We start from the raw sequence: 82561 nt of genomic DNA, 5'->3' as shown, positions 1-82561 counted from the left end.
CACGCGGCCGGGCCATTGCGATGTCGGCGTCACGCGGCCGCTGCGACGCGACGCCGAAGGGTCTCCGCCAGCCCCGTGTTCACGACCACCACCACTCCGAAGAACACCGCCGCCCCCGGATGCCCCACGGCATGGACCGCGTACACACCACTGCCGAGCACCACCGCCTTGACCAGCAGAACCCCCACGAGCGGCGGCCGGAAACGCGCCCGAGGAGCGGCGAACAACCCCCAGACCACGGCGGCGACCACGGGCGCCCCGACCGCGAGCAACAGCCGGAACACCACCCCGTCCCCAGCAGCGAAACCCCACCAGCCCAGAGCACCCAACGCCGCCAACTCCACGACGAACGCGAGAAGTTCATTGGCCATGAACCAGGGGCGCCCGGCCGGGGCGGCAGGAGTGCCATGGACTTCGCTCGTCATCGCTGGTGGTTCCTCTTCATACGGTGGTCGGTGGTAGGCGGTCGGTCTCCGTCGGACATCGTCACAGGCCGGGCGCCGGGGCGAGATGACGGGGTGCGGTAGGAGTATGCGTCTTGGGTATGCCGGCCGGTCGGTCGGGCGGGCCGTGCTTTCATGCTTCGGTGCATCGACAGAGTGTTCCCATGACGGACGAGACTCCCGTCTGCCGCATCCGGCGGCGCGACGCCTCCGATCTCGATGAGTGCGTCGAGGTGCTCGCGGAGGTCCATGCCGGTGACGGCTATCCGGCGAACTGGCCCGACCGTCCCGGTGAGTGGCTGACGCAGCCTGCCCTGTACGCGTCCTGGGTGGCGGAACGGAACGGACACGTGGTCGGCCACATCGGCCTGTCCCGCAGCGGGGCGGGCGATGCGGCACCTGCCGTATGGAGCCGCCGCACGGGTGCCTCCGCCGAGGACACCGCCGTGATCAGCCGCCTGTTCGTCTCACCCTCCGCCCGTGGCCACGGGATCGGCGCGCTGCTGATGGCGCGGGCCGTGCAGGACGCCCGCAAGCGCGCTCTGCACCCGGTCCTCGACGTCCTGGCCTCCGACACATCGGCCGCAGCCCTGTACGAACGCCTGGGCTGGAGCCTGCTGGCCACGGTCGATCAGCAGTGGAGTCCGTCGCAGACGGTGACGGTGCATTGCTACGCCGCGCCGGTGTGACCGGCCCGAAGCGAATCGACCGGCAGGGGCGTACACGGGGGCCTGGAGCAGTCCGGGCACGAGTCGGCCCTGGAAGAGCCTGAGCGCGGTGGTGCCGGCCTCGCGGGCCGCCGCCGGGAACTCTTCCCGCAGGGCTTTCCCGATCGAATCGGCGGTCAGTGGTGGCGCTCCCAGTGGTCCGCGAACGGCACCGCTTCGGCCAGGGCGCGGTCCCGGTAGCCCCGATACTCGGCAAGTCTGTGGGCGGGGAGCAATTCGGCGCCGGTGAAGGCACCTTCGGGCGCGTAATGCATCCGGTAGACGTCCCGGTCGTCGAACAACCAGAAGTCGTGATCGGGCAGGCCGGTCACGTCCTGCTCGGCCTTGTCCAGGATGCCGATGGTCTCGCCGGCCGTGACGTTGCCGGGGTAGGCGGCCAGTTCGTAGCGCAGGTAGTCGGTGAGCGGGGACGTCAGTACGTGTATGCGGGAGACCCGCTTGCCCCTGTCGGTCATCGAACGGACCCACGGGTCGTCGTCCCACTCAGGCCCCATGGGCTCGTCGGCCAGGAAGCGCGCCATCTCCTCGGCCTCTTCCTCCACGTCGTACACGGCCAGGGTCTCCAGCCGGAAGGCGGTCCGCTCGAACGCTCCCTCCTTTCCAGAACAGGAAGGGGCCTGCCGGATACTCGTCGTCGGGCCGAACGGCGCCCCCGCCCAACGTGCGGCGGTGTTACGTGCCTTCGCCGAACTCATTCCGATCCGGCGTCGCTGATCGGTGCCCGGTGTTGTGCGACGGGTCGTCGCGTGGTCCGTACACGGCCGTGGCCGCCCCCTGAGCGCAGGGGACGGCCACGGCACCGGGGCTGCGGGTCGACGCGCCGCTCGGGTGCGGTCCCGCCGACGGTGTGGCCGGTGTTACGCCCAGCGGACGACGTCGACCGTGTCGTTCGTCTGCGGGGGCTCCTGGAGGGACTGGAACGGGTACAGCGGGCGGGCCGTCTCCGTGTCGATGTCGATGAGAACGGCGATGTCGCGGGTGTTGTTCACCCACGAGGAGACCTCGTTGGCCGCGGTGGGGCCGTGGACGCCGCCGCTCATGGGCAGGTCGCGCAGGTCGACGTGGTATCCGGCGCCGATGCCGTAGGCCGGGCCGCGATTGTTGTAGTCGCGGTACAGGCACAAGGTGGCGGGCGGGCACGGCTCGCTGTCCTGGAGCTTGATCACGCCGGGCGGCAGTGGGCCGACGGCGGCGTTGGCGGTGCCGGGGACCAGCGCGATGGTCAGGGCGGCGGCTGCCGAGGCGGCCACGCGGGCCAGACCGCCGGCGCGCCGGAAGCGGGTCGTCATCTTTTTCTCCAAGGGGCTGATCGCCCGGCGGTGCCGGGCGCGCAGGGAACGAATGGTTCGGGCCCCGGGGGTCCGCTACCGGCACCGGAGTTGACCGGAAACCGTGGATTCCTCGACGGGGCGACTCCACCTCGGGAGAAATTACTCTGCGTATGAATGATGTGACTGAAGGTGTTCGCGTTGGCGTGTCCGTGACCCCAGTGTGTGCCACTGCCCTCCGGCACTGCTTTGACCTGCACGGATGCCGGGACGCAGCCGTCCGCAGCCGCGTTCCGGCAGGCGTGTCGGAGACGTTGCTGTACCCGACCGGCCGCATCACGCGCGGCAGTTGGGCGACGGCGGCGGATGCGCGGTGCCTCCGGGCGGCGCCGGTGCGCCGGAGAGGCGTCAGCCCGCGTGCCGCCACCAGAAGGAGCCCGGGTGGAAGTGCCTGGTCACGCCCAGTCGGCGCCAGAGCGGGGCAAGGATTTCCCGCAGTTCCGGGTCGGCGTGGACGAAGGCGTTCGGCAACTGGACGTCGAAGCGGTCCGGCGCGGCGGTGAGCAGCGCGGCCAGGAGGTACTGCTCCGAGTAGAGGCGCCAGCGCCAGGACTCCGGATAGTCCGCCGGGAGCATGATGTCGTGGACCTGGATGAGCACCCCCGGCTTGAGGCGGGGCAGCAGCTCGCAGAAGAACACCATGACGTCGGAGCCCATCTGGAGCCGGTGCGAGCCGTCGATGAAGAGGATGTCGCCCGGTTCCAGTTCGGCGAAGACGCCGAGGTCGGCGTCTTGGAGCGGGACACGGACCACCTCGTCGCAGAGGTGGTCGATATGGGCCCGGGGCTCCGGGTCGATGGATGTGATGCGGGTGTCCAGGCCGAGGTCCCGGATGGCCTGGCGGGCGAACTTGGTGGAGTTCCCGGAGCCGACTTCGAGATAGCGGGCCGGCCTCTCGGAGGCGAGGAAGCCATAGAGCGAGAGTGCGTCCAGCGGGGGCAGCCAGGTGTTGCCCCAGTAGGCGGTGGACGCCTTCTCCACCCCTTTCAAGGGGATCCCGGCCAGTTGGTCGGCGTACTCCAGGAAGCCGGTGAGGTGTTCGGCGTAACACTTCCGGTTCTTCTCCAGGAGCTCGCGCACGGGGCCGAGTTCGGCGCGTGGCTCGGGTGTCACCAGGTGGTCCAGAAACACCGGCTTGGCCAGGCCGAAGGCCCACATGACCAGGCCGAACGCGGTGGGCCTGCGCTCCAGCCGGTCGAGTCCACGGCGTAACGCGGGGAACCGCTCCAGCAGGGTGGGGGTGGGTTCGGGCACGGCGTTGGGGGTCTGCGTGTGCAAGGCGGGGGAACCTTTCGATCGGTTGGACGGCCGAGAAGGGTGAGCCACGGGTCCCGCAAGCGCTGTTCGGTCAGGGGCGGTGGAGGCGGTGCGGGCGGTAGAGGTGGCGGCGGCGGAGGAGGTGGGCTTGGTGTCGGCGATGGAGGCGGTGATGCTTCGGACGCCGGTGATCCTTCCCGGATCGGTCCCCGGTATCCGCGAAGACCGTCCGTACCGCGCCCACGGACCCGGCCTCCCACCGCGCAGGGTCGGATGGCAGGTGCAGGCCCCCTCTGCCGGCAGCGGTCAAGCCTCGCCGAGGTCGGTGCAGTGCGTGATCGTCGCATCGTCCGCCGCCACCGCGTGGCGGGCCTCCGCCTGCCGGACACGGCGGATGATGTCGGCAGGCCCGCCCGATGCCAGGAGGGCGATGACCGTCGGCCAGTCGGCGAGCCGGAACCGGTCCACGACGCGGCCGGCCCCGTTGCTGAGCAGAGTGGCACCGGCCAGCTCGGAGACCGGACAGCTGCCGGTGATCGCTTCGTCGGCCGCCCGGGGGTCGTCCTTGGCCACCCAGAAGCCGCCCGGCTGGTTCCGGTTGGCCCGTAGCTCGCGGAGGACGCGGTGGTACGCGTCGCTCCCCTCGGCAGTGGCTTCGAGCGCGGACGCGTAGGGGCGGCTGATGACCACTTCCCGGGGATCGGAGACGACGAGCGGCGCGCCGTCCGCCCGGTCGAGCACCAGCGTCGCATCACCGAGCACCAGATACTCGACGAGGCCGCCGGACAGACGCAGGGCGGCCACGGCTGCCGACGGGCTGATCGTGGCGGCTACGTCGCAGGTGTCCCGGTGATCGTCCGTCACCCGCTCGATGACCTCGGCCAGCAGCTCCGGGAGGCTGCGGTCCCGTGCGAGGGACAGGAGACCGAGGAGGCCGCTTCCCAGACGGTTGGCGTACCAGGCCACGCCGTGCCGACAGACCGCTGCGGTACCGGGGATGCCGGCACCGTCGACCAGCACCGCTGCCGTCGGCAGGGCACCGGTGAAGTCCTCATTCGTGCGGCCGGTCCGCGCCACAGCGCTCGTCATCGTCACCCGCATGCCCTGACCCTGCCCTCCCGGCGGCAGGGCCACGCGCCACCCACGGCCGTCCGGATCGTGAGGAGCAAGAGGGCGGATGACCCCAACGACCCAGTGGCCGGGGCTACGGCGTCCGGTTCGCGGGGCGGGCCCGGCTGATGCCCCTGGCCGGGCAGATCCCGGATCTGTCCGACGGGCGACACGAGCCAATACCCTGAGTCCCGTCCGCACTGCCTGGGAGAGTCATGACAAGCAGGTTCACCGAGTTGGCCGTTGACTGCCATGATCCGGAGAGTCTCGCGTCCTTCTGGTGCGAGGTCCTGGACTTCAAGGTGATCGACCGGAGCGAGGGCAAGGTCGAGATCGGCTCCTGGGTGCCGACCGTCGAGGATGTCCGGGCCCGCCAGATGCCACCCACCCCGCTGTTCATCCAGGTGCCCGAGGGCAAAGCCGTGAAGAACCGGCTTCACCTCGACATCAGCCCGATCGACGGCAGCACCGAGGACGAGGTGACCAGACTGCTCGGCCTCGGCGCCACCAGGACGGATGTGGGCCAGGGCTCGGACCGGAACTGGGTGGTCATGGCAGACCCCGAGGGCAACGAGTTCGACGTCCTGCGCACCCTGGCTCCGCACAACTAGGCCGCGATCAGCATCCGCGACCCGTCACACACCGCAACCGCTGCCGAGAAGACCCCGTGAGCGGACGAGCACGGAGGCGCCGTGCCGTGGCGGCGAGCCCGCCGGACCACAGCCGTCGGTCATCCCTCGGCCGGAGCCACCCCGATCGGGCACGAGACCCCCGTGCCGCCGATGCCGCAGTAGCCCGCCGGGTTCTTGTCGAGGTACTGCTGGTGGTACGCCTCGGCGGGCCAGAAGGTGCGGCCCTGCGCCGGGAGGATCTCCGTGGTGATCGTGGAGTGGCCGGCGGACGTGAGGACCTTCTGGTACGCCTCGCGGGAGGCTGCCACGGCGGCCTCCTGCTCGGGGGAGTGGGTGTAGATCGCCGAGCGGTACTGGGTGCCCACGTCGTTGCCCTGGCGGAAGCCCTGGGTCGGGTCGTGGGACTCCCAGAACAGCTTCAGCAGCTCCGCGTACGAGACGGTCCTCGGGTCGAAGACGACGCGGACCGCCTCCGTGTGGCCGGTCAGGCCCGAGCAGACCTCCTCGTACGCGGGGTTCTCGGTGTAGCCGCCCTGGTAGCCGACGAGCGTCGTCCAGACGCCGTCCGTCTGCCAGAACTTGCGCTCGGCACCCCAGAAGCAGCCCAGCGCGAAGTCCGCGACCTCCAGCCCTTCCGGGTACGGGCCCAGCAGGGGGTTGCCGAGGACCGTGTGGCGGGACGGGACGGTGAATTCGGGGGTGGGGCGGCCCTTCAGGGCCTCCTCCGGGGTGGGGAGCTGGGGGGTGCGGCGGTTCAGGAACATGCGGGGGCTCCTCCTGGGACGGGTCTGCAGTGCGTACAACGCGGTGGGGGTGCCGTGGATTCCGGCCCGGTCCGGACGAAGGCCCTACCGGGGCAGCGTCGCGGGGCTGCCGCCGTTCGCCTCGTAGCCCGCCACCGCCAGCGCCCGGTAGACCGTGTACTCGGCGGCCGGGTCGGCGTCCTGCGTCCACGGCGGCGCGCCCACGTGGCCGTCGATGTGGACGAGCTGGTTCATCGCCTCCGACCAGCGTTCCATGCGGACCAGGAAGAGGACCAGGAGATGGCGGACGTGCGCCAGCATCGGGTCGTCGGGGCGGGCCGCGTGCACCGCGAACAGGGCGCCCTCGACCGCCTTGGTCACCACCAGGCCGCGGTAGAAGCCCTGCACCAGATTGACCTCGGGCAGGTGCTCGTACACCGCGAAGAGCGGCAGCGCGGCCAGCAGGGAGCCTTGCGGGGCGCGGGCGGCGGCCGCGGTGGCGAAGCGGTCGGCGTCCTCGCGCGAGCCGTGCCACTTCTCGCACCAGTAGTGCAGGGCCGCGATGTGCGCGCCCATGTGGGCCGGGGCACGGTCCATCACCTTCGCCCAGAGGCGGTCGAACTCCTCGGGGGAGTAGCCGAGTCCGCGGGCCGCGGCCAGCTCGGTGAGGTACGGGACGGGGTCGCCCGGCGCCAGCAGCGCCGCCTCGCCGCAGACCGTACGGGCCTCCTCCAGGATGATCCGGAAGTCGTCCGTCCCCGCGGTCGACGAACGCCACGCCTGCTGCACCAGGAACTCGGCGTGCACCGCCGCGCCGCCCGCGTCCTTCGGCGCCTCGGCCCGCCACGTGCGCAGCCACGCACCACCGGCACCGGGCCGCTGCGCCAGCTCCAGCGAGGCGGCCCCGGCGAAGGCCTGCACCCGCTGCCACCGCACCTCGCCCTCCTTGGGCGTACCGGCCAGCAGCTGCGAGGCCGCCCGCCAGTCCTGGGTGCGCTGCACGACATCGAGCACATCGAGCAGATCCTGGTCCGGGCCCGGCAGCCGGATGTCCAGCTCCTCCTGGCGCACGAAGCCGTAGGCGTCCGGGTCGGCGGCGTCCGGGGAACCCGGCGCGACCTGGCGGATTCCGCCCCGGCGGCGCAGCACGAAGGGGCCGACGACCACGGCGAGCATGCACAGGGCGAGCAGGAACCACAGAATCTCCATGCACCCATTGTCACCGGACGGCCCGGTAGTCCGGTGGGCGCCCTCGCGACGAACTACGCTCTGGCCCCATGAGCGACCAGCACAGCTTCGAAACCCTCGCGATCCACGCGGGAAACACCGCCGATCCCCTTACCGGCGCCGTTGTTCCGCCCATTTACCAGGTGTCCACGTACAAGCAGGACGGCGTGGGCGGACTGCGGGGCGGCTACGAGTACAGCCGCAGCGCCAATCCGACCCGTACCGCCCTGGAGGAGAACCTCGCGGCCCTGGAAGGCGGCCGCCGCGGACTCGCCTTCGCCTCCGGCCTCGCCGCCGAGGACTGCCTGCTCCGTACGCTGCTGACCCCCGGCGACCACGTGGTCATCCCGAACGACGCCTACGGCGGCACCTTCCGGCTGTTCGCGAAGGTCGTCTCGCGGTGGGGCGTCGAGTTCTCCGTCGCCGACACCTCGGACGTGGCGGCGGTACGGGCCGCGATCACCCCGCGCACCAAGGCGATCTGGGTGGAGACCCCGTCCAACCCGCTGCTCGGCATCACCGACATCGCCGCGATCGCCGGAGTGGCCCGCGCCGCGGGTGCGCGGCTGGTCGTCGACAACACCTTCGCCAGCCCCTACCTCCAGCAGCCCCTGGCGCTGGGCGCCGATGTGGTGGTGCACTCCACCACCAAGTACATGGGCGGTCACTCGGACGTCGTCGGCGGCGCGCTGATCGTCAACGACCCCGAGCTGGCGGACGAGTTGGCGTACCACCAGAACGCGATGGGCGCGGTCGCCGGACCGTTCGACGCCTGGCTGGTGCTGCGCGGCATCAAGACCCTGGCGGTCCGCATGGACCGGCACTGCGAGAACGCCGCCAAGGTCACCGACCTGCTGACCCGGCACCCCAAGGTGACCCAGGTCCTCTACCCGGGGCTGCCCGAGCACCCGGGCCACGAGATCGCCGCCAAGCAGATGAAGGCGTTCGGCGGCATGGTGTCCTTCCGGGTCGAGGGCGGCGAGGAAGCGGCGGTCCAGGTCTGCAACCGGGCCAAGCTGTTCACCCTCGGCGAGTCGCTGGGTGGCGTCGAGTCGCTGGTGGAGCACCCGGGCCGCATGACGCACGCCTCGGCGGCGGGCTCCCCGCTGGAGGTGCCGGCCGACCTCGTCCGCGTCTCCGTCGGCATCGAGAACGCCGACGACCTGCTGGCCGATCTGACGCAGGCGCTCGGCTAGGCGCCGGTCCGGGGCGCATTGCCCGTGCCCCGGTCCGGGGCACGAGGGACGCACGCCGGACCGGAGTGCGGAGAGCGCCGGGCGGGTCCGCCCGGCGCTCTCCGCGGTGTCGCTCAGGTGTCGGCGTTCTCCGCGCCGGCGTCAGGCGTCGGCCTTCTCGTCCTCCAGCATCGTCCGGATCTGCTCGCGCAGCTCGGGGCTGTCGGTGTGCTCGTGGACGGAGACCGCGTGCTCCGTCGCGGCCCGTACGACTTCCTCCTCCTCACCCGCGATGGTGAGTGAGCAGTGAGACACGCTCGGATGCTTGCGGCAGTCGGCGATCTTCCTGGTCATGGCAGCCTCCTCGGCGCGTTCCGCGTGCCGCCCCTTCCAGCGTAGGCGCAGACCGTCCTCGGGCCCCGCTCACCAGCCCTCCAGCGGTGTCGTCTCGGCGGGAGGCACCTCCCAGGGGTGCGCCGCCACCGCCCAGACCGTGAAGGCCACCACCGCGGCGCACGCCACCAGCAGCATCAGCCGGCGGACGAACAGCCGCCGGCGCAGCAGTCTGCCGCCGCGCTCCGCCACCCGTCGCGCCAGATCGGCGGGCACCTGCGGATGCGGGCCGTCCAGCATCCGCCGGACCTCGTCCTCCCGGTCACCGCCGCGCCTCACCGCGCGACCCCCGGCCGGCCCGGTGCGCCCCGTCGCTCCGTGGGCCGGCGGGTCCCGCGCATCGTGGCCACCGAACGGTTGCAGATCGCCCGCACCCGCTCCACCGGAAGGCCGAGCAGCGCCGCGGCCTGCTCCTCCGCGACCCCCTCGTACAGCCGCAGGACGAGGACGAGGCGTTCCTGCGGCGTCAGCGGGTCGAGCAGCCCGCCGCGCGGACGCTTGTGCCGCCAGACCTCGTGGGCGAACCGGACGGCGAGCTCGCGACGGGTGCGGTCGTACGGATCCTCGCCGCGCAGCCGTTCCCACTGGGCGTAGGTGTGCGCCAGGGCGGCCGTGAGCAGCCGCTGGGCCCGGGGGTTCGCCCCGGGGGGCCGCAGGGGCTCGGCGGTGAGCAGCGTGGCGGTGTGCAGCAGGCGGCCGGCCGCGCCCGCGACGAAGGTCTCGAACTCCTGGGCGCGGCGCCGCTCCCGGCCCGACTGGCGCTCTCGCACAGTCCACATACGAGCCGCCGACGGGGCTCCCGGTCAAGAGGTGTGCAGCAGGTCGCCCCGGCCGGGCGGAGTCTCAGCCGGCCGGGGGTGTCTGCTGCGCGGTCTGGCGGGCGGCCAGCGAGGTGTTGAACCGGGTGAGCAGCGCGCAGAACGTCTCGCGCTCCTCGGCCGTCCAGCCCTCCGTCACCTGGGTCATCAGCTCGCGCCGGGAGCTGCGGACCTCGTCCAGCCGCGCCTGGCCGCGCGGCGACAGCTGGAGCACGACGGCCCGGCCGTCCTCGGGGTGCGAGGTGCGCTTGACCAGGCCGGTGTCGACGAGCGGGGCGACCTGCCGGGTCACGGTCGAGGAGTCGATCCCCATGCCCGCGGCGAGGGCCTTGACGCCCATCGGGCCCTCCCGGTCCAGCCGGTTGAGCAGCAGATAGGCGGCCCGGTCCATGGAATTGCGCACCTGGCCGACCCCGCCGAGGCGGGTCTGCTCGGCACGGCGGGCGAAGACCGCGACCTGGTGCTGCAGAACGTCGAGAACGTGGTCGGAACCCGTGGGTTCGGGGGCGGCGCCCCCGGAAGGAGACGCAGCTGTCGTCATGTCCTGAGGGGGCATGGCCGGGGGCTCTCTTCGTGCGGTGTCGGATGGGTGGGGGACAGAGTACGCGGCCACGGGGCAACGCGTACCAGCGCTGCGCAAACCCATGGACAACGGCTCAGGAAGGTCCGGACGCGGCGGCCGGTGCCCTGCCGGGCCGCAGGACCCGCGGGCCGAGCTGCAAGACTTACCGTATGAACTTCCGCGTGACCGGCCACTTCCCCCCGTTGATCCTCGACGACATCCGCGGGGCACAGAAGATGCTCGACGGCGTGGCCAGGGTGACCGCCATGGAAGGCAGCCGCCACCTGAGCGACCTCGTGGGCGCGCCGGTCCATCTCAAGTGCGAGAACCTCCAGCGGACCGGCTCCTTCAAACTGCGGGGCGCGTACGTCCGGATCGCGGGCCTGTCCCCGGTGGAGCGGGCGGCCGGGGTCGTCGCCGCGAGCGCCGGGAACCATGCGCAGGGCGTCGCACTCGCCTCCGCGCTCCTCGGCGTACGGTCCACGGTCTTCATGCCGGTCGGGGCGCCGCTGCCGAAGGTGGCCGCCACCCGCCAGTACGGGGCGCGGGTCCGGCTGCACGGCCATGTCGTCGACGAGACGCTGGCCGCCGCGCAGGAGTACGCGCAGGAGACCGGTGCGGTCTTCATCCACCCCTTCGACCACCCGGACATCATCGCCGGACAGGGCACGGTGGGCCTGGAGATCCTCGAACAGTGCCCCGAGGTGCGCACCATCGTGGTGGGGATCGGCGGCGGCGGTCTGGCGGCGGGCATCGCGGTGGCGGTCAAGGCGGTCCGGCCCGATGTGCGGATCGTCGGGGTGCAGGCGGCGGGCGCGGCCTGCTATCCGCCCTCGCTGGCCGCGGGCCATCCGGTGTCGATCGGTTCGCTGAACACGATGGCGGACGGCATCAAGGTGGGGCGCCCCGGCGATGTGCCGTTCGAGCTGGTCAGGGAGCTGGTCGACGAGGTGCGCACGGTCTCCGAGGACGAGCTGTCCAGTGCGCTGCTGCTCTGTCTGGAGCGGGCGAAACTGGTGGTCGAACCGGCCGGGGCGAGCCCGGTCGCGGCGCTGCTGAGCGATCCGAAGTCGTTCCGCGGGCCGGTGGTCGCGCTGCTCTCGGGCGGCAATGTGGACCCGCTGCTGATGCAGCGCATCCTGACCCACGGCATGGTGGCGGCCGGCCGCTATCTCAGTCTGCGGCTGCGGCTGACCGACCGCCCGGGGGCGCTCGCCACGCTGCTGGCCGTGCTCTCGGCGGCCGACGCCAATGTGCTCGACATCGGTCATGTGCGGACCGACCCCCGGCTCGGGCTCACCGAGGTCGAGGTGGAGCTGCAACTGGAGACGAAGGGCCCGGAGCACTGCGCGGAGGTCTCGGCGGCGCTGCGCGACGCGGGCTATCTGGTGCTGGACTGACCCTCTCCCGGCGCGGGGCGCCGCACGACGCACGACGTGGGGGAGCCCCCGGCCTTCGGTCGTCGACCGGGCCGGGGGCTCCCCCACGTCGGTGGTGCGGGATCAGCCGGTGTACGGCTTCGCCGCCAGGATCTTCACGGTGGCCGTCTTGCCGTTCGGCAGCTCGTACTCGGCGTCGTCGCCCATCCGCTTGCCGTTCACGCCGGTGCCGAGCGGCGACTGCGGGGAGTACGTCTCGATGTCCGAGCTGGCGTACTCACGGGAGGCGAGCAGGAAGGTCATCGTGTCGTCGGGGTCGCCGTCGAAGGCGATCGTCACGACCATGCCGGGCTCGACCACGCCGTCGTCGGCCGGCGCCTCGCCGACCTTCGCGTGCTCCAGGAGCTGGGTCAGCTGGCGCACCCGGAGCTCCATCTTGCCCTGCTCCTCCTTGGCGGCGTGGTACCCGCCGTTCTCGCGCAGGTCGCCCTCCTCACGGGCCGCCGCGATCTTTACGGCGATCTCCGTGCGCGCGGGACCAGACAGGTACTCCAGCTCGGCCTTGAGCTGGTTGTACGCCTCCTGCGTGAGCCAGGTGACGTTTTCGCTGGTCTGGGTCACAGGGTGCTCCTCGTCGGTACTGGGAATACAAAGCATCGCCCTACCCGTAAGCATGTGCTTCCACGGGTGGGCGAAACCACGAGCCTAACAATTCCGCAGGAAAAGGGGGAGAAGGTAAAGCGTCGGGAGTGCGAGTGCGCAGGTCAGACGCGGGAACGGGGGGATCGGGGCCGGCGTGCGCCGGTCAACGCGACGCCCCGTCGTCGACGGTGCAGCCCAGCAGCTCGACGCTGGTCGCCCTGGACGTCGTGCGCAGCGTCAGGATGCGGTCGATGCGGTCGGTGCGCTCGTCGAAGCGGAAGTCCTTGCGGGCCACGTCGTTGCCGTCCTCGTGCTGCGCGCGCAGGGTGCAGTAGCCCTTGGCGTCCTTGTCCTTGCGCACTTCGAGGTGGACGTCGACCCGCTGGTCCGAGACGACCTGGCGCTTGATGACCTCGGCGCTGATGCCCTGGCCGGCGACGTAGTCGTAACCGATCCAGGCGACCACACCGAGGAGCAGGACGCCGAGCACCGAGCCGACGATCTTGAGCTGGCGGTCCGCGCGCCGGTCCGTGGAGCGGCCGTAGCGGTTCTCCGGAGTCGCCTCGCGCACCGCGGTCATGATCGTTCCTCCCGTGCCGGGATCGAGGAATTTTCCACCCCCCGGTTCGGTCACTATAGAAGCCTGCCCATGTGCCGAATGACTGAGGATCGAGTCTTGACCGAGCAGCTCCGCCTGATGGCCGTCCACGCCCACCCCGACGACGAGTCGAGCAAGGGCGCCGCCACCATGGCCAAGTATGTGTCCGAGGGGGTGGACGTGCTGGTGGTGACCTGCACGGGAGGAGAGCGCGGCTCCATCCTCAACCCGAAGCTCCAGGGCGACGCGTACATCGAGGAGAACATCCACGAGGTGCGCAAGAAGGAGATGGACGAGGCCCGGGAGATCCTGGGCGTCGACCAGGAGTGGCTCGGCTTCGTCGACTCCGGTCTGCCCGAGGGCGACCCGCTGCCGCCGCTGCCCGAGGGCTGCTTCGCGCTGGAGGACGAGGTGAAGGCCGCGAGCCGTCTCGTCCGCAGCATCCGTGCGTTCCGGCCGCAGGTCATCACGACGTACGACGAGAACGGCGGGTACCCGCACCCCGACCACATCATGACCCACAAGATCACGATGATCGCCTTCGACGGTGCGGCGGACACCGAGAAGTTCCCCGAGCAGGAGTTCGGCCCGGCCTGGCAGCCGCAGAAGCTCTACTACAACCAGGGCTTCAACCGGCCGCGCACGGTGGCGCTGCACGAGGCGCTGCTGGCCCGCGGCCTGGAGTCGCCGTACGGCGAGTGGCTCCAGCGCTGGAAGGAGTTCGAGCGCGACGAACGCACGCTGACCACGCACGTTCCGTGTGCGGACTTCTTCGAGATCCGTGACAGGGCGCTGATCGCCCACGCCACGCAGATCGATCCGGACGGCGGCTGGTTCCGCGTCCCGATGGACATCCAGAAGGAGGTCTGGCCGACCGAGGAGTACGAGCTGGCGAAGTCTCTCGTCGATACCTCCCTCCCCGAGAGCGACCTCTTCGCGGGCATCCGCGACAATGCCTGATATGTACGCGACCCAGGCACTGACCGACCTCGTTCCGCTTGCCGATGAGCTCGACAAGAACAAGGTGACCCCCGGCGTTCTCGGCTTCATCGTCTTCGCGGCGCTCGCCGCAGGCGTGTGGCTGCTGATGAAGTCCATGAACCGGCACATGGGCAAGGTCGACTTCGAGGAGGCCCCGGACCCGGACGCGGTGGCGGCGGAAGCCACCGTCGGGGCGGGCTCCGCGAAGCAGAAGTAGCGGAAACAGCGCAAGCGGGCGGGGCGGCCCGGGAAGTCCCGGGCCGCCCCGCCCGGCCGGCGCCGGCCCGGCGCGTTCCCGGCCGGACCGCGCCGTCCTCGACCGCCGCCCGGACCGCGCCGTCCTCAGTCGGCGGACGGGCCGTGCGCGGCCGGCACCGGTACGCCCATGACCTCCCGGGCATGGCGCGTCGGCGTCATGCCCAGCCGCCATGCCTGCCAGCCGTCCTCCAGGTCCACACCGCGGTTCAGCACCACGGTGAACGCCTCCGCGCAGTCCTCCAGCTTGCCGTCGCGCGCCGGGTGTCCGGCCCGCAGCAGCTCGGCCAGCTCCTGCTGGGCCACCACCGTGCCCACCTCGCTGCCGCCCGGTGACGCGTAGGGCAGCAGCGTGCAGCGCAGGAAACGGGCCCAGTCCGCGCCCCGCGCGTCGCCGTAGGAGTCGAACAGCTCCACCGCCTCGCCGCACAGCTCCAGCGCCTGCGGGGCACGGCTGTTGCCCGCGTCGACCAGGGCCAGCTCCAGGCACGTCCACGCCTCGCCGTGGGCGACCCCGATGCGCCGGAAGTCGGCACGGGCGTCCGCCAGAAGCTGACGGGCGAAACCGGAGTTGCGCAGGTTCCCGGTCTGGGCGGCCCGCTGGTCACGGGTGACCCGGCCCGAGTGGTGGCGGGCGCACGCCAGCCCGTACACGTCCCGCATCCGGGAGAACATCGTGCGGGCCCGCTCCAGCTGCCGGACCGCCTGATCGGTGTCGCCGTCCTCCTCCAGGGCCTGGCCCAGGTAGAACAGCGTCCACGCCTCGCCGCGCGCGTCCTCGTTGTCGCGGTGGCGGGCCAGCGCCCCGTTCAGCTGCTCCACCGCCGGGCCCGGGTCGCCGTCCAGGAGCCGGGCGCGGGCCAGCTGGGTCAGCGCCCATGCCTCGCCCCGCTCGTCCCGGGTGCGCCCGTACAGGTCCAGGGCCCTGCGCAGCTCGTCCTCGGCCCGCGCCACGTCGCCCATCCGCAGCAGGGTCTGGCCGAGCTGGAACCGGGTCCACGCCTCGCCGTGCAGCGACTCGCCCTCCCGGTGCAGGGCCAGCGCCGTGTCCAGCAGGGCCAGCGCCTCCGCGAGCCGGGCCCGGTCGCGCTCGACGGCCGCCAGCGCGTGCATCGACCAGGCCCGGTCCTCGGCCTGCTCCTCGGAGGCCTGGAGCTCGATCGCCTCCCGCAGCCGCGCCGACGCCTCGGTCAGATTGCCCTGGTGGTGCAGGGTGATGCCGAGCGAGCAGAGCGCCAGCGCCGTACCCGCCATGTTCTGCGCCTCGCGGTAGAGGCCGACGACCGACGACAGGGTGGTCCGCGCCTTGTCCAGCTCGCCGAGCTGACGGGCCGCGATGCCGGTGCGCCACTGTACGGACCGCTCCAGCAGCCCCTTGTCCACCGCCTGCGTCAACTCGCTGATCTCGCCCAGCCGGTAGAGGTCGCCGCGCAGCAGGCAGTAGTCGCACAGCGCGCCCAGCAGGTCCAGCACGGCGCCCTGGTCGACACCCTCGGCGTGCCGCAGCGCGGAGGTGATGAAGCTCGACTCCTCGTCCAGCCAGCTCAGCGCCGAGTCCAGCGAACCGAAGCCGTGCGAGCCGAACTGCCCGGCCCGGGTGGACATCTTGCCGTCCACCATGCGGATCACCGCACCGGCCAGGTCCGCGTAGTTCCGGATCAGCCGCTCCTGCGCCGCGGTGCGCTCCGCCGCCTCCTCCTCGTCCCGCAGCCGGGCCAGGGCGAAGCTCCGTACGAGATCGTGCAGCCGGTGGCGCGAGCCCCGGACACGGGTCAGCAGCCCGGCCCCGGCCAGCTCCTCCAGCAGCCGCCCGGCCTCCTGCTCGTCGGCGGCGAGCAGCGCCGCGGCCGCGGCGGCGCCCAGGCTCGCCCGCCCGGCCAGCGCGAGCCGGCGCAGCAGCCGCCGCGCCTGCTCGGACTGGTCGGTGTAGCGCAGCCACAGCGCCCGCTCCACCGGCCCGAACCGCTCGTACCCGGCGAGACCGGCGGCCAGCGCACTGCGGGTGCGCGCCCCGAGCGAGGAGCCCGCCACCCGCAGTGCGAGCGGCAGACCGCCGCAGAGTTCGGCGACGGTGTCGGTCGCCCTGGAGTCGTACGGACCCTCCTCCGGGGCCCCGGCCGCCTCGCGCAGCAGCTCCTCCGCGCCCGCCGCGTCGAGCGCGCCGACCGGCAGCTGATGGACCCGGGCCGGGAGATCGGCCGGCAGCTCCAGGGGCTCGCGGGCGGTGACCAGGACGAGGCTGTCGGAACGCCCGGGGACCAGGGTGCGGACCTGCTCCGCGTCACCGGCGTCGTCGAGGACGATCGTCACCGGGGTGCCGGTCAGATGCTGGTGGTACAGCTCGCTCAGCCGCCGCACCTGCTGTTCGGCCGAGGTCCGGCCCCGGGCCGCCGGGTCCGTACCGCCGGGGGACGCCCCGTCCCGGAACAGCAGCTGCTCGCGGGGGGCGCCCAGCCGGTTCAGCAGGTGCAGCAGCGCGTCCCGGGTCGGCAGCGGCGCCTCGCCGGCCACATCGCCGCGCAGATCCACCACGCAGGCGCCGCGGAACAGGTCCTTCAGGTCGTGCGCGGCCCGCACCGCGAGCGTGGTGCGCCCCGAACCGGGCGTGCCGTGCAGGACGACGACGGTCGGTCTGGTCTCCGTCGACGCGCGGCCCTCGCGCACCCACCGGGCGATCTGCTCCAACTCGGCCCGCCGGCCCGCGAACGGACCGTCGGACACGGGCAGATGGCCGAAGGACTGCTCCAGCAGCGCGCGCGTGCGGGCTGCCGCGCTGCGGTCCGTACGGCGCGGCGACGGTGCGGTCCGCGACTGCTGCGGGACCTTCTTCGCCGGGGTGCGGGACGAGGCGGTGAGCATCCGCTGTTGGTCGATGAAGGGGCGGATGCCCCGTACCTCCAGCGCCGCCAGCCACTGCAAGCGCAGCTGTTCGGCGCCGCCGGGCTGCCCGAGCGCGCCGGCCCGGCGGTGGGCGGCGGGCCAGTGCGAGGCGGTGACCCTGGCGACGGTGGCGGTGGCCCCCGCGACCGCCACGACGGCGCCCGCGCCCAGCGCCGGCCCCGTCGCCGTACCGAACGCGACATCCGCGCCGAAGGCCGCGACCGCGGCAACCCCGGTGACCAGCAGGGGAGTTCCCAGCGTCGTCCGGCTGAACCGCTGCGACAGCGGCTGCGCCCCGGCCTCCGCCGCGTCCAGCGCCCGGAGATACGCGGCGTACTCCTCGGCCGCGGCGGCCGCCAGCGAATCCAGCGCGGCCCGCCCGCGCGCCGTCAGTGTGCCGGCGTCGGACCGGCCGCCGGAGCGCCGCACCTCCTCCTCGACGGCGCGCACCAACAGCCCTTCGGCCTCGGCCCGATGGCTGTCCCGCATGGATGTCCCCCTTCGGATACGACGGTCGCCACTGCCTCGCGCGGCAGACGGCGTTTCTCGGACACGGCCCAGTCTCCTGGCTGCGGCCCGTCGGCGCGAGACGCCGCACCCGGTGCGTACGGGGGTGGGGCCGCCCGCCGGGGCCTCCGGGCAGGGGCGGGCCGACGGGCCGGGCGGGCCGGTGGAGCGGCGCGCGCGACCAAGATCACGATCGGTGCCCGACCGATTCCGTTCGGTAGCGAATATTCCTGACGGCTCCACAGAAACCCGTAATCCGCTTCTGGTTGACAACGGGCGATTCCCGCGAAAGCTCTCTGGGTGCCTTGACGGCGCTGGAGGCAGCGCCTTAGGTTCTTGTTGTCGTCAATTAGATGTCAGATGCCGTTGAGCGATGCTCTGATCGCCCGGACTCTGCTCGATATCGGCAATGGGGGAGATGGACGATCAGCCCGGTGACGGGTGCTCATAATTCTTGACTCACGGCTGCCCAGGACCCGTTTTCGGGTCATTCGCGTGCGCCGAACGGTTCCGGTGCCGCACTTCGTTCACGGGGGACGAAAGGCAGCGTTCGCACGGGCGAGCGCCTTTTGATCCCTCCCTGAAAATGAAGTGCTCCGACGTGTCGTCAGCATATTTTTTGATTTGCGGGGAAGGGATTCGTGTGCCGGGCGATTCGCGTGCTGTCCTTTATCAGGTGGTCGTCAACGACGCGGAGCAGTATTCGATCTGGCCGGTCGGCACCGCGGTACCGGACGGCTGGCGAGCAGAGGGTTCTGCCCGCCCCAAGGAGGAATGTCTCACCCACATCGAACAGGTGTGGACGGACATGCGACCGCTGGGCCTGCGCGGGCGGGCGGCCGAATGAGCGCGCGGGCGACGCGCCTCCCGGGAGGCCGGACGGCCGGGATCACGCATGACGCGTCGGTCGTCGAGGCCACGGTCTCCGAGCAGCAGCGTGCGATGTGGTTCCTGGAGCGGACCGGACGTCCCGGCACGTACAACATCGGATCGACCGTCCGGATCCGCGGGGACCTCGATGTCCCCGCCATGAAAAGGGCGTTGACCCAGGTCGTGGACCGGCACCGGGTTCTGCGCTCCGTCCTCACCGAGGGCGAGGGCGAGGGCGAGGGCGAGGACGAGAGCGGCGTCCGGCAGCGCGTCCGGCCGCTCGACGAGACCGAGCTGTTCGACGAGACATGGGACGGGAAGGCCGAGACTCCGTTCGACCTGAGCACGGGTCCGCTGGTGCGCGCCCGGATCGACCGGCAGGCCCCCGACGACCACCTCTTCTCCCTGTGCTTCCACCACGCGGTCTACGACGGGGGATCGGCACCGGTCTTCTGGCGCGAACTCTGGCGGGCGTACCGGGGCGAGCGCCTGGACGAACCCGCCATCCAGTACACGGACTACGCGATCTGGCAGCAGCGGCGGCTGGCCGGCGGCGTCCTCGACCGGCAGGCCAGGTGGTGGGCCGACACGCTCAGCGGCTGCCCGGTCCTGACCACACTCCCCGCCGACCGGCCCCGACCTGCCCACCCCAGCAACGCCGGGCGGGAGTTGCGGCTGAGGATGCCCGAGACGGTCCGGCGCGGCGTCGACGCGCTGGCGGAGGCGGAGGGCGCCAGCTTCTACATGGTCGTACTGGCGGCGCTGCAGGCGTTCGTGTCCCGGGTCGCCCGCCAGGACGACGTGGTGATCGGCTCGCCGCTGTCCGGCCGGGTCCGGCCCGAACTGCGGGAGGTCATCGGCTGCTTCGTCAACACCGCCGCCACCCGCGCCGACCTCTCGGACGACCCCTCGTTCCGCGCCCACCTGGGCCGGACACGGGACCATGTGCTCGACCTCTTCGACCATCTGGAGCTGCCGTTCGACCGGGTGGTGGAGACCGTCAACCCGCCCCGGTCGCCGAGCTGGTCACCGCTGTTCCAGATGCTCTACGTGCACCAGGGCGACATCACCGAGCGGGACACCCCGTCGGACCTGCATGTGACGGAGGTGGACGAGCGGACCGACAGCGCCAAGTTCGACTGGCTCGTCACCACCTGGCAGGACGCGGACGGCATGGTCCTCAGCATCGAGTACGCCACCGAGCTGTTCGACGACGCCACCGTGCGCCGGCTCGCCGACGAATTCCTCGGCCTGCTGGCCGCCGTGCTCGACGATCCCGACCGGGCGCTGGGCGACCACCCGCTGACCGCCCCGGCCCCGGCGGCGGTCAGCGCCCCGGCCGCGCCCGAGGACCCGGCGCCCGCCGCCGAGGAGCCGGTCACCCCCACCGAGCAGTACCTCGCCGAACTGTGGCAGCAGCTGCTGGACGTCCCGCGGGTGGACCGCAACGACGACTTCTTCCACCTCGGCGGGCACTCGTTCCTCGGCATCCGGCTGCTCAACCGGATCCGCCTCCAGTACGGCGTGGACCTGCCCACCTCGGTGCTCTTCGAGGCCCGCACCCTGTACCGGCTCGGCCGGGCGATCGACCGCGAGCTGACCACCCCCGCCAAGGCCGAACTGCTGCCGATGGCCGAGGGAACCGGACCGGCGTTCTTCCTGGTCCACCCGGTCGGCGGCGGGGTGGGCTGCTACGCCGGTCCGGCCAGAGCGCTGGGATGCCCGGTCTACGCCCTGGAGGCGGTGGGTCTGGACACCGTCGAGGAGATGGCGGAGGCGTATCTGGCCGCCGTCGAGACGGCCGCGCAGCCGCCGCTGGCCATCGGCGGCTGGTCGATGGGCGGTGTGGTGGCGTTCGAAATGGCCCGGCGCCTCGAAGCACGTACCGGCACGGCGCTTCCGGTGCTGATGATCGACAGCCATGTGCCGGACCCCGAGGCCGAACCGCCCACGGAGGCCGACCTGGTCTCCTGGTTCGCCGAGGACTGGGGAGCGGCCGTCGGCACCGAGCTCGGCCCCGCCCCCACCACCCGGGAGCAGCTCTGGCAGCGCGCCCGGGAACACGGACTGCTCGAACCCCTCGGCGACGCCGGCCTGGTGGAGCGGCTGCTCGACCGGTTCGAGATCAACCTGCACGCCATCCGCCGGTTCACCGTCACCGGGCGGTACCCGGGCCGGGTCTGTCTGATCCAGGCCGCCGACGAGCCCCGCGACCGGGACGACCACGGCTGGGGCGACGTGACCACGCGGCCGGTGCGCACCCTCGCGCTGCCGGGCGACCACTACGGCGTCATGACCGCACCCGAGCTGGCACCGACCCTCGCCCGGCTGCTCCAGGAGGCGATCGACCATGGCTGAGACCCTGGTGGTGCTGGACTTCCCGGGCCGCCGTGCCGAGGCCCACCTGTCCGACCTGCGTCTGGAGGACCAGGGCTGGGACGTGCTGTACGCGATCAGCGAGCCGTTCAGCCGGTCGGTGGACCCCGCGCAGTACGTGGCGCACCTGGCCGGGCGCTGCTCCGGCGTGCCGGTCCGCGCGGTCCTCGCGTACTGCATGGCGGCCCCGCTGGCACGTGACCTCGCCGCGCGACTGGGCGGCCCGGACGGGCCGGTCCCGGTGGTGTTCTTCGACGGGGAGCCGGGCGCCGGGGCCGAGATCCGCGCGACGGTCGGGACCGTCGTACGGCAGCTCACCGGCGGGTCCGCCGGACGGCTCGACGGCGAACTCACCGAGGCACTGGCGGACACCGGGCTGCGGGACCGTCCCGAGCGGGCCATGGAACTGCTGGCCGAGCAGGTGGTCCGGCTGGGGGCCGAGGTCTTCCGGGAGGACGGCCTCGACGAGGAGGAGGCGGTGGCGGCCGCGACGCGGGTGTCCGGCTTCTACCTCGACTGGATCGCCTTCCTCGTGGCCTCGTTCCGGGCCGGGTCCGCGTCACCCCACCCGGGCCCCGTCACGCACATCCGGTCGGCGGACCACCCGGTGGGCGACGACTGGATCCGGGCCGGCTCCCTCGATGTGCACGTCGTCGACTGCGTCCGGGCGGGCCTGCTCGCCGATCCGCGTACCCGTGAGCTGACCGCAGACCTGCTGGGGCGCACCGCCCCCGCTCACCTCGACCGGTAGTCCTCGCACCTTCCCTTCTGCTGTGGAGTGAAATGACCGCGCCATCTCGCCGCAGTGCCCGTAAGACCATGGTCACGGTGGCCCCCGAATGGCAGGGCGGCAGCCTGCCGGCCCTGGTCCGCGGCACGGGCGCGGCCGACCTCGTGTCCTGGCTCTCGGACCACGGGCAGACCGTCACCCGACTCGCCCGCGACAGCGGGGCCGTGCTCTTCCGGGGCTTCGGCATCGACTCGCCGGACGTGTTCCGCAGCGTCATGGCGGCGCTCTCCCCCGACGTACTGGACTACGGCGAGCGGTCCTCGCCCCGGCACGAGATCACCCAGGGGGTCTACACCTCCACCGACCACCCCGCGGACCAGCACATCGCCCTGCACAACGAGCAGTCGTACACGCTGGACTGGCCCCTGCGGATCGTCTTCTGCTGCCAGCGGCCGGCCACCACCGGCGGCCGTACCCCGCTCGCGGACAGTCGACGGGTACTGGCCCGCCTCGACGGAGCGACGGTCGCCCGCTTCCGGGAACTCGGCGTGCGCTACGTCCGCAACTACCTGCCCGGCATCAGCCTGAGCTGGCAGGAGGCGTTCCAGACCAGCAGCCGTGCCGAGGTGGAGTCGTACTGCGCGCAGCACGACATCTCCTGCGAGTGGGTGGGCGACGAGCAGCTGCGGACCTGGCAGGTCCGGCCCGCGATCCGGCGCCACCCCGGCACCGGGGAGGAGACATGGTTCAACCACGCGCTGTTCTTCAACAACGCCACCCTCGCCGGTGAGGTGGGCGAGGGACTGCTCGCCGCGGTCGGCGAGGACAACCTGCCGTACCACACCTACTTCGGGGACGGCAGCCCGATCCCCGCGGAGACCATCGCCGGGATCCGGGCGGCGTACCGGGCCGAGACCGTGGGATTCGACTGGGAGCAGGGCGACGTCCTGCTCGTCGAGAACATGCTCGCCGCGCACGCCCGGGAGCCCTTCGAGGGCCCGCGGCGCATCCTGACGGCGATGGCGGACCGCTGGTCGCGGGCCGCGGAGACCGGAGCGGCCCGATGACCCCCGGCCCCGTACGACGGCGTCCGCGCACCGGCACCGGCGCCGAGCAGATCCGCCGCTCGTTCGCCGACGAAGAGTTCTGTCTGACGCTGCGCAGCGACGGCGGAGCCCCGCTGGCACCGTACGTGGCGGCCCACCGCGAGGAGATCCTGGCCGATCTCGACCGGTACTGCGCCATCCTGTTCCGCGGCTTCTCGGTGCCCGGCCCGGAATCGTTCGGCGCCGTCGCGCGCGGGGTCAGCCCCGACCTGCTGGGGTACCTGGAACGGGCGGCGCCGCGGGGCGAGGTCGCCGACAAGGTCTTCACCTCCACGGAGTTCGCCTCCGACCAGATCATCCCGCTGCACCACGAGATGTCGTACGCGCACAACTGGCCCAGCCGGCTGTACTTCTACTGCGACCTCCCCGCGGAGACCGGCGGCGCCACCCCGCTGGCCAGCGAGCGCCGCTTCACCCCGCGGTTGCCGAAGGAGCTCCGGGAGCGGTTCCTCCGGCACGGCGTGATGTACGTGCGCAACTACGGCGAGGACCTCGACCTGCCCTGGCAGGAGGTGTTCCAGACCTCCGACCGGCCCGAGGTCGAGGCGTACTGCCGTGCGTCGAACACCGAATTCCGGTGGACCGGTGACAACGGACTGCGGACCCGCGCCGTGCGCCAGGCGATGGCCACGCACCCGCGCACCGGCGAGCAGGTGTGGTTCAACCACACCCACCTGTTCCACGTCTCCAACATGCCGCCCGAGGTGGCGGACGCGCTCATCGGCGAATTCGGCCTGGAAGGGCTGCCCCGCAACGCCTACTACGGCGACGGATCGCCGATCGAGCCGGAGGCCGTCGAGCTGATCCGGAACCTGTACCAGGAGACGGCGGTCTCCTTCCCGTGGCAGCGCGGCGACGTCCTGATGGTGGACAACTTCCTGGCCACGCACGGCCGCGAACCGTTCACCGGCGAGCGCCGGACCCTTGTCGCCATGTCGGACCTTTATGTGAATCGAGCTCTGCCATGTCCGTAACCGAAAGCTACCGACTCTCGACCCAGCAGCGGTGGCACTGGGCCCACGACCGGGACGGCCGCATCACCGCGCGGCTGCGGACCGCGACCCCCCTCGACCGGGACCGGGCCGGGCGGGCACTGGCCGCCCTGGTCGACCGGCACGAGGCGCTGCGGCTGCGCATCGGCGACCTGACCGGCACCGGCATGCCGATCCAGGTCGTCGACGAGGACACCGCGCTGCCGGTCCGCGACGCCGAGGGAGCCGCCGAACCGGCGCCGGTGACCGTGACCCTCGCGGACAGTGGACTGACCGTCGACGCCTCGGTGCTGGTGGCCGACCGGGAGAGCCTGGCGCTGCTCCTCGACGAGTTCGCGGCGTACTACCGGGGCACGCCGCCGGCCGAGGACCCCGACCGCATCCAGTTCCTGGACGTCGCCGAGTGGCAGGCCGACGAAGCCTCCGGCGATGTGCCCGCGGTCCCCGACGCCATCACCTCGGTGACGCTTCCCCACCGGGACACCACGCCCGCGGACCTGACGGTCGAGTGCCCGCTGCCGGACGCCGACCCGGAGCCGCGGGTACTCGCGGCCTGGCTGCGGGCGCTCGGCCGCTACCTCGACCCGGGCACCGAGCCGCTCGCGATCGCCTGGTACGACTCGGGACGCCACCCCGACGGAACCACCGGGGTGATCGGACCGCTCGGCTGCTTCGTCGCCCTCGACCTGCCCCGGGAGGCCGACGACACCGCCGTCGCATCGCTGCTCGCCGAGGCCCGCGAGCGCAGCCTCCGGGTCACGCCGCTGGACCGGCCCGTGGCGGCCGGGTTCGCCCTGCATCCGAGGCCGCGCGCCGAAGGGCTCGCCGGGCCGGGCGCCGAGGACGTCTCGGTGACCTCCGCGCCGCCCGCCGCCGGACTGCACCTGGAATGCGTCGCGGCGGACGGGCTGTTGCGCCTGACCCTGCACACCGCCGGGCCGGACACCGCCCCGGCGGCCGGGCGGATGCTGCTCGAATCCGTGGTGGCCGAGCTGGCCGACGGAGGCGCCGGGCCCACCGAGACCCGGGCCCTGGCCCGCTGGGCGGGAGCGGCCGGTCCGCACGCCGAGCGGACCCTGGTGGCCCTGCTCGACGAGGCGTTCGCCGCGGCCCCGGGGACGGACCCCGCGGTGATCGCACCCGACGCCACGCTCACCTTCGCGGAGCTCGACCGCGCCGCGGACGCGATCGCCGGCCGGCTGCGCGAACGGGACGTCCGCCCCGGAGACCGCGTGGTCGTGCTCGGTGAGCGGTCCGCGTCGGTGATCGCGGCCTTCGTCGGCGTGCTGCGCGCCGGTGCGGTGTACGTCCCGCTCGACCCCGCTCACCCCACCGCGTGGCTCGTGGCCCAGGCACGGGCGGTGGACGCCGCCCTGGTGCTGGGCACCCCCGGCGGGACGGCGCTGCGCGGCCTCGCCGCACAGCTGCCCACCCTGGCGCTCGACGGCACCGCGCCGACGACGGGCGGCGAGCCCGCCCGGGTCGGTCCGGAGGATCCGGCGTACATCATCTTCACCTCCGGCTCCACGGGCGCCGCCCGCCCGGTGGTGGTGGAGCACCGCAACGCGGTCGCCCTGTACACGGCCCTCCAGGAGACCGTCTACGCCGACGCGCCGGACGGGCTGCGGGTCGCGGTCAACGCCTCGCTCGGCTTCGACGCCTCGGTCAAGCAGCTGCTCCAGCTCGCGGCCGGGCGCACCCTGTGCCTGGTGGACGAGGAGACCCGCCGGGACGTCCCGGCGCTGCTGGACCGGCTCGCCGAGCTCCGGACCGAGGTGCTCGACTGCACCCCGTCGCACCTGCGGGTGATCCTGGACGGCCGGGAACCCGGCCAGCGCCTGCCGAAGCTGCTCCTGGTCGGCGGGGAAGCGGTCGACGAGACGCTGTGGCAGGAGCTCGCCGGGCTCGACGGGGTGCGTGCGGTGAACCTGTACGGACCCACCGAGTGCACGGTGGACGCCACCTGGGCCCGGGTCGACGCGGCGGACAGCCCGTCCATCGGCCGGCCGCTGCCCGGCCTCCGCGTCCATGTGGTGGACCCGAAGGGCCGGCCGGTGCCGCCCGGCTGCGTGGGCGAACTCGTGGTCGCGGGCCCCCAGGTGGCCCGCGGCTACTGGGCCGCCGACGAGGCCGGTGCCGCACGCTTCACCGAGATCGACGGAGTCCGTGCGTACCGCACGGGGGACCGGGTCAGGTTCCTCGACGACGGCCGGATCGCCTACGCGGGCAGGCTGGACGACCAGATCAAGATCAATGGGCACCGCCTGGAACCGGGCGAGGTGGCGGCCGCCCTCCAGTCGCACCCGGCCCTCGCCCGCGCCGTCGTCGACCGGCGGCCGCAGGCACCGGGAGCCGCCACGGCCCCGGACCGGCTCACCGCCTACGTGGTGCCCCGGCCGGAGGCGACCTCCGGCCTGCTGGACGACCTCGTCGGGGTGAACCCGCACGAGACCCGCTACCTCTTCGACGAGATCTTCGTCCAGCGCACCTACCTGCGCGGTGGCATCACCCTGCGCGAGGACGCGGTGGTGCTGGACGTCGGCGCGAACATCGGCATGTTCGCCCGGTTCGTCGACGCCACCTGCCCCGGCGCGCGGATCCTGGCGTTCGAGCCGCTGCCCGAGCCGTACGCGCTGCTGCAGAAGAACACCCAGGGCCGCCGGAGCCGTATCGAGCTGTTCCCCGTCGGCCTGTCCGACCGGGAGGGCACCGCGTCGTTCACCGTGTACCCCGGCTACTCGATGATGTCCGGACTGGCCGCGTACGCCGACCCGGCGGCCGAGCTGTCGGTGGTCAAGCGGTTCCTCACCAACCGGCGGGACGAAGCCCTGTTCGGCGAGGTCTCGGACGTACTGGCCGAGCGGTTCACCCCGAACACCGAACAGGTCACGCTGCGCCGCCTCTCGGATGTGCTCGCCGAGACCGACGTGACCCGGATCGACCTCCTCAAGATCGATGTGCAGCGGGCCGAACTCGACGTCCTGCACGGCATCGACGACGCCCACCTCGCGCTCGTCCAGCAGATCGCGCTGGAGGTGCACGACGACACCGGCGGGGCGCCGGACGGCCGGACCGCACAGATCGTGGAGTACCTGCGCGGCCGCGGCTTCGAGGTGGTGGCCGAACAGGACGACCTGCTCGTCGGCACCGACCGGCACGCGGTCTACGCGGTCCGCCCGGAGTACCGCGAGGACCCCCGGCCGGTCGCCGAGCCGCCCCTGGCCGTGCCCGACGCGGCGCTGCTGCGGGAGTGGGCCGCACAGCGGCTGCCGGAGCCCTTCGTCCCGGCCGAGGTGGTCTACCTCGACGAACTGCCGCTGACCGCCAACGGCAAGCTCGACCGCGACGCGCTGCCCGCCCCGGGACAGCGGGACCGGGCCGTCGCCGGGCCGACCACCGCCGGTGAACGCGCGCTCGTCGCGGTCTGGGAAGAGGTGCTGGGCCGCACCGGGATCGGCGTGGACGACGACTTCTTCGCCCTGGGCGGGGACTCGATCCGGGCCATCCGGATGCGGGCGGTGGCCGGGCGCGCCGGGCTGCGGTTCCCGCTGCGCACCGCCTTCCGCGCCGTGACGATCCGGGCGCTGGCCGCCGAGATCACCGGCCAGGAACCGGACGCCCCCGAACCGGCCGCGCCCGAGCGGACCGCCTTCGACCTGATCGACCCGGCGGACCGCGAGCAGCTGGCGGGCGACATCGTGGACGCGTACCCGATGACCGCGCTCCAGCTCGCCATGGTCTTCCACGCCGAGACGTCGCCGGACAGCGACAGCCACCATGTCGTCACCGTGGTCACCGTGCGCGGCGACTGGGACCCGGAGGCGCTGCGGACCGCCGCGGACCGCCTCGCCGCCCGCCACGAGGTGCTGCGGACCTCGTTCAACCTCGCCGACCACCGGGCACCGCTGCAACTGGTGCACGAACGCGTCCGGATCCCCTGCCGGGCGGAGGACCTGACCGGACTCACCGGGGCCGGGCGCGACGAACGCATCGCCGCGCTCATCGCGGAGGAACAGAGCACGCGCTTCGACTGGCGGGCGCCGATGCTCCGGCTGACCGCGCTGCGGACCGGCCCGGACACCTTCGAGCTGGTGCAGACCCACTTCCACGGGGTGCTCGACGGCCTGAGCCTCCAGCTGATGACCGAGGAACTGCTCGCCGAGCATGACCGCTGCCGGCTCGGCCGGCGGGAGGAGCCCGCGCCGACGCTGCCCTACCGCCACTACGTCGAGGCGGAGCTCGCCGCCCGGAGCGACGAGTCCACCCGCACGTACTGGAGCGAGACCCTGGCCGGTGTCCGGCCGCTGCTCCTGGCCGGTACCGACCGCCCGCGGATGAGCCGGGCGCTCGTCATCGACTACGACGAGGTGCCCGCCGAGGTGTTCGCACGGGCCGCCGAGGCCGCCCGGGTACCGGTGAAGTCGCTGCTGTTCACCGCGCATGTGCGGGCGCTGGCCGCGGCGGCCGGCCGTACGGACGTGGTCACCGGGCTGGTGATGAACGGGCGCATCGGCGAGGAGGGCGGCGACCGGACGCTGGGCCTGTTCCTGAACACCGTGCCGGTCGCCGCGACGGCCGCCGACGAGCCGTCGCACCTGTGGCGGACCGAGCAGTCCCTGATCGGCCACCACGCCCTCCCGCTGGTGGACATCCAGCGCTGCGGCCCCGGCACCCCGCTGTTCGACACGTTCTTCAACTTCGTCCAGTTCGAGTCGGCGGGCACACCGGACGGTGCCCATGTGATCGGGGAACGCGACCGCGTCACCGACGTCGGCTTCGCGGTCGCCACCCACGCCGAGATCGCCGACGGCCGCCTGCGGGTGACCGTCCAGTACGACCCCGACCTGGTCGGCGCGGACCGACTCGACACCTATGCCGGCACACTGCGCGCCGGGCTGGACGCGGCGATCACGCCGATGCACACCGTGGAGGGCCCCCGATGAGCATTGTTCCGCGCAAGCGGCGGCAACGACCGGACACCACCGGACCGGCCGTCCCGCCGTCCGGGCAGGACCGGCCGCTCTCGGCGGCGCAGCAGCACCTGTGGCTGATGCACCGCCTGCACCCGGACGGCTCGCTCTACAACATCCCCCTGCTGCTGCGGCTGCGCGGCCCGCTGGACGTCGCGGTGCTCCAGCGCTGTCTGCGCGATGTCGTCGCCCGCCACGACATCCTGCGCACCCGGTTCCTGGACCGCGCAGGAGTCCCGGTGCAGGTGGTCACCGAGGGCGCCCACGTGCCGATGCCGGTGCACGACATAGCGGCCGACCCGGACCGGGACCGGCGGCTGCGCGAGGTGCTCGACGAGGAGACCCACGCGCCGTTCGACCTGGCCGCGGAGGCGCCGCTGCGGGCGGCCGTGGTGCGCTGCGGCCCCGAGGAACACGTACTGGCGCTGACGTTCCACCACATCGTCTTCGACGGCTCCTCCGCCGCCGTGCTGCTCTCCGAGCTGACCGAGCTGTACCCGGCACACCTCGCGGGCCGCACGCCCGTGCTGCCCGAACTGCCGGTCCAGTACGCCGACTTCGCCGAACGCGCCAGGTCGCAGGAGTTCGACGAGCAGCTGCGCTACTGGCAGGAACGGCTGGCCCCGCTCCCGCCGACGCTGCAACTGCCCGCGGACCACCCCCGTCCGGCGGTGCAGAGCTACCGCGGATCGGTCGCCGAGTTCGAGATGAGCGCGGAACTGGCCCGCCGCGTCGAGGAGTTCGGCCGCGACCGGGGCGCGACGCCGTTCGTCGTGCTGCTCTCGGCGTTCTTCGCGCTGCTCGCGCGCTACACCGGTGAGCGGGACCTGGCCGTCGGCATTCCGGTGGTCCGCCGCCCCGACCCCGATCTGGACGGTCTGATCGGATGCTTCGTCAACACCCTGGTGATCCGGGTCGACGTCGCACCCGATCTCGGCTTCGACGACCTGGTCACCGCGGTCGCGGAGGCGGTCTACGGCGCCTTCGAGCACATGGACGTGCAGTTCGACGAGGTCGTGCAGGCGGTGCAGGCCGACCGCGATCCGAGCTACTCACCACTGGTGCAGGCCAGTTTCGGGCTCCAGACCGCCGAGCTGACCGGCGAGTTGAGCCTGCCGGGCATCACCGTGGAGACCCTCACCGACACCCAGGTCTCGGCGAAGTTCGACCTCAGCCTGGACCTGATCCAGCAGGGTGACGTCTTCCGCGGCGAGATCGAGTACGCCAGTGACCTGTTCACCGCCCGGACGGCACAGCGCGCCGCGGGCCACTGGGTACAGCTGCTCGGCGCACTGCTCGACGAGCCGGACGCCCCAGTCGCCGCACTGCCGATGCTGCCCCCGGCGGAGCGGGCGCACCAGCTCACGGTCTGGAACGACACCGCACTGGCCATCGGCGACCTGCTGACCATGCCGGAGCTGTTCGACGCGCAGGCGGCCCGGACACCGGACGCGCCCGCCGTGGTCAAGGGCTCCGACAGGCTCACCTACGCCGAGCTGGAGCGCCGGGCCAATCAGCTGGCGCACCTGCTGCGCAGCCGGGGCGTGGACACGGAGACCCCGGTCGGGGTCTGCATGGAGCGCGGCGTGGACGTCGTCGTCGCCTTCCTCGGCGTACTGAAGTCCGGTGGCGTCTATGTGCCGCTCGACCCGGACTATCCGAGCGACCGGCTGGAGTACATGCTCGGCCACGCGGCCGTGCCGGTCGTGGTGAGCTCCGCCGCCACGGTGCGCGAGGTCCCCATGCCGGCGGGCGCCCTGCTGCTGCTCGACGAGGAGCGGGCGGCGCTGGAGGCGATGCCGTCGACGGCGCCCGAGGTCACCATCGACCCGGACCAGCTCTCGTGCATGTTCTACACGTCAGGGTCCACCGGCACCCCGAAGTGCGCGATGGTCACGCACCGCAACTACGCCAACTACTTCCGCTTCTGGGAGCACACGTATCTGCGGGACACGCCGATGCGCTCGCATCTGCAGATGACCAGCTTCGCCTTCGACATCTTCGTCGCGGACGCGACCCGGGCCCTGTTCAGCGGGGCGAAGCTGGTCGTCGTCCCGCACGAGACGGTGATGTCCCCGCCCGACCTCCACGCCCTGATGGTGCGCGAGGAGGTGAACAGCGCCGAGTTCATCACCCCCATCCTCGCGGCGCTGGCGGACCACCTCCAGGACGCGGGTCTGCGGCTGGACTTCCTCGACCTGCTGGTGGCCGGCAGCGACATCTGGTACTCCCGGGACTATCTGCGGATCCGTGACCTGTGCCGGGACGACACCCAGATCGTGGCCGCGTACGGGCTCAGCGAGACCGCCATCGACAACGCCACGCTCGCCCGGCACGAGGGCCCGACGAGCGAGGACGGCATCGTGCCGATCGGCCGGCCCACGGCCAACACCCAGCTCTACGTGCTCAACGAGTGGCAGCAGCCGCAGCCGGTCGGGGTGCCGGGCGAGCTGTACGTGGGCGGGGTGGGCGTGGGCCGCGGGTACCACCGGGACACCCGGCTGACCGCGAGCCGGTATGTGCCCGACCCGTTCTCCGGCGTGCCCGGGGCCCGGATGTACCGCTCCGGCGACCTGGCGAAGTTCCGCCCGGACGGGGTGCTGGAGATCCTCGGCCGGATCGACAACCAGGTGAAGGTCAACGGCTTCCGGATCGAGCTCGGCGAGATCGAGTCGGCGCTGCGCGGGCATCCGGCGGTCGACAACGCCGTGGTGGTGGTCCGCCCGACCGCGTCCGGCGGCGACGCACGGCTCGTCGGCTACGCGACACTGCTGGACGGCGAGGCCGCGGTGGACCTGGTGGCCTACCTGACCGCGTGGCTGCCCGCCTACATGATCCCGTCGGTGATCATGGTGCTGGACGAGCTCCCGCTCAACGCCAACGGGAAGATCAACCGGCGGGCGCTGCCGGAGCCGACCGCGGACGACGGCACCGGCGGCCACGTCCCGCCCCGGACGCCGGTCGAGCGCCGCCTCGCCGAGATCTGGGCGGAGGTGCTGCGCGTCGACCGCGTCGGCCGTCACGACAACTTCTTCGCCCTCGGCGGCAGTTCGCTGATGCTCACCCAGGTCGCCTCGCGCATCCGGCGGTCGCTCCACCGCGAGGTGCCGCTGGGGACCATCTACCAGTACCCGACGGTCGCGTCCCTGACCACGGAGCTGACCAGCCGCGCCGAGCAGGGGCAGGAACAGGCCATCGCCACCGTGCCGCGCGACGGGGCACCGATCCCCGCGTCACCGGCCCAGGAGCAGCTCTGGTTCCTCGACCGGCTCAACGGCGGCGACGTCAGCTACCACGTACCCGTGGTGCTGCGGCTGACCGGGCCGCTGCGGGTGGACGCGTTCGAGGAGGCGGTGCAGTCCCTCGTCGCCCGGCACGAGATCCTGCGCACCGTCTTCTCCTGGTCCGAACGCCGACTGCACCAGACGATCGGGAAAGACCTCCGGGTGCCACTGGCCCGCCGTGACCTCTCCCAACTGCCGGAGGCACAGCGCGTCGAGGCGCTCGACATGCTGATCCGGGCCGACGAGCGGGCACCGTTCGACCTCGCGCAGGGCCCGCTGATCCGGACCATGCTGATCACCCTCGGCGAGCAGGAGCACGTCTTCCTGCTGACCCAGCATCACATCGTCACCGACGGCTGGTCCTCATCGGTGCTGCACAGGGAACTCGGCGAGCTCTACGCGGCCGCCGCACAGGACCGGGCGCCCGCCCTGCCGGAACAGCGCCTGCAGTACGCCGACTTCGCGGTGTGGCAGCGCGACTGGCTCGCCGGGCCGGAGGGGCTGCGGCAGCTCGCCTACTGGAAGGACCGGCTGACCGGCGCCCCCGAGGTGCTGGCCCTGCCGCTGGACCGCCCGCGGACGGCCGGTACGGGAAGCGTGGACGGGGCCAGTGTCTCCGTCGCCGTCCCCTCGGACGTCCACCGCGATCTGCTGGGCCTCAGCCGGTCGCACGGGGTGACGCTGTTCATGACCCTGCTGGCCTCGTTCGGCGTGCTGCTCGCCCGCCGCACCGGGCAGAACGACCTGGTGATCGGTACGCCCACCGCCGGGCGCACCCGGCTGGAGCTGGAGCCGCTGCTCGGCTTCTTCGTCAACACCGTGGGACTGCGTATCGACCTCACCGGGGACCCGACCTTCGCCGAGGTGCTCGACCGGGTGCGGGAGACCGCACTGGGCGCCTACGAGCACCAGGACGTGCCCTTTGAACGGGTGGTGCAGGAGATCGCCCCGCGGCGCGACGCCCGCTACCACCCGGTCTTCCAGGTGCTGTTCGGGGTGGACGACGAGGGGGAGGCCGAACTCGCCCTGCCAGGGCTGGAGGTGGAGGTGCTGCCGGCCGCGTACTCGACGGCCAAGTTCGATCTGGACCTGGCGGTCGAGCACGCCGGGAGCGAACTGCGGGCCTCCTTCGGCTACCGGACCGATGTCCTCGACGCCGCCACCGTCGAGGCGATCGGCGCGGGCTGGCTCCAGGTGCTGGCCGAGGCGGCGCAGCACCCGCAGCGCCGGGTCACCGAGTTCGCCCTGCCCTGGTCGGCCGGGAGCGCCGGGGCCGACCAGGACGCGGGCGCCGCCGACGACGCCGCACCGGACACGGCGGTGCTGCCGGTCGTCGGCCGCATGTGGGAACAGCTGCTCGACCTGGGGGAGGTGGGCCCGGACGACGACTTCTTCCAGCTCGGCGGACATTCGTTGCTGGCCATGGACATCACACTGACCCTCTCCGACCTGCTGGACCTGACGGTGCCGGTGCGGGCCGTGTTCGAGCACCCGACCCTCGCCGGTTTCACCGCCGAGGTGTGCCGCCGTGCCCGGGAGGCGGGCATCGACGATCTGGTCGAGCGGCTCTCCGCCGACGAGGGCGACGCCGGGTGGTGACGCTCGCCGAGCGGTTCCGGACGCAGGCCGCCCGGTACCCGGACCACATCGCCCTGGCCGAAGACGGGGCGCGGCACACCTATGCCGAACTGCTCGCGGACGCCGAGGCGTTCGCGAGCGGGCTGGCCCGCGCGGGGGTGCGCCGGGGCGCGCTCGTCGGTATCGCGGGCGAGCGGTCGGCCTCCTTCGTCACGGCGGTGGTCGGCACGGTGCTGGCCGGTGCCGCGTACGTGCCGCTCAACCCGGCCCACCCGGCGGCCCGGCTGGGGCGCGTCGTGGCCAAGGCGGACCTGCGCCTCGTGGTGCGCACGGGCGGCGGGCCCGGCCCGGACGCCACGGCCTTCCCCGCATCGGCACGGCTCGTCACGTCGGCGGAGCTGCGGAGCGGGGGCGACGGCACCGCCACCCCGGTCGCGCCGGACGACGGCGTCCCGGCCTACGTCATGTTCACCTCCGGCAGCACCGGCGAACCCAAGGGCGTGGTGGTCGGCCAGGCCGGGGTGATCCGGCTGGTCTGCGGCGCGCGCTACGCCGCCCTCAGCGCACAGGACAGGATCGCCCACGGCGCCGCCCCGGAGTTCGACGCGGCCACCCTGGAGATCTGGGGCGCCCTGCTCAACGGCGCGGCCCTGCACATCGCCGACACGGAGACCATGACCCGCCCGGCGCTGTACGGCGCGTTCCTGCGGCGCGAGCGGATCACGTTCGCCTGGCTGACGGCGCCGCTGTTCCACCGCATGACGGATCACGACCCGGGCATGTTCGCCGACCTCCGGACACTGATCACCGGCGGGGACGTGGTCTCGCCCCAGCATGCCTCCCGGGCACTCGAACACTGCCCCGGACTCACGCTCTGCAACGGGTACGGGCCGACCGAGAACACCACGTTCACCACCGTGCACCGCATCACCCGGCCGGTGCCCGAGCCGATCCCGATCGGCTCCGCGATCGAGGGCACCGAACTGTCCGTCCGCGACGACCGGGGCGAGCCCGTCCCGGACGGCGTCGAGGGGGAGCTGTGGGTCGGCGGGGCCGGTGTCGCACGCGGCTATCTGAACGACCCGGAGCTGACCGCGGCCCGGTTCCGCGACGGCCTGTTCCGCACCGGCGACCGGGTCACCCGGGACGCGGCGGGCGTACTGCACTTCCACGGCCGGGCCGACCAGCAGGTCAAGATCGCGGGGAACCTCGTGGAGCCCGCCGAGGTCACCGCGGCCCTGCGCACCCTGCCAGAGGTACGACGGGCACACACGGTCGCCCGCCGGGACGCGGCGGGACAGGCACGGCTCACCGCGTACGCGGTCACCGACGGAACGGGTCCGGGCCCCCTGCGCACGGCGCTCGCCCGGCTGCTCCCCGGCTATCTGAGGCCGGCGCATCTGCTCGTCCTGGACGAGCTGCCGCTCGGACCGGCCGGAAAGGTGGACACCGCCCGACTGCCCGTGCCCGCCGAGGCGGCCGAGGAGACGTCCGACGAGGATGTCCCGACCCTGCCCCGGCTGTGGGCCGCCGCGCTGGGCTGCCGCACATCGGACCTGGCCCCGGACAGCGACTTCTTCGACATCGGCGGCGACTCGCTGAAGCTGGCGCGACTGCTCGACCTGATCGACCGGCGGATGGGGCGCAGCCTGCGGTTCGCCGACGCCTACGCGGCAAGCACCCTGCACACGATGGCCCGGCGCCTGGAGACCGCGCCGACGGCGGTCCCGCCGGTCCCGGTCGGCACCGGCCCGACCGGCGTGGCCCACCCCGCCCAGCGCGGCCTCTACACCCTGTGGCAGGCCGAACCCGCCTCGCTCGCCTACAACATCCCGATCCGGCTCGACTTCGACGGCCCGGTCGACCCCGAGCGGCTGCGGGCCGCGCTGCGGACCCTGATCCACCGGCACGACGCCCTGCGCACCCGGCTCCACGTCGACGCCACCGGGCTGCGCCAGGAGGTGCTCGACGATGTCGCCTGGGAGTGCGAGACCGTACCGCCCGGCGATCCGGCCGCCGAACTCGACGGCTTCATACGCCCGTTCGACCCGGCGGTGCCGCCCCTGCTCCGCGCCCGGCTCGCCGGTCCCCGCCTCTACCTCGACCTGCATCACCTGATCGCGGACGGCGTCTCGGTGCGCGTCCTCGTCCGGCAACTGCTCGATCTGCACGAGGGCGGTGACCCGGCCCGGCCGACGGTGCGCTGGCTGGACGCGGCCGCGTGGTGCGCCGAACGGGCCGCCCGGGACCACGGCTACTGGGCCGCGCGACTGGACGGCATGCCGGGAGCCGGTACGTTCGTCACCGACCGTCCGCGCCCGCCGCGCCCCGGGGACACCGGCGCGCGCGAGCGCCGGGACCCGGTGGCCGCCTCCCTGCTCACCCGGGTCGCCCGGTCGCACCGCACGACCCCGTTCGTGGTGCTGCTCGCCGCGTACGCGACCACGCTGGCCCGCACCGGCGGCCTGACCGACCTGGTGGTCGGCGCGCCGATGCACGGGCGGTCGCACCCCGATCTGGCCGACACGGTGGGCATGTTCGTCACCACCGTGCCCATACCGGTGCGGATCACCCCCGGCATGCGGCTGGCCGAGCTGGTCGCCGGACTCGACGCCGAGCACCGCCGCGCCCTGGACCACCAGCACTTCGCGTTCGACGAGCTGGCCGCCGTCCCGGGAGCACGGCCGGGAACCCGCAATCCGCTGTTCGACGCGTTCCTGGCCCTGCAGAACATGGACATCTACGCGTTCGCCGCCGGGAATCTGCGCGCCCGTCTGGAGCTGCTGCCGACCGGCAGCCCCCGGTTCGACCTCAACCTCCAGGCCCACGACCACCCGGACCGTCTCGTCGTGGACCTGGAGTACGCCGGCGACCTGTACGCGCCGGAGTCCGCCACCCATCTCCTGGACTCCGTGCTGGCCGCGGTCGCGGAGCTGGACACCGCGCCGGACGGGCCGGTGCTGCGCAGTCCAGCCGTCCCCGACCACGCCGACGAGGCCGATTTTGATTACGGAGCGGTGCAGTGACCAATGTGATCGCGGGCCGGGCGTTGCACGAGTTCCCCGAGGAGACGTCGTACTGGCTCTCCTGGATCGACGCGCTGCCCGAAGCCACCCTGCTCTGCCGGGACCTGCTCGGGGCGGAGCGGGCCGACCGGCCCACCGCGACCGCGACGGCCGCGCTGGACCCCGCCGTGGCCGCGCGGGCGGCCGCGCTCACCCGCGACGACCCCACCCTGGTCCAGGTGCTGACGACCACGGTCACCGCGCTGCTCGCCGCCGTACAGACGGACACCCGGGACGTCTGCGTGCTGACGAACTCCGGCGGACGTGCCTTCCCGGTGCGGATCGTCGTCGACCCCGGGCAGTCCGGCCGGGAGCTGCTCTCCGGCGTCCGGAAGACGTACCTCACCGGGGCACGCAACCTCGATGTGTCGCCCGAGGCACTGCTCCGGCGCGAGGGCCTCGTCCCCACCGACCTCGCGGTCGTGGCCACGGACGCGGAACAGCCGCCCGCCGGGAGCACCCTGGGGCTTTCGCTGGCGGCCGGCCGGCTGACGGTGCGGTACCGCACCGACCTGTTCCTGGCGTCGACGGCCGACCGGCTGGCACGTGTCTTCACCCGGCTCCTCACCTGGCTGCTGGGCCCGGCCGGACCGGCCACGGTGGGCGCGGCGCTCACCTCCGCGGACCCCGCCGAGGCCGGGCTGATCGCCGCGGTCAACCGGACCGACCGGCCCCGGGCCGAGGGCGTCCTGCTCCACCACGGCCTCCGGGACGGGGCCGCACGGTTCCCGGACCGGGTGGCGGTGCGCGACGGCGGCACCACCTACGCCCAGCTCAACCGGCGGGCGAACCGGCTGGCCAGACGGCTGCGCGAGCTGGGCGCGGGACCCGGGGACATCGTCGGGATGGCGGTGCCCCGGTCCACGGACGAACTGGTGGCGCTCTACGCGATCGTCAAGGCGGGCGCCGCGTACCTGCCGATCGACACGGCGCTCCCGGAGGCCCGCATCCGGCACATGATCGAGGAGAGCCGGGCACGGATCGTCGTCGGCACGCGGTGCCCGGCCGCCGAGGTGCTGGTCGACCCCGCCGACCCCGGACTCGCCGCCCTGGACGGCGGGGACCTGCCGGACCTCGCGGGCGAGGACGACCTCGCGTACGTCATCTACACCTCCGGGTCGACCGGGAAGCCCAAGGGCGTGATGGTGGAGCACCGGGCCATCGTCAACCGGCTGACCTGGATGCAGCGGGCCTACCCGCTGGCCGCCGACGACGTCGTGCTCCACAAGACACCGGTCTCGTTCGACGTCTCGCTCTGGGAGATCTTCTGGTGGTCGATGGCCGGCTGCTCGGTGAGCACCCTGCCGTCCGGCGCCGAACGCGAACCGCTGGCCATCCTGGAACGCATCCGGGAACACGCCGTCACCACGGTGCACTTCGTCCCGTCGATGCTCCAGGCGCTGCTGCCGAGGATCCGGGGCCGGTTCCCCGCGGGGCTGCGGCGCGTCTTCGCCAGCGGGGAGGCCCTGAGCACCGAGACCGTCCTCCTGCTGCGGAAGCTGTACCCGGAGGGCGGGCCCGCCCTGATCAACCTGTACGGACCCACCGAGGCGGCCGTCGACGTCACCCACTACGACTGCACCGGCCACGACACGCGTCGGCCGGTCCCGCTCGGCGTCCCGATCGACAACCTGCGCCTGCGGATCCTGACCCGGGACGGCCGGCCCGCGCCGGTCGGCGTGCCGGGCGAGCTGTACCTGTCCGGTGCCGGACTGGCCCGCGGCTACCTGCGCGCGCCCGGACGGACCGCGGAGCGCTTCGTACCGGATCTCCAGGAGCACGGCGAGCGTGCGTACCGGACCGGCGACGCGGCCCGGTGGCGGGAGGACGGCTCGGTGGAGTACCTGGGCCGGCTCGACACCCAGGTGAAGATCCGGGGGCACCGGATCGAACTGGGCGAGATCGAACACGTCATGCACGGGGTGGCGGGCGTGACGGACTGCGCGGCCATCGCCGCCGACGGGACGCTGCGCGCGTTCGTGGTCGCCGACGAGCCGGGCATCGAGGACACCGTGCGGACCGCCCTCACCGAGCGGCTCCCGGCGTACGCGGTGCCCGCGGCGATCCTCCGCATCGCCGAGATCCCGCGCACCCCGAACGGCAAGCGGGACCTGAAGGCGCTGGCCGCGCTGCGCAGGCGGACGGGCCGCACCGCGCCCCGCGGCGAGGTGGAGACCACCCTGGCCCGCATCCTCTCGGGCGTGCTCGGCGGACGGCCGGTCGGCGCCGACGACAACTTCTTCGAACTCGGCATCGACTCCATCACGTTCATCAGCGCCCTGGCCGCGGCGCGGCCGGCCGGTCTGGACTTCACGCTCCAGGAGCTCTTCGCCCATCCGACCGTGGCCGCCCTGGCCCGGGTGGTGCGCCGGGTCACACAGACGGACGAGGACGGGCCGACGGAGCCGTTCGCCCTGCTCACCGGAGACGACGCGAGGGCCGGGCTGCCCGCCGACGCGGTGGACGCGTACCCGCTGACCCACCTGCAGCGCGGGCTGCTCTACGAGGTCGCGACCCGGGACGCGGCGGTCTACCACGACGTGTCCGGGTACCGGTACGACGGTCCGCTGGACTGGCCGCTGTTCCAGCGCGCGGCACGTGAAGTGGCCGACCGGCACCCGGCGTTGCGCGCCTCCTTCCACCCCGGGCGGCAACCGGTCCCGGTCCAGGTGGTGCACCGGACGGCCCCGGACTGGTGCCGCCCGGTCGACCTGTCCGGCCTGTCCGGACCGGAGCAGCGCGCCTGGCTGGAGGAGGCGGTCGAGCAGGAACTGCGGACCGGCTTCCCGGACGGCACCCCCGGGCTGGTCCGGATGAGGGTCTGCGACCTGGGCGGCGACCGCCGCCACCTGCTGCTGAGCTATCACGCCGCCGCGCTCGACGGCTGGAGCGTGAACCGGCTGCTGCACGACCTCTTCGCCCGGTACGCGGCGCTGTCCGGCACCGGCGCCCCGGCCGGGGCCGTCGAACCGGTGGGCTTCGAGCGCTTCGTCGCGCTCGAACAGCGCGCCGTGGAGTCCGAGGAGCACCGCGCGTTCTGGCGCGGCGTGCTCGACGGCGCCGAACTGACCGCGGTGCCCCGGCTGCCGGACGCCCGCCTGGACCCGGCGGAGACGCTGCGCACGCTCGACGTCCCGCTGGACGCCGGGCTCGGCACCGAGCTCATGGCCGTCGCCGGCCGGACCGGCGTGCCGCTGAAGTCGGTCCTGATGGCGGCGCACCTGGCGGTGCTGGCCTTCGTGTCCGGCCGTCTCGACGTCACCACCGGGTACGAGCTGAGCGGCCGGCCGGAGCAGGAGCACGGGGACACCACCCTCGGGCTCTTCCTCAACACCCTGCCGCTGCGGGTGCGGGTCGACACGGACAGCTGGACCGAGCTGATCCGCCGGGTCCACGCGTCGGAGGTGGAGCTGCTGCCGCACCGGCGTTTCCCGATGGGCGAGCTGGTCCGGGAGACGGGCCACGACCTGTTCGAGGCGGTCTTCAACTACACCCACTTCCATGTGCTGGACGACCTCGACCGGCGGCACGGCTTCCGGCTCCGCCGGGTCGCGGTGCACAGCCAGACCGAATTCCCGCTGCGGGCGGAGTTCTTCCGGGACGCGCTGGACGGAACGGCCGGTCTGAGCCTGCACTACGACGGTTCGGCCTTCGGCCCGGCGCAGATCGACCGGATCGCGGGCTACTACCGGACCGCCCTGCGGCTGCTGGCCGCCGACCCCCGGCAGTCCCCGGCGGCCCGTTCGCTGATGGACGACGCCGAGGCGCGGGAGCTGGCCGCCCTCCGGACCGGGCCGCGCCACGAGGTACCTGGCACGACGGTGCTCGACCGGTTCGCCGACACGGTCGCCGCCCGGCCCGACGCCGTCGCGGTGAACCACGCGGCGGCCGCGCTCACCTATTGCGAACTGGACCGGGAGTCCCGGCGCCTGGCCGCCGGACTGCACGCCCGGGGCGTACGGCCGGGCGAGCCGGTGGGCGTCCGGATGACGCGCGGCCTGCCATGGGCGGTGGCCGTGCTGGGCATCCTGCGGGCCGGTGCCGTCTATCTGCCGCTGTCGCCGGGGGACCCGGACGAGCGGGTCGGCCGCATGGTCCGCCGGGCCGACTGCCGGCTGGTGCTCACACCGGCCGAGTACGAGGTGGTGCTGAAGGAGGGAGACACCCGGGCCCCGGACCCGACGACGGCGGCCGTGGCGGCCGACGACCCCGCCTACGTCATCTTCACCTCCGGCTCCACCGGTGAGCCGAAGGGCGCGACGGTGACCCACCGCGGCATGCTGAACCACCTCCAGGCCAAGATCGTGGACCTCGCGCTCGACGGCTCCGACGTGGTGGCCCAGACCGCCTCGCAGTGCTTCGACATCTCGGTCTGGCAGCTGCTCGCGGCCTGGCTCACCGGAGGCCGCTCGGTCATCGTCGACGACGTGATCGACCCGGCCGACCTGTGGCGGACGGCCGGTGACACCGGGGTGACCGTCCTGGAGGTGGTGCCGTCACTGCTCGACGCCCTGCTCGACGACCCGCGACGCCCCGCCGGTCTCGGCCCGCTCCGCCACCTGATGGTGACCGGCGAGGCCTTCCAGCCGGCCCTGGCCCGGCGCTGGTTCGCCGCGTACCAGGTGCCGATGGTGAACGCGTACGGGCCGACCGAGGCCTCCGACGACATCACCCACCACATCGTCGTGGCGCCCGTGGACGCCGAGCGGGTGCCGGTCGGGCGCCCGGTCCTGAACACCACCCTCCACGTGGTGGGGGAGAACGGTGCGCCGGTCCCCCTCGGCACCATCGGGGAGATCCTGGTGAGCGGTCCGGCGGTCGGCGCCGGTTACGTCAACGACCCGGAGCGGACGGCCGCCGCCTTCCCGCCCAACACCCTCGACGACACCTCCCCCCGGCTCTACCGCACCGGCGACCTCGGCCGCTGGCTGCCGGACGGGCTGCTCGACTGCGTCGGCCGACGCGACCAGCAGGTCAAGGTGCGCGGATACCGGATCGAGCTGCCGGAGATCGAGCAGGCGCTGACCCGGGTGCCCGGCATCACGGCCGCCTTCGCCTTCGTCCACCGCAAGGGGGAGCGGCGCCTGTTGGCCGCCTGGTACAGCGGCGGAGCCGGGCTCGACACGTCCGGGATCCGGGCCGGACTGGCCCGCGAACTCCCCGGCTACATGCTCCCGGACGTCATCGGCCGGCTGCCGTCGGTGCCGCTGAACGCGAACGGCAAGGCGGACCGGCCGGCCATCGCCGCCCTGCCCCTGCCGGAGACCGAGCGGCGCCGCCCCCGGCCGCCCCGGACGGCGGCCGAGCGGGAGGTGGTCGCACTGTTCGCCGCCGCCCTCGGCCTGCCCGCCGACGCCGTCGGTGCCGACGGGGACTTCTTCGACCTGGGCGGCCACTCGCTCAGCGCGATGGCCGTGGCGGCGCGCTCCGGCGGCCGGTTCGGCGTACGCGAACTGCTGCGGCACCGCACCGCCGAGGCCCTGGCCCGGAGCTCCGCGCCGGTGGACGGCAGCCTGTTCGCCGAGATCGCGACGGACGGCCGCCCGGAGCTGACCGTGGTGTGCTTCCCGTACGCGGGCGGCTCCCCGGTCGGCTACCTCCCGCTCGCCGAGGCCGTGCGGGAGCGGCTGCCCGTACGGTTCCTGGTGCTGGACCTGCCGCCCGGGGCCGCACCGGACCCGGACCGGCTGGTGCACGACCTGGCGACCGAGCTGGACCGGGTGACGGGCCCGCTCGTCCTGCTGGGCCACTGCTCGGGCGCGGGCCCGGCCCTGGCGCTCGCCCACCGGCTGCCGGCCGGGCGGGCGGTGTCGGTCGTCGTCGTCGGCAAGACACTCAGGTCGGCCGACCCCGCGGACCACCCCGTGGACGAGGTGCTGCGGGCGCCGGACGAGACGGTCCGGGACTGGGTGGTGCCCGGCACCGAAGCGGGGGACCGGTCCGCGCCGACGCCGGACGAGGTGGCCGCCCTGCGCCGCGACACCGCGCTCGGCAACGCGTTCCTGGCCCGGCTGCTGCGCACCGGCAGACAACTGGAGCGGCCGTTCACCTTCCTCGCGGCCGCCGACGACCCGGTGGTGCCCGATCTCGAAGGCACCGCGCCGAACTGGGCGCTGCTCGCCGCCGACCCGCGCGTGGTGGACGTGCCCGACGGCGGCCACTACCTCAACCGGACCCGGCCCCGGCTGCTCGCCTCCCTGCTCACGCCCGCCACGGAGGTGTCCCATGCGCAATCCGACCGTGCCTGAACCCGGCGAGGACTTCGTCCCGCTGCCCGGCCTGCTGCCGCACGCCGAGCTGTGGCTCAAGCTGGAGTCCCGCAACCCCGCCGGGTCGATCAAGATGAAGACCGCGACCGCCATGGTCGACGCGGCCGAGCGGGCCGGGCTGCTCCGGCCCGGCGCCGAGCTGATCGAGTCCACCTCGGGCAACCTCGGGGTCGCGATGGCCGCGATCTGCGCGGCCCGCGGCTACCACCTCACCCTGGTGACCGACCCCAACAGCAACTACCGCAGCGTGCAGCAGATGCGGGCGCTCGGCGCCGAGGTGGTGGTGATCGAACGGCGGGACGACAACGGCGGCTACCTCGGCTCCCGGATCGCCTACATCAGCCTCCGGCTGGCCACCGAACCCAACCTCATCTGGCTGAACCAGTACGCGAACCCGGCGAACGTGGCGGCCCACCGCGACGGCACCGCGGTCGAGATCTGCGAGCGGTTCGGCGTACCCGACCGGCTCTTCGTCGGCGTCGGCACCTCGGGCACCCTGATGGGCTGCCTGGAGCACTTCCGGGACCACGAACCCCGGCCCGCCGTGGTCGCCGTCGACGTGCTGGGCTCGGTCACCTTCGGCGGCGCGCCGGCCCGCCGGCTGATCCCCGGCATGGGGGCGAGCCGGATTCCGGAGATCTTCGGCCCGGGGGCGTACCGCCGGGTGCTGGTCTCCGAACGGGACACCATCGTCGCCTGTCGCCGGATCGCGTCCCGCTACGGCCTGCTCGTCGGCGGCTCCACCGGCACCGTGGTCGCGGCGGCCATGGCCCACGGGCACCGCGTCCCACGGGGCAGCCGGGTCCTGGCGATCTCCCCGGACCTCGGCAGCGCCTATCTGGACACCATCTACGACGACGGCTGGGTCGCCGCCCACTTCGGCGACGAACTGCTGCGGGACATCGCGAGACCGGCGCGCGGACCGGTCCACGGAGAGCTGAGGCCCGTCCCGTGACCCTCCGGCGGGCGCACGGCGACAGCCTCGGCGCCCCGGACCACGGACAGCCCCTATGGAAAGCGAGAACATGACTACGACGACTTTCTCGGTGGTCGGCGGACCCGCCGTACGCGCGGCGCTGGCCGGTGCCGAGCAGGACGTGATCGACCGGGTGCGCGAGGCGTACCTCCTGCACGACGACGGGCAGACGGTCAACCCGGACAGCTACTTCCTGCGGTTCCCGGAGAAGCCGGACAGCCGGATCATCGCGCTGCCCGCCTTCCTGGGCGGCGAGGCCGAGACCGCCGGGATCAAGTGGATCTCCAGCTTCCCCGGCAACCACGACCGGGGGCTGCCCCGGGCCTCCGCGGTGCTGGTGCTCAACGACTACCGGACCGGTTACCCGACGGCGCTGCTGGAGTCGGCGACGATCAGCGCCGCCCGTACCGCGGCATCCGCCGCGCTGGCGGCCCGGGTCCTGCGGGACACCCCGCCGCGCAGCTGGGGCGTCATCGGCACCGGAGTGATCGCCCGGGAGATCTGCCGCTACCTGGCCGCCGCCACCACGCCACCGCCGGTGGTGCACTGCCACGACCTGAACCCCGGCGCGGCCGAGCGCCTCGCGGCCGAACTGCCCGGCGGACGCGCCGCCGACCTGGCCACCGCCTGCGACGCCGACCTCGTGGTCCTCGCCACCACGGCGCTCCGCCCCCACCTGCCGGCGGACCTCCGCTTCCGGCCCGGCCAGCTGGTCCTGCATGTGTCGCTGCGCGATCTGGAACCGCAGACCCTGCTGCACGCCGACAACGTCGTCGACGACGTGGACCACTGTCTGAAGCAGAACACCTCGCCGCATCTCGCCGAACAACTGCTCGGCGACCGGTCGTTCGTGACCGGGACGCTCGCCGGGGTACTGCGCGGAGACGTCGCCCTCCGCGCCGACCGTCCCGTGATCTTCTCCCCCTTCGGCATGGGTATTCTCGACCTCGCCGTGGGCCGGTTCGTCCTCGACCGGGCCGTCGCGGCGGGCACCGCCACCGAGATCTCCGACTTCTTCGCCCCGAATGGAGCGTGACGGGTGCTGACCTCCACGCAGCCCGAGTGGCTCACCGAGCCCGCCGACCTGAACACCCTGCCGGAGCAGCTGTGGCCGACGTCCGCGGCCCGCGCCGACGACGGCGCCCTCACCCTGGGCGGACTGCGGGTCGACGACCTCGCCGCCGAGTTCGGCACCCCGATGTACGTCTTCGACGAGGCGGACTTCCGGGCCCGGTGCACCGAATTCCGCACCGTCTTCGACGACTTCGACGTCTACTACGCCGGGAAGGCGTTCCTGTGCCGGCCGGTCGCCCGGATCTGCGCCGAACTCGGACTGCACCTGGACGTCTGCTCCCTCGGCGAGCTGCGCATCGCGCTCTCCGCCGGCTTCCCGGCCGAGCGCCTGGTGATGCACGGCAACAACAAGTCCGCCGAGGAGCTCGCCACCGGCCTGCGCCACGGGGTCGGCCGGATCGTGGTGGACTCCTTCGACGAGTTGCGGCTGCTGCGCGAACTGGCGGCCGGGGCCGGGGTACGGCCGAAGGTCCTCATCCGGGTCAACGTCGGTGTGCACGCGGACACCCACGCCAACATCGCCACCGCCCACGACGACCAGAAGTTCGGGTTCTCGCTGCGGACCGGCGACGCCTCCACCGCGGTCGAGACGGCCCACCGGGCGGCCGAACTCGAACTGGTCGGCCTGCACATGCACCTGGGCTCGCAGATATTCGGCCTGGACTCCTTCGAGGTGGGGGTGCGCCGGGTCATGGAGGTCCGTGCGGAGTTCCTCCGCGAGCACGGAGTGTCCCTGCCGGAGGTGAGCCTCGGCGGTGGTTTCGCCATCGCCTACCTGGACCACCACCGGGCCGGTACGCCCGCGGAGATCGCCTCGGGGCTGCGGGAGTTCACCCGGCGCAGCTGCGCGGAGCTGGGCACGGAACCGCCCCGGCTGGCGATCGAGCCGGGCCGCTCCCTCGTGGGCCGCTCGGGAATCACGGTGTACCGCGTCGGCACCGTCAAGGCCGTCACCGGTCTGCGCACCTTCGTCTCCGTCGACGGCGGGATGAGCGACAACATCCGCCCGGCCCTCTACGACGGCCTCTACACGGGCGTGCTGGCCGGCCGGCGCTCCGATGCGGGACCGATGCTCTCGCGGGTGGTCGGCCTGCACTGCGACGCCGGGGACGTCGTGGTGCGCGACGACCACCTGCCCGCCGACATACGGGTGGGCGATCTGCTCGCCGTGCCGAACACCGGCGCCTACTGCCGGAGTCTGGCGAACAACTTCAACCACACACCACGCCCGCCCGTGGTCGCCGTCCGGGACGGCGGCGCACGGCTGTGGCTGCGCCGTGAAACGTACGACGACCTGCTCGCCCTGGAAGTGGAATGACCGAGCCCACCACGCCTTTCCTGAACGACTCCACCCTGGTGTCCTTCCCGTCCGGCGCGCTCGACGCCGTCGCGACCGTGCGGCACGCAGTGGCGCTGACCGACCGGTACGGGCTGATCTGCGACGCCACCCCGTTCCATCCGGAGGACCACACCTGGCCGGACCAGCCGGGGGACCAGGGGACGGTGGAGGGCGGCGGCCGCGCCTTCGAGGTGCTGGACAGTGTGATCGCCGCCGCGCACCGGTCCACCGGCGAGGTCCGGGTGGCCGGGGACATTCCGGTCCGCCGCGGCGACCCGGACTGGTCCTGGCACGTGCTGCACGTCGTCGCCGACGATCCGCGGGCCCTGCTCGGGCGCGAGGTGCGGTTGTCGGTCGACCCGGAGCGGCGGGCCGGTCTGTCCGCCGGGCACACCGGCTGCGAGCTGGTCGGGCCGGCGCTCAACGCCGCCCTGCGGGACCGGTGGCGCAAGGAGGCCGGGCTCGACTCGCTGGGCGCCCCCGACTTCGACAAGATCGCCATCGTGAGCTCGCGGATCGGCCTCCACCACAGCGTCGACCGCTACCGGATGGGCAAGTCCCTGCGGCGCAAGGGCTTCACGGCGGACGGCCTGGCCGAGGCGCTCGGTGACCTGGAGGCCCAGGTGAACGGGCTGCTGGCGGAGTGGGTCGCCGCGGATGTGCCGGTGCTGGTGCGTACCGAAGGACCGAGCATCGCGGACGTGCGGCGCTTCAGCTGCGAGGTGGGCCAGGGCCCGGTCACGGCGCTGTGCGGCGGCACCCATGTCGCGACCACCGGGGAGCTGGGCCGGGTGGTCGCACGGCTGGAACTCGCCGACGGCGGCCAGGAGCTGGTGCTCAGCACGTCCACAGGAGGGGCCGCGACATGACGGCGCAGACGCTGACCGAACTCTTCGACGAGACCGTGGCGCGGCATCCGGACCGGATCGCGGTGCGCGACGAGAAGGAGGCGCTGACCTACCGGGAACTGGCGGCACGGTCCCAGGAGCTGGCCCGGCGGCTCCGCGGGCTCGGGATCGGCCGCGGTGACCTGGTGGGCGTCTACCTCCAGCGGTCGGCGGACATCTTCGTCGTCCTGCTCGCGGTGGTGCGGGCCGGGGCCGCGTACGTCGCGATCGACAGCCGCTACCCGGACGCGCGGCGCGATCTGATGCTGCGGCTGAGCGGTGTCCGTGTGGTGATCACCGAACCGGACTGGGCGGACCGGCTGGACGGCGAAGCGGTCCGGGTGCTGTCCGTGCCGCTGTCCGGCACGGAGCCGGACACGGGCCCGCTGCCGTCGCCGCGCGCACAGGACGCCGCGAGCGTCCTGTTCACCTCCGGCTCCACCGGCACCCCCAAGGGCATCGTGCTGGAACACGGCAACGTGGTGGCGTTCGCCCGCAACCCGGCGCTGCCCCGGCTGACCGAGCAGGACCGGATTGGCCAGGTCTCCAGCCTCTCCTTCGACCTCTTCCACTGGGAGATGTGGAGCGGCTTCGCGGCCGGTGCCGAGGTGACCGTGCTCCCGCTGGTGCCGGACCTGCTGGCCGCGGGCTTCGACACCGAGATACGAAGGCTGGGCATCACCGCGATGCTCGTCCCGACCATGGTCGCCGGACACGTCGCCGACGAGCAGCCGGACGCGTTCGCCGCGCTGCGCCTGCTCCATGTGGCGGGCGACGTGATCGCACCGGCGGTCTGCCGGGTCATCCTGGAAGCGGGCTTCCAGGGGGATCTGTACAACCTCTACGGACCGGCCGAGTGCACCACGGCGTGCGTCGCGCACCGGATCACCCTGGAGGACACCCGGCGACGGGCCGTCCCGATCGGCCGGCCGCTCGACGGGGTCGTGGCCGAGGTGCGCGACCCCGAGGGGGCGCCGGTCCCCTCCGGGAGCACCGGCGAACTGTTCATCGGCGGCCCGCAGGTGGCCCGCGGCTACCTCGGCCGCCCCGATCTGACCGCGGAACGCTTCACGGAACCGGACGGGCCGCAGGGCGCCCCCCGCTTCTACCGGACCGGCGATCTCGTCCGGGTCGGCGACGACGGCGTCATCGACTTCCTGGGTCGGGCCGACCGGCAGGTCAAGGTCCGTGGGTACCGGGTCGAACCCGGGGAGATCGAACGGTTCTTCCTCGGCCTTCCCGAGGTCCAGGACGCCGTGGTGGCCCCGGTCGGGGACGGTGTCGACCGGCGTCTGGTCGCCTTCCTGGTCGCCGGGGGCGGGGCGACCCGGCAGGGACTGCGGACCGCGGCCGAGCAGAACCTTCCGCACTTCCTGGTGCCCGCCGACGTCCGCCTGGTCGACCGAATTCCGGCCGACCAGCACGGCAAGCGGAATGTTTCCGGGCTCCTCGACGAATTGGCCGCGGGAAGTGCCGGGCCCGGGACGGATGCGGTGCCCGGGAGCGCCGAGGAGGAATTTGTCATCCTGCTCTGGGAGGAGCTGCTGGGGGTCACAGGAATCAATCGTTCCGATGATTTCTTCGCCCTCGGCGGAAACTCGCTCCTTGCCTTTCGCATGCAGCTGAAGGTGGAGCGCCGATTCGGCGTGAAAATTGGGAACGCGGAGATTATGCGGAATTCCTGTGCGGCCGAGCTGGCCGCCACGATCAGGGCCGCGGGCTCACCCGGAGCCGAGTGAACCGGTCCGGTCCGGGCGAAGGCCCCGGGGCCGTCGCGCGGGGCGGGAGCCGATGCGGCTCCCGCCCGGGTGTCCGGTTCAGTCGAGGAAGTCCTCGCCGGTCAGGAGCAGTTCGGTGTTGACCGCGGTGAGCTTGTCATTGGCGATCATGATCCTTCCCGAGTAGAGGTCGCGCAAGTGGCGGGCCACCGAGAACTCGCCCTCCTCCGAGTACCCCGCCATGCCGCAGACCTCCAGCGCCAGCACCGCCACCCGGACCGATTCCTCCGAGGCGGACACCTTCAGCGCGTTGGCGGGCACGGTGAGGTCCCGGGGCGAGCCCCCGGACGCCCGGCTCTCGGCGAACTCCGCCGCGAGCTCCTGCACGTGTGCCCGCAGCATCGTCAGCACGGCGTGCATGCGCCCCAGACGCGGGTCCGGGGCGAACGTGCTGCCGCGCCGGGTGGCCTTCGCCTTCGTCTGCGAGAACCGCACGGCACGACGGAAGGCGTCGGTCGCTATCCCGGTCCAGACGGCCGCCCAGAGGATGTGCGAGAGCGGCACCATGACACGTCCGGCGATCGCGCCGAACGGCTCGGCCAGCACCTGGCCGCGCGGCACGACCGCCTGGAGGTGCTGCGGAGAACTGCAGGTGCCGCGCATGCCCAGTGTGTTCCACGGGCCGGTGCGGCGCAGCCGCGCCTGCTCCGCCCGCACCAGCACGAGGACCTGGTCGTCGGCGGCCGCCCGGTCGTCGCGCCGGGCGGTGACCAGCAGGCTGTCCGCCTGCTCCCCGTAGGAGACCGTGGTGGCGTGCTTCTCCACCAGGTACTCCTCGCCGACCTGGACCAGGGCCGCCTTGCTCATCCGGAGGTTGCCGCCGATGCCGGCCTCGGAGGTGACGGAGGCGACCAGGTGCTGCTCCGCGGCGGCCGTACGCAGATAGTCCGCGAGTTCCGGCTGGGCCGCCGCGCTCGGTACCAGGCAGGCCAGTTGGAGCTGGTGCATGGCCCAGATCATGCCGGTCGAGCCGCAGCACCGGCCGATCCGTGCCGCCAGCTCCGCCAGCGCGGGGGCCGCCAGCCCGGACCCGCCGTACTCGGCCGGGATGGCGGCGGAGAGCAGTCCGGCCGCCTTCAGCGCGTCGACTCCCTTGTCCGGGAAACCCGCCGTCCGGTCGGCCGCCTCGCCACCGGCGAGCAGGGTGTCGCGCAGGGCGTCGACGCGTTCGAGGGCCTCGGCGGCTGTGGCGGGGGCGGCTGCGCTAGTCATGTGCGAGTCCTCCAGGCGGCTTGCGTGTCGCGGCGCTCGACGGGCCACGAAGCATCGGGCGGTCCGTCGCGGGATGGCCCACGGACCGCGGAATGACCGAGGCTAACGACCTCGCCCACAATTGTCAGCGTCGTACCGGTGTCCGATGCCTTCCGCTCCCGGTGTTGTCGTCGGTCGCGATGACTCCGTCATCATGCCTTCCCTCGCCTTGTCCGGAGCGGTGACGCCGAAAAATCCAGTGGCCGCGGCCATTCCGGGCGAAGCACCCGCAACGAGTGACGGAATGGTTGAGGCCCTAACAGGTAGGAGCGCGCGGCCATTTGAATGGTTGACAGGCGAATGACGCGGCTGTTTCTATGGCGTGGGTCCAATCATGGCGAGCGGTTTTCAGTTGCTTGCCCGTTACTCCGGACTGCGGCTCTCCGCGCCCGTGCGGCGACCGGGCCGGCTTCTGGTGCCGGACTGTTCCGTCGAGCCGGGGCAAGGGTTTCACTCGCGAGGGAGTGCAGTGGTGAACGATCGAGGAGCCGTCCGGCGCGTGCCGGGTGTGCCCGACCGGCCGGTGGGCGAATGAGGAAGCGGCTCCACCTGTTCCTGTCCTACCTGGCGCCGAACTGGCGGACGGCCCTGTTCCTGCTCCTGCTCCTGTTCGCAGAGGTCGGACTGTCGCTGTGGAACCCGCAGTTGCTGGGCCGCTTCATCGACCGGGCGAAGGACGGCGCCGACGTCGACACACTGGTGCGGATCGCCCTGGTCTTCATCGCGCTGACCATCGTCAACCAGCTCGTCGTGTCGGTCGCCGGGTACTTCGCCGAGGACCTCGGCTGGCGGGCGACCAACCGGATGCGGATGGATCTCACCGACCACTGCCTCGATCTCGACCTGGGCTTCCACAAGGAGAAGACCCCCGGCGAGCTGATCAAGCGGGTCGACGGCGATGTGGCCACCCTGGCCCAGTTCTTCTCCACGTTCACCTTCCAGATCTTCGCCAACCTGCTGCTCTCGCTGGGCATCCTGGGGGTCAGCTTCGGCGTGGACTGGCGCCTGGGCCTGATCCTCCTGGTCTTCTCCCTCGTGGTGATCCCGGTGCTGCGCCGCACCCAGCGCGTGGCCTCGCCGTACTTCCACCGGCTGCGGCAGGACAACGCCGACATCGGCGGCTTCCTGGAAGAACGCATCCTGGGCACCGAGGACATCAAGGCCAACGGCAGTGACGCCTGGACCCGGGGACGGCTCGACGCCCTGCTGGAGCGCCTGCGGCGCACCATGCGGTCGGAGAGCGTCGCCTTCCGGGCCTCGTCCAGCGCCCTGGAGCTCAGCGTCTCCGCCGCCACCGCGGCCATCCTGGTCGCCAGCGCCCTGCTGCTGCGCGGCGGGGGCATCACGCTCGGTACGGTCTATGTGAGCTACTTCTACGCCAGCCTCCTCAGCCTCACCCTGTTCCGGATCTCCAACCGCATCGACGGCCTGCAGACCGCGATGGCCGGGATGGACCGGATCGCCGAACTCTCCGACCGGCAGTCGGCGGTTCAGGACACCGGCCGGGGCACGCTCCCGGAGGGCCGGCTCTCGCTCGCCTTCGACGAGGTGGACTTCGCCTATGCCGACGGCCGCCCCACCCTGCGCGGAGTCGGCTTCCAGCTGCCCGCCGGCGAGTCACTGGGGCTGCTCGGCCGGACCGGCAGCGGCAAGACCACGATCGGCCGCCTGCTCTACCGGGGCATGGACCCCCGGCAGGGCACGGTGCGGCTGGGAGGCGTGGACATCCGTACGGTGCCCCTCGCCGAACTGCGGTCCCGCGTCGGCGTGGTGACCCAGGACGTCCACGTACTGCACGCCTCCGTCCGGGACAACATCACGCTCTTCGACCCGGGCGTCCGTGACGAGCGGATCGAGGAAGCGATGTCGGCCCTGGGCATGGGGGAGTGGCTGGAAGCGCTCCCGGAGGGGCTGGACACGGTGATCAGCGACGGAGCGCTCTCCGCCGGGCAGGCCCAACTCCTCACCTTCGCCAGGGTATTCCTGCGCGATCCCGACGTCGTCCTGCTGGACGAGGCCTCCTCCCGGCTGGACCCGGCGACCGAGCGGACCGTGGGCGCCGCCGTACGCAAGCTGCTCCAGGGGCGCACCGCGATCGTCATCGCGCACCACCTGGACACCGTCGGGCAGTTGGACCACATAGCGGTGCTGGACGCCGGAGAGGTCGTCGAGTTCGGTGCGCGCGGCGAGCTGGCCGGCACCGAGGGTTCCCGGTTCTCGGCTCTTCTGGCGGGTGCGGCATGAACACGTTCCGCGTCTTCCGGCAGATCGCCCGGTACGCACCGGGCGCCTTCGCGCTCGACCTGCTGATGCAACTGCTGCGCAGTGTGTTCCCGTTGGTGCCCGGCCTCGTGATCCGGGAGATCCTGAACCGGCTGAGCGACGGCGGGAGCCTGTCCACCGGCTTCTGGGTGCTGATCGCGATCCTGGTGGGCGCCGCACTGGCCCGGGTCGCCTCGCTGCTGGTGTGCGTGGCGTACGACGGGATCTGCGAGGCCGCCGGGATCGGACTGCTGATGCGCGGCGGCTTCGCCCGGGTGCTGGCCAAGCCGGGCGCCGTACGGCTGAAGCACCCCACCGGCGACGTGGTGTCCCGGCTCACCGACGACACCGCCACCGTGTCCAGCACCGTCGTCTACACGCTCATGGTGATCGGGGCGGCCGTCCAGGCGCTGATCGCCATCGCCGTCATGGTCACCGTCGATCCGCTGATCACCGCGGTGGTCTGCGTACCGCTGGTCATCGCCGGATTCCTGATCAACACCGCCAGCAAGAAGATCAAGCAGTACCACCGGCAGGGCCGGGAAGCGGCCGGTGACGTCAGCGCCTTCCTCGGCGACGTCTTCAACAGCATCCAGGCGATCCAGCTGGCCGGTGCGAAGCCGCATGTGCTCGCCCGGTTCACCCGCCTCAACGAGATCCGCCGCAAGCGCACCGTGCAGAGCCGCCTGTTCACCGATGTCTTCCTCGGCGCGGTCTGGAACAACACCACCGCGATCGGCACCGGGCTGGTGCTCGTGCTGGCGGCCACGCACCTGCACGACGGCACCATGCGCGTCGGCGACCTCGCGCTGTTCATCGTCTACGTCGGCTGGGTGACCGACTTCACCTCGCTGTTCAGCCAGAACCTCGCCCTGGTGATGCAGTCCGGCGCCTCGCTCCAGCGGATCGAGGACGCAGTGCCCGGCGCGGTGACCGGCCTGCCCGAGCCCGAGCCCGCTCCGACGGCCCCGCCGCGCACCGCGCTGGACACCCTGCGGATACGCGGACTGGCCTACCGGCACCCGGAGTCCGGCCACGGGGTCACGGACATCAGCTTCGACATCGCCGCCGGTGAGTTCGTCGTGGTCACCGGCCGGGTGGGCGCGGGGAAGTCCACGCTGCTGCGCGCCGTCCTCGGACTGCTGCCCCGGGAGAGCGGGGAGGTGCGCTGGAACGAGCAGGAGGTCCACGAGCTCGTACCGCCGCTGGCCGCGTACACCTCCCAGGTCCCGCGGCTGACCAGCGACTCGGTGCGTACCAATGTCCTGGTCGGCCATGAGGCGGACGAGGACACGGTGGTCCGGGCCCTCACCACCTCGGTCTTCGACGCCGACCTGGCCACCCTGGAGGACGGTCTCGACACGATGGTCGGCCCCCGGGGGACCAAGCTCTCCGGCGGTCAGGTGCAGCGCGTCGCCGCCGCCCGGATGCTCGTCCGGGATCCCGAGCTGCTGGTCTTCGACGACATTTCGAGCGCGCTGGACGTCGGCACCGAACGGGAGTTGTGGCACCGGCTGCTGGACCAGGGGGCCCGGCGCAGCTGCCTGGCCGTCTCGCACCGCCGGGCCGCGTTCGAGCGCGCCGACCGCATCGTCGTACTGAAGGACGGCGAGGTGGAGGCGGTCGGCACGCTCACCGAGCTGCTCGAATCAAGTGCCGAAATGCGCCACTTGTGGGCCGGCGCCGCTGGTGAGCGACAGTAGGCGGCGATGGCCGCACCGGGTGAGGGGATCACATCGTGACGGGGACTGAGACCGAGGCGCGCACCATCGTCACGGCCGACGAGGGGAAACGCGTTCTGGTGCACGAGGACGGCGGACGGTGGTCGCTGCCGCGCCACCCCGCCGGAGGGCCGGAGCGCATACGCGCCGTCCTGCGGGAGCGCTGGGGCGAGGACACCGTCCGCCTCGGCACCCTGGTCGACACCGGGAGCGGCCCGGTCTACGCGCACCAGTGGTGCGCGGAGCCGTCGGCCGCCCCCGGGTCCACGCGCTGGCTGAGCGCCTCCGACAACGAGGCGCGGGCCGGCCTCGATCCGGCGGACCGGGCGTTGACCGAGGGCTGGTTCAGCGGCGACCACGCGCTTCCCGACGTGCCGTGGACCCGCCCCGGCTGGTACGCCGAGGCGACCGGCTGGCTCGCCGACCGGCTGCGCGACAACGGGTCCGCCCTCACCGGTCCGGTCGAACAGTTCCTCGTCTCGCCCTGGGCGTGCACCCTGCGCGCTCCGACCGACCGGGGCCACGTCTTCCTGAAGGCCGCTCCGCCGGGTTTCCCGCACGAGGCGGTCCTGACCGAGCGGCTCGGCAGCTGGTTCCCCGACAACATCGTCCCGGTGCTCGCCGTGGAAGCGGAACGCGGCTGGCTGCTCTCCGCGGACATCGGCGCCTGCACCTACATCGAGGACGTGACGGCCGCCGAGGACGTGCCCCGGTACCGCTCGTCCGTCCAGCGGTACGCGGAGATGCAGCGCGCCACGACCGAACGGATCTCCGAACTCGTCGAGTTGGGCGTCCCGGACCGCCGACCCGCCGTGCTGCCCGGCCTGTTCGAGCGGATGCTCGACGAGCCGGAGCGTCTCGGTCTCGGACAGGAGTGGGGGCTGACCGCCGAGGAACACCGCCGACTGCTGGGGTTCCGGCCGGAGTTCGCCCGCCGCTGTGCCGAGCTGGCCGCGACCGGACTCCCGGACGTGCTGGTCAACATCGACTTCTGGCACGGCAACGTCTCGTTCCGGCCGCAGGGGGACATCTTCTTCGACTGGGCCGAGACGGGCATCGGTCACCCCCTGTGCGGGATGACCACGGTCCTGCGGGAGTTCGAGCAGAACGACATCGCCGACGGCGAGCGGGTCCGGCAGGCACTGGTCGACGCGTACCTGGACCGGTGGACGCCGTACGTGTCGCGGGACCGGCTCGACGACGCCTGTCCGCTGGGGGAGCAGGCGGCGATCGTCTGGCGTGCCTGGTCCTGGCGGGACTGCGTGGTGCCGGTGCCCGCGCCGGAGCGCCACGACGGGTTCCGGCACGCGGTCGCGGCGAACCTGCGCAGATTGCTGGCCTTCGTTGACTGAAACAGGGAAGACCTCGGTGGTGCGCCGCCGCGCCGGTGGCGCCGAGCGCCGGCGGCGCGACGAGGCGGAGCTGACGACAGCGGTGGCCCGGATCTGGCGCGATCTGCTCGGCGCCGAGGCCACAAACGACGACGACTTCTTCGAGCTGGGCGGCGACTCGCTCCTGGCGACCTGGGCCGCCGCCCGGATCCAGGACGAGCTCGGTATCGACGTCACCCTCGACGACCTCTTCCAGCAGACCCGGCTGGGCGCGCTCGTCGCCCATCTGCGACTGCTGCCGCGCCGCCCCCGGAGCGCCGAAACGGCGGTGGCGGCCGACGGCGGGGCGCTCACCGCCGCGGAGCGGGCCGTGTGGCTCGCGGCGGAGCTCGCACCGCAGGCGACCGCGTACCTGATCAGCGTGGTGGTGCGGGTGCGGGGCGATCTCGCCGCGGACCTGCTGGAGGCCGCCCTGGGCGATGTGATCACCCGGCACGAGGCGCTGCGGACGGCCTTCCCCCTGGTGGGCACGGAGCCGGAACGACGGGTCGAGGCATCGGTGCGCGTCCCGGTGACCCGGGTGACCGAAGCGGGGCCGCCCGGTCCGGAGTGGCTGCGCGAGCTGGCCGCCGAGGACGCCGAACAGCCCATCGAGCTCGGCAGGGTCCCCTTGTTCCGGGCCCGGCTGGTCGCCGACGGCGATCGCGCGGCCGCCCTGCTCCTCACGGTGCACCACGCCGTCTTCGACGCCCGGTCGCTGGAGCTGCTGGTCCGGGAGCTCGGCGAGTGCTGCGCCGCCCGCGCCGACGGCAGGGCCGCGGACCTCACCCCGGTGCCCGGCCCCGGTGTGTCCGGAGCACGGCAGCACGCGTGGCTGGCCGGCCCCGAGGGACGGCGCGCGGTCGCGGAGCTCGCCGGGAGCCTGAGCGGGCTGCCCGTCCCCGGCCCGTTCCCCCGTACGGAGCCGTCCGGCACCGTGGAGGGCGCCGCCGAGGGCGTCGGCGCGCAGCGCCGGGAGCAGGTCGACGGGCATCTCGCCCGTGCCGTACGCCGACTCGCGCTCCGGCACGGCGCCACGCTGCACATGGTCGGGCTGGCCGCCTTCGCCGTCGCGCTGGCCGACCTGACCGGCACCGACGACCTGGCCGTGGGCGCCGCCTTCAGCGGGCGCACCACCCCCGAGGCGCAGGACGCGATCGGCTGCTTCGTCAATGTGCTGCCGATCCGGGTCCGGACGAGCGGCCCGGAACCCTTCGCCGACGTACTGGCCCGGGTCCGGGACGCCACCCTCTTCGTCGCGCGCCACCAGGACGTGCCGTTCGACCAGGTGCGCGCCTGGTTCCGGCAGGAGGGCGCCGCCCCGCCCGAGGTCCGGGTGGCGTTCGGCGCGCAGGACGTGGCCAGACCCGCGTACCGCGGCGAAGGGTATGAACTGACCGGCCGCGAGGCCGATACCGAACAGGCCCGGCTCGATCTGACCTGCTGGCTGGAAGCGGCCGGGGAAGACAGCCTGCAGGCCTTCTGGACCTACCGCCCCGGCCTGCTCACCTCATCGGACGTCGCGGCCCTGCACCGGCGCTTCGTCGATGTGCTGCGGACCGGGACCGGGACGGAGCCGGCGGACAGCTGAATCCGTTCCGGCCAGCATGAAGCACGGGAGAGAACATGCAGGACAAGCACATACCGGTCGGTAGGACTGTTGTCGACCGGGCAACGGCCGTCGTCACCGAGGAATGGTGCCGGGCGCTCGACATGACGGACCCCTCGCCGGACGACGACTTCTTCCAGGCGGGCGGCAACTCACTGCTGATCGCCACGATGATCGACCGGGTGGAGCAGCGGCTCGGCATTCTGTTCCCGGTCGAGGTCGCGTTCATCGACGGCACCCTGGGAGCCATGACGGAGGCCTGCGCGGAGAGACTCGCGACGGCCGAGGGGACGACCGCGTGAGCGGCACCCTGCCGCGGCTCGGCGTGCTGCACGCGCCGCACGCGGCGGCGAATCTGCGGGACCTGGTGCTCGCGGGACGCGACCGGTGCGAGGTCGTGCTCGTCGTGCGCCGCGAAGTCGCCGCGGCCGAACCGGACATGGTCCGCCTCGGACGGGCGCTGACCACCGTCGAGGTGATCGGTGACGACGTCCCGCGCGAACTGGCCGCTCTGGGCCTGGACGGACTGGTGACCTTCCACGACGCCGAACTGGAGGCGTACGACGCCGCGGTGCGCGACCTGGGTCTGCCCGGTGCCACCGAGGTCGACCATCCGTGGGACAAGCTGGTGCAGCGGCGCCTGCTGAACGCGGCGGGCGTCTCCACGGTGCGTTCGGCGCCGGTCGACTCGCCGGAGGGGCTGGTGGCGGCGGCCGCGGAGGTCGGGCTGCCCGCGGTCCTCAAACCCCGCCGCGGCACCGCCAGCACGGACCTCAGCTTCCTGACCGGACCCGCCGATCTGGAGGCCGAGCCAGGCCGCCGCGAGAACTGGTCCGGACTGGTGCTCGAACAGATGATCGAGCGGGCCGCGCATCCGTCCGGCCGCCGCTGGCTGGCCGACTACGTGTCGGTGGAGACGGTGACCCACCAGGGCGAGCACACACATGTGGCGGTCTTCGACAAGACACCGCTCGCGGTGGCCGGTGGCGACGGACCATGCCGCCACGCGGTCCGCGAGACCGGCGACGTACTGCCCGCACAACTGCCGCCGCACGTGTACGAGGCGGTGCTCGCCACCACCTCCGCGGCGCTGGACGCGCTGACCGTACGGGACCGGGTGAGCCACACCGAACTGCGGGTGTCGCAGGACGGGGTGGAGGTCATCGAGGTCAACGGCCGGCTCGGCGGCGAAGTGGCCGGGATGATCGGCATGATGGGCGGCTCCGGCCTGGTCCGGGCCGCGTTCGACCTGGCACTGGGCCGTCGGCCCGAGGTCGCCGCCCCGACCCGGCCCGACGTGCTGATCAGCCTGTACGTGCCCTTCCCGGAGCGGTCCGGGCCGGTCCGCGCGACCGTCACCCGGACCCAGGTGCGGGAACTGCCCGGCGTGGTGCGGGTGGACGAGGTCGCCCGGCACGGGGCCGCGCGCGCCGACACCGCGTTCCACGCCGTCAAGGTGCTCATCATCGCGCCCGACGCGGACGCGGCGGGCCCTCTCGTGCGCACCGTGGCGACCCGGGTGGCGCGGCTGTTCGAAGCCGACGGCCTGGGCGCCGACCCATGGCTCGACCAACTGGCCGGGGACCCCGGCGAGCCCAGTGCGGAGACCGGAGGAACGACCACATGAGCAGAACGGCCCAAGAGGCCCTGCGCGTTGCCCTGTGGCCCGGCGATCCGGGCTACGACGAGGCCCGCCGGGTGTGGAACGGAATGATCGACCGACGGCCCGCCGTCATCGTCCCCTGCTCCGACGCGACCGATGTGGCCGCCGCGGTGCGGTACGCCACGGCCGAGGGCCTCGCCGTGACGGTGCGCGGCGGCGGCCACAACGTCGCCGGTCTCGCCCTGGCCGACGACGCCCTGCTCATCGACCTCGGCCCGATGCGGCACGTCGACGTCGACCCGGCTGGGCGGACGGCGGTAGCCGGAGGCGGTGCGCTGCTCGCGGACCTCGACGGCGCCACCCTGCCGCATGGCCTGGCCTGCCCTGTCGGCGTGGTCTCCGAGACCGGACTCGGCGGCCTGGCGCTCGGCGGCGGATACGGCTGGCTGGCCCGCAAATGGGGGCTGACCTGCGACCATCTGATCGCCGCCGAGGTCGTCCTGGCCGACGGCAGCATCGTGCGGGCATCCGCGGAGAACCAGCCGGAACTCTTCTGGGGACTGCGCGGCGGCGGCGGCAACTTCGGCGTCGTCACCCGCTTCACCCTGCGCCTTCGGCCGGTGGACGACGTCTGGATCCGCTCCGCCGTGTACCCGATCGAGCAGGCCGCCGCTGCGGTGCGGGCCTACCGGGACGCCATGCCGTCGCAGCCGGACGACCTCCAGCTGGTCGGGGCCTTCAAGCGGGCGCCCGCGGCCGACTGGATACCCGAGCACCTGCACGGAGAGCCTGTGCTGGCCTTCACCACCGTGTGGCTCGGCGCCGAGGGCGGCCCGGAGGCCGCCGCCGGACTGTTCGCCGACTGCCCGCCCGCCGGTTCGATCGACCGGATCATTCCCTTCGCCGACCTCCAGTCCATGGGCGACGGCAGCGAGCCCGCCGGCCGGCGGTACTACACCACCTCCGGCTATCTCGCCGACCTGCCGTCCGACGCCGTCGACGTACTCGTCCGGTACGCCGTCGACGGCCTGACCACGTACTCGACCATCGACCTCGGCTACTTCCGGGGCGCGGTGGCACGTGTCGACGACGACACCACCGCCTTCCCCTCACGGGACGCCTCGTTCATCTGCTCCGCCTCCGCCGCCTGGGACGACCCGGCCGGCGACGACCACGGCCGCAGCTGGGCCGGCGGTCTGATCCGGGACCTCGGGCCATGGCGGTCCGAGGGCAGCTACGTCAACTACACCCAGCGCAGCGGCCGCAGCGCGGCGGACGTCTACGGCGCCCACCGCTACGCCAGGCTGGCCGCCCTCAAGGCGCAGGTCGATCCCACCAATGTGTTCCGCGGCAACCACAACATCAGCCCCTCGCCCACTCGCGCCTGAAGGACGACCCCAATGAAGACCGCTGAAATCGCGGCAGTCGCCCCGCTGAACGCCCCCCGCCTCTGGGCGGATGCCGACGGAGGCTTCCACCGCTCGCTGGGCTCCCCCTGGGCACGGCTCGTCGCCGGCCTCCAGGACACCGCCGTGCGCGCCACGTACACCTACGCGCACAGCCGCGCGGTACGGGCCCTGCACTTCCCGATCACCACCCGGACCGTCACCTGCCCCACCGGCCTCGGCAGCGACTCGGTGCCGGTGCCGGTCCAGGTCAACGGCGTCGAGACCTATCTGGCCGACTCGATGCAGTTCATGCTGGAGTACGGCTGCCGGGTCTCGCCGCAGGGCTGCCACAACATCCTGCCCTGCTTCCGCGGCGACGAGCCCGACGCGACGCACCTCGGGCAGTTCGTCCACAGCGAGGCCGAGGTCCCCGGCGACCTGGACGACCTCGTCGACTACGTCAACGGCTACGTACGGGCCATGGCCACCGCCGTGCTCACCGAGCACGACGAGACCCTGCGCACCGTGCTCGGCGACGTCGGTCACCTGGAGCGGGTGGCCGTCGGCGACCAGCCCTTCGAGCGCCTGCGCTTCGACGAGGCGGTCCGGCTGCTCGACGGCGAGGGCGTCGTCACCTCCGCCGACGGTGCCCGGTCGCTGAGCCGGGCGGCCGAACGCCGACTCATGGAGCTGGTCGGCGAGTTCGTCTGGGTGACCCACTTCGACCACCTCAGCGTCCCCTTCTACCAGGCGTTCGAGAACGGCGACGAACGGGTCGCGGAGAACGCGGACCTCTACTTCGGCATCGGCGAGGTCGTCGGGGCCGGACACCGCCACACCACGGGGGACCAGGTCCGCGCCGGTCTCACGCTGCACAAGGTGCCCGAGCAGGAGTACGCCTGGTACGCGCGGATGAAGGACGAGGCCCCGATGGTCACCTCCGGATTCGGGCTCGGCCTGGAGCGCTTCCTCCTCTGGGCGCTGCGGCACGACGACATCCGCGACATCCCGCTGGTCTCCCGCATAGGGGAAGAGCAGACCTGGCCGGCCTCGGTCGATCGGCCGTGACCCGGATGCCCGCTGCCCGCCCGCTCTACGACTGGTTCGGCGCGACCGCCGCGCGTACGCCCGACGCGGTCGCGCTCGACACCGCCGAACAACGGCTCACCTACGCGGAACTGGCCGGTCTGGTCGAGCGGACGGCGGCAGGCCTGGCCCGGCACGACACCGCCACGGTGGGCCTCTGCACCAGCGGTACGCTCGCCGGCTACGTCGGCTACCTGGCCGTGCTCCGGCTGGGCCGCACCGTGGTCCCCATCAGCCCCCGCTCGCCCGTGGCCCGGAACCGCTCGGTCCTGGAACGGGCGGGCGCCGGTCTGGTGCTGGCCGACCGCCCGTCCGCCGACGCCCTGCGCCCCGCCGACGGCGAGGAGCCGTGGACCGCACCGGTCCAGCCGCTGGAGGACCTCCTCCAGGGCCCGCCCGCCACGGCGCCGGCACCGGACCGCGCCGAGCGCCCCGCCTACATCCTGTTCACCTCGGGATCGACCGGCGAACCGAAGGGGGTGCCGATCACCCACGCCAATGTCTCGGCCTTCCTCGGCTGCGCGATCGACCGGTACGAGCTGGGCCCCGACAGCCGGGTCTCGCAGACCTTCAGCTTCACCTTCGACCCCTCCGTCCTGGATCTCTTCGCGACCTGGGGGGCCGGCGGCACCCTGGTGGTGCCGGAGAAGCGCGAACTGCTGATCCCCGCCACGTACGCCCGCCGTCGTGCCCTGACCCACTGGTTCTCGGTGCCCTCGGTGATCACACTCGCGCGGCGGTACCGGGCGCTCCCCCCGGGAAGCCTGCCCGATCTGCGGTGGAGCGTCTTCATGGGCGAGCAACTCACCCTGGACCAGGCACGGATCTGGGCACAGGCCGCGCCGCGCAGCGTGATCGCCAACGCGTTCGGCCCCACCGAACTGACCGTGCTCTGCGCCGACCACCGCCTTCCCGCCGATCCACGGGACTGGCCGGAGACCAGCAACGGCACCGTGCCGATCGGTACGCCGTTTCCGCATCTGGAGTCCGTCCTGCTGGACGAGAACGGCCGCCCGGCGGACGACGGGGAGCTGTGCGTACGCGGAGCACAGCGCTTCGGCGGCTATCTCGTCGCCGCACACAACACCGGCCGGTTCATGAGCCCCGACGGGGTGCCCCAGGGACCGACGACGGGCGAGGTTCCGGCCGATCAGTGGTACCGCCCCGGCGACCGGGTGACACGGGAGCACGGGGTACTGGTCCATCAGGGCCGGCTGGACCGCCAGGTGAAGGTGCGCGGCCGGCGCATCGAGCTCGGCGAGGTGGAGGCAGCGCTGCGGCGGTGTCCGGGCGTGGCCGAGGCCGTGGTGCTCGACGTGGAGCGCCCCGGCGAGGGCATCCACCTGCGCGCCGTACTCACCGGGGACGTCGCCCTGGGCGCGGACCTCCGCCGGGAAGTGGCCCGTCTGGTCCCGGACTACGCCGTGCCGGAGAGCTGCACCTGGCTGCCGAAGCTGCCGCTCAACCTCAGCGGCAAGGTGGACCACCACGCGCTGCGACAGGCCGTGGCGGACGAGGAGGGGTGCTGATGAGCAAGCAACTGTGGCGCTGTCTGCGCCGGCCGGAGGGCGCCGCGGGCACCGTGCTCGCGGTCGACTTCGGCCCCCGGGCCAACCAGCAGGGCTTCGCCCGGCTCGCCGCGAACCTGCCGGGCGAGGAGGGTGTCCACCTGACCGTGCCCCCCGGCATCGGCGCGGACCTGCGGGCCGAGGCGGATCCGGACCGCTACGTGGACCGGTGGGCGGCCGTCCTGCCGGAGCCGGAGCGCCGGGTACGGGCGATCGTGACGTTCTGCGCCGGGGCCGCGTTCGCCGATGGACTGCGGCGCGCCTGCACCGGTCCGGACGGGCCACCGGCCCTGGTCACGATCGACCCCACGGAGGTCGGCGGGGCACTGCTGCGGTCGGAATTCGTCGCCGCCACCGAGACGTTCCGGCCGCAGCTGGACGAGCGGATGCTCGCCGAGGTCACGGCCGTCTGCGAGGCCCTGGCGGATGCGGACGATCTGCCGTCGGTCGCCGAGCGGCTGCGGGACGAGCAGCGACGCATCGTGGAACACGCCACGGCGCGGGCCGGTATGCCCGAGCACCTGCGGGCGATGCTCTGCGCGCGCTTCGCCGACTACCTCGGCTACCTGGTCGCGGCCGCGCGCCGGACCGGCCGCGTCGAGCACGCGACCGTCATCGCCTCCGCGGACCACCCGCTGCCCGGCTGGTGCGCCGACCACCCGGCACGACTGACCACCCGGCACGACGATCTGCTGGGGGACCCGCGGGTCGCCGAGCTCGTGCACGGGGCGATCACCGGGTGACCGGCACCGCCGGGCCGACGGCCGGGGAGAGAGCGGCCTCGGCCAGCCGCCGAGTGAGCCCGCGGACCTGCTCGGCGGGACGGAGCCGGGCGAACTCCGGCTCCGCGGCGAGGCGGTCGGGCAGCTCGGTGAACCCGGCCGCCGGAGCCGCCCCGGCGCAGATCTCCTGCGCGACGGCCGCCAGATCACGCAGATCCCGGGCCACCGCGGCGGGGCCCGGAGCGTCCTCGGTGGCGGCGGCCGCGACGGCGGCGTGATGCCAGTCGGTGATCTGGAGACCCGGATCGCGCCAGCCGTCGTTCACCGACTCGCCCTGGGCGGGCCGGGGGATGCCCATCACCGCACGCGTGGTCAGCGCGCCGTGGGCGATCTGCCGGGCATGCGCATGGGCGAGCCCCGCGCCGATCTGCCGGATCATGTCGGCCCGGACGGCGGGGGTGAAGAGGGGGCGGTAGAGGGACAGGATGTGGTCGAGGCGGAGCAGCTGCTTCTTCTCCACATGGAACATCAGCACCGGCCCGGGGGGATGGTGCTCCAGGGTGTCCACGGTGACGATGCCCGGATGGTCGAGCTCGCGCAGCAGGAGGTACTCGCGCAGCACCGACTCGTCGGTCCTGGTGCGGGAGGTGCCGGGGGCGTAGACGCGTACCCGGCACGGAGCCTTGTCCCAGACCGTGCTCCAGGCCACGTAGTCCTGCCAGCGATCGGTCAACGAGACCGGTTTCGCGGTCAGTTGCCAGGTGCCGACGCGGGGCCAGTGCTCGACCGGATGCATCCCGATCCGCTCCAGCAGCCTGGGCAGGGCCCGCAGGAAGCGTCGGCCGGGCCGCTCCGCGCGGTCGCTCGCGGGCCGCTCCAGGAGGTCCCGGGTCACCCGGGGCAGCGAGGGGTTGGCCGGCTCGTCGGGGCCGAACACACCCTGCGCGGCCGGTCCGGTGAGGTCGACGGACGAACGCGGATCACTGAGGAACGCCGACCCGCGTACCTCGGGAACGGTCAGGAACCGGCCGGCCGCGGCCCGGCGCAGCGCCGCCGTGAGGTGCCGGGCCTTGACCTCGGCGACATCACGGGTGCTGTCCGACGCCTTCGTGTTGCCGCTGCGGGTACGCAGCCAGATGCCGTCCTCGTTGCGCAGCTGCCCCTGGGAGACGTCGACTTCGAGCAGATGCAGTCCGCCGGGACCGGCCACCAGCAGGTCCACGCTGTGCAGATGACCGGTGTCCGCCAGAAAGGAGAAGTTCGCCCAGGCGCGGTGCGGCCCGTCCTCGGGAAGGGCCCGCCGGATGGACTCCATGGCGGCCGGCTCGTCCGAGAAGAACCACGGTGTGACAGTCGTCCAGCGATCGTTCTGTATCAAACGCGAGTTCCTTGAAGGCCTTTGCGAAAGAAGTCAGGCAAGTGAAGTGGCAACGCTAGCAGACCGGGAAGCGGGCGGCACGGGCCTACGAGGAGGCCCACAGCCGCCCGATGACCGGTCGGGAGCTGTGATCGCCGTCACGACCCAGGGGATGGTGCCGGGTATGAACGGCCGATAGCCTCCTGTCTGAGCAGCGGTTGTGGATCAACGGGGAAGTCCCGTGCCGCACGGGCGACTTGCACCCGGCAACCGGCCGTTGTCGCACACGCCCCGGGTCGCTCAGGGCGCCCAGGACCTCCATGGACGGGCGGGATCTCGCCATCAACGGGAATCAGCGGATCGTGGACTCTCTCCGCCGTGACAGCCGCGGACGCGCAGGCGAACCGGACGAACGGGAAGCGGAGGCGGCACGCCCGGCGGGGTCCGTCCCGCTGTCCTTCGCACAGCGACGGCTGTGGTTCCTCAACGCCTGGCAGGGGCGTTCGGCGGACTGCGCCGTGCCGGTGGTGCTGCGGCTCTCGGGCGTGGTGGACCGGGCGGCCCTGCGCGCCGCGTTCCAGGACGTCCTGGAACGGCACACCACACTGCGGACGGTGCTCGCCGAGCACGACGGCGAACCGGTACCGGCCGTGGTGCCGGCCGGGCAGGCGGCCCGGTCCGCGGTGACCGAGGAAGCGGTGCCCGCCGACGTCACCACCTGGATCGACGACGTCGTGCAACGGGGCTTCGACATCACCGTGGATCTGCCCGTCCGGGTGGTCCTGGGAACGGTCTCGCCCACCGAATCGGTCCTGGTGATCGTGGTGCACCTCGTCGCGGGCGACGAGCGGTCCATGGCACCGCTGACCCGGGACCTGGCACGGGCCTACGCGGCGCGCCGCGCCGGGCGGGCCCCGGACTGGCCGCCGCTGCCGCTGCGCTACGGGGACCACGCCCTGCGGCAGCGGGACCTCCTGGGCCCGGCCGACGACCCCGACAGCGCGCTGAGCCGCCAGACCCGGTACTGGCGCCGGGCACTCGCGGGCCTGCCGGCCGAACTGGCCCTGCCACGCGACCGGCCCCGCCCCGCGCACGCCCCCGGCCGGGGCGCCGTGCTCCGCTTCCACGTCGACGCGGAACTGCACCGGGCCCTCACCGCCCTGGCAGCCGACAGCCGGGTGACCGTGTTCATGGTGGTACAGGCGGCCCTGGCGGTGACGCTGCAAGGCTTCGGCGCGGGCGACGACATCCCGCTGGGCACCCCGGTCACCGACCGCACCGACGCCACCCCGGACGACGTCGTCGGCCACTTCGGCAATCTCCTGGTACTGCGTACCGACCTGTCCGCCGACCCCACCTTCAGGCAGGTGCTGGAGCGCGTCAGGGAATCCGGCCGGGCCGCCCACGCCCACCGGGACATCCCCTTCGACGCCGTGGTCACCGCACTCAACCCGCCCCGCTCCACCAACCACCACCCGCTCTTCCAGGTCATGCTCGAACTGGCGCAGCGCCCCGGACCCGATCCGGATCTGCCGGGGCTGGACGTGACGCGGGAGAACCCCCGGCCCGGCGCGGCCGCCTTCGACCTGCGGTTCACGTTCACGGAGCGCACCGCCGACCAGGGCGGAGGGCTGACCGGTGAACTCCGCTACGCCGTCGATCTGTTCGACCCGGTCACCGCGCGGCGCCTGGTCCAGGGGCTGCTCCAGGTGCTGACGGCGGCCACCGCCGACCCCTCGGTGCCGGTGACCGGCATCGATGTCGTATCGGCGGCGGACCGGGAGATGCTGCTCGGGGCACGGAACGCCACCCGGCGCCGACTGCCCGACGCGGTCCTGCCGGACCTCTTCGCCCGGCAGGCCGCCCGTACCCCCGGGCACCCCGCGGTGGTCTTCGACGGCCGGGAGTACAGCTACGCCCACATCGACGCGGAGTCGAACCGGCTCGCCCGCCGTCTGATCGCGCAGGGCATCGGACCGGAGGACCGGGTCGCGATCGCCCTGCCGCGCTCCGAGCGGCTCGTCATCGCCCTCCTCGCCACCCTCAAGGCGGGCGCCGCCTATCTGCCGCTCGATCTCACCCATCCACCGGCACGCACGGACCACCTGCTCCGGGACGGCCGCCCGGCCGCGATCCTCACCGACCGCACGCCCCGCACGGAGCCCCTCGCCACCACCACGCCCGTGTACGTCACCGACACCGGCCTCGGCCACCTCTCCGGCGGCCCCCTCACCGCGGCCGACCTCGACCACCCGCTGCGGCCCGAGCATCCCGCGTACGTCATCTACACCTCCGGCACCACGGGCCCCCCGAAGGGCACCGTCGTCGAGCACCGGGCGGTCGTGAACTTCGTCGCGGCCAACAACGCGGCCTACGGCATCGACGGAGAGACCCGGCTGCTCGGCTTCGCCGCGGTCACGTTCGACGTATCGGTCCTCGAAATCTTCTCCGCCCTGACCTCCGGCGCCACGCTGGTGCTCGCCGACGACGAACAGCGCACCGACCCGAGACTCCTGCAACGGCTGATGCGCGAGGAGTCCGTCACCGTCGCCGAACTCCCGCCCGCCCTGCTCCCGATGCTGGATCCCGACGGGCTCCCCGGACTGCGGCTGGTGTCCGTCGGCGGCGAGGCCCCGGCGGGGCGGCTGGTCGACGCGTGGGCAGGGCCGGACCGGCAGTTCTGGAACGCCTACGGTCCCACCGAGGCCACCGTCGGTGTCACCCTCATGCGGTGCCTCCCCCCGGCCGGGGACAGCGCTCCTCCCATCGGGCGGCCGATGGCGAACACCCGGGTGTACGTGCTGGACGACGCGTTGCGTCTGGTCCCGCCGGGCGCGACCGGTGAGCTGTACCTGGCCGGGGCGCAGCTGGCGCGTGGCTATCTGGGACGTCCGGGTCTGACGGCCGGGCGCTTCGTCGCCGACCCCTTCGGGGAACCGGGGGAGCGGATGTACCGCACCGGCGACCTGGTGCGCTGGAACACGGACGGCGAACTCGTCTACGCGGGGCGCGTGGACAGCCAGCTGAAGGTGCGGGGCTTCCGCATCGAGGCCGGTGAGGTCGAGACCGTGCTGCTGGATCAGCCGGGCGTGGCGGAGGCCGTGGTGCTGGCCCGGGAGGACCGCCGCGGGAACGCCCGGCTGGCGGCCTACGTGGTACCGGCGGCGGACTGCGTCTCCCGGGCCGATGCCCCGACCCGCCTGCCCGCGCAGCTGCGGCGGGCCCTGGGGACGCGGCTGCCGGACTACATGGTGCCGTCCGCGATCGTGGTGCTGGACGCGCTGCCGACGACGGTGAACGGCAAGCTCGACCGGAAGGCGCTGCCCTCCCCCGGGAAGCCCTCGGGCGGGGCCCCGCGCGGCCCCCGGACACCGGTCGAGGAACTGCTGGCCGGGATGTTCGCGCAGGTGCTGGAGGTGGCCGCGGTGGGCATCGACGACGACTTCTTCGCGCTGGGCGGGAATTCGGCGGCGGCGGTCCGGCTGGCGAGCCGGATCGGCGCGGTGCTGGGCGTGCGTCCGGCCGTCCGGGAGCTGTTCGCCGCGCCGACGGTGGCCGCGCTCGCGGCCGCTCTGGGCCGTGCCCGACCGGCCGCGCCCCGCGCGAACGGCCGGACACGGCCCGGCGGAAGCACCCTGACGCGTCAGGGCCTGTCCGGCGGATCGGGGCCGGTCAGGCCCTAGACCGGTTCGACCTCCAGGACGTAGACGCCGGCCAGGTCCTCGACGCGTTTCGCGACGAGCGCGGGCTCCGCCGTGGCGAGGAACACCAGGCCGGTGGTCGAGGCCGAGTGCAGCCGGGGGCTGATGACATCGCCCACCCGGGTGGACATCCGGGCCTCGATCACATCCGGTACGGCCGCGAGCTCGTCCGGGGTGGAGACGCGGACGACCCGGCCGGGACGGACCGGAAGGTCGCAGTTGGCGATGGTCCCCTCCCGCAGCGGAGCCACCGGCCCCCGCACACCGGCCGGGCGTCCGAGGGCGGTGTCCATGAAGACCTGCCACAGGTCGATGCCGTACTTCATCTTCACCGCGTCGACGATGCCGCCGCCGGCCGGACGGCAGGAGATCTCACCGATCACGAACCCGTTCCCGGTCCTGAACAGCTCCATGTGCGTCACGCCGCTCTCCAGCCCCAGGGCGTCCACCGTGGCCCGGTGCAGTTCGCGGACGGCCGCGACATCCGGATCCTCCTCGGGGAGCAGATACGAGCCGGTGAAGTCGTCCGTGCAGCCCAGCAGCGGCATGAAGTAGCGCTGTACGGCGGCGAATTCGACCGTGCCGTCCGAGACCACGCCGTCGCAGTGGTACTCGCCCTCCATCTCGACGAACCGTTCGACCAGCAGCGGACACGCCGCGCGGCGGAGACCGTCCGCGGCGGGCGAGTCGAGCAGCGCGGTCAGCTCCCGCTCCGAGGAGACGGCGAAGGTGTTCATCGAGCCGGTCCCGAGCGCCGGCTTGAGCACCACCGGCCAGCCGAGCTCGGCGGCCGCCGCGGGTGCCTGCGCGAGCGATCCGATCACCCGGTACGGGGCGACCGGCAGCCCGGCCGCCGCCAGGGTGGACTTCATCACCGCCTTGTGGGAGAAGCGGTTGGCCGTCTCGAAGCCGATCCCGCCCAGCCCCAGGAACGACCGCAGATACCCTCCGGCGGGCAGGCTGCGTTCCGACGGGGCCACCACATGGTCGATCGGCTGCCGGGCCAGGAGGTCCAGCGCCACCCGGCGGACGGCCGTCAGGTCGGCGATGTCGTCGACGAAGTGCAGGCGGACATCGGGCGCGTACATCCGGGCGTACGCGCTCTCGGTGATGACGTCGATCTCGGCGTCGGGCGCCACGGCCCGCAGCCGGTCCACCGCCTCCGCCTTGCCGGAGTTGACCATCAGTACGTACGCGGTCATGCCCCACTCCTTCTGTTCGGTCGTCCTGACCTCCGGTACCGGCTCATCGCAGCTCCGTCCGCGCGCGGTCGAGGTACCACAGGACGTAGGCGTAGACGGCCAGCCAGGCACGCGGGGTGGCGAGTGCCCGCTCGTACTTCAGCCAGCCGGCGAGGGCGTTGGCCGCACCGATGTACAACCTGGCGCGGAGCACCGGCGGTCCGTCGTCCGGACCGAGCCCCGCGACCAGACGGTCCTCCAGTCGCTCCAGAACGTCGTCCACGGTGAACGGCGTCGTCAGCCCGGAGAGGTCGAGCACACCGTCCGGCACCGCCGGCAGCTCCGGCAGCAGGACCTCGGACGTGCCGTCGGCGATGGCCTGGAGCAGACCGCTCATCGGCAGCGCGCTGTGCAGCAGGGTGGCGAAGTCGTAGCTGGGGTCCCCGAACCCGATGTCCGGCCGGTCCCGGCCGTCCCAGACCGTACGCGGGTCGACGAACACCGGCGAACCGTCGGTGCGGCGCAGCATGTTCTTCAGATGCACATCACCGTGGACGAGACAGCCGGAGCCGGGCAGCAACGAGGGCGCGACCTCGTCCAGCCAGTGCGTCAGCTCCGTGTAGCCGGGCAGCCGGGCCCCGGTCGGAAGAATCACGTCCGCACCGAGCACCGCCGCCGGCTGCCATCCCGGGAAGAAGGCCCGGAACGTGTCGACGAAGCCGTCGTGGTCCCGTACGGCGTGGAAGCGCTCGCGCAGGAGGTAGTCGGAGACGGTGGGCCGCCGCTGTCTCGTCGTCGCCGCGTAGAGGTCGCCCAGGAGCCGGAGGTGTGGTTCGAGCGTCTCCACGGTGTCCTCGGCGAGGACGAACTTGGCCGGGTCGCCGAAGACGACGTCGTCCAGGGTGAGCGGTTCGACCTGCTCCATCAGGGACGTCGCCTGCTCGCCCTCGTGGTGCACGCCGTGCAGCGCGGGGAACAGCGGGGCGTCTCCCCGGGCCGTGAGCAGGGTGTTGACCTCGGAGACGAAGGCGGTCTCCGCGTCGATCACCTCGCGGGGGCCCACCTTGGCCACCAGCGGGGTGCCCGCCTCGAAGGCCACGATGCCCAGGGAGTCGGCGCCGTTCGCGTAGGTGGCCGTCACCCCGGCCGACGCGGTGGCGGGGTCGGCCCCGGCGGCCTCGGCCCAGTCGCGCAGCCGGTCGGCGGTCAGGAGGTCGATGACCGCATGGGTGTGGGCCACGCTGTCGGTGATGTCCGTGACCACGAGACCGTCGCGCGGTCCGCCGAGCACCATGGTCCAGCGCAGCAGGAACCGGCCCTCCGGGAGGTCGGTGTGCGGCACCGCCGCGGCGTCGTCCTCGGTGAACCGGGCGATGACGCGGCTGAGTTCGCCCAGATGGGCGTGGTTCTCCGGAGGTTCGGTGCTCGCCGAGGCCACGGTGATGCCCAGCCGGGACAGCCCGGCCGAGGCGTTCGACAGCAGCAGCATCTGGCTGGTGCAGCCGGAGAGCTGACGGTGTCGTTCGCCGACTCCGTGACCGGGATAGGCGAACACCACGGCCACCGCGCCCTTCGGCAGCGGTGTGCCGTGCCGCTCGAACACCGCCTGGACGGTGGCGCGTTCCTCGTCGGACATGGTCCGGGTGACACCGTGCAGTCCGGTGTCCGTCGTGGTCGGGATGCTCATGTGTCGGTGCTCCTAACGAGACTCGACGGACTCGTTCTCGGTGATGGACTGGACGATTTCGGCGGCCCGCATGGGCATCAGGGAGAGCAGCACCTCGCTGAACCCGTGCGTGGCCTCCGCGTAACCCTGCAGGAAGATCCTGGGCTTGAAGTCCTCGACGGCCTCGATGGCGTAGTCACGCCGGATCGCGTACCGCTCCGGGGTCTCCATGCGCAGGTGCGCGTCGACCTCGGCGAGCGCGGGGATCGGCATCGGGTAGCGGTATCCGGTGGCCAGGACGACGGCGTCGGACTCGACCTGGCTGGTCGCGCCGCTGTCGAGGTGGAAGTACCCGGCCACCGCGCGGTCGGTCTCCGAGCGGGCCCCGACCAGTTCGGTGAACCGGTGCAGGGTGAGCGAATCGGCCCCGGAGACCTGGTCCTCGTAGTACTCGCGGTAGATCTGCGGAAGGACGTCGTAGCTCACACCGGTGTGGGCGGCCAGACCGTAGTCGTCGATTATCTTCTGCCGGAACCCGCTGTCCTGACGGTAGAACCAGTCGGGGAACTCGGGCAGGAACAGTTCGTTGACGAAGTGGGTGTCGTCCTCGGGGCGCATGGCGAAACCGCGGATGTTCGTGGTGATCCGCGCGTTGGGATAGGTCCGGCGCAGATGCATGAACACATCGGCGGAGGTCTGGCCGGAGCCGACGATGTTGAAGTGATGGGGCGCGGAGTGGTCCTCGTACGAGAGGGCCAGGCGCTCCCGGGTCTCGGAGGCGTGGAACACCCGCTCACCGAGCTCGGCCCCGTCGGGGACGTACGGGGTGCCGCCGGGCGCGATCAGCAGATTGCGGGTGAGCAGCGAGCGGGTCTCCCCGGTGCTCCGGTCCCGTGCGACCACCCGCAGCAGCTCCGTACCGCCGCCCTCGGCCGGTACGGCGCTGACGCCGAGGACCTCGGTGTTCCACCGGACCTGCTTGTCGAACTGCGCGGCGGCCCAGGCGTAGTAGTCGTTGAACTCCACACGGGTCGGGTAGAAGGTGCGCAGGTTGATGAACTTCCCCAGCCGGTCCCGGTCCTGCTCGGCGAGGTAGTTCAGGAAGGTGTAGCGGCTGCGTGGATTGCGCATGGTGATGAGGTCCTTCGTGAAGGACACCTGCATCTCCGCCCCGGGGAACATGAGTCCCGGGTGCCAGGCGAAGCCGGGCTTGCGGTCGAGGAACACCGCGTCGAGCGGTTGACCACACTCCTCCAGGGCGATGGCCACGGCCAGGTTCGAGGGGCCGAAACCGATGCCGACAACGTCGTGGATTTCCAGTTCGCCGGAGAGCACGAAGGTCTCTTTCCTGTAGTGCTGATCATGTGGTGTGGGGGAAGTGCGGGCGGGCCGGACGGTCAGCCGCGCCGGCAGAGGGCGCGCAGCCGCTCCTCGACCTGTTCCTCGTCGGCGCCTTCCACCAGGACGTGGGCCTTGCCGTCCACCGCGTCGACGGGGTCGCGCCGCCGTTCGGCCTCGTCCGCGGCGGAGAAGCCGACCAGCCAGTCCGGCCGGTCCGCGGGAGCACACGGCTCCGGGCCGCCGGTCCACAGCAGCCAGCCGGTGCGTGCGGCCCCGCCGGCCGGCTCCTGCGGTGTCCACAGCCCCGCGGCCAGCAGGCAGGCGGCCCGGGACAGATCGATCCCGTAGGTGTGCCGGACAGCGTTCTTGATCAACGCCCCGCCGGTCCGGCAGGCCACCTCGCCCGCGAAGAACGTGCCCGAGCCGTCCTCCAGGAACTCCATGTGCAGCACATGCACACCGTGGCCCCCGGGGAGACCGGCGACGAACCGCTCGGCGGTGTCGACGAGCAGCTTCGCGCGGGGCGAGTCCGCGTCGAGCATGACCGAGCCCAGATTGTGCGTGCGGAACCGGTGCGGCGGGCTGAGGTAGCGCGAGGGCGAGACCAGGAGCACCGAGCCGCCGTCGACGAGTACGTCCACGTGGTGGACCGTGCTCTCGATGTACTGCTCGGCCATCAGGGCGCCGCTGTGCAGGGCGGTGAGCAGGCCGGGGTCGTCGAGGCAGGCCTGCCGGACCGCCCGCGCGTCGGGCAGGACCCGCACTCCGGCGGATCCCGCGCCGTCGCGGGGCTTGACGACGACGGTGCCGAGTTCCTCCTGCGCCGCGTGCAGGTCCGCGGAGCAGCGCACCTCGCGGTACGGCACCGCGGGCACGGGCAGCCCGTCGAACAGCTGCTTCATGGCGACCTTGTCGCGGAACCGCAGCGCCAGGGCCGAGTCCGGTCCGGGAATCCCGAAGAGGCTCCGCGCTTCGGCGGCGCGCAGCACGTCGTCCTCCGAGTTCACGAAGATCCGGTCGGGCCGGTCGGCTTCGCACAGCCGGAACAACTCGGCGGTCGTGGCCCGCGCTTCGTAGTCGTCCACCGTCACCCGGCGGACCCCCGGGGCGAGGTCCTCGGTGCGGCGTTCGCTGTCGGCCGAGGTGAGCACGGTGATCCGGGCCTCGGGGGAGGCCTCCCGGAGCCAGTGGTCGTACTCCGCGGTCGAGTGGGGGCGTTGCATGATCAGGATGTGGATGTCGGTGCTCCTTCTGCCGTGGCGAGGCGATGGTCGAGTCGGGCGATGGGCAGGGGCAGCAGGAGGACCGCGCCGAGCAGCACCGCGGCGAGCGTGACCCATCCGGCGCCGCCCCAGCCGAGGACGACGATGGTGATCAGGGGCGGGCCGAGCACGTCCTGGGCACTGTTGCCGAGCGCGAAGATCGAGAGGTACTCGGCCTTGCGGTGCTCCGGCGCGTAGGCGTACGACAGCTCCCAGGCGCCGACCGACTGCCAGAGCTCCCCGGCGGTCAGCAGCAGCGTCGCGACCACGAGCGTGGCGCAGGCGAACAGGGTGCCCAGCGGGGCCGCGGCGACGGCGAACATCGCGCAGGAGGCGATCAGCGCGAAGCCGGCCAGACGCATCGCGCGAAGGCCCCCGCCCGGCCGCTCGGCCCCCTTGGCGAGGGGGACCTGGAAGACGACCGCCAACACGGTGTTCAGCACCACCAGGACCGGTACCAGGGCCGTCGGCGCGTCCGTCTCCCGGACGGTCCACAGCGGGAGCGCGACGGCCAGGACGGACATGTGCACCGCGAGTACGCAATTCACCGCACTGAGACCGAGATAGCGCCCATCGGTGAATCCGCGCAGAAAGCTCAGACCGCCCCGGCGCACGGGCGGCGGCGCCGTCGACACCTTCAGCCGGGCGAGCAGCAGCGCGGCGCACACGAAGGACGCGGCGTCGACGAGAATGATCGTCCGGTACGCCAGGGCCGATCCGTCGGCCATCAGCGGAGCGGTGAGCAGGGCGCCGAGGGAGAACCCGATATTGCGGACCGAGCGCATGGTGGCCATGGCACGCGTGCGGTCCTTGCTCGGCACCGCCACCGACACGACCGCCTGGCTCGCCGGCGAGACCGCACGCTCGACCAGCCCCAGCAGGGCCGACACCACGAAGAAGGCGACCGGCCCGTGGACGAAGGCGAGCGCCGCGAACCACAGGGCGCGCCACAGCTGATACGCGATCAGCATCCGCTTGGCACCCCACCGGTCGGCGAGCACCCCCAGCGGCACCGTCGCCAGGAAGGCGGTCAGCCCGGTCACGGCCAGCCCGAGGCCCACCTGCGCGTCGCTCAGGCCGACCACGCGGATGAAGAAGATCGTGGACCCGGCCAGGTAGAAACCGGTACCGACGGAGTCGAACAGCGCGACCAGGGCGAACGCCCGACCGGCCGACGACTCCGGGACGTAGCTCCGCAGAAGCCGGGAGATCATGAGGTGCGGACGTCGATCAGCCCGGCCGCGGCGGCCGCGTTCCGGGCGGCGTGCGCGCCGTCCTCACCGGTGGCCAGCACATGGCCGATGCGGTCCCAGGAACTCGCCAGCTCCTGGACCGACGCGCCCGGCTCCACGGCGAGTTCGACCTCGTGCACGCCGTCCGCGGCCCGGCTCTCCGCCAGCCCCGTGACAGCGCGCACCACACCCGGGCGTGCGGACAGGAAGCGAATGGCCGCGCCCCGGAGTCCGGGACCGCGCTCGGGCCGCTCGCCCGTTCTCAGTACGGAGAGCAGATCGGCCACGATGCGGCCGCCGTAGGCGAGGTCGATCAGCAGATCGATGCTGTCGCCCGGCAGCCTGCCCGCGCACTCGACGAGATGCGGTCGCACCCCGTCGACCAGGATCCACTCGGCGTGCAGGACGCCGGAACCGAACCCGCTCGACTCGATCAGCACCCGCATCAGACGGGACAGTTCCTCGGCCACACCCGGAGGAAGCGACGCGGGCACGACATGACCGAGCTCCACGGGGGACGGCCCCGGGTGCAGCAGCTTCTCGGTGACGTTCACGAACAGCGGCTCGCCGCGGTCGACCAGGCACTCGACGCTGACCTCCGGCCCGAACAGCCTTTCCTCGACCAGGAATCGGCCGGGCTCCGCACGGGGAGCGCGCATCTTCGGTTCGTCGGCCTCCGTCGTCGCCTTCCAGGCGAGCGCCACGTCGTCGTCGGCGTCGAGCAGCCGAACTCCCAGACTGGCCTGGAGGTTGGCCGGTTTCAGTACACATCGGCCGCCGTGCCCGGACCGGAACGCGAGGACCTCCTCCGCGCTGTTCGCCGACCGCCAGCCGGGCTGCGGCAGCCCGGCGGCGTCCGCGTGGGCGCGCAGGGCGATCTTGTCGCGCAGAACCGCCGCGGCCCGCCCGCCCGCACCGGGCAGCCCCCAGGCCTCCGACAACGTTGCCGCCGCGACCACGCCGTACTCGGTCGCCGGAACGACGGCGAGCACATGCTCGGGCCGGGGGAGTGCGCGCAGCAGCCCGGCGGGGTCCTGCTCGTTCTGGACCGGTGCGTGGACGACCTCGGCAACACACGCATGGCGAGCGGCTCTTCGGTGTACGTCACGGGCTGCCGCGACATACGGATCCTCCACCACGAGCACGGACCGTGCCGGCAGCAGATCATCGATGTCCGAAATCAGTCCCTTGCTGAATCCGCACAGGACGTGAGTGATGTCCACGCAGTACTTCCCCCCGGAGCAACAGCGAACGCTGAGCGAAGCTCTTGACGTGCCGGTCGCCGCGAGTTCAGTCTGCGTTCACCTTCAGGACACGTCGAATTCACCCTAGCGATCAACCTCTGGTCGTGAAAGCGAAATGCTCGCAAAGTTGTTCGGTGCCGCGGCCGACTCCCGGTGCGGGGCACCTGGGGCGCGCGCGTCTTCGGCCCGTCCGCCGTCGAGCGCTCCCGCTCGTGCAACGATGCCGGTATGAATCGACTGGCCGACTCGCAGTCGCCCTACCTGCTCCAGCACGCCTCCAACCCGGTGGACTGGTGGCCATGGGGGGAAGCGGCGATGACAGAAGCCGAGCGGCGCAATGTGCCGGTCTTCCTCAGCGTGGGCTACAGCTCGTGCCACTGGTGCCAGTGAACTTACACAACCAGGTAGTCCTGCCCTGGGGTGTTGCCAGAAGGTAGCCGCATGGACACCTACGATGAGCAGCTGAACGCAAGCATCGATGCTTGGGTGGAGGCCGAGCTGGCCGCCTCACCCGAATGGGGGCCAGAGAAGTACGCCACCATCCGCCAGCTCCTGGAGGACAGCGCACCCGCTGTCGCTGCCGAGTAGTAGCGGCACGGAGCCGTAGACCGCGGTCCACGCTCCAGTGCAGTGGGCGCGGACCGACCGGCCCGCGCGCACGGTACTACTCGGGCTGTGGCACTTTTCATGGTCGCCACTGAGCGAGCCCGGAGTGGTCCAGCCGGGGTCGGGCTTCCCGCAGAGCTGGTCAGTCCGACCGGCATCGCCCCACCACGCGCAGGCCGTCGCACTGCCTGGCTTGAGAGTAACCGCCTCTTTGTGCTGAAAAAGACGACGCTGTGCTACGTCTGGCCGGTAGCCTTCCCAAGCTAACTGCCGCTGTGGAGAGGATGGTTGCCATCAAGGAGACGGTGCTCAAGGAGCTGACCTTCGGTGCCCGGGTGGCGGAGGAGGAGGCCAGCGAGCTGGCCTCGTACTTTGTGGAGACCGAGCAGTGGAACCAGGTCTGGCAGGACGAGGTCGACATCGTCTACGGGCCGAAGGGCTCGGGTAAGAGCGCGATCTACGCCACTCTCACAGCCCGTGAGTCGCAGCTGTTTGACCGAAACATCCTGATCAGCCCTGCGGAGTCACCTCAGGGCTCGCCTGCATTCGCCACGCTCGATGCCAATACCCTTATCGATGAGGATCAATTCGTCGGGCTATGGAAGCTTTACTTCTTGGCGGTGATCGCTGACACCTTTGCGGATTACGACTTGCGCAGCCCTGCGGCCAAGTCGGTAGTTCGGACGCTAACAGATGCCGGGATGGTGCCGGGGCGCGACGTGTCGCTCCGACGGAAGCTAGCTAACGCTGCAGCTTATGTGCGCAGGATGTTCAGCGAAATTGAGCCCAGCCTCTCGGTAGCCGGGGTCGTAGACGTCGGCACCCGCATTCGGTTCACCGAACCGGACGACGTGCAGCGTTCCAATGGGGCGGTTCACGTCGACGACCTACTTGACACCGCGGGAGAGGCGCTAGAGGACGAGGGGCTGAAGCTGTGGTTGCTACTAGACCGGCTGGACGTGGCATTCGCTGGCAAGCCGAATCTGGAGCAGCAGGCACTGCGAGCCCTATTCAAAGTCTACCTAGACATTGGAAGCATTGATCGAATCCGGCTGAAGATCTTCCTGCGCAGTGATATTTGGAAAGCAATTACCGCTGGTGGGTTTCGCGAGGCCAGTCACATTACGCGGGAGCTGACGCTGAGCTGGGGAAGGGCAGCATTGCTGCAGCTGGTCACGCAGCGCATGGTTCGCAACAAAGCGCTGCGTGACTTCTACAGTGTGCCGTACGAGGGCATCGCCTCGGTCGCCGGGCAGGAGGATCTATTCCAAAAGGTGTACCCCGAACAGGTTGAAAATGGTCCGAACAAGCCGAAGACATTCGACTGGTGCCTGACTCGGACCAGTGACGGCACCAAGCGCACCGCGCCCCGGGAGCTCATTCACTTGCTCACCGAGGCTCGGGGCGTCCAGCTGCGGCGTCAGGAAGTAGGCGAGGACGAGCCAGCCGGGGAGGCCCTGTTTGACGGTAGCTCCCTCAAAGGCGCACTGCCAGCGGTCTCCGAGACTCGGCTGAATAAGACACTTTACGCCGAGCACCCGGATCTCAAGCAGTACATGTTGGCGCTGGAGGGCCACAAGACCAATCACGGCGTACAAAGTCTCGCTGCGATCTGGGAGCTGCCGCCGGACGAGGCGAAGACGGCTGCTCTCCGCTTGGTAGACATCGGCTTTTTCGAAAAGCGTGCGCAGATGCAGTTCTGGGTACCCTTTCTCTACCGGCCAGCCCTAAATCTGGTGCAAGGAAGCGCCGAGGGTATCAATAGCTCCGGTGATACCCCGCCCGCGCTCACAGGGGAAGACTCTCCCGCAACAGACATTAGGGGATCGCAACGCCCCTAATTCATGGGCGTGACCGGTCTGACTTCGCGACCTTGGGAAGTCCAGGCTCGGAACAATGAGCTCCTTCGAGCTAGCCACCGATCGGGTGGTCGAGCGCGAGGACTCCAGGGTGGGTGCGCCGAGGGCGATCAGCTGCGGGGCGGCTGGGGCCGAGCAGCAGCCGCCGGACTGGGCGGTGTCGGCCTCATAAAGAGGTCGGCTTCGCCGGACAGGCCGGTCCGGGGAGGTTGAGTTCGAGGCGGGCGGCGGCGACGGAGTGGACCTGTTCGTAACCGGTCATGGCGAGGAAGGTCGGGGCGCGACCGACCCGGGCACTGAGACGGCCGACCGCATCCCTGAGCCGTCCTGTTGACCAACAGGCTCTACCGCGCCCGAGAATGAGAGCCGCTGGCCGACATCCACAACGGCTTCCGCAAATTTGTCCTCAACTGACTGCACGCACAAGGGAATGAACATGGACGTGAACGAGCCGCGCGAGCTGATTTGCGGAAGCCGCAGCTGGCCGTAGAGACCGTCCGGATGGTCTGGCGACCCCAGCGGCATCTCAGTGGTCTCACGCGGCTGACCCGCTACTGGTCCGGTCGCCACAACATGAGTCCCGGTCCAGCAGCACGAGGTAGGCCCTGCCTGGACTCGTGGCACGCGAGGTCGCGGGAGAGTGTCAGAGCAGGGGCGTACCGTTCTCTTACGGCGCAGGGTTCCCTGCCCTGCAAGCGACTTGGCGTCCCGCGAGGTTCAGTTGACGACAAAGAAGAGCGGCTACAAGCGGAAGTCCTTGCCCCAGCCGGTCAGGTTCGAGGTCTGGGTCCGCAGCGGGGGCCGATGCGCGATATGCAACCGTTACCTTCTCGATGGGGCCTTGGCCAACAAGACCATCCGTCTCGGCGAGCTCGCCCACATCGTCGGCCAGCAGAACACAGCGGGCTCTCCCCGGGGGCAGAACGATCTCATCGATGGTGATACCGCAGACAACGTGATGCTGGTCTGCGCCGACGAGCACGACGAGATCGACGCGCCGGAGAACCTCGACGTCTTCAGCGTCGAGAAACTGCTCGCTCTCAAGCACGCCCACGAAGACCGGATCAAGCACGTCACCGGGATTGCACCAGACCGTACAACCACTGTGCTCCGGATGATCGGTCAGGTCCGGGGGCAGCAAGTCGAACTGACCCGACAGACAGCCTCGTCCGCCGTCCTCATCTCGGGCGACCGCGTCCCTCTCTTCTTGGAGTCCTACTCCCGCCATGGAATTGAGATCGAGCTCCGCCATGTACTGGGCGAAGCCACGATCGACCTCCGCGACGTCCCCGGGGAGGACGGGACCAACGGCGCGTACTACAGCCAGGCGAAGGCCGTGATCGACAACGTGGTCGACAGCAAGCTCAACGAGGGCATCTCCCGCGACCAGGTGGTGACACCTTCCGCATCCCCTCAGTGATCCTGACCGCCTTGCTCGGCGAACGGGTCCAGGTCTACGACACGGGCAACCGCTACAGTGGCGTGCCCACCACTCTGGTCCACCTCATCGAGGACCTCGCCGCGTGGCTGGCCCTCAACCCGCTAATGCCCGTGATCGCCGACCCGAGTTGCCCACAGACCAGCTTTAACCACTGCTGGGACCAGGACCGGTACGCCAATTTCGCCAAGCACATTCAGTCGTATGCGACCCGGATGCGTACGGCCCTGGATGAACAGGACAAGGACAAGAGCGTCAAGCTCTGGCAGGAGCTCTTCGGCGACGGGTTCAGGGCACGCGCCACGGCGTCGGCCTCCCTCGCCGAGGCCGGGCGGCCGACCTCGAGGGAAGGGGTCACCCGGGCGCCATCGGAGAGGTTCATCGAGGAGATGGGCTTGCAGTGGGCGGGTGGACGCTGGGCCCGGATCGAGGCCCGTGTCGCGAACCCCATGGGCACCGGGTCGGTGGACCTGCGCCGGAGCGGCTTTGCCCCCGTAGGCCGGGACCTCTACTTCACGGTGACTACCGATGCCCCGCAGCCGTACGAGATCTGGTGGAAGGTCCGCAACCACGGACCGGACGCCGAGAGCGCCCACGGACTGCGTGGTCAGATCACGCCCGGGCGTGGACCACGGATCCATGAGCGCACCATGTATCGAGGTCGGCACTACGTGGAGGTGTGGATCGTCAAGGCGTCGCCAGCGATCACCACGACGTAGTGATCCGCTGACGACGCCATCAGGGTGACGGGCATGAAGCGGGGGCGGCTCACCATGCGGCTCGGCCCCGGCGAGAACGTGCAGGTCGGCATCTGGTTGAAGCTCTGCACCCCCCGGACCGCCTACGACGGGTCCAGGCCGAGCTGGGGGCCGCCGCCCAGAGGCCCCGGTGGCGGACAGGTCTTAGTCCACAGGACGTCGGAGGCGTCGAGGGTGCGGGCGATTCCTTGTTGCTTACAGGGCCCCAAGGTCGGCCGTGACGGAGAACGGGGCGGTTGCTTTCACGGTGCCGGTGAAGATCTCGCCGTCCCGGTAGGACTTGTTGGCGGGGTCGAGGACGTAGGTGTAGACGATCGGGACGCCAGTGGCGGCCTGCTCGATGCGCCAGTAAAAGGGGATGCCGGCCTTGGCGTACTGGTCCACCTTCACGATCCGGTCTGTGGTTTCTGACCCTGGGGACACGACCTCGACGACCAGGAGGACGTGCTCCGGGCGGGTGGGCGTGAGGTCGATGGTCTCCGCCCGGTACACGGTGACGTCCGGACGACGATTGGTGAGCGGAACGTCCTGCAAGCGGACGTCGAAGTCCGTGTCGGCGTTCCAGTCTGGGCCCGCAGCGGCGTCAAGGGCATTGGCCAGGATGCGGGCCAGCCGGTTGTGGCGCTTGGAGGCGCTCGGGCTCACGACGACCATCCCGTCCACGATCTCGATGCCTGCGCACTGCTCCTCGGACCAGGAGTCGTACTGTTCCGCGCTGATCTGCGTGTGCATCCACGCGGGCGCCACCATCTCGGCGGTCATGGAGTACCTCCTTCGAGGATGCGGTGCTGCTCGACTCAGCGTACTGCCCGCTTCCAGTCGGACACCGGCTTTGGGCCGGGGCAGAGCCTCCAGCGTCCGCAGGGTGACCGGGGCGCAAAAGGGGCGATCCGCATTCACTACGTGATGGCGCATGAGTGCAAATCGGCCAAGTGGGGCGGGGGCTCGCGGGCTGAACCGGTAGGGCCGTGTCGGCGTGAGAGGCTGGGCCGTATGAACCGGTTGGCTGGTGTGACCTCGCCGTATCTGCTTCAACATGCTGACAATCCGGTCGACTGGTGGCCGTGGGGACCCGACGCGTTCGAGGAAGCAAAACGGCGTGATGTACCCGTTCTGCTGTCGGTCGGCTACTCCGCGTGTCACTGGTGCCACGTCATGGCGCACGAGTCCTTCGAGGACGAAGCCGTGGCCGCCTACATGAACGAGCACTTCGTCAACGTCAAGGTGGACCGCGAGGAGCGGCCCGATGTGGACGCGGTCTACATGGAGGCCGTGCAGGCCGCCACCGGGCAGGGCGGCTGGCCCATGTCCGTGTTCATGACGCCGGGCGGGGAGCCGTTCTACTTCGGTACGTACTTCCCGCCCGAGCCCCGCCACGGCATGC

General features: G+C 72.0%; 59 protein-coding genes and 2 pseudogenes (1 of these 61 running past the window's edge). 37 read left to right on the top strand and 24 right to left on the bottom strand.

Features of this window, described 5'->3' with window-relative positions; all coding sequences use genetic code 11:
- Positions 1-29: 29 nt before the first annotated feature.
- A complete protein-coding gene (locus GA0115234_RS36885) occupies positions 30-425 on the bottom strand; it encodes a YrdB family protein (RefSeq protein WP_093550409.1) in 396 nt (131 codons plus the stop codon).
- A gap of 182 nt (positions 426-607) precedes the next feature.
- Here GA0115234_RS36885 and GA0115234_RS36880 point away from each other — a divergent pair, with 182 nt between their 5' ends.
- On the top strand, positions 608-1132 hold the full coding sequence (locus GA0115234_RS36880; protein ID WP_093550407.1) for a GNAT family N-acetyltransferase: 525 nt from the start codon (positions 608-610) through the stop codon (positions 1130-1132).
- Positions 1133-1287: 155 nt separating this feature from the next.
- On the opposite strand, the gene GA0115234_RS36875 is transcribed toward GA0115234_RS36880, so the two are convergent.
- The 4 genes from GA0115234_RS36875 to GA0115234_RS36855 all read right to left on the bottom strand — a co-directional run bounded on the left by GA0115234_RS36875 (position 1288) and on the right by GA0115234_RS36855 (position 4845).
- Positions 1288-1866 (bottom strand): DUF6879 family protein, encoded by a 579-nt coding sequence (locus tag GA0115234_RS36875; RefSeq protein WP_237542014.1) that lies wholly within the window; start codon positions 1864-1866, stop codon positions 1288-1290.
- A 162-nt stretch (positions 1867-2028) separates the two neighbouring features.
- Positions 2029-2460, bottom strand: coding sequence for a peptidase inhibitor family I36 protein (locus tag GA0115234_RS36870; protein WP_093550405.1), 432 nt, complete (start codon positions 2458-2460; stop codon positions 2029-2031).
- A 387-nt stretch (positions 2461-2847) separates the two neighbouring features.
- A complete protein-coding gene (locus GA0115234_RS36865) occupies positions 2848-3777 on the bottom strand; it encodes a class I SAM-dependent methyltransferase (protein ID WP_202554530.1) in 930 nt (309 codons plus the stop codon).
- A 285-nt stretch (positions 3778-4062) separates the two neighbouring features.
- Positions 4063-4845, bottom strand: a complete 783-nt coding sequence (locus tag GA0115234_RS36855; protein WP_093550494.1) for a hypothetical protein — start codon at positions 4843-4845, stop codon at positions 4063-4065.
- 236 nt (positions 4846-5081) lie between these two features.
- On the opposite strand from GA0115234_RS36855, the gene GA0115234_RS36850 reads away from it, so the two are divergent.
- Complete coding sequence (locus tag GA0115234_RS36850; RefSeq protein ID WP_093550403.1) at positions 5082-5477, top strand: VOC family protein; 396 nt, start codon at positions 5082-5084, stop codon at positions 5475-5477.
- A 119-nt stretch (positions 5478-5596) separates the two neighbouring features.
- Here the strand turns inward: GA0115234_RS36850 and msrA are convergent, their stop codons facing one another.
- Both msrA and GA0115234_RS36840 read right to left on the bottom strand, forming a co-directional pair.
- Complete coding sequence (gene msrA, locus GA0115234_RS36845; RefSeq protein WP_093550401.1) at positions 5597-6262, bottom strand: peptide-methionine (S)-S-oxide reductase MsrA; 666 nt, start codon at positions 6260-6262, stop codon at positions 5597-5599.
- A gap of 84 nt (positions 6263-6346) precedes the next feature.
- The gene (locus GA0115234_RS36840; protein WP_093550399.1) at positions 6347-7450 is read right to left on the bottom strand and encodes a hypothetical protein; all 1104 of its coding nucleotides are present in this window, start codon (positions 7448-7450) and stop codon (positions 6347-6349) included.
- 68 nt (positions 7451-7518) lie between these two features.
- Here GA0115234_RS36840 and GA0115234_RS36835 point away from each other — a divergent pair, with 68 nt between their 5' ends.
- A complete protein-coding gene (locus tag GA0115234_RS36835; RefSeq protein WP_093550397.1) occupies positions 7519-8664 on the top strand; it encodes a cystathionine gamma-synthase in 1146 nt (381 codons plus the stop codon).
- Positions 8665-8805: 141 nt separating this feature from the next.
- Here GA0115234_RS36835 and GA0115234_RS36830 read toward each other — a convergent pair whose 3' ends face one another.
- From GA0115234_RS36830 to GA0115234_RS36815, 4 genes are all read right to left on the bottom strand, one after another.
- Positions 8806-8997, bottom strand: coding sequence for a DUF1059 domain-containing protein (locus GA0115234_RS36830; RefSeq protein WP_093550395.1), 192 nt, complete (start codon positions 8995-8997; stop codon positions 8806-8808).
- Positions 8998-9066: 69 nt separating this feature from the next.
- Entirely contained in the window at positions 9067-9276 is a 210-nt protein-coding gene (locus tag GA0115234_RS36825; protein ID WP_176729381.1) for a hypothetical protein, read from the bottom strand.
- Between the two features lie 35 nt (positions 9277-9311).
- The gene (locus GA0115234_RS36820; RefSeq protein ID WP_093550492.1) at positions 9312-9806 is read right to left on the bottom strand and encodes a sigma factor-like helix-turn-helix DNA-binding protein; all 495 of its coding nucleotides are present in this window, start codon (positions 9804-9806) and stop codon (positions 9312-9314) included.
- 73 nt (positions 9807-9879) lie between these two features.
- A complete protein-coding gene (locus GA0115234_RS36815; RefSeq protein WP_093550391.1) occupies positions 9880-10410 on the bottom strand; it encodes a MarR family winged helix-turn-helix transcriptional regulator in 531 nt (176 codons plus the stop codon).
- Positions 10411-10586: 176 nt separating this feature from the next.
- Between GA0115234_RS36815 and ilvA the strand changes: the two genes are divergently transcribed.
- On the top strand, positions 10587-11816 hold the full coding sequence (gene ilvA / locus GA0115234_RS36810) for a threonine ammonia-lyase (protein WP_093550389.1): 1230 nt from the start codon (positions 10587-10589) through the stop codon (positions 11814-11816).
- Positions 11817-11918: 102 nt separating this feature from the next.
- Here the strand turns inward: ilvA and greA are convergent, their stop codons facing one another.
- Both greA and GA0115234_RS36800 read right to left on the bottom strand, forming a co-directional pair.
- Positions 11919-12416, bottom strand: coding sequence for a transcription elongation factor GreA (greA, locus tag GA0115234_RS36805; RefSeq protein WP_093550387.1), 498 nt, complete (start codon positions 12414-12416; stop codon positions 11919-11921).
- Positions 12417-12600: 184 nt separating this feature from the next.
- Positions 12601-13017 (bottom strand): DUF4307 domain-containing protein, encoded by a 417-nt coding sequence (locus GA0115234_RS36800; RefSeq protein WP_093550385.1) that lies wholly within the window; start codon positions 13015-13017, stop codon positions 12601-12603.
- A gap of 96 nt (positions 13018-13113) precedes the next feature.
- On the opposite strand from GA0115234_RS36800, the gene mca reads away from it, so the two are divergent.
- Positions 13114-13995, top strand: a complete 882-nt coding sequence (mca, locus tag GA0115234_RS36795; protein WP_093550383.1) for a mycothiol conjugate amidase Mca — start codon at positions 13114-13116, stop codon at positions 13993-13995.
- A gap of 1 nt (position 13996) precedes the next feature.
- Complete coding sequence (locus tag GA0115234_RS36790) at positions 13997-14233, top strand: hypothetical protein (protein ID WP_093550381.1); 237 nt, start codon at positions 13997-13999, stop codon at positions 14231-14233.
- 125 nt (positions 14234-14358) lie between these two features.
- Here the strand turns inward: GA0115234_RS36790 and GA0115234_RS36785 are convergent, their stop codons facing one another.
- Positions 14359-17640, bottom strand: coding sequence for a tetratricopeptide repeat protein (locus GA0115234_RS36785; protein WP_093550378.1), 3282 nt, complete (start codon positions 17638-17640; stop codon positions 14359-14361).
- Positions 17641-18295: 655 nt separating this feature from the next.
- Between GA0115234_RS36785 and GA0115234_RS36780 the strand changes: the two genes are divergently transcribed.
- From GA0115234_RS36780 to GA0115234_RS36715, 14 genes are all read left to right on the top strand, one after another.
- Positions 18296-18505 carry an MbtH family protein gene (locus GA0115234_RS36780; RefSeq protein ID WP_343335969.1) on the top strand — a complete coding sequence of 70 codons (210 nt, stop codon included), beginning with the start codon at positions 18296-18298 and terminating at the stop codon, positions 18503-18505.
- Positions 18502-20886 carry a condensation domain-containing protein gene (locus GA0115234_RS36775; protein ID WP_161275732.1) on the top strand — a complete coding sequence of 795 codons (2385 nt, stop codon included), beginning with the start codon at positions 18502-18504 and terminating at the stop codon, positions 20884-20886. The genes GA0115234_RS36780 and GA0115234_RS36775 overlap by 4 nt, the downstream gene beginning before the upstream one ends.
- Positions 20879-21655, top strand: coding sequence for a hypothetical protein (locus GA0115234_RS36770; protein WP_093550372.1), 777 nt, complete (start codon positions 20879-20881; stop codon positions 21653-21655). Before GA0115234_RS36775 ends, GA0115234_RS36770 begins: the two co-directional genes overlap by 8 nt.
- Before the next feature lie 32 nt (positions 21656-21687).
- A complete protein-coding gene (locus GA0115234_RS36765) occupies positions 21688-22701 on the top strand; it encodes a TauD/TfdA family dioxygenase (protein ID WP_093550370.1) in 1014 nt (337 codons plus the stop codon).
- Positions 22698-23714: a TauD/TfdA family dioxygenase gene (locus GA0115234_RS36760; protein ID WP_093550368.1), complete on the top strand. Its 1017-nt coding sequence runs from the start codon at positions 22698-22700 to the stop codon at positions 23712-23714. Before GA0115234_RS36765 ends, GA0115234_RS36760 begins: the two co-directional genes overlap by 4 nt.
- Positions 23705-28675 carry a non-ribosomal peptide synthetase gene (locus tag GA0115234_RS36755; RefSeq protein WP_093550366.1) on the top strand — a complete coding sequence of 1657 codons (4971 nt, stop codon included), beginning with the start codon at positions 23705-23707 and terminating at the stop codon, positions 28673-28675. The genes GA0115234_RS36760 and GA0115234_RS36755 overlap by 10 nt, the downstream gene beginning before the upstream one ends.
- Positions 28672-33585: a non-ribosomal peptide synthetase gene (locus GA0115234_RS36750; protein ID WP_093550364.1), complete on the top strand. Its 4914-nt coding sequence runs from the start codon at positions 28672-28674 to the stop codon at positions 33583-33585. Before GA0115234_RS36755 ends, GA0115234_RS36750 begins: the two co-directional genes overlap by 4 nt.
- Entirely contained in the window at positions 33579-36590 is a 3012-nt protein-coding gene (locus tag GA0115234_RS36745; protein ID WP_161275731.1) for a non-ribosomal peptide synthetase, read from the top strand. The genes GA0115234_RS36750 and GA0115234_RS36745 overlap by 7 nt, the downstream gene beginning before the upstream one ends.
- Positions 36587-42877: a non-ribosomal peptide synthetase gene (locus tag GA0115234_RS36740; RefSeq protein ID WP_093550360.1), complete on the top strand. Its 6291-nt coding sequence runs from the start codon at positions 36587-36589 to the stop codon at positions 42875-42877. The genes GA0115234_RS36745 and GA0115234_RS36740 overlap by 4 nt, the downstream gene beginning before the upstream one ends.
- Positions 42855-43853 carry a 2,3-diaminopropionate biosynthesis protein SbnA gene (gene sbnA / locus GA0115234_RS36735; protein ID WP_093550358.1) on the top strand — a complete coding sequence of 333 codons (999 nt, stop codon included), beginning with the start codon at positions 42855-42857 and terminating at the stop codon, positions 43851-43853. Before GA0115234_RS36740 ends, sbnA begins: the two co-directional genes overlap by 23 nt.
- A gap of 70 nt (positions 43854-43923) precedes the next feature.
- A complete protein-coding gene (sbnB, locus tag GA0115234_RS36730; RefSeq protein ID WP_093550490.1) occupies positions 43924-44910 on the top strand; it encodes a 2,3-diaminopropionate biosynthesis protein SbnB in 987 nt (328 codons plus the stop codon).
- A gap of 3 nt (positions 44911-44913) precedes the next feature.
- Positions 44914-46266, top strand: coding sequence for a diaminopimelate decarboxylase (gene lysA, locus GA0115234_RS36725; RefSeq protein WP_093550356.1), 1353 nt, complete (start codon positions 44914-44916; stop codon positions 46264-46266).
- The gene (locus tag GA0115234_RS36720) at positions 46263-47156 is read left to right on the top strand and encodes a hypothetical protein (RefSeq protein ID WP_093550354.1); all 894 of its coding nucleotides are present in this window, start codon (positions 46263-46265) and stop codon (positions 47154-47156) included. Before lysA ends, GA0115234_RS36720 begins: the two co-directional genes overlap by 4 nt.
- Entirely contained in the window at positions 47153-48913 is a 1761-nt protein-coding gene (locus tag GA0115234_RS36715; protein WP_093550352.1) for a non-ribosomal peptide synthetase, read from the top strand. The genes GA0115234_RS36720 and GA0115234_RS36715 overlap by 4 nt, the downstream gene beginning before the upstream one ends.
- A 78-nt stretch (positions 48914-48991) precedes the next feature.
- On the opposite strand, the gene GA0115234_RS36710 is transcribed toward GA0115234_RS36715, so the two are convergent.
- Complete coding sequence (locus GA0115234_RS36710; RefSeq protein WP_093550350.1) at positions 48992-50164, bottom strand: acyl-CoA dehydrogenase family protein; 1173 nt, start codon at positions 50162-50164, stop codon at positions 48992-48994.
- A gap of 570 nt (positions 50165-50734) precedes the next feature.
- Here GA0115234_RS36710 and GA0115234_RS36705 point away from each other — a divergent pair.
- Genes GA0115234_RS36705 through GA0115234_RS36660 form a run of 10 tightly spaced genes read left to right on the top strand, consistent with a single transcriptional unit; the run spans position 50735 to position 63553 of the window.
- A complete protein-coding gene (locus tag GA0115234_RS36705) occupies positions 50735-52447 on the top strand; it encodes an ABC transporter ATP-binding protein (RefSeq protein ID WP_161275730.1) in 1713 nt (570 codons plus the stop codon).
- Positions 52444-54168, top strand: a complete 1725-nt coding sequence (locus GA0115234_RS36700; RefSeq protein WP_093550346.1) for an ABC transporter ATP-binding protein — start codon at positions 52444-52446, stop codon at positions 54166-54168. Before GA0115234_RS36705 ends, GA0115234_RS36700 begins: the two co-directional genes overlap by 4 nt.
- 35 nt (positions 54169-54203) lie before the next feature.
- Positions 54204-55538: a phosphotransferase gene (locus GA0115234_RS36695; protein ID WP_093550344.1), complete on the top strand. Its 1335-nt coding sequence runs from the start codon at positions 54204-54206 to the stop codon at positions 55536-55538.
- Positions 55531-57147 (top strand): condensation domain-containing protein, encoded by a 1617-nt coding sequence (locus tag GA0115234_RS36690; RefSeq protein ID WP_161275729.1) that lies wholly within the window; start codon positions 55531-55533, stop codon positions 57145-57147. Before GA0115234_RS36695 ends, GA0115234_RS36690 begins: the two co-directional genes overlap by 8 nt.
- Before the next feature lie 35 nt (positions 57148-57182).
- On the top strand, positions 57183-57467 hold the full coding sequence (locus GA0115234_RS36685) for an acyl carrier protein (protein ID WP_093550340.1): 285 nt from the start codon (positions 57183-57185) through the stop codon (positions 57465-57467).
- Positions 57464-58792: an ATP-grasp domain-containing protein gene (locus GA0115234_RS36680; protein WP_093550337.1), complete on the top strand. Its 1329-nt coding sequence runs from the start codon at positions 57464-57466 to the stop codon at positions 58790-58792. Before GA0115234_RS36685 ends, GA0115234_RS36680 begins: the two co-directional genes overlap by 4 nt.
- On the top strand, positions 58789-60156 hold the full coding sequence (locus GA0115234_RS36675) for an FAD-binding oxidoreductase (protein WP_093550335.1): 1368 nt from the start codon (positions 58789-58791) through the stop codon (positions 60154-60156). Before GA0115234_RS36680 ends, GA0115234_RS36675 begins: the two co-directional genes overlap by 4 nt.
- 12 nt (positions 60157-60168) lie before the next feature.
- A complete protein-coding gene (locus GA0115234_RS36670; protein WP_093550333.1) occupies positions 60169-61224 on the top strand; it encodes an amino acid--tRNA ligase-related protein in 1056 nt (351 codons plus the stop codon).
- Between the two features lie 5 nt (positions 61225-61229).
- Positions 61230-62771 carry an AMP-binding protein gene (locus GA0115234_RS36665; RefSeq protein WP_093550488.1) on the top strand — a complete coding sequence of 514 codons (1542 nt, stop codon included), beginning with the start codon at positions 61230-61232 and terminating at the stop codon, positions 62769-62771.
- Positions 62771-63553 carry a hypothetical protein gene (locus GA0115234_RS36660; protein WP_093550331.1) on the top strand — a complete coding sequence of 261 codons (783 nt, stop codon included), beginning with the start codon at positions 62771-62773 and terminating at the stop codon, positions 63551-63553. Before GA0115234_RS36665 ends, GA0115234_RS36660 begins: the two co-directional genes overlap by 1 nt.
- Here the strand turns inward: GA0115234_RS36660 and GA0115234_RS36655 are convergent.
- A complete protein-coding gene (locus GA0115234_RS36655) occupies positions 63543-64910 on the bottom strand; it encodes a hypothetical protein (protein ID WP_093550329.1) in 1368 nt (455 codons plus the stop codon). The genes GA0115234_RS36660 and GA0115234_RS36655 overlap by 11 nt on opposite strands.
- Before the next feature lie 299 nt (positions 64911-65209).
- Here GA0115234_RS36655 and GA0115234_RS36650 point away from each other — a divergent pair, with 299 nt between their 5' ends.
- Complete coding sequence (locus GA0115234_RS36650) at positions 65210-68572, top strand: non-ribosomal peptide synthetase (RefSeq protein WP_093550327.1); 3363 nt, start codon at positions 65210-65212, stop codon at positions 68570-68572.
- Here the strand turns inward: GA0115234_RS36650 and GA0115234_RS36645 are convergent.
- The 6 genes from GA0115234_RS36645 to GA0115234_RS36625 form a co-directional block, all read right to left on the bottom strand.
- Positions 68569-69792, bottom strand: coding sequence for an ATP-grasp domain-containing protein (locus GA0115234_RS36645; RefSeq protein WP_093550325.1), 1224 nt, complete (start codon positions 69790-69792; stop codon positions 68569-68571). The two genes, GA0115234_RS36650 and GA0115234_RS36645, sit on opposite strands and share 4 nt — an antisense overlap.
- 43 nt (positions 69793-69835) lie before the next feature.
- A complete protein-coding gene (locus GA0115234_RS36640) occupies positions 69836-71458 on the bottom strand; it encodes a phosphotransferase (protein WP_093550323.1) in 1623 nt (540 codons plus the stop codon).
- Positions 71459-71470: 12 nt separating this feature from the next.
- Positions 71471-72772, bottom strand: coding sequence for a lysine N(6)-hydroxylase/L-ornithine N(5)-oxygenase family protein (locus GA0115234_RS36635; RefSeq protein WP_161275728.1), 1302 nt, complete (start codon positions 72770-72772; stop codon positions 71471-71473).
- Between the two features lie 62 nt (positions 72773-72834).
- Positions 72835-74001 carry an ATP-grasp domain-containing protein gene (locus GA0115234_RS41625; protein WP_161275727.1) on the bottom strand — a complete coding sequence of 389 codons (1167 nt, stop codon included), beginning with the start codon at positions 73999-74001 and terminating at the stop codon, positions 72835-72837.
- A gap of 2 nt (positions 74002-74003) precedes the next feature.
- Entirely contained in the window at positions 74004-75254 is a 1251-nt protein-coding gene (locus GA0115234_RS36630; RefSeq protein WP_093550321.1) for an MFS transporter, read from the bottom strand.
- Positions 75251-76495 (bottom strand): ATP-grasp domain-containing protein, encoded by a 1245-nt coding sequence (locus tag GA0115234_RS36625; protein ID WP_256088898.1) that lies wholly within the window; start codon positions 76493-76495, stop codon positions 75251-75253. The genes GA0115234_RS36630 and GA0115234_RS36625 overlap by 4 nt, the downstream gene beginning before the upstream one ends.
- Positions 76496-76744: 249 nt before the next feature.
- On the opposite strand from GA0115234_RS36625, the pseudogene GA0115234_RS36620 reads away from it, so the two are divergent.
- From GA0115234_RS36620 to GA0115234_RS41620, 3 genes and pseudogenes are all read left to right on the top strand, one after another.
- Positions 76745-76900, top strand: a pseudogene (locus GA0115234_RS36620) (DUF255 domain-containing protein); the annotation flags it as partial.
- A gap of 57 nt (positions 76901-76957) precedes the next feature.
- Positions 76958-77104, top strand: a complete 147-nt coding sequence (locus tag GA0115234_RS42660) for a hypothetical protein (protein ID WP_176729375.1) — start codon at positions 76958-76960, stop codon at positions 77102-77104.
- A 302-nt stretch (positions 77105-77406) separates the two neighbouring features.
- Complete coding sequence (locus GA0115234_RS41620; protein ID WP_107405835.1) at positions 77407-78963, top strand: P-loop ATPase, Sll1717 family; 1557 nt, start codon at positions 77407-77409, stop codon at positions 78961-78963.
- 108 nt (positions 78964-79071) lie between these two features.
- Here GA0115234_RS41620 and GA0115234_RS44535 read toward each other — a convergent pair.
- Positions 79072-79267: pseudogene (locus GA0115234_RS44535) on the bottom strand (flavoprotein); the annotation flags it as partial.
- A gap of 555 nt (positions 79268-79822) precedes the next feature.
- On the opposite strand from GA0115234_RS44535, the gene GA0115234_RS36610 reads away from it, so the two are divergent.
- Positions 79823-80401, top strand: coding sequence for a hypothetical protein (locus tag GA0115234_RS36610; protein ID WP_176729374.1), 579 nt, complete (start codon positions 79823-79825; stop codon positions 80399-80401).
- On the top strand, positions 80398-81138 hold the full coding sequence (locus tag GA0115234_RS36605; RefSeq protein WP_093550319.1) for a nucleotide-binding domain-containing protein: 741 nt from the start codon (positions 80398-80400) through the stop codon (positions 81136-81138). The genes GA0115234_RS36610 and GA0115234_RS36605 overlap by 4 nt, the downstream gene beginning before the upstream one ends.
- Positions 81139-81372: 234 nt before the next feature.
- Here the strand turns inward: GA0115234_RS36605 and GA0115234_RS36600 are convergent, their stop codons facing one another.
- On the bottom strand, positions 81373-81939 hold the full coding sequence (locus GA0115234_RS36600; RefSeq protein ID WP_093550317.1) for a Uma2 family endonuclease: 567 nt from the start codon (positions 81937-81939) through the stop codon (positions 81373-81375).
- 231 nt (positions 81940-82170) lie between these two features.
- On the opposite strand from GA0115234_RS36600, the gene GA0115234_RS36595 reads away from it, so the two are divergent.
- On the top strand, positions 82171-82561 hold the 5' end (the start) of the coding sequence (locus GA0115234_RS36595; protein WP_093550315.1) for a thioredoxin domain-containing protein. Its footprint extends 1625 nt past the window's final position; 391 of the gene's 2016 nt are visible here — the first part of the coding sequence; it begins with the start codon at positions 82171-82173; its stop codon lies beyond the right edge, outside the window.

Origin of the sequence: Streptomyces sp. DvalAA-43, assembly GCF_900091725.1 — a bacterium.
Lineage (GTDB): Bacteria > Actinomycetota > Actinomycetes > Streptomycetales > Streptomycetaceae > Streptomyces > Streptomyces pulveraceus.
This window is presented reverse-complemented; position numbering and strand designations above follow the sequence as displayed.

What these genes read in the sequence shown, in the direction of transcription:
- GA0115234_RS36885 (WP_093550409.1), bottom strand. Translation starts at nt 425, where the DNA reads ATGACGAGCGAAGTCCATGGCACTCCTGCCGCCCCGGCCGGGCGCCCC.
- GA0115234_RS36880 (WP_093550407.1), top strand. Translation starts at nt 608, where the DNA reads ATGACGGACGAGACTCCCGTCTGCCGCATCCGGCGGCGCGACGCCTCC.
- GA0115234_RS36875 (WP_237542014.1), bottom strand. Translation starts at nt 1,866, where the DNA reads ATGAGTTCGGCGAAGGCACGTAACACCGCCGCACGTTGGGCGGGGGCG.
- GA0115234_RS36870 (WP_093550405.1), bottom strand. Translation starts at nt 2,460, where the DNA reads ATGACGACCCGCTTCCGGCGCGCCGGCGGTCTGGCCCGCGTGGCCGCC.
- GA0115234_RS36855 (WP_093550494.1), bottom strand. Translation starts at nt 4,845, where the DNA reads ATGACGAGCGCTGTGGCGCGGACCGGCCGCACGAATGAGGACTTCACC.
- GA0115234_RS36850 (WP_093550403.1), top strand. Translation starts at nt 5,082, where the DNA reads ATGACAAGCAGGTTCACCGAGTTGGCCGTTGACTGCCATGATCCGGAG.
- msrA (WP_093550401.1), bottom strand. Translation starts at nt 6,262, where the DNA reads ATGTTCCTGAACCGCCGCACCCCCCAGCTCCCCACCCCGGAGGAGGCC.
- GA0115234_RS36840 (WP_093550399.1), bottom strand. Translation starts at nt 7,450, where the DNA reads ATGGAGATTCTGTGGTTCCTGCTCGCCCTGTGCATGCTCGCCGTGGTC.
- GA0115234_RS36835 (WP_093550397.1), top strand. Translation starts at nt 7,519, where the DNA reads ATGAGCGACCAGCACAGCTTCGAAACCCTCGCGATCCACGCGGGAAAC.
- GA0115234_RS36830 (WP_093550395.1), bottom strand. Translation starts at nt 8,997, where the DNA reads ATGACCAGGAAGATCGCCGACTGCCGCAAGCATCCGAGCGTGTCTCAC.
- GA0115234_RS36825 (WP_176729381.1), bottom strand. Translation starts at nt 9,276, where the DNA reads ATGCTGGACGGCCCGCATCCGCAGGTGCCCGCCGATCTGGCGCGACGG.
- GA0115234_RS36815 (WP_093550391.1), bottom strand. Translation starts at nt 10,410, where the DNA reads ATGCCCCCTCAGGACATGACGACAGCTGCGTCTCCTTCCGGGGGCGCC.
- ilvA (WP_093550389.1), top strand. Translation starts at nt 10,587, where the DNA reads ATGAACTTCCGCGTGACCGGCCACTTCCCCCCGTTGATCCTCGACGAC.
- GA0115234_RS36800 (WP_093550385.1), bottom strand. Translation starts at nt 13,017, where the DNA reads ATGACCGCGGTGCGCGAGGCGACTCCGGAGAACCGCTACGGCCGCTCC.
- GA0115234_RS36790 (WP_093550381.1), top strand. Translation starts at nt 13,997, where the DNA reads ATGTACGCGACCCAGGCACTGACCGACCTCGTTCCGCTTGCCGATGAG.
- GA0115234_RS36785 (WP_093550378.1), bottom strand. Translation starts at nt 17,640, where the DNA reads ATGCGGGACAGCCATCGGGCCGAGGCCGAAGGGCTGTTGGTGCGCGCC.
- GA0115234_RS36775 (WP_161275732.1), top strand. Translation starts at nt 18,502, where the DNA reads ATGAGCGCGCGGGCGACGCGCCTCCCGGGAGGCCGGACGGCCGGGATC.
- GA0115234_RS36770 (WP_093550372.1), top strand. Translation starts at nt 20,879, where the DNA reads ATGGCTGAGACCCTGGTGGTGCTGGACTTCCCGGGCCGCCGTGCCGAG.
- GA0115234_RS36765 (WP_093550370.1), top strand. Translation starts at nt 21,688, where the DNA reads ATGACCGCGCCATCTCGCCGCAGTGCCCGTAAGACCATGGTCACGGTG.
- GA0115234_RS36760 (WP_093550368.1), top strand. Translation starts at nt 22,698, where the DNA reads ATGACCCCCGGCCCCGTACGACGGCGTCCGCGCACCGGCACCGGCGCC.
- GA0115234_RS36755 (WP_093550366.1), top strand. Translation starts at nt 23,705, where the DNA reads ATGTCCGTAACCGAAAGCTACCGACTCTCGACCCAGCAGCGGTGGCAC.
- GA0115234_RS36750 (WP_093550364.1), top strand. Translation starts at nt 28,672, where the DNA reads ATGAGCATTGTTCCGCGCAAGCGGCGGCAACGACCGGACACCACCGGA.
- sbnA (WP_093550358.1), top strand. Translation starts at nt 42,855, where the DNA reads ATGCGCAATCCGACCGTGCCTGAACCCGGCGAGGACTTCGTCCCGCTG.
- sbnB (WP_093550490.1), top strand. Translation starts at nt 43,924, where the DNA reads ATGACTACGACGACTTTCTCGGTGGTCGGCGGACCCGCCGTACGCGCG.
- GA0115234_RS36720 (WP_093550354.1), top strand. Translation starts at nt 46,263, where the DNA reads ATGACCGAGCCCACCACGCCTTTCCTGAACGACTCCACCCTGGTGTCC.
- GA0115234_RS36715 (WP_093550352.1), top strand. Translation starts at nt 47,153, where the DNA reads ATGACGGCGCAGACGCTGACCGAACTCTTCGACGAGACCGTGGCGCGG.
- GA0115234_RS36710 (WP_093550350.1), bottom strand. Translation starts at nt 50,164, where the DNA reads ATGACTAGCGCAGCCGCCCCCGCCACAGCCGCCGAGGCCCTCGAACGC.
- GA0115234_RS36705 (WP_161275730.1), top strand. Translation starts at nt 50,735, where the DNA reads ATGAGGAAGCGGCTCCACCTGTTCCTGTCCTACCTGGCGCCGAACTGG.
- GA0115234_RS36700 (WP_093550346.1), top strand. Translation starts at nt 52,444, where the DNA reads ATGAACACGTTCCGCGTCTTCCGGCAGATCGCCCGGTACGCACCGGGC.
- GA0115234_RS36685 (WP_093550340.1), top strand. Translation starts at nt 57,183, where the DNA reads ATGCAGGACAAGCACATACCGGTCGGTAGGACTGTTGTCGACCGGGCA.
- GA0115234_RS36675 (WP_093550335.1), top strand. Translation starts at nt 58,789, where the DNA reads ATGAGCAGAACGGCCCAAGAGGCCCTGCGCGTTGCCCTGTGGCCCGGC.
- GA0115234_RS36670 (WP_093550333.1), top strand. Translation starts at nt 60,169, where the DNA reads ATGAAGACCGCTGAAATCGCGGCAGTCGCCCCGCTGAACGCCCCCCGC.
- GA0115234_RS36665 (WP_093550488.1), top strand. Translation starts at nt 61,230, where the DNA reads ATGCCCGCTGCCCGCCCGCTCTACGACTGGTTCGGCGCGACCGCCGCG.
- GA0115234_RS36660 (WP_093550331.1), top strand. Translation starts at nt 62,771, where the DNA reads ATGAGCAAGCAACTGTGGCGCTGTCTGCGCCGGCCGGAGGGCGCCGCG.
- GA0115234_RS36650 (WP_093550327.1), top strand. Translation starts at nt 65,210, where the DNA reads ATGGACGGGCGGGATCTCGCCATCAACGGGAATCAGCGGATCGTGGAC.
- GA0115234_RS36645 (WP_093550325.1), bottom strand. Translation starts at nt 69,792, where the DNA reads ATGACCGCGTACGTACTGATGGTCAACTCCGGCAAGGCGGAGGCGGTG.
- GA0115234_RS36640 (WP_093550323.1), bottom strand. Translation starts at nt 71,458, where the DNA reads ATGAGCATCCCGACCACGACGGACACCGGACTGCACGGTGTCACCCGG.
- GA0115234_RS41625 (WP_161275727.1), bottom strand. Translation starts at nt 74,001, where the DNA reads ATGCAACGCCCCCACTCGACCGCGGAGTACGACCACTGGCTCCGGGAG.
- GA0115234_RS36630 (WP_093550321.1), bottom strand. Translation starts at nt 75,254, where the DNA reads ATGATCTCCCGGCTTCTGCGGAGCTACGTCCCGGAGTCGTCGGCCGGT.
- GA0115234_RS42660 (WP_176729375.1), top strand. Translation starts at nt 76,958, where the DNA reads ATGGACACCTACGATGAGCAGCTGAACGCAAGCATCGATGCTTGGGTG.
- GA0115234_RS41620 (WP_107405835.1), top strand. Translation starts at nt 77,407, where the DNA reads ATGGTTGCCATCAAGGAGACGGTGCTCAAGGAGCTGACCTTCGGTGCC.
- GA0115234_RS36600 (WP_093550317.1), bottom strand. Translation starts at nt 81,939, where the DNA reads ATGACCGCCGAGATGGTGGCGCCCGCGTGGATGCACACGCAGATCAGC.